Genomic DNA, 114,445 nt, shown 5'->3' with positions numbered 1-114,445 from the left:
TGCCGTCGCCCGTCATCGCCACCAAACGGCCTGCGGCCTGGTGGCTGCGGATCAGCTGCAGCTTGTCCTCGGGCCGAGCCTCGGCCAGGTAGTCGTCCACCCCCGCCTCGGCGGCAATGGCAGCGGCGGTCAGCGGGTTGTCGCCGGTCACCATCACGGTCTGGATACCCATGCGGCGCAGCTGTGCAAAGCGCTCGCGCATGCCGGGTTTGACGACATCCTTGAGCTCAATCACGCCCAGCACCCGCGCACCATCGGCGACGACCAGCGGCGTGCTGCCCTTGCGCGAGACGCTCTCCACCGCCAGTTGCACCGCCTGCGGAAACTGCCCGCCCAGCGACTCGACATGGCGGCGCAGCGCATCGGCCGCGCCTTTGCGCAGGCTGCGCGGGCCTGTGGCGCCCGCCAGGTCCAGGCCGCTCATGCGGGTCTGGGCGGTAAACGGTACCGGCTGCGCCTGGGCGGGGTCGAGCACAGCGGGGCTCAGCCCATGGCGCTCCTGGGCCAGCGCCACCACGCTGCGGCCTTCGGGGGTGTCATCGGCCAGCGACGAGAGCTGGGCGGCTTCGGCCAGCTGCGCGGCGCTGACACCAGGCGCTGGTAAAAATTCGCTCGCCTGGCGGTTGCCCAGGGTGATGGTGCCGGTCTTGTCCAGCAGCAGCACATCCACATCGCCCGCAGCCTCCACCGCGCGGCCCGAGGTGGCAATCACATTGGCCTGCATCATGCGCCCCATGCCGGCCACCCCAATCGCAGACAGCAGGCCGCCGATGGTCGTCGGGATGAGGCAGACCAGCAGCGCCACCAGCACGGCGACGCCGACAGCGCTGCCGCTGCCCGATTGCGCCACCGCAAACACTGAGAACGGCCAGAGCGTGACGATGACCATCAGGAACACCAAGGTGAGCCCCACCAGCAAGATGCCCAGCGCCAGTTCGTTGGGCGTCTTCTGGCGCTTGGCCGATTCGACCATGGAGATCATGCGGTCCAGAAACGACTCACCCGGGTTCACCGTGACCTCGACCACCAGCCAGTCGGACAGCACGCGCGTGCCGCCGGTCACCGACGAGAAATCGCCACCGGCCTCGCGCACCACGGGGGCCGATTCGCCGGTGATGGCGCTCTCATCGACCGAGGCCACGCCTTCGACCACGGTGCCGTCGAGCGCGATCACATCGCCAGCTTCCACCAGCAGGAATGTGCCCTTGCTCAGGCTGCTGGCGGGCTGGGCCGTCCAGGCGGCGCCATGCTGCGCTTGCTGCAGTACCTTGGCCACCGTGTCACGCTTCATACCACGCAGGCTGGCGGCCTGGGCGCGGCTGCGCCCTTCGGCCAGCGCCTCGGCAAAGTTGGCAAACAGCACGGTGAACCACAGCCAGCCGGCAATGGCCAACGTAAAACCGCTGCCCTCCTGCGCCATGAACAGCGCTTGCAGCCACAGCAGGCTGGTGAGCCAGGCGCCCAGGTAGACCACAAACATCACCGGGTTGGTCCATTGCAGGCGGGGCGAGAGTTTGCGCAGCGCATCCCAGGCGGCGGCCTGCAGCAGCGCCAGATCGCCCAGGCCGGCAGATGCCGTCCGTTTTTTCGTGTTCATGGTTGGCTCCGGGTTGGCAGGGCATCGAGCGCCATATTGAGCGCCAGCACATTCACGCGGGGCTCACCGAGCAGGTAGCCAGTGCGCCGCTGCGTGGCCTGGTCCAGCAACTGCTGCACCTGGGCGGGGGGCAATTGCCGCTCGCGCGCTACACGGGCCAGTTGCAAGTTGGCATTGGCGACCGAGATATGCGGATCCAGGCCCGAAGCCGAGGCGGTGACCGCATCGACCGGCACAGCCGCATCGGCCGCCAGGCCATTGGTGCGGCGGTACTGCGCCACGCGCTCAGCCACGCTATCGGCCAGCCCCTGGCTGCTGGAGCCCTGGTTGCTGGCGCCGGACAGGCCTGCGTTATAGGGCGCAGCGATGCTGGCTCCCTCCTGCTTGGGGTCAGGCGCCGTGGTGGCGCTGGGCCGGCCATGGAAGTAGCGGGCGCTGTCAAAGTACTGGCCGATCAGGGCCGAGCCCACGATCTGGCCATTGCGCAGCACCAGCGAGCCATTGGCGGCATGGGGCAGCAGCGCCTGGGCGACGCCGGTCGTGGCCAGCGGGTAGGCCACGCCGCAGAGCAGCAGCACCAGCACGGCGGCGCGGGCACTGCTGCCCAAAGTGCGGCCAAAAGTGCGGCCCCAGCCTGCGTCGGCGGGGGCGGCGGCCTGCTGCGCGCTGGGCGTAGGCAGGCGTTTATCGGAATCAAGGCTTGTCATGTGTTTCTCCTGCGGGCACGGCCTGGCCGTGCCCCGGTTCGCGTCAAATCAGTTGGGATGTCAGGTCAAAGAGAGGGGGCTCAGGGGTAGAGCTGCCCAGCCAGCATCTGCAAGTGCTCTACGACCGGCCCCAGCGCCAGCGCTGGCAAAAAGGTGAGCCCGCCGACAACCAGCACCACAAACACCAGCAATCCGGTGAACAGCGGCGTGGCGGTGGGAAAGGTGCCGGCCCCTGCGGGCACGCTGGCCTTGCTGGCCATGCTGCCGGCGACAGCCAGCAGCGGCAGCAGGGTCAGGTAGCGCCCCATCAGCATTGCCAGGCCCAGGGTGGTGTTGAAAAAGGGCGTGTTGGCATTGAGGCCAGCAAAGGCCGAGCCGTTGTTGGCGGTGGCCGAGGCATAGGCGTAGAGAATTTCTGAGAAGCCATGCGGGCCCCGGTTGTTCAGGCTGTCGGCAGCGCCCGGCCAGAGCATGGCCAGCGCCGTCCAGCCCAAAAGGCAGGCCGGGTGCGCCAGCACCGACAGCATCACCAGCTTCATCTCGCGCACCTCGATCTTCTTGCCCAGGAACTCGGGTGTGCGCCCGATCATCATGCCGGCCAGGAACACCGTCAGGATGGCGTACTGCAGCAGGTTGATGAGGCCCACGCCATCGCCACCAAACACGCAGTTGAGCATCATCAGCGCCAGCGGCGTAATGCTGCCCAAGGGCGTGAGCGAGTCATGCATGGCATTGACCGAGCCGGTGGTGGCCGCCGTGGTGGCCGTCACAAACAGGGCGGTATCGGTGATGCCAAAGCGCAGCTCCTTGCCCTCCATATTGCCGCCCGCTTGCGTGGTGCTCCACTGCTGGTCAGCGCCGGCGCGGGCCAGGAGGCCGCTGCCGTTTTGCTCGCCCGTCCAGACCAGGGCCAGAAAGCCCAGGAAGATGATGAGGCTCGCCCCAAAGAACACCCAGCCCTGGCGGCGCTTGAGCAGCATGGTGCCCAGCGCATAGGTCATGCCCGCCGGGATCAGCAGCATCGCCAGGATGTGCAGCATATTGGTGAGCGGCGTGGGGTTCTCAAAAGGATGGGCCGCGTTCATGCTGAAAAAACCGCCCCCGTTCGTGCCCAAGTGCTTGATGCTCTCAAGACTCGCGACCGGCCCCATCAGCAGCTGCTGCGTGCGGCCGCCATCGATGGTATGGGCCAGCACCTCGGTACCCAGGGTCTGCGGCACGCCCTGCCAGACATAGACCAGCGCCAGCAGCAGCGACAGCGGCAGCAGCACGCGCCAGAGCATGCGCACAAAATCCACCCAGTAGTTGCCAATATCCTGGCTGCCCGCACGGGCCAGCCCGCGCACAAAGCCGGCAGCAGCGGCCAGGCCGGCGGCGGAGCCAGCAAACATCAGGCCGGTGATCACCACCATTTGCGTGGCATTGCTCAGGCTGCTCTCACCGGCATAGGCCTGCCAGTTGGTGTTGGTGATAAAGGACGCAGCGGTGTTGAACGCCAGATCCGGCGTCTGCGCAGCATTTTGCAGCGGGTTGAGCGGCAGGAAGCCCTGCAGCCGCAAGAGCAGGTAGCCCAGCAGCATCAGCAGGCCATTGCTCAGCAACAGCACCGCACCATAGCGCTGCCAGCCCATGCGCTCTTGCGGATCCACACCGATGGCGGCGTAGGTCCAGCGCTCCAGCCGGCTGTCGTGCGCGCTGGTAAAGCAGCGTGCCAGCCACCACCCCATGGGGATGGTGAGCAGCACCAGCACCGCCACAAAGGCGGCATATTCGATCCAGACTAAACCCATGTCAGCCCCCGCTCAGATGCGCACCAAGGCGCGAACAAAGCCCAGCAGGCCAACAAAGCAGGCCAGCGTGAGCCCGACAAATACGAGGTCTTGCAGCATGTACATGGCCCTCTCCCCCTTTTTCAGAATTTTTCGGGCCGCAGCAGCGCGTAACCCAGATAGACAAACAGCGCAGCACTGACCAGCGCGGCCAGCACCTCCACTCCATGGATCCACATGGTTTTCTCCTCATACACCGCAGCCAGGCCGCCCAATGCGGCCCCGCGCGGCGTGGTGTTGCACAGGCAAAACGCCTGCAGTGGAGCCAATGTAGGTTTGCGCGCATCAAGCAGGCGCTGAGAATGCGCGGCGGGATATCAAGATGGCATCAAGATGCCGTCGCCCAGAGGCGATAGGCAGTTGCTAAGGCCATGTATAGTGGTGCCGCGCTCACATCCGCCCCTTACCTATCCAGCCTTCCATGCCCCATCGCAGCAACTCTTTTGACATTCTTCGTATCTGCGCGGCGCTGGGCGTGATCTTTTGCCACCACTACTACATCAGCGGCCGCGAGGGCCCTGCCTGGATGAATGTGGGCATGGTTGGTGGCGTGGCCGTGATGACGTTTTTCACGATCAGTGGCTACCTGGTGACTACCAGCTGGCTGCGTGAGCCGCATGTCTTCAAGTTCTGCGCCAAGCGCCTGCTGCGCCTGTGGCCCGGCATGATTGCGGCGGTGCTGCTGAATATCTACGTATTTGGCCTGGCATTTACCGATTTACCAGCACGCACGTTTTTGACCCATGGCCAGACCTTGGAGTACTTCAAGAACCTGCTGCTGTACCGCGCCTACGTCAACCTGCCCGAGGTGTTTTCCAGCAACCCGCTGAGCAACTTGATGAACGGGCCGCTGTGGACCATTCCGATCGAGACCATGTGCTATGCCGCTTTGGCGGTTGCAGGGTTGGTAGGCGTTTTCCGCTACCGCTGGCTGGCCAGTCTGGTGCTGCTGGCCTACATCCTGCTGTTCATTGCGCGCTACAACGCCGACTTCACGGGCACGATGATGCATTGGTGGGAGTACCCGGCCTACTTTGCCTGCGGCGCGCTGATCGCGCTGCACCGGGATCGCTTCCTGGCCCATGGCGCCGCCATCACGTTCGGGCTGATTCCAGTAGCCCTGTTTTTCTGGCTGACGGGCTTACAGCATACGTCGGGCCTGGTGGTGCTGCCGGCTTTGCTGATCTTTCTGGGCAACTGCAGCTCCAGCTTTTCAGGTGGAGTCAGCCGCCTGGGTGATCCCTCCTACGGGGTCTACCTCTCAGGCTGCCCGATCGCGCAGGCGGTGTTTGCCGTCTGGCCGGGCATGAACTTCTATGCCAGCATGGGACTGTCGATGCTGTTGTCCATGCTGCTGGGCTATGCGCTGTGGCATTCGATTGAGTCGCCCGCATTGCGCCTGAAGCGCTATCTGCGCAAGCCCGGGTAAAACGCTTTCCGTTAAAATGCCCCCAGTCCCAGCCAGCACCTGCTGGCTTTGTTTTTTGGCAGCCCCGCCCTGGGCCTGCGCCCTTTGCCCATCCGTACTGTGTCCTACGCTCCCGAAACCCAACGCCGCCGCACCTTTGCGATCATCTCCCACCCGGACGCGGGTAAGACCACCCTGACCGAAAAGCTGCTGCTGTTCTCCGGTGCGATCCAGATCGCGGGCGCGGTGAAGGGCCGCAAGGCCTCGCGCCACGCCACCTCGGACTGGATGGAGATTGAAAAGCAGCGCGGTATTTCGGTGGCCTCGTCGGTGATGCAGATGAGCTACCGCGACCATGTCATCAACCTGCTCGACACCCCCGGCCACAAGGACTTCTCGGAGGACACCTACCGGGTGCTGACCGCCGTGGACTCGGCGCTGATGGTGATTGATGCGGCCAACGGTGTGGAATCGCAGACCCGCCGCCTGATCGAGGTCTGCCGCCAGCGCGATACGCCCATCATCACCTTCGTCAACAAGATGGACCGCGAAGTGCGCGATCCGCTGGACATCATGGATGAGGTCGAGCGCGAGCTGGGCATGCCCTGCTGCCCCATCACCTGGCCTGTGGGCCAGGGCAAGAGCTTTGGCGGCATCATCAACCTGCTGACCCAAAGCATGACCGTGTTCGCGCCAGGCAGCGACCGCGGCCCCAAGGATTTTGAAGTCATCCCGCTGAGCGAGGCCGACAAGCTGCGCAGCCGCTTTGGCCAGGCCTTTGACGATGCGCTCGATTCGATGGAACTGGCCCAGGGCGCCTCTGCCGAATGGAACCATGCCGACTTCCTGGCCGGCAAGCTGACCCCGGTGTTCTTCGGCTCCGGTGTGAACAACTTCGGTGTGATGGAAGTGCTCGACGCCGTGGTGGACATGTCGCCACCGCCCGGCCCCCGCATCGCCTACACCGAAGTCAACCGCAACCGCGAAGAGAAAACCATCCATCCGGAAGACAGCAGCTTCTCGGGCGTGGTGTTCAAGGTGCAGGCCAATATGGACAGCAACCACCGCGACCGCATCGCTTTTGTGCGCGTGGCCTCGGGCAAGTACACCCCCGGTATGAAGATGAAGGTGCAGCGCACCGCCAAGGAGCTGCGCCCCACCAGCGTGGTGACCTTCATGAGCCAGCGCCGCGAAGCGGTGGACGAGGCCTATGCCGGCGACATCATCGGCTTTACCACGCACGGCGGCGTGCAGCTGGGCGACACCATCACCGATGGACCCAACCTGCAGTTCACCGGCCTGCCCTTCTTCGCGCCGGAAATGTTCATGACCGTGGTGCTGAAGAACCCGCTGCGCACCAAGCAGCTGCAGCAAGGCCTGATGCAGCTGGGCGAAGAAGGCGCCATCCAGGTCTTCAAGCCCGATGCCGGCGGCAATATGCTGCTGGGCGCCGTGGGCCAGCTGCAGTTTGAAGTGGTACAGCACCGCCTGAAGACCGAGTACGACTGCGAAGTCCGCCTGGAAGGCTGCCAGTACACCGGCGCCCGCTGGATCACCGCCGACACCCCCGCCGAGCTGCGGGAGTTTGAACACGCCTATCCGCTGCGCCTGGCGCATGACGCGGCCAATACCCTGGCGTATCTCTGCACCAGCCCCTATGACGTGCGCCTGGCGCAGGAGCGTTTTCCGAAGATCCACTTCCATCCGCTGCGCGAGCATGCAGGGTTGGAATTGCAGACCTCCTGATCGCGCCGGTACCAGATACCGATGGCCCATCGCAAGTCCCGCCCCCAGCTGCCTTTGCAAGCCTATGCCGCCCGGCATAGCGGCTTGCGGGCCGTGGAGGGTGGCCAACGGGGGGCGAGAAGCCTTCCCCGCTTGCGATGGCGCTAATCGGCTTTGTCCTCAGCCAGTACGCACAGCTGCTGGTTTTCATAGCCGCCTGCTGGGGGCTGGGCACCCTGCTCTGGCCCGCATCCGATCTGCCCACGCGGCAGCCTTTGAACTGCATACCATTTATATTCTTGCCTAGGTCTTGGCCCTATCTCGACTACAGTCACCTTATAGTCTACCCCGCTACACCATAAACTTAAGGTCAAAAATACTGGTTTTTTAGTCATCCGCTCCAGCCATGTAACAGCCGCGACTTGAAAATCTCTATCTGTACAATATTTTTGCTATTTTGGTCTTTGCCAATGAACCGTATCGTTTAGCCCATGGCTTGATAAAATGCGTTCAGCCCCCAAAGAACGTTGATTTAACATGAAAAATTCTTCTCCATCAATGACCGGAGAAAACAAAATTCTATATCTATTTTTCAAATTCAATTGAACTCCATGAAGGCTCGGATCACTCCCCATCAACGCTTCTGGTTAGGCATAGCCACAATCGGTTGCTTATCTCTGTGGATTCGCATGGCGTTTCCAATATTTGCATTGGGTGGAGCAGCATACGATGATCTTCTATTTGTAAGGCAGGCCGCCGAAATTGGCTCTGGGAACTGGCTAGGCGCTTATAACAATCTCACCTTAGCAAAGGGTATTGGCTACTCATTATTCATGCTACTCAATCATGCGATTGGTTTGCCCCTAAAGTTTAGCGAGCATGCACTATATCTATCCGTGGCTGCATATTTTTCGCTCACTATCTCCCTGCTTTATCGCTCTCGTCCTTCTGGACTTGCTTGTTTTGCCTTGCTAGCGTTCATTCCCACAGCTTGGTTTGCAGACGTAGGCGGACGTGTTGTGCGCGAAGGTCTGTACACCTCACAAGCATTGCTGCTACTCACTCTAGGCATCCGCTGCTGGGTGCTGCCACATGCAATATCTGCCAACGAACAATTAAGAATTCAATGGCGAACATTGATCCTGCTCGGCCTTGTTGCTGGATGGTTCTGGATTACGCGCGAAGAAGGGGTATGGCTGGTACCGTCGATGCTTCTTCTGATGATCTATTGGCTCCTTCGCCAAGGTGATTGGCGTGCACAATGCCATTCCATATTAGGTTTTTTATTTCTCCCACTCGTTGCAGCATCTCTGGTTGTGATGACCATTAATACCATCAATTATGGAGTTTATGGTACCTTCCGCAACAATGATTTTCGCTCCAGCGATTACCAGTCAGGATATGGAGCATTGACTCGCATTCGTCATGATAACTGGCAGCGTTATGTGCTTTTTCCTAAAGACGCGCGTCAACGCGCCTATGAGATGAGCGCTGCAGCACGCGAACTGCAGCCGTTTTTTGAAGGAGCGGGCGGTCAGGGTTGGCGCGATGCAGGCTGCAACCAAACTCAGACCTCTCCCTGTCCAGAAATTCTTTCTGGATGGTTCATGTGGGCACTTCGCGATTCAGTCGCTCAAGCAGGGCACTACAAAAGCCCTGAAGATGCTAAGGCGTTTTATCGCCGACTATCCGAAGAGATTGAACAGGGTTGCCAAAACCGGCCAGATGACTGCCTCCCAATGCGCAACTCACTACTGCCACCGTGGCATGAAGGCTATGCGAATGACACACTCCATGCATCTTGGGCAGTTTTCCAGACCCTTGCTACATTCGGAAAAACAGCACCTCATTTTCAACCCAGCAACGGGGACAAGAGGTTTCTAGCATTATTTGATTCGGTCACCAACGGACCATTGGCAGCAACCGACCCAAGAGGTGCATGGGAAGAATTCACACTCAAATCCCCTCGTGACATCATGCGACTGCGCTTAGCGCAGTGGCTCACCAAGGGAATAACGACACTGACAACATACGGACTTCCATTTGCTTTTGCAGCTTGGTTTTTGTGGTCTATTCTCACCGTATTGCAATCATTCAGTAGCCGCGTGCTGCCTTCGGCAGCTTGGTGGGTTGCCTCTGCCGTCGCGGGAGGCATAATTACGCGCGTGTTATTACTGGGATTCTTGGAGGCGACATCCATCCCCAGCAATAACATGCTATACCTTTTCCCTCTTGTCCCTTTTGCACTTGTCTTACTCCCAATTATTATCTGGGGCACATACCGCTGGAAATTTCCGAAATAAATTTAACACATCAATGCAGCCCAAGGCCATACAAAATTATTTGTATTGATAAATAACTCTGCACCTCGGTGCGCGATTGTTTTATAAAAAATGCATTAATTCACAACAAGATATTTTTCACTATTAATCTAATTTCGACACGCATAGCAAATCACCCAGCGCAAGCAACGAAAAATGATAAAAAATAATCCTGTATTGCCACGCAATCATTGGTATTTTCTTCTTGCGATTTCGATAATTTCGTTGTGGCTGCGCATGGCCTTTCCTATTTTTTCGGTGAGTTGGGCTGCCCATGACGATTTGCTTTTCGTGCGCCTGGCAGCCGAAATAGGTATGGGCAATTGGCTAGGAGATTACAGCAACCTGACTCATGCCAAAGGAGTCGGCTACCCACTGTTCCTGCTGCTCAACCATGCAACCGCGCTGCCGTTGAAGTTTTCCGAACATGCCCTTTATTTGGCCTCTGCAGGATTTTTTGCCTACATGGCCGGCCAGTTGCTGCGATCACGCAACTTGGTACTGATGCTGTTTGCGGTGCTCGCATTTCAACCGGCAGCCTGGATGGAACAATCGGGAGCGCGGGTCATGCGCGAGGGCATTTACATCTCGCAGACTTTGTTCTTGCTGGCCCTGGGAATCCGCTGCTGGTTGCTAGCCGATGCCAACTTGCCGCCTGCAGCACAACTCCGCCTGCGCTGGCCTTCGTTATTGGCAATGGGATGTGTGGGCGGGTGGTTTTGGCTGACGCGTGAAGAAGGCGTGTGGCTGCTGCCAGCACTTGGGCTGATGCTGGGCTACTACTTGTGGACCCAACGCAAGGCCCTAAGCGCCTGGAAGGTCTTGCTGGCTTACATGGCCTTGCCAGTGTTAGTGGCGACATTGATGGTGGCTGCGGTTAATACGATCAACTACGCCAAGTATGGCGTCTATCGCAACAACGACTTTCGCTCCACTGATTTTCTCTCTGGCTATGGCGCGCTGACCCGTATACGCCATGACCACTGGCAGCGCTATTTATTGTTCCCTAAAGATGCGCGTGAACGCGCCTATGCGATGAGCGCTGCTGCTCGCGAACTCAAGCCCTATTTCGAGGGCGAGCGTGGCGAAGGTTGGCGCAAAACAGGTTGCGAACAGACACAGACATCACCATGCCCGGAAATCTTGTCCGGCTGGTTCATGTGGGCAGTTCGCGGTGCAGTGGAAGAAGCCGGCCATTACAGCAGTGCTAGAGAAGCCAGCAAGTTCTACCAACGTTTGGCCCAAGAGATCGATGCAGGATGCAAGCTGCGCCCTGATGACTGCCTGCCCCCCCGCGCCACCATGCTGCCACCTTGGCGAGAAAGCTATGCCTGGGACTCCGCCAAAGCCACTTGGGAGGTGTTTGGCACCTTAGCAAATTTGGATCGGGGTACGCTCAAACCTTACCAAAGCTTGGGCTCGCCACTGCACCTGAAGCTGTTTGATGTGGTGACCAACGGCCCGTTAGCACCCACGGCTGACAGCCCCATTTTTGAGATGGACATGACCTCACCTCGGGACAAACTGCGTTGGGGTGTGGCGCAAGCTATAGCCACCTCCATGAGTAAAATCTCGGAAGTGGGTCTGCCTCTGTCCTTTGCCATCTGGCTAATCTGGTCAGCAAGCACGCTGCTCCAATGGATCAGACGCAGATCTCTTCCCAATGGGGCATGGCTATTAACCACCGTACTGGCTGCTGCCATCGTCACCCGCGTAACATTGCTGGGTATTCTGGAAGCCACTTCCATCCCCAGTAACTACATTCTGTATATCTTCCCAGCGGTTCCTTTGTCGCTGGCGATGCAGGTGTTGGTGGTCTGGCGTGTTGCCGGTATGCTGCGCGCCAAATTCAAACACGGGCACAATGCGGCAGCCGTGTGAATGATTAAAAAATAATTTCTGACATGACCGAATTTCCGTCCCGCCTCTACCGCAACCAGCGTATCGCCGTCATCCTCCCCTGCCACAACGAAGAGTTGACGGTGCGCCCGGTGGTGGAAGGCTTTCGCCAGGCCTTGCCAGAGGCGGAGATCTACATCTTCAACAATCTCTCCACGGACCGCACCGCAGAGATTGCTGTTGAAGTGGGTGCGCATCTGCGCAATGTCCATCTCAAGGGCAAAGGCAATGTCGTGCGCCGCATGTTTGCCGATGTGGATGCCGATATCTATGTGATGGCCGATGGTGATGCAACCTACCATGCACCGTCGGCACGCAAGCTCATCGACATGCTGATTGACGAGCAGTTGGACATGGTGGTGGGTGCACGCGTCGAAGCGGAGCCTGAGCCCGGTGATACCGGCATCACTTACCGGCCAGGCCATCGCTGGGGCAACAAGCTATTGACCGGCACGGTGCAGCAAATCTTTGGCGGCAGCTTTCGCGACATGCTCTCGGGCTACCGGGTGTTTTCGCGCCGTTATGTCAAATCCTTCCCTGCACATTCGCAGGGCTTCGAGATCGAGACCGAGCTGAATGTCCATGCGCTGGAGCTGCGCATGCCTTGCACCGAGGTCGATACGCCTTACGGCGCCCGGCCCGAGGGCTCGGCCAGCAAGCTGTCCACCTACCGCGACGGCTGGCGCATCCTCAAGACCATCGGCCGTCTGGTGGTCAGCGAAAAGCCTTTGCAGTTTTTTGGCTGGCTGGGTGCTGCACTGGCACTGGTCGCCATTGCACTGGCCGCTCCCATCGTGGTGGAGTACAGCCACACGGGCATGGTGCGGCGCTTTCCGACCTTGGGCCTGGTGTCCGCCATGGTCGTCTGCGGCGGGGTGTCCTTTGTCACCGGTCTGATCCTGCAAGCCATCACCTTGACGCGGCGCGAGATCAAGCAGATTGCTTACCTCGCTTCTGTGGCTAACACGCCGAGCAAGTGATGCAGTTCAAGCTTCAGCGTTCGCTGTTGTGGTTTTTGATTGCAGGCGGCGTGGCCTTTGTTGTCGATGTGCTGGCTTTGACCTTGCTGCGTGATGCACTGGGTGTGTATGCAGCACGGGCGGTGTCGTTCTGGCTGGCCGCCACCACTACCTGGCTGATCAACCGCAATATCTCCTTTGCGGGGCGCAGCGCCAATGGCAGTCTGCTTGCGGAGTATTTGCGCTATCTGGGATTGATGCTGGGAGGCGGCGCCATCAACTTTGCGGTGTACTCGCTGCTGGCCTGGAGCTTTCCCCAGGGCCCGCTGTGGCTGATGCTGTATGTTGCGGCGGGCACCTTGACCGCGATGTCCGTGAACTACCTGGGCATGAGCCGCCTGCTATACCGTCATCGGCCAGAGCACTGAGCACACGGTGCAAGCAATACGCCAATGCATGCGGCATGCTGGCAGTGAGACAAGAAAAATCTAGAGAATATGAACCGCATGGAACCGCAACGCCTGCACCAAGCCAACAATTTCGATGCCTTGCGCCTGGCTGCTGCGCTGGCCGTGCTTTTCAGCCACCATTACCCGGTGACTGGTACTGTCCCCCCCAGCTGGATGAATGTAGCGATGATAGGCGGTGTAGCCGTCATGGCTTTTTTTGTCATCAGCGGCTACCTGGTAACGATCAGCTGGTTTTCCCAACCGCGCCTGTGGGCATTTTGCGCCAAGCGGGCACTGCGCATCTGGCCGGCCTTGGTCACCGTGGTGTTGCTGGCAATGCTGGTGCTGGGCCCCAGCTTTACCACCCTGCCCCTGCGCGAATATTTCAGCCATCCCATGACCTGGGACTATTTGCAGAATCTGCTGATGCAGATCCGCTTTAGCCTGCCCGGTGTATTTGCGGACAATACCTTTCCCCATGCAGTCAATGGCTCTTTGTGGACCATCCCTATCGAGGTGACTTGCTACGCGGTGCTGGCTGCATGCGGCGTCGTCGGATTGCTGCGCTGGCGTTGGGTATGGGCTTGCATCTGCGTGGCCTACCTGCTGTGGTTTCTCACGCATATGACCATGGACTTGACCGGAGTCATGACGCATTGGTGGGAGTTTCCGGCCTACTTTGCGTTTGGATCCTTGATCGCCACGTTCAGCCCCTGGTTTCTGCGCCATCGCCTCGCTTGCTGCGCCGCGGCTTGCGCTGCCGGTGGGCTCTTGTGGACTTTCGGCTTTGCCTATTCTGCGTTGTTGCTGTTTCTGCCTGCCGTTCTTTTGGGGGTGGGCACCCTGTCCTGGCCGCTGCTTCGCCAAGCAGGAGGCTGGGGTGATGTATCGTACGGGGTTTATCTGTACGCCTTCCCGATCCAGCAGACGGTTCGCCATCTCTGGCCCGAGCTAGGCTTTGCCAGCAGCGTGCTGCTGGTCGCGGCGCTGACCTTGTTGGCCGGCTGGCTGTCTTGGCGCCTGGTAGAGGCACCCACCCTTCGCCTCAAACGTTTTGTACGCTGACCTCTCGCTGTCCCCCTCTCTATGCTAGCTTTGACCCAATGGCAGCCGACTGCCCCCATCCTCGGCCTGCTGACCGATATCGACGACACCCTGACAACAGAGGGCGCCGTCCCTGACAACGTGGTGCAGGCCATCGCTGCCCTCAAGGCCAAAGGTCTGGCGGTGGTCCCCATCACCGGCCGGCCGGTGGGCTGGAGCGAGCCCTTTGCCGCTGCCTGGCCAGTCGATGCCATCGTGGCCGAGAACGGTGCCGTCGCGCTGCGCCGCAATGCCAGCGGCGGGTTGGACAAGCTCTACCAGCAGGATGAGGCCACGCGCATAGCCAACTTTGCCAAGATGCAGGCGGTGCTCACGCAGATCGAGCAGACGGTGCCGGGCGCGCAGCGCGCCACCGATTCGGCCGGGCGCGAATGCGATATTGCCGTGGACCACAGCGAGTTCACGCAGATGCCGCAGGCCGATATCGACCGTTGCGTTGCGCTGATGCAGGCAGCCGGCATGAATGCCACCGTCAGTTCCATCCACATCAATGGCTGGTTTGGCGGGCACAACAAGCTCGAAGGCGCACGCTGGATCGTCAAGACCTTGTTCGGGCGCGATCTCGACGCGGAAATCGGCCAGTGGTGCTATATCGGCGACTCCACCAACGACCAGCTGATGTTCCAGCACTTTGATAACAGCTTTGGCGTGGCCAATATCGCGCGCTTTGTGCCCCAGCTGCAGCACCTGCCGCGCTATGTGACGCGCGGCGAGCGCGGCGCTGGCTTTATCGAGCTGGCCGAGCGCATCTGCGCGCTGAAGTAAACGATTGGGCGGCGAACTGATCGCCCTATACAACGCAAAAAACGCCCGCGGCACCTGAAGTGCAGCGGGCGTTTTGCCATGTAGAACGCGCGAAAGCGCGGTCTGTCTCAGGGCTTGAAGTCGAACTGCTGCTGCAGGATGACCTTCATCGGCTGGTTGTTCTTCATCGCGGGGCGGTATTTCCACTGGCGCACCGCGCGCTCCACCTCGGTGGCCATGTCGCGGGAGGTAGTGGTCAAGGTCTTCACATCGCTGACGGCGCCATCGGTGTTGACGACGAACTGCACGCGCACGCTGGCCGGCTGGGGCTGGGCACCTGCGGGGTAGGGGAAGCGGGGCGATGCACCGGTCAGCAGCTGGGGCGCCGTGTCGCAGGCATTGCCGGCGCAGCCAGCTGCGGCAGGGGCGGCATTGGCGGCGGGGGCCGTGGTCGCAGCAGCGCCAGCATCAGGCGTGGGAGCCGGCGCATTGGTAGCGCACCCTGCCAGCAATGCGGCAAGAACGGTGACAACGGCAGAACTGGTACGGATCAATGGCATGGTCTGAAGCTTCCAAAAGTCTCATGGTGGTGCGGCCCAGGCCACCCTGGCGTGCACAGGGCGCGGCGCAACAACGCTGCCCGCGCGGCAAACCCCATGTTTTACCACGGGCCTGCAGCTCTATTGTGGAGAAATCCGGTACATGCCCGCCCCAGCATGTCGAAATTGCCTTGCGCGACTACGCACACCGGCACGAACGGTTAGGATTTGCAGTTGTTCGCCCGCAGCCATCCATTGGCTGCCCGCGACGGCCCGACCACTGGATACCTCCAAGACACGCAAGGAAAAATGGCAATGACCGCTGCATATCCGGATACCCGACTGCTGATCAACAACGAATGGTGCGATGCCTCCGACGGCAAGACCATCGACGTGGTGAACCCTGCCACGGGCAAGCCCATTGGCAAGGTGGCCCACGCTACCAAGAAAGACATGGACCGTGCATTGGAAGCCGCGCAGGCGGGTTTCCTGGTCTGGCGTGCCACCCCCGCGATCGAGCGCGCCAACATCATGCGCCGTGCCGCTGGCCTGCTGCGTGAGCGTGCCGAGCAGATCGGCCGCCTGCTGACCCAGGAACAAGGCAAGCCTTTTGCCGAAGCCAAGGGCGAAGTGCTGGCCGGTGCCGGCATCATCGAATGGTTTGCCGATGAAGGCCTGCGCGTCTACGGCCGCATCGTGCCCGCCCGCGTGCCCAATGTGCAGCAGCTGGTGATCAAGGAGCCGGTCGGCCCCATCGCCGCATTCACGCCCTGGAACTTCCCGGTCAACCAGGTGGTGCGCAAGTTGGGCGCTGCACTGGGCACCGGTTGCTCCTTCCTGGTGAAGGCGCCGGAAGAAACCCCCGCCTCGCCTGCCGCGCTGCTGCAGTGCTTTGTGGACGCCGGCCTACCCAAGGGCGTGCTGGGTCTGCTGTTTGGCTCGCCTTCCGAGATCTCCGAGTACCTGATCCCCCACCCGATCATCCGCAAGGTGACCTTCACCGGCTCGACCGTGGTGGGCAAGCAGCTGGCCGCGCTGGCTGGCGCCCACATGAAGCGCGTGACCATGGAGCTGGGCGGCCACGCCCCGGTGATCGTCGCGGAAGACGCCGATGTGGAGCTGGCCGTCAAGGCCACGGCAGCTGCCAAGTTCCGCAATGCCGGCCAGGTCTGCATCTCGCCCACCCGCTTCCTGGTGCACCGCGATGTGAAGGACGCCTTTGTCAGCGCCTTCGTCAAGCACGCAGAAAGCCTGAAGCTGGGTGATGGCCTGACCGATGGCACCACCCTGGGCCCGCTGGCCAATGCCCGCCGCCTGACCGCCATGGCCCAGGTCGTCGAAGACGCCGCTGCCAAGGGCGCCAAGGTCGCCACTGGTGGCGCCCGCGTGGGCAGCGAAGGCAACTTCTTCGCGCCCACCATCCTGGCCGATGTGCCGATGAACGCCTCGGTGTTCAATGACGAGCCCTTTGGCCCGATCGCCGCGATCCGCACCTTTGAAAAGCTCGAAGACGCGATCACCGAAGCCAACCGCCTGCCATTTGGCCTGGCTGCTTACGCCTACACCCGTTCGTACAAGAACGTGCAGCTGCTGTCGAACCAGATCGAAGCGGGCATGGTCTGGATCAACCAAGCCGCGACGCCAACAGCCGAGTTCCCCTTCGGCGGCGTGAAGGATTCGGGCTACGGCAGCGAAGGCGGCCCCGAAGCCATGGAGGCTTACCTGAACTCCAAGGCCGTGTCGATCACCGCCGTGTAAAAACTGCCCAAGGGCCTGTGCGCAGGCCTTGGGCACAAAAAAAGCAAGTCTGCGGACTTGCTTTTTTCTTGGGTGCAACCACCAGGCCGCGCAGCCGATTCAGGATGCTGCATCCGCCTCGCGCTCGCGCCGGCTGGGCAGGCCAAAGGCAATGGCACCCAGCGCGCCCTGGACCAGCGCATACACGCCATAGATCAGCCCCACGCCGACGGCCAAGGCCGCTGGCACACCAAAGGGCGCCAGCGCCGCCGCACTGGCCGCCTCACGCGTGCCCCAGCCGCCCACGCTGACCGGCAAGGCCGCCATCAAGAAAATGGGCGCCATCGCAAAGGCCCAGGCGGCCAGGCCCAGATGAATGCCCAGCGCCAGCCCACCCAGCGCCAGGGCCGCGGCGGACAACAGCTGCACCAGCGCCGATGAACCCGCCTGCACGAGCATCTGGCGGTTGAAGTCCGGCCGTGCAGCAGCCTGCAGCAAGGGCTGCAACCAGCCCGGCAGGCTGACCGCCTGGCGCCGGCCCAGCCACCACAGCAGCAGCCAAGGCAAAGCAATCCAGAGGGCGGTGCCCAGCAGCATCAAAACCTGCAGCGCCGCTGGAGAAATACGCAGCACGGGCGCCAAGGCGTTGGCGGACAGCGCCGCGCCGATGGCGCCAATGGCGCAGAGCATCCACAGGCCGCTGAAGCGGTCCAGCAGCACCGACAGCGAAGCAGCGGCCTTGCCCTGGCCACTGCGCTGCAGCACCACTGCGCGGTAGACATCGCCGCCCACCACAGCGCCGGGCAGCAAGGCATTGAGGCCAATGGCCTGGAAATACCAGCGCAGCGCATCGGGCCAGCGCATCGGCGCGCCCAGCCACTGGGCGAGCGCACGCCAGCGCCAGGCAGACACCACGTTCGACGCGATGGCGGCCGCCAGCCCCGCCAGCAGCCAGCGCCCATCGGCCGCGCGCAGCCGGGCCCAGAGGGCCGCAGGATCGGCAAAGTAGGCCACGGCGCCCAGCAAAGCGGCGCCACACAAGGCCTTGATGCAGGCTTTTTGTGTACGGTTCACACCAAGGGGCGCTTAAATGTGGGAGGCGGCAGCGGGCTGCACAGCTTGCGCGCGTGCGGCATGGGCATCCAGGCGCACCATGCGGGGGGTCTCGCCCGTCTCGTCGATCACATAGTCGTCCGCATAGTACTGGCGGCCACCGCCCGACTCGTAGTAGATGCGGGTCAGCAGCTCGCCAATGAGGCCCGCGGCGACAAAGGTCATGCCCATCAGCACCAGCATCACGCCGATGATCAGCAAGGGGCGCCCGCCAATGCTCTCACCCATCAGCTTGACGATGAACAGATAGGCCAGGATCAGAAAGCCGGGGGTGGCCAGCCACAGGCCCAGGCCGCCAAAGGCGTGCAGCGGGCGCTGGCGGTAGCGCATCAGGAAGACCATCAGGATCAAATCCAGAATCACGCGGAAGGTGCGGTCAATGCCGTACTTGGAGACCCCGGCCGTGCGGGCGTGGTGGCGCACCGGCACTTCGGTGATGCGGGCACCGGCATCGCGTGCCAGCGAGGGGATGAAGCGGTGCAGCTCGCCGTAGAGGTGCACGCGGTCGATGATGTGGCGGCGGTAGGCCTTGAGCGCGCAGCCATAGTCGTGCAGCTGCACGCCGGTGGCATTGGAGATCAAACGGTTGGCAATCTTGGACGGCAGCTTGCGCGAGATGGCCGCATCCTGGCGGTCCTTGCGCCAGCCCGAGACCATGTCCACGCTCGGGTCGGTCTCCAGGCGGTTGAGCAGCAGGGGGATGTCGTCGGGCTCGTTTTGCAGGTCGGCGTCCAGGGTCACCACATAGCGGCCTTGCACGCGGTCAAAACCGGCCTGCAGCGCGCTCGATTGGCCGTAGTTGCGCGCCAGGATCACCGGGCGCAGCCAGGGGCGCGTGGCAGCCAGCTCCAGCAGGCGCTTGGCGCTGTCGTCCTTGGAGCCATCGTCGACGGCAATCAGCTCATAGCTCAGCGGCTGCGAGCGCATGGCCGCGTCAATCCGGTCGACCAGGGCGATCAGATTGTCGAACTCGTTGTAGATGGGGACGACGATGGAAACAGCAGGAGACATAGAGGGCACATTGCAAAAAGCCGCTCAAACAGGCGGCTGGACCGAGACCGGAACCGGCATGCGGCGCAGCCCAACCGGGGTTGGCGACTCTTGTGGCATTGGTAAAACAGTGGTCGCCTATACTACCTGATCCGCTCTTTCCTCTGCTGCTGATGCGACAGGCTGGTGCCGCGCCTTGGGGCTGCGGGCCCTGTATGCACCTGCATTTCGTGTTTCTGCCATGACGTCTGCGTCCCCCTCCCCCGCCAAAGATTGGCAGTCCCAGCTCTACCGCCACCCCTTGGCCTGGGTGCTGGTGCTGGCCTGTGCACATGTCATCTCGCGCGTGGCCATCTCGGACGGCATGAAATGGGACGAATCCGAACAAATCCTCTGGTCCCAGCAGTTCCTGCTGGGCTACGGCGCCCAGCCGCCCGCCTACAGCTGGCTGCAATGGCTGGTGGGCCAGTTGCTGGGGCCCACGGTGCTGTCGCTGTCGCTGGTCAAGCACAGCCTGATCGTGCTGACCTATGTGCTGGCCTGGCAAACCGGCCGCGCGCTGCTGCCGGCCAAGGGCGCCTTCTGGGTGGCCGGTGGCCTGCTGCTGATGCTGCCCTTTGGCTGGGACAGCGTGCGCGACCAGACCCACACCATCCTGGTCACCGCAATGGCCTTTGGCGCCTGGTGGATGGCCCTGCGCCAGGTGCGCGCGCCAGCTTTGGTCAATTTTGTCGGCCTGGGCATCTTCTGCGGCGTGGGCATGCTGGCCAAATACAGTTTTGCGATGCTGATCGGCGTGTTTGCCGTGGCCGCCTTCAGCGTGCCCCAGGTGCGCCGCGCGCTGCTGGGCCGGGGCTGGTGGCTCGCGCCGCTGATTGGCCTGCTGATCTTTGCGCCGCACGGCTTTTGGCTGCTGCAGCACTGGCGTGAGGCCACCACCGAGACCATCCACAAGATGGACATCTCCACCCAGGTCTCCCACCTCAAGGGCCTGGGCGCGCTGGCGACGGCCGTGTTCTCGACCCTGGGGCTGTGGCTGCTGGTCAGCCTGGCCAGCTACCGCAGCCGTTTGTGGAAGGCTGACCCCACCCCATTGCCTGCCGCAGATCTCGCTACACCTGAATGGCGCATCTGGGCCTGGCCACTGCTGTGGCGCTACCTGGCGCTGGTGTTTGCGATCCTGGTGGGCATGGTGCTGGTGGGCGATGTCAGCAGCTTCAAGCAGCGCTGGGTGCTGCCGCTGACGGCCGTGGCACCTCTGGCCCTGTATGTTTGGCGTCCGCGCCTGCTGGCCGATGGCGTGGGCCGGGGCTACACCACCACGGTGCTGGTGTTTGCGCTGGTCTTTCTGACCTTGGCAACGGTGCGCCCCTGGCAGTCCAACCTGCGCAAGGACCCCGACGAGCTCAACCACCCCGTCGCGCAGCTGAGCGCCGCGCTGGCGGCTGCGGGCTATGACGGCCAAGGCGTCATCGTCGGCTCGGACAATATGGTCGCTGCCATGCTGCGCTCGCGCAACCCCGGGGCCTATGCCACTGCCTGCACGGCCGAGTTTGGCCGCATGGCCGACTGCCTGGCTCAAGCCCGCGCCAAGGCCGCGCACACCGGCCGCGGCCTGCTGTACATTGCCCGCATGGACAAGGCCACACCCGCCTGGTGGGAGCCGGTGCTGGCTGCGGCGCCCGGCGTGTCCGTGCAAGATCTGACCCTTCCGTTTTCCCATATGCGTGCCAGCACGCCACCCATGCACTACCAATTTGTGTGGCTGCCCGCACCCATCACACCATGAAACCTGTTCTCGTCACCGGCGCTGCCGGTTTTATCGGCATGCATTGCGCCTTGCGCCTGCTGGAGCGCGGCCTGCCCGTTGTCGGCATCGACAACCTCAACAGCTACTACGATGTTGCGCTCAAAGAGGCCCGGCTCGCGCAGCTGCAAAGCCATCCCAATTTCCGCTTTATCCAGCTCGATCTGGCCGACCGCGCTGGCATGGCTGCGCTGTTTGATGGGGTTAAGCCCCAGCGCGTGCTGCACCTGGCCGCCCAGGCAGGGGTGCGCTACTCCATCGACCAGCCCGACGACTACACGGATTCGAACCTGCTGGGCTTTGGCCACGTGCTGCAGGGCTGCCGCAAGCACCAGGTGGCGCACCTGGTCTATGCCAGCAGTTCCAGCGTCTATGGCGGCAATGCCAAGATGCCCTACGCCGAGAGCGATGCGGTGGACCACCCGATCAGCTACTACGCGGCCACCAAGAAGGCCAATGAGCTGATGGCCCACACCTACTCGCACCTCTACCAGATGCCCACCACCGGACTGCGCTTTTTCACGGTCTACGGGCCCTGGGGCCGGCCGGACATGGCCTTGTTCAAGTTCACCAAGGCCATCCTGGCGGGCGAGACCATCGATGTTTACGGCAATGGCCAGCTGGTGCGCGATTTCACCTTTATCGACGACATCGTCGAAGGCATTCTGCGTGTGCTGGACAAACCGGCCACGCCAGACAGCCACTATGACGCGCTGCAGCCCAACCCGGGCACCAGCACCGCGCCCTACCGCATCTTCAATATCGGCAACAGCCAGCCCACCGTGCTGATGGACTACATCGCCGCACTGGAGTCTGCCCTGGGCATGCAGGCGAACAAGCGCATGCTGCCTATCCAGCCGGGCGACATGCACAGCACCTCGGCCGACACCCGGGCCTTGCAGGCCTGGGTGCAGTTCGCCCCTTCTTTCACTGTCACAGACGGAATCCAGCGCTTTGTCGACTGGTACCGCTCGTTCTACCGCGTATGAAAGTCACTGTTTTTGGAACCGGCTATGTCGGTCTTGTTCAAGGTGCCGTGCTGGCCGATGTCGGCCACCAGGTGCTCTGTGTCGATGTCGATGCCGCCAAGGTCGCCGCGCTGCAGGCCGGCCAGATCCCCATCCATGAGCCGGGCCTGGACAAGCTGGTCACCAGCAACCATGCCAACGGCCGCTTGCGCTTTACCACCGATGCAGCCCAAGGCGTGGCGCACAGCGAGGTCATCTTTTTAGCAGTGGGCACGCCCCCTGACGAAGACGGCAGCGCCGACCTGCAGTATGTGCTGGCCGTGGCCCGCACCATTGCCCAGCACATGGATGGCCCGCGCATCGTCATCAACAAATCCACCGTGCCGGTGGGCACGGCCGACAAGGTTCGCGCGGTCATTGCCGAGGGCCTGGCAGCTCGCGGCGCCAGCCACGGCTTCGACGTGGTCTCCAACCCGGAATTCCTCAAGGAAGGCGCGGCCGTGGCCGACTGCCAGCGGCCCGACCGCATCATCATCGGCACCAGCAACCCCGCGTCCGAGGCGCGGCTGCGCGAGCTGTATGCGCCCTTCAACCGCAACCACGACAAGATCGTGGTGATGGATGTGCGGAGTGCCGAGCTGACCAAGTACGCCGCCAATGCGATGCTGGCCACCAAGATCAGCTTCATGAACGAGATCGCCAACCTGGCCGAGCGCCTGGGCGCCAATGTGGAAGCGGTGCGCCGCGGCATTGGCAGCGATCCGCGCATTGGCTACCACTTTATCTACCCGGGGGTGGGCTACGGCGGCAGCTGCTTCCCCAAGGATGTGAAGGCCCTGGTGCGCACCGCCGAGGAGATCGGCTTTGATCCCCTGCTGCTCAACGCCGTCGAAGCCCGCAACGAAGCCCAGCGCAACGTGCTGTTCGAGCGCATCAGCGCCTTCTACGGCGGCCAGTTGCAGGGCAAGACGATTGCGCTGTGGGGCCTGGCCTTCAAGCCCAATACCGATGACATGCGCGAGGCGCCCAGCCGCAACTTGCTGGAATCGCTGTGGGCCGCAGGCGCCCGCGTACAGGCCTATGACCCCGTCGCGATGCAGGAAGCCCAGCGCATTTATGGCGAGCGCAGCGACCTGGTGCTGGCTGCCGACCCCGAGGCCACCCTGCAAGGCGCCGACTGCCTGGCCATCGTCACCGAGTGGCAGATCTTCCGCGCGCCCGATTTTGGCCAGCTGGCCCAGCGCTTGCGCGACCGCATGGTTTTTGACGGCCGCAATCTCTATGACCCGGCCCTGGTAGCCGGTTATGGCCTGGGCTATGTGTCGATTGGCCGCCAACCGGTGCCACGCAACGAATAAGGCCGCTGGCGATCAACCACAAAAAAAGCGAGTCCTCCGACTCGCTTTTTGCTGCATTGGGGGCCGCTACTGCAGCCCGCGCCCCGCTTATTGGTCGCCCGCCACCTGGCCATCAAAACGCATATCGGCATAGGCCACGGTGCGGCTGCCTTTGGCCCAGCGGTAGCCCCACCAGATCAGCAGGAACACCGGCAGGCCGATATAGGTGGCGACCACGCCGCCCCAGTCGATATGGTCCTTCAGGAAGGCCTCGTAGTTCTGGCCCAGGGTGATGACCAGGCAGAGCACAAACGCAAAGATGGGACCGAACGGGAACCAGGGCGAGACATAGGGCAGCTGCGACACATCATGGCCCTGCGCCAGAAAGCCCTTGCGGAAGCGGTAGTGGCTGATGGCGATGCCCAGCCAGGCGATAAAGCCGGTCATGCCCGAGAGGTTGAGCAGCCACAGGTAGACGGTCTGCGGGCTGAACAAAAAGCTGAAAAAGCACAGCCCGGCCATCACCGTGGTCGCCAGCAAGGCCATCACCGGCACGCCATGGCGCGAGAGGCGGCCAAAAATGCGCGGCGCCATGCCCTGGCAGGCCAGCGTGTAGAGCATGCGGGTGGAGGCATACATACCCGAGTTGCCGGCCGACAGCACGGAAGTCAGCACCACGGCATTCATGATGACGGCGGCCGACAGCAGGCCCGCCTTCTGGAACACCAGGGTGAAGGGGCTGACGCTGATATCGCCGATGTCATTGCGCAGCAGATGCGGGTCGGTGTAGCTCACCAGCGAGCCGATCACCGCAATCGCCAGCACATAGAACAGCAGGATGCGCCAGAACACCTGGCGCACCGCGCGCGGAATGTTCTTGGCGGGGTTCTCGGACTCGGCCGCCGCAATGCCGATGAGCTCGGTGCCCTGAAAGGAGAAGCCCACGATCATCGCCACACCGATCAAGGCCGCAAAGCCACCGGCAAACGGCGCATCGGCCACCTGCCAGTTGGCGATCGCGCCCCAGACGCCATCCGTCGGGCCGCCGCGCAGAATGCCAAAAATCATCGCCACGCCCAGCGCGATGAAGACCAGCACCGTCGTCACCTTGATCGCCGCAAACCAGTACTCGGCCTCGCCAAAACCGCGCACCGAGATGGCATTGAGGGCCACCATCAGCAGCAGGAACAGTGCGCTCCACCAGTAGCCCGGCACATCGGGGAACCAGTAGGCCATCACCAGCTGCGAGGCCACCAGATCGACCGCAATCGTGATCGCCCAGTTGTACCAGTAGTTCCAGCCCAGCGCGAAGCCAAAGCCCTCGTCCACATAGCGCGCGCCATAGGTGGCGAACGAGCCCGACACCGGCATGAAGGCCGCCAGCTCGCCCAGGCTGGTCATCAAAAAGTAGACCATCAGGCCGATGACGCCATAGGCCAGCAGCGCACCACCGGGCCCCGCCTGCGCAATGGTGGCGCCCGAGGCCACAAACAGCCCCGTGCCGATGGAGCCACCGATGGCGATCATCGACAGATGGCGCGCCTTGAGATCACGGCGCAGTTCATTGACTGGCGCGGAAGAAGAGGAAGACCCAGAACCCGGCATAAACAAAAAAGCATGGCCACAAGCGCCATGCCGACAATGACAAGGCCGCCATTATCGGGTTTTCCCCTGGTCTGCGGTAGTGGCCGCCCCCAATTCCGCCACAGCGCTTGTGTTTCCAGCTAGCTGGCCCAGTCTCAGGCCAGGGTCAGGGTCTGGCTGATCGACCATGGCTGGCCCGGCGCCAGCAGCACCGGCGTGTCGATGCTGGCCGCCTCCACACACAGCATCTGGCGCCAGCCGTCATCGGGCATATCGGCCAGGCTGTGGCTCAGCAACACGCCCGGGTTCCAGACGACGATTTCGCTGGCCGTGCTGCTGTGGCGAATTTCCAGCCGGCGGCCGGCGGGCACATCGGGCTGCTGCAACTGCAGCACCGTGCCCGCTGCGCCCGGCGTGGAGAACACCCGGTCAAAGCCCTGCTCGGTGGTCGCGGCAAAGCCCACATCGCCCTGCGGCTGCACAAAGCGGGTGTCCGCCAGCGCATCCCAGCAGGCCAGGCCCTGCAGGCCGGACAACCGCGTTTGCGCCACATCGTCCACCTGCAGGTAGCTGTGCAGCGCGCAGGTCATGGACCAAGCTACATCGCCGGTGTTCTGCACATCGAGGCGAATCGACAGGCTGCCCGCCTGCACGCCAATGCGCAAGCGCGCATCAAAGGCATGGGGCCAAAAGGCCCGCGTGGCCTCGCTGTCCGTCAGCTGCATGACGATGCCGGCTTCATCGGCCTCCCGCATCTGCCAGGGCAGGTTGCGTGCAAAGCCATGCTTGGGCAGCGGCCCGCGCGTGTTGAACTGCGGAAAGCAGACCGGCACGCCGCCGCGAATGGCAGCCTGGCCATCGCGCTGGCTGGCGGGGCTCAGGTAGAGGTGCTCGCGGCCACCGGCCGTCTTCCAGGACAGCAGCTGCGCGCCCTGCTCGGCCACCACGGCCGACGAACCATCGGGCCACTGGGCACACCAGGCGGCAAAGCCTTCGTAGCTGATTCGGGTCCACGTATGCGCCATCTTTTTTGCTCCTCTAAATGCAGCGATTGTGACACTGGCAGCGGGCCCCACTGCCGCTGGCGAGCCATACAGCGGACAGCAAAAAGGACAGCCGCAGCTGTCCTTGGTAGATACCTATTGAAGCCAGTGCCCCGCCTCAGCCGGGCATGCTGGCGATCAATATTCCCAGAAAATGCGCTGGATTTCCTTGGGGTCGTTGGTCTTGGTCAGCGCCAGCGCTGCCAGCAAGCGGGCTTTCTCAGGGCGCAGGTCATGCGCAACCACCCAGTCGTACTTGTCATCGGGCTGCTCTGCATTGCGCAGCACAAAGCCATAAGGCACGCGCGCCGAGCGGATCACCTGCACGCCCTTGCTGCGCGCTTCCTGCAGTGCGGGGACGATGCGGTCGGCCACCGAGCCATTGCCGGTACCGGCATGCACGATCGCCTTGGCGCCGGTGCCGACGAAGGCATCAATCGCGGTGCGCGGCACATTGCCGTAGCTGTAGACCACTTCGACAGCAGGCAGGCTGGAGATGGTGTCGATGTTGAACTCGGACTGCATCGTGTGGCGCTTGATCGGCGCACGGAACCAGTAATTCTTGCCTTCCACCACCATGCCCAGCGGGCCCCACTGGCTTTGGAACGCGCTGGTCTTGATGTTCACATCCTTGTTCACATCACGCGCGGTCTGGATCTCGTCGTTCATCGTCACGACCACGCCCTTGCCCTCGGCATCCTTGGACGCTGCCACGCTCACGGCGTTGACCAGGTTCAGCGCGCCATCGGCCGACAGCGCGGTGCCGGGGCGCATCGAGCCCACGACCACGATGGGCTTGTTGGTGTGCACCGTCAGGCTCAGGAAATAGGCCGTCTCGGCCAGCGTGTCGGTGCCGTGGGTGATGACCACGCCATCCACATCGGGCTGCTTGACCAGCGCGGAGACGCGCTTGGCCAGCACCAGCAGGTTGTCGTTGGTAAAGCTCTCGGAGGCAATCTGGAAGACCTGCTCACCGCGCACCTGGGCCACCTTGGACAGCTCAGGCAGGCCGGCGAGCAGCTTGTCCACCGGCACCTTGGCGGCGCTGTAGGTGGCGCTGTTCATTGCCGATGCACCGGCGCCGGCAATCGTGCCGCCGGTGGCCAGCACGACCACATTGCGCTGGCCTTGTTGTGCCACCTGAGGCGCAGCCGCTGGCGCTGCAGCAGGTGCGGCGGCAACGGCAGGGGCCGCTGCTGCGGCTTGGGTGTTTTGGGGGCCGCTGGCGCAAGCGCCCAGGCTCAGCGTGACCGCCAGGGTCACAGCACTCAGTGCGGGAAGCCGCCAGCGGGACGCTTGGGACACCTGCAGCATTGTTGTCGATTTGTGTGGCATCAGTAGCACCTCGTGTCAAAAGCCGCTATCTTAGAAACTGTGTGCGGGCTGCGCATTGGTGAACACACCTATGGTTTTTTGCAAGCCCATAGGCTGCAAGATTGACGCCCAGGTGACGATTCGCCGACACAAAGACACCCGCCCCTCTAGGGCTATGTTGGCCACCCGCCAAGGGGGTCGCAGCCGCCGCTAGACTTGCCGGATCGGGGTTGTTACCACTGTCAATATCAACAGTTTCTAAGCTGCTTACCATGCAGCACCGGGGCAGGCCAAGCAACTTTTCCAAGACCCAAGGCCCAGCCCCATTGCAGGAGATCAGTGCATGTTTTCGTTTTTCGAGCGGCGGGTGCCGCCCTATCCCAGCGCCGAGCCCCAGGTTCCGCCCAAGGGGTTTTTTGCTTTCATGTGGGCCTGTACGCAGGGCATGCGGGGCTGGATCGGCCTGCTCACGGCCACCTCGGCGCTGCTGGCCATGTACGAGGCCATGCTGTTTGCAGTGATGGGCCATGTGGTCGATTGGCTGGCGACCATGTCGCCCAACAACTTCTGGGCCGAGCAAGGCCGCACGGCACTGGGCATTGCCGGCATCTTGCTGGGCAGCGTGCTGCTGCTGGCACTGCACACCCAGGTGATGCACCAGGTGCTGGCCATCAATTTTCCGATGCGGCTGCGCTGGGTGTTCCACCGCCTGATGCTGGGCCAGAGCATGTCCTTCTACGCCGACGAGTTTGCCGGCCGCATTACGACCAAGATCATGCAGACGGCGCTGTCCGTGCGCGAAGTGGTGTTCATGATCGTCGATGTGCTGGTGGGCGTGAGCGTCTACATGATCGGCATCCTGATCCTGGCGGCCAGCTTTGAGTGGCGGCTGATGCTGCCCTTCCTGCTGTGGCTTCTCGCCTATATCGGCGCCTGCTTCTACTTTGTGCCGCGCCTGGGCAAGATCGGCAAGGCCCAGGCCGATGCGCGCTCGATGATGACCGGCCGCGTGACCGACGCCTATACCAATATCGCCACCGTCAAGCTGTTCGCCCACACCAAGCGCGAGGCCGACTACGCCCGCAGCGCGATGGAAGCCTTCAAGCAGACCGGCCATGCCCAGATGCGCCTGGTGAGCCTGTTCGAGATCACCAACCACCTGATGATCACGCTGCTGCTGCTGGGCGCCTCGGGCACGGCGCTCTACCTGTGGTTGAACGGCCAGGCCAGCGCCGGTGTGGTGGCCGCCGTGATCGCGATGGCGCTGCGCCTGATGGGCTATTCGCACTGGGTGATGTGGCAGATGACGGGCCTGTTTGAGAACGTGGGCACCATCCAGGACGGCATCAACACCTTGACCAAGCCGCGCAGCATCGTCGATGCCAGCGGTGCCAAGCCGCTGGTGGTGCAGCAAGGCCGCATCGAGTTCGACAACGTCAGCTTTGCCTACAAGGATGCCGGCCGCCCGGTCATCGACCAGCTCAACCTGACCATCCACCCCGGCGAGCGCATTGGCCTCATTGGCCGCTCGGGCGCCGGCAAGTCGACCCTGGTCAACCTGCTGCTGCGCTTCCACGACCTGGCCGGTGGCCAGATCCGCATCGATGGCCAGGACATTGCCAAGGTCACGCAAGACAGCCTGCGCAGCAATATCGGTATGGTGACGCAAGACACCTCGCTGCTGCACCGCTCGATGCGCGACAACATTCTGTATGGCCGCCCCGACGCCAGCGAAGAAGACATGCGCCGCGCCACCGAGCGTGCCGAGGCATCCGACTTTATCGCCACGCTGAGTGACCGCTTTGGCCGCACCGGCTACGACGCCCAGGTGGGCGAGCGCGGCGTCAAGCTCTCGGGCGGTCAGCGCCAGCGCGTGGCCATTGCCCGCGTGATGCTCAAAGACGCGCCCATCCTGCTGCTGGACGAAGCCACCAGCGCGCTCGACAGCGAGGTCGAAGCCGCCATCCAGGAGAGCCTGGACAGCCTCATGCATGGCAAGACCGTCATCGCCATTGCGCACCGCCTGTCCACCATCGCCGCGATGGACCGCCTGATCGTCATGGACAAGGGCCAGATCATCGAGCAAGGCAGCCACCAGCAGCTGCTCGCCCAAGGCGGCATCTATGCCAAGCTCTGGGCCCACCAGAGCGGCGGCTTCCTGGCCGAGCCGGTCGATGGACCTCTGTAAATCTGCATATGGCTATTGAACTGAAAAAGGACGTGCACGACCGTGCCGTCCAATCCATCGAACGCTACTTCGAGCAGACCCAGGGCGAGCGCATCGGCAATATGACCGCCGCCGCGCTGCTCGGCTTCTTCCTGAAGGAAATCGGCCCCAGCCTCTACAACCAGGGCGTGGCCGACGCCCAGGCCCGCCTGCATGAGCGCCTGCAGGAGCTCGACTATGAGGTGCATGAGGACGAGTTTGGCTACTGGAACAAGGCCAGCAGCAAGCGAGAATCACGGGGCTAGTCCCTCCTAGGAGCGCCACGATGTCTGCGATTTCCGATTCCGATGTCAGCGCCGCCGCGGTGCAGCGGCTGGTGGGCTTCTACGAGTCGCTCGCGCCCGAGAACCTCGCGCAGCTGAGCGACTACTACGCCGCAGATGCCTTTTTCAAGGACCCGTTCAACGAGGTGCGCGGCATCGCGGACATCCGCGCCATTTTTGCGCATATGTTTGAGACGCTGCAGGAGCCGCGCTTCATCGTCACCCAGCAGCTGGTGCAGGGCGATCGGGCAGCCCTGGAGTGGGAGTTTCGCTTTCGCTTTCGCAGCTGGAACGCGCAAGCGCCCCAGTGCATCTACGGCGCCTCGTTGCTGCGCATCGATGCCCACGGGCGCGTGGCCGAGCACCGCGACTACTGGGACGCGGCAGAAGAGCTGTACGAGAAATTACCGGCAATTGGCCTGTTGATGCGCTGGCTGCGGCGCAACGCCTCGGTCAAGCGCTAGGGGCCGCACCAGGCGCCACCGCCGGCCCGGCCAGACCGTAGAAGGTGGTGCCCGTAACCCAGTCGATGATCTGGTCATCGCTGTACTGCCCCGAGTCCTTGAGCAGACCCAGCACCGGATCGCAGGCACGGGCAAACAAGGTGTAGAGCACCAGCTCGGCAGGCAAGTGTTGGGGCAGTTGGCCGCGGGTCTGGGCCTCGGTGATCCAGATGCTCAGCCGGTTGCTCAGCGCAATCAGCCGGTCCATATAGGCATCGTTGGACTGCAGCGAGGCGCTGAGGTTGGAGTTTTGCGCGGGCAGCGACGGCATCTGCCCTTCCAGCTGGGTGCGCATGGCCCAGCGCACCACCGCCTTCAACTGCTCCAGCGCCGCGATCGGCTGGCCTGCTTCGGCCGCCGCATCGGCCGCGCTGCGCAAGCCATCGACAAAGGCCAAGGCGCGGTCCAGCACCCCGACCATCGCAGCACCCGCCAATTCTTCCTTCGACGTGAACAGCTTGTAGAGACTGGCCTTTGCCATGCCCGCCTCCGCCGCCACCTCGTCGACGGTCATCGCGTCGTAGCCCTTGGTCGCGAGCAGGCGGTTCACCGCCGTCACGATGGCCTCTTCACGCACACGCTGTATTTGTTCCTTGATGGCAGACCGAGCATTCATGCCGCCATTTTATGACGTCGCAGGTCATGAAGAAGACTAAATGGTGCATTTTTGACATTTGTGGTTTATAGTGTGAACTCATCAGTTCAACAATTGATCTAGAAGGTTCAAACGTTTGGCTGTTGCATCTACAAGGGGTCCTTTCATGCAACGCATCGCTGTCATCGGATCGGGGATTTCTGGGCTGGCCGCTGCGGCCCACCTGGCCCGTTCGCAGACATCGCACCGGGTCTGCCTGCTGGAAGGGGGCAGCCATTTCGGCGGCCATGCCAACACGGTGGACCTGAGCCTGGATGGCATCACGCACGGCGTCGATACCGGCTTTCTGGTGTTCAACCACCGCACCTACCCCTTGCTGACCCAGCTCTTCCAAGACCTGGCCGTCGATACGGTCGCCTCCGAGATGTCGTTCTCGGTTCAGGTGCCTGGTGCCCACGGGGCATCTGCGCTGGAATGGAGCGGCCGCTCCCTCGCCAGCGTGTTTGCCCAAAAACGCAACCTGCTGCGCCCGCGCTTTTGGGGCATGCTGCGAGACATTGCCCGCTTCAACCGCCTGACCACCGAGATCGCCGAGCGCCAGGCCGAGGCCGAGATGACAGCCTCGATCGCTGCATTCCTGGACCAGCACCGCTTCTCCGCCGCGTTCCGCAGCGACTATCTGCTGCCGATGCTGGGCTGTATCTGGTCCTGCCCCACGGACCAGATGCTGCACTTCCCCATCGCCACGATGATTCGCTTCTGCCACAACCACGGCCTGATCCAGGTGCGCGACCGGCCGCAGTGGTACAGCGTGCGCGGAGGCTCACGCCAGTATGTGCGCCGCTTGCTGGCCCGTTTGACGCAGGATGGCCGCCACGAGGCGCGCCTGAATACGCCGGTGCTCGGCCTGCAGCGCCACCCGCAGGGCGTCATGCTGCAGATGGCGCATGGCTCCGAATGGTTTGATGCCGTGGTTCTGGCCTGCCACAGCGACCAAGCCTTGCGGCTGCTGGGCGACGGCGCCACGGCCGCTGAACGCGCGGTGCTCGGCAGCATCCGTTACCAGCCCAACGAGGCGGTCCTGCACACCGACAGCGCCGTGCTGCCCCAGCGCCAGGCGGCCTGGGCGGCCTGGAACTACGAGCGTGCCGCCGCGTCCAGCGCCGAGCAAGCGGGCGTCTGCCTGCACTACCTGATCAACCGGCTCCAGCCCTTGCCCTGGCAGCAGCCGGTAGTGGTGTCGCTCAACCCAGCGCGCCCTATTTCTGCGGACAAGGTACATGCCCGCATCCAGTACAGCCACCCGGTGTTTGACCAGGCAGCCATCGACGCCCAGCGCCAGCTGCCCCAGCTGCAGGGCCAGCTGCGCACCTGGTTTTGCGGCGCCTGGTGCGGCTATGGCTTCCACGAAGACGGGCTGCGGTCCGGCCTGGCGGCGGCCCAAAGCCTGTGCCAGTCGCTGGCCGGCGCAGCGCCACCCGCGCAGGCGCCGGCGCTGGAGGAGGCCGCATGAGCAACCGTTCGCTGATCGGCTTTGGCCACATCTGGCACCAGCGCCTGCGCCCGGTGGTGCATGCCTTCCGCTACCCCGGGTATTTCTTGCTGCTGCCCCTGCGCAGCTTACGCGGCCAGCCCGATGCCGTACTGCACCGCAACCGGCGCGGCCTGATCAGCTTTTATGACCGCGACCATGGCGACGGCAGCGCCGACTGCCTGGCCTGGTTTGACCAGCTGCTGCAGCAAGAAGGTATCGAGGACGCGGCCGGCGAGATCTGGCTGCACACCTTCCCGCGTGTGCTGGGCTATGCCTTCAAGCCCGTCAGCTTCTGGTATGCGCACCGGGCAGATGGCTCGCTGGCGGCGGTGCTGGCCGAGGTCAACAACACCTTTGGCGAGCGCCATGCCTACTTGCTGGCCGGGCCCGATCTGGCCTGGGGCACGGAGCAGCTCGCGGCCAAATGCTTCCATGTGTCGCCGTTTTGCACGGTGCAGGGCGCATACCGCTTCCGCTTTGTGCGCAGCGACAGCCGCAACCTGGTGCAGGTCGACTTGCATGACGAGGCCGGCGCGCTGCTGCGCACCGGCGTCGCAGGCAGGCTGCAGCCCTTGACCCGTGCCACCGTGCGGCGCGCATTCTGGGCCATGCCCTTGATGACCTGGGGCGTCGTGCTGCGCATCCACTGGCAGGCACTGCGCCTCTGGCTCAAACGCCTGCCTTTCCACCGCAAACCCTCCGAGCCCAAGCGCTTCGTCACACGATGAACTCCACTACCGCCTCCATGCCGAGCCCGTCCGCCCAAGCCGGACGCTCCATCCCCCGCAGCGCGCGCCAGGTACTGCAGCTGCTGGAACACCTGCCCCGCGGCCAGCTGGACCTGCAGCTGCCCGATGGGCAACTGCGGCACTTCAGCCAACAGCCCGCAGCGCAGGCCGATGCGCGCTGTGCCATCCAGGATTGGGAGGCGCTGGAGCGCGTGCAGCGCTCGGGCGATATCGGCCTGGCCGAAGGCTATATCAACGGCCAGTGGGACAGCCCCGACCTGAGCGCGCTGCTGCGTCTTTGCATCGCCAATCGCGACCACATGGAGCAGCTGGTGTACGGCCACTGGTGGGGCCGGCTGGGTTTTCGCCTGCGCCACCTGCTCAACCGCAACACCCGCTCGGGAAGCGCCCGCAATATCCATGCGCACTACGACCTGGGCAATGACTTTTACCGCCTCTTTCTCGACCCAAGCATGAACTACAGCGCGGCCTGGTTCGAGGGGCGCAGCGGCGATGCGCTGGCCCAGGCCGATCTGCTGCAGGCCCAGCAGGCCAAGATGCGCCAGGCCTTGCAGGAGACCCGGCTGCAACCCGGCCAGCGCCTGCTGGAGATTGGTTGCGGCTGGGGTGCACTGGCCCAGACGGCGGCCACCGAGTTTGGCGCCCAGGTGACCGGGGTGACCTTGTCGCGCGAGCAGCGCCAATGGGGTCTGGAGCGCATCGCCCAAGCGGGCCTGCAAGCCCAGGTCGATCTGCGCTACCAGGACTACCGCGATCTGGCTGCCCAGCACCAGTCGCAGCCCTTTGATGCCATCGTGTCCATCGAGATGTTTGAAGCGGTGGGCCAGGAGTACTGGAGCAGCTATTTCCAGTCGCTGCGCCAGTGCCTCAAGCCCGGTGGCTATGCCTGCGTGCAATCCATCACCTTGCGCGATGACCTGTTTGCGCGCTACCTGCGCTCGACCGATTTCATCCAGCAGTACATCTTCCCCGGCGGCCTGCTGCCCAGCGTCCAGGCCTTTGAGCGCGAAGCGCGCCGGGCCGGCTTGACCGTGGAGAAGAAGCTGCACTTTGGCAGCGACTATGCCGAAACACTCAGGCGCTGGCGCCAGGCCTTTGAGCAGCAGATCGATGCCGTCCGCGAACAGGGCTTTGATGAACGTTTTGTACGCATCTGGCGCTTCTACCTCGCCTACTGCGAGGCCTCGTTCGACATGGGCAACACCGATGTGGTCCAGTTCACATTGCGCAGGCCCGACCATGCCTGAACTCCGCCGACGCCAAGCCCTGGGCTGGGGCGCCCGCCTTCTTGCTCTCTCCATGACTGCCATGACCCACGACCTCCTCGCAGCCACGCCTGCCTCCCCTGCCCCTCCTGCTGAACTGGGCACGGCCTTGCCAGGCGCGCGCCTGGTCGGCACCGGTGTGCTGCGGTTTTTTGGGCTGCGGGTGTATGAGGCGCGCCTGTGGGCCGCTGCCGGCTTCAACCCACTGGACTATGCGCGCCAGCCCTTTGCGCTGGAGCTTATCTATGACCGCAAGCTCGAGGGCGAGGCCATTGCGGAGCGCTCCATCGCCGAGATGCGCCGGGTGGCGCCCTTCTCCGAAGAGCAGGGCCGCCAGTGGCTGCGCATGATGAAGCAGGCCTTTCCCGATGTGGTGGCGCAGGACCGCTTGCTGGGTTTGAACGACGGCACAGGCAAGGTCGTTTTTCTGTACAACGGGCGCGAGACTGCCACCATTGACGACGCGCTGTACGCGCGCCTGTTCTTTGGCATCTGGCTGTCGGAGCAAACCTCCGCACCGGCGCTGCGCGCTGCACTGCTGGGCCAGGGCTGAGGGCTGTCCGCCATGAACGCCATCCCGGTTCAGCAAGCGCTTTCCTGGCGCACGGGGCTGGCCTATGGCGCGCTGGCGGCACCGCTGGCCTTTGTCTCGCTGCCCTTGTATGTGACCCTGCCCCACTACTATGCGGCCGTGGCCGGTGCGCCGCTGGCCGGCCTCGGGGCCGTGCTGCTCGCCACCCGGGCCTTTGATGCGCTGCTGGACCCGGCGCTGGGCCGCCTGGCAGATCGCCTGCTACAGCGCGGGCGGCGTGCCGCGTGGCTGGCTGCGGCGCTGGGCAGCCTGGCCATGGCCCTGGGGTTTTATGCGCTCTGGCACCCGCCCATCAGCAACCCGTTCCAGATGCTGGGCTGGCTCGCCGGCTGCCTGCTGCTGAGCACCTTGGCCTATAGCGCGGTCACCATCCTGCACCAGACCTGGGGCACCCGCTGGGGCGGCCAGGCGGCCTGGCGCACGCAGGTAACGGCCTGGCGCGAGGGCGCGACCTTGGTCGGCGTGCTCACCGCCAGCGTCTTGCCCAGCCTGTTGGGCATGGATGCAACCAGTGCGGTGCTGCTGGCCGCGCTGGGCCTGGGTTTGCTGGGCTTGTACCGGCTGCGCGATCCGCGCGCGGACGCAGCACATGCCAGCGCAGGGGCCGCGCAGCGCAGTGGCCGGCCCCAGGCCTCACCCTGGCGTGATGCCGCTTTTCGCCGGTTGCTGTCGGTCTTCATGCTCAACGGCATTGCGGCGGCCATACCCGCCACGCTCCTGCCCTTCTTTGTCGTGGACCGGCTCCAGGCGCCCGAGCTGCTGCCGCTGTTCTTGCTGTGCTACTTCGCCGCTGCCGCGCTGGGCCTGCCGCTGTGGGTCAGAGCCGTTGCCCGCTGGGGCCTGGCGCCCAGCTGGCGCGCCGGCATGCTCGCCAGCGTCATTGCCTTTTTCTCGGCCTCCTTGCTGGGCGCGGGGGATGCCTGGGCCTTTGCGGCCATCTGCCTGGCCAGCGGCCTGGCGCTGGGCGCCGACCTGGCAGTGCCCGGCGCGCTGCTCACGGGGGTGATCCACGAATCAGGCCATGGGGGATCGGGCGACGGGCGTTATTTGGGCTGGTGGGCCTGTGCCACCAAGCTCAACCTGGCTCTGGCCGCCGGGCTCTGCCTGCCGCTGCTCGCCATGGCGGGCTACCACAGTGGCAGCACCGCGCCTGCCGGCCTGCAGGCGCTGGCCTGGGCCTATGGCGGCCTGCCCTGCCTGCTCAAGCTGTTGGCCCTGGCCTCTCTCTGGCGCGCTGAGCGCCTGCAACCCTCCTGGAGGTAACGATGACATCCACGCCCTGCACCCACCGCATCATCACGCTGCGCCGCGCCGGAATCGGCCTGGCCCTGTTCGGCACGCTGGCACTGCTGAGCGCCTGCGCCAGCCCCTCGGTCGAGGACTATGCCCAGGAGCGCCCGGCCTTGGACCTGCGCCAGTACTTCAACGGCCCGCTCACGGCGCAGGGCATGTTCACCGACCGCCAGGGCAAGGTGGTCAAGCGCTTTACCGTGCAGATGACCGGCAAGTGGACGGGCAATGACGGCGTGCTGGAAGAGCACTTTGTCTACAGCGACGGCACCACGCAGGAGCGCACCTGGCACATCCAGTACCTCGGTGAGGGCCGCTATAGCGGCCAGGCGGGGGATGTGGTCGGCCCCGCCACAGGCCAGGCCGCCGGCAACGCGCTGCACTGGAACTATGTGCTGGCCTTGCCGGTGAACGGCCGGGTCTGGAATGTGCGGATGGACGACTGGATGTACCTGATGGACGGGCGCACCATGCTCAACCGCACGGCGATGAGCAAGTTCGGCATCCACCTGGGCGATCTGACCATCTCCTTCAGCAAGGGGTCGCAGTGATGCCGCTGCTGCAAGCCAAGCTCAATCCGCCGATGCGCGACTGGCAGGGCCGGTCCGTCTGGATCATTGGCGCATCGTCGGGCATTGGCAGGGCCACCGCTGAGGCACTGCAGGCCCAGGGCGCGCGCGTTATCGTATCGGCCCGGGATCTTGCTGCGCTGCAGGCCTTTGCAGGCAGCCGCCCCGGCTGCCTGGCGCTGGCACTGGATGTGAGCGAGCCCGGCACCGTGGCGGCTGCCGCACAAGCGGTGCATAGCGCCCTGGGTGCTGCGCCCGACCTGGTGCTGTACTGCGCCGGCCACTACCGGCCGCTGCGCGCGACCGAATTCAACCTGCCCGAGATGCAGAAACACCTAGCGGTCAACTATGTCGGCGTGCTGCATGTGCTGGACGCCATCCTGCCGATGCTGCTGCAAGCGGGCCAGGGCCATATCGCGCTGGTCGGCAGTGTTGCGGGCTACCGGGGGCTGCCAATGTCTCTGGCCTACGGCCCCACCAAGGCCGCGCTCAACAACCTGGCAGAAAACCTCTACCTGGACCTGCACCCCCAAGGGCTGGGCGTATCCATCATCAACCCAGGCTTTGTCGAGACGCCTCTGACCGCCCAGAACCATTTCAAGATGCCCGCGCTGATCAGCCCCGCAGAAGCAGCGCAGCATATCTTGCAGGGCTGGGCGCGCGGACAGTTCGAGATGAACTTCCCCCGCCGCTTTACCCGCTGGATGCGCCTGCTGCGCTGCCTGCCCGACCGCTGGTACTTTGCCAGCGTGCGGCGGATCACCAAGGCCTGATGCGGGGACGGGGACGACAGCGGCACGGCATGCGTGCTTATCGCCAGTAGCCCAATGATGCGCCAGTCTGCACCCAAGCCTGTTCCACCGCCTTTCCCACTTGAGGCCCTGCCCAAAATCAAAAGGAAACATCCTATGCCTATCTCCACAAACGCTCTCTTGCGCGCCACCGCCATGGCGCTCGCGATCACCGGTGCCGCAGTCGCCCTGCCCGGTTGCGCCGTCTCTGTCCCCCAAGGGGTGCAACCGGTCAGCGGCTTTGACGCCAGCAAGTACATGGGCACCTGGTATGAGCTGGCGCGCATTGACCACCGTTTTGAAAAAGGCCTGACCCAGGTGACGGCCAGCTACAACTTGAATGCCGATGGCAGCGTGACCGTCGTGAACCGCGGCTATGACCCCGCCAAGCAACAGTGGCGTGAAGCGCAAGGCAAGGCACGCTTCCTCGGACAAGCCGATAAGGCTGCGTTGAAGGTCTCGTTCTTCGGCCCCTTCTACGGCGGCTACAACGTGGTCAGCCTCGATGAGCAGTACCACACCGCCTTGGTCATTGGCAGCAGCCTGGACTACATGTGGATTCTGTCCCGCAGCAAGACCATTCCGGAGACTCAGCGGCAAGCCCTGCTGGAGAAAGCACAGTCTTTGGGTGTCGATTTGGCCCAGGTGATACCGGTGGAGCAATAGCCTTGCGTACATGGATGGGGATGTGTTGCAACCAGAGAAAACAGCAAGGTCCAACCAGCCCCAACCCGAGGTTTGAAGCCCTACGCTTGGGGGCCCATCCAAGGCGCCCATAAAAAACGCAGCCACCCAGGCTGCGTTCTCACATTCAAAAGCCCCAGGCCACCGCCCAAGCAGCGGCGCGCGAGCTTCTCTATCAGCAGTCGCCCACGCGCTTGCTGCTCACCGTGGTGGTCATGCCCTGGCCGGCCATGTCCATGGTGCTGGTGACGGTGTTCTCGGTGGGCGAGACGTAGACGGCTTCGAGGTTCATGCTCATCTTGCCTTCGCCGCAGCTGAAGCGCATCGATTCCTTGTTGCCATCGGTCTTGACGTCAGCCGGGCTGCAGCCAGGCATGTTCTTGAGCTGCGAATCGGCCAGCGACTGCAAGGTCTTGCCGGCCATCTCGGGGGTGATGCACATCTCTTGGATGAGCTTGCCGCCTTCGACCTTGGCGTTATCCAGGTTGGCGGCCTTCTTCTGCTCGGGTGTCATGGTCTTGAAGGCCTGCTCCATGCCGGCCAGTGCCTGCTGGCCCATGGGGCCGCTCATCTCGGTGACCGCCTGCCACTTGCCGGGCTGCACTTTTTGTGCGGCAGCGGCGGGCGCTGGCGCGGGGGCCGGTGCTGCTGCGGGCGCAGGGGCCGGCGCGGCGGCGGCCGGTGGGCTGCTGGGCGTCTCTTCCTTCTTGCTGCAACCCATCAAACCGGCACATGCGACCACGGTGGCTACGGCGAATCCTGTTAGTTTTTCCATTTTTTCTCCTCGTTGCGGCACGGCACAGGGCTTGCGGCGTGCAACGCCTTGCCCTCCCTATGAGCACAAGCGCGTGGCCGCAGTGTAGCGATCTGGCATGCAGAAATGGTTACCAATTGCGTTTCCAACGCCGCCCCATCAGGGTCACAAAATGGGCTCAATGATGTGAATTGGCGCTTCTCTCACGCTGGTCGACTGGGCCAGTACAGAATGTAAACAAGCTTAAAATGGCGCGAATAATTCTTATTCATAACACTCCATGCGCTCCACATTCAGCTGGACACTGGCCCTCGTGGCCGGTTTGGCCGGTTTGCTCAGCGGCCCTGCCCTGGCCCAAACGCCCGCTGCGGCACCCTCCACCACCGCATCCAACACTGCTGCTGCCACGCAAGCCACAGACGCGCGCCAGCTCTGGCAGCTGCTGGACTATGTCGCCGTAGACTACGGCGGCGCCGTCGAAAATGGCCAGATCGCCAGCGAAGGCGAGTACGCCGAAATGCTGGACTTCAGCGCCAACGCCTTGCAGCAGGCCCAGGCCCTGCCCGCCCATGCCGACAAGGCCAAGGTGGTGAGCTTGGTGACCCAACTGCGCGCAGCGGTGCAGGCCAAGGCCACAGCCGATGAAGTCGCCCAGCTGGCTCACCAGGCAGCCCAGTTGCTGGTGGCGACCTACCCGATGCCGGTCGCGCCTGCCAAGGCCCCCGATATAACAAAAGGCTCTCAACTCTTTCAACAAATCTGTGCCAGCTGCCATGGCGCTACCGGCGGTGGCGATGGCCCAGCCGCGCAAGGGCTGGATCCGCAGCCCATTGCCTTTAGCGATGCGCAGCGCGCCAATGCGCGCAGCCTGATGGCCTTGTACCAAGTGACCTCGCAAGGGGTGGAGGGCACCTCGATGGTGTCCTTTGGCGCGCTGCCCGAAGACGACCGCTGGGCGCTGGCCTATTTTGTTGGCGGCCTGTCGTACAACGACGAGCTGCGCGCTACGGGCAAGGCACTCTGGCAAAACGATGCGGGCCTGCGCGCACGCTTTGGCGACCTGGCTGCGCTCAGCACCACCACCGCGCAAAGCCTGACCCCGGCTATGCCGATTGAGCAGGCCCGTGCGGTGCTGGCCTATCTGCGCGCCCACCCCGAGGCCATCAGCCAAGGCAAGGCCACGGGCGTGGCCCTGTCGCGCCAGCGCCTGGCGCAAAGCCTGCTTGCACTCAAGGCGGGCGACCGCAACCAGGCAATGAAGCTGGCCCTGTCTGCCTACCTCGATGGCTTTGAGCCGCTGGAGCCGACGATTGCTGCGCGCAACAAGGCCTTGATGACCCAGGTCGAATCGGCCATGGTGCAGTACCGCGCCACGGTGGCCAGCGGCACGCTGCCAGAGGCCGAGGCCGCCGCCCAGCAGCTGCAGACCATGTTCGGTCAGGTCGAGGCCGAGCTGAATGCTGGCGCCTCGGACGCTACCGCCACCTTTGTCGGCGCGCTTACCATCTTGCTGCGCGAAGGGCTGGAGGCCTTGCTGATCGTCATCGGCATGGTCGCGCTGCTGCGCAAGGCCGGCCGCCAGGATGCACTGCGCTATGTGCATGCGGGCTGGAGCTCGGCGCTGGTCGCGGGTGGCCTGACCTGGGCGGCTGCGACCTATCTGGTCGAGATCAGCGGCGCCAGCCGCGAGGTGACCGAGGGCCTGGGCTCGGTGGTCGCCGCACTGGTGCTGCTGAGTGTGGGCCTGTGGATGCACAGCAAGAGCAGCGCCGGCCGCTGGCAAAGCTATTTGAGCGAGAAGCTCTCGGCCAGCATGGGCCAGGGCTCCATGTGGGGCCTGTTTGCGCTGGCCTTTATCTCCGTCTACCGCGAGGTGTTCGAGACCGTGCTGTTCTTCTCGGCCCTGGCCTCGGACGGCCACCATGGCGCGCTGCTGGGCGGCGGCCTGGCTGCGGTGGCGATTCTGGCGGTGATTGCCTTTGTGCTGCTGCGCACCAGCGCCCGCATGCCGGTGGGCCGTTTCTTCTCGGCGACGTCGATCCTGGTGGCCGTGCTGGCTGTCGTGCTGGTGGGCAAGGGCGTGTCCTCGCTGCAAGAGGCTGGCTGGGTCAGCGCCACACCGCTGGCTGCGCCGCGCATTGAGCTGCTGGGCATGTTCCCCACGATGGAGACCCTGCTGGCCCAGGCCATTGTGCTGGCGCTGGTGGTGCTTGGCTTTGCCTACAACCGCGCGGCGGCGCGCAAGGCACTGGGCGCCCCGCAGTAAGCACCGCCTTGTCGGCTGCCAGACCTCGCCAGGGCGCCAAGCCTGGGCGAGGTCTTTTTCTTTGACCGGCGCTGCGCCCAGCGACTACCATCGACAGGGTTCCCGCGATCTCTCCATCCCCCTCCCCCGACCATGCGCATCATTCACACCTCGGACTGGCACCTGGGCCAGCATTTCATGGGCCAAAGCCGCCAGGCAGAGCACAGCGCGCTGATCGACTGGCTGCTGGAGCAGGTGACGGCGCAAGCCGCCGATGCGGTGCTGATCGCAGGCGATATTTTTGACACCGGCGCGCCCCCCAGCTACGCGCGCGAGCTCTACAACCGCCTGATTGCCCGCCTGCACCAGGCCGGTGTGGCGCTGCTGGTGCTGGGTGGCAACCATGATTCGGTTGCGGTGCTGGAAGAGAGCCAGGGCCTGCTGCAGCACCTGGGCACCCAGGTGATTGCCGCGACCGGCGCGCCCGCGCAGCATGTGCGCATCCTGCCGCTGCGCGATGGCTCGCCTGGCTGCATTGTCTGCGCGCTGCCCTTTATCCGTCCCCGCGATGTGCTGCAAAGCCAGGCCGAGCAAAGCGCGCAAGACAAGCAGATGGCCTTGCAGCAGGCCATTCAGGCGACCTACCAGCAGGTGTACGACGCGGCACTGCAGCAGCAGGCTGCGCTGCAGGCCAGCCTGGGGCGGCAGCTGCCCATCATCGCCACCGGCCACCTCACCACCGTGGGTGCCAGCAGCAGCGAATCGGTGCGCGAGATCTATGTCGGCGCACTGGAGGCTTTTCCGACCCAGGCCTTTCCCCCTGTGGACTACATCGCACTGGGCCATATCCACCAGCCGCAAAAGGTGGGCGGACTTGAGCACATCCGCTACAGCGGCTCGCCGATCGCGCTGGGCTTTGACGAGGCGCGCCAGACCAAACAGATGTTGCTGGTTGACCTGGGAGCGCCGGGCTTGCAGGCGGTCACTGCCTTGCCGGTGCCGGTCTTCCAGCCCATGGCGGCGCTGCGCACCAACCTCGCCGCATTGCCGGCCGCGCTGCAGCAGGCCAGTGCGCTGGCCCAGGCCGACAAAAAGGTCTGGCTGGACATCAGCATCGAAGAAGACGACTACCTGGCCGACCTGCCCTTGCGCGTGCAGACACTTGCTGAAGGTTTGCCGCTGCAGCTGCTGCGGGTCAAACGGCTGCGCGGGCGGGCGGCTGCGCAGTGGAGCGGCCCGGCCGTCGAGGCGCTGGATGCACTGACACCGGCCCAGGTGTTTGAGCGCCGCCTGGCGCTGGAGACCATGGACGCCGAGCTGCAGCAGGCGCTGACCGCACGCTACCAGGCCGTGCTGCAGTCACTCTCCAACCCCAGCGGGGAGGCACCATGAAGATACGCAGCCTGCGGCTCAAGAACCTGAACTCGCTCAAAGGCGAGTGGCGCATCGATTTCACAGCCGCGCCCTTTGCCGACAACAGCCTGTTTGCGATCACCGGCCCCACGGGCGCGGGCAAATCGACCTTGCTCGATGCGATTTGCCTGGCGCTCTACCACCAGACACCCCGGCTGGCCACCCTCAGCGCCAGCAGCAATGACCTGATGACGCGCCACACGGCAGATTGCATGGCCGAGGTGGAGTTCGAGGTCAAGGGCACCGTCTACCGTGCCTTCTGGAGCCAGCGCCGCGCCCGCGACAAGGCCAGCGGCGCGCTGCAGGCGCCCCGGGTGGAGCTGGCCCGCGTGGCCGATGGCGTAATCCTGAGCACGCATAGCAGCGACAAACTGCGCCAGATGGCCGAGATCACCGGACTGGATTTTCAGCGCTTTACCAAATCGATGCTGCTGGCCCAGGGCGGGTTTGCGGCGTTTTTGCAAGCCAGTGCCAATGAACGCGCCGAGCTGCTCGAAGAGCTGACCGGCACCGACATTTACAGCCAGATATCGCAAGCGGTGTTTGAGCGCGCCCGCGATGCCCGCCAGGCGCTGGAGCGCGACCAGGCGCAGGCGGGCGGCATGCAGTTGCTGCCCGAGGCCGAGCGCGCGCAGCTGCAGACCGAGGCCCAGCAACTGCAAGACACCTTGGCCACTTTGCAGACGCGCCATGCCGCGCTGCAAACCCTCCAGCACTGGCAGCAGCAAACTGCGCAAGCCGCGCAGGCGCAGCAGCTGGCGCAAGAGCGCCTTCAGCAGGCCCAGCAAGCGCTGCAGGCTGCCGCCCCCGATCTGCAGCGCCTGCAGGCCCATGCACCCGCACAGGCGATTGCCCCCCTGCATGCGGGCTGGCAGCAGGCGCAAGCGGCCGCTGCAGCAAGCCAGGCCCAGCAGACCCAGTTGCAGGGCCGCCTGGCCGATGCCCAGCGCCAACAATGGCAGCTGCAGCAGCATGCCAGCGCGCTGGCGCAGCATGCCCAGCAGCAGGCCGAGCAGGCGCTGCAGCAGTTGCAGACCCAGCAGAGCGATCTGCAGCACTGGCTGCAGCAGCACCTAACCCATGCCACGCTGGGCGATCAGCTGAGCGGCTGGCGCGAGCAACTGGCGCAGCGCCAACAGCAACAGCGGCAGTTGGCCCAAGAGCAGGCCGCGTTGCAGCAGGCCCAACAACAGGGCCAGTCGTTACAGCAACAGATGGCGGCACAGGCCAGCAAACTGCAGCAAGCGCAAGCGGTGCAGCAGCAGGCCGATGCTGCGGCGCGCGAGCTGCAGCATGCGCAGCACACCCGACTGGCCCCGCACGGCGGCAGTCTGGGCCAGTTGCGCGCCCACTGGCAGACGGCGCAGCAGCACGAGCAAGCCTGGCAGCAACTGCTGCAGCATGCCGAGCAACGCCAACCGCTGGCGCGCGATGCGCAGCAACTGGGCGATGCCTTGCAGGCCTGCTCGGCACCGCTGGCCCAGCAGCAGGCCACGCTGGCCGCACTGCGCAGCCAGTACAAGGCCCAGAAAGAACGGGTGGGCGACAAGCAAAAACTGCTGGCCCAGGAAGAGCGCATCCAAAGCCTGGAAGCGCACCGCCATGCGCTGCAGCCCGGCGAGGCCTGCCCCCTTTGTGGTTCGCAGGAGCACCCTGCCATTGCCGCCTATGCCGCGCTGGATGTGACCGCCACCGCCGCCGCGCTGCAAGCGGCCCAGGCCGAGCTGGAGGCGCTGCAGCAGCAGGGCGAACAGCTGGGCGCCGCGCATGCGGCGGCCCTGAGCCAGCAGACCAGCCTGCAGGCCCAGTTAACAGCCGCCGAGCAGCGGCTGGACGCCTGGCAACAGCGCTGGCAGACACTCTGCGCAGCCATGGCCCAACCCGTCGCCGCATCTGCCTGGCAGCAGCCGCACACATTGGCCGAGGCCCAGCAAGCCAGCGCCGCGCAAGCGGCGCAGTTGCAACAGGCCCTGGCGGCAGCCGAGGCCGCTGAGCAAGCGCTGCAAGCTGCCAAAGATGCCGCGCATGCAGCAGCCCAGACCCTGCAGGACGCCCAGCATGCGCAAGCGCGCCTGCAACAGGCCCAGCAAGACAACAGCAGCCTGCAGCAACGCCTGGCGCAGACCGTGCAAGCGCTGCAGGCCCAGGCAGACGCGGCCGAGGCCGCCTTGCAAGCCAGCCTGGCTCCACTGGGCCTGGCGATGCCGCCCGCCGATGGCCACGATGCCTGGCTGCAGACCCGCCAGCAGGAATGGCAGCAGTGGCAGCAGCACAGCGCGCAGCTGCAAACCACCTCCCAGCAACTGGCACTGCAGCAGCAGCAGGCCCAGCAGTGCGCGCAAGAGGCCCAGCAATGGCAGCAGCGCCTGGCGCAACTGCCGGCACCGGCACCCGCACAAACCAGTGCTGCGACCATGGCGCTGCCCGCCACCTTGGCCGATTGCGCCGCGCTGCTGGAGGACACCCGCCAAGAACTCGCCAGCCTGCAAGGCCAGGCCCAGCAAGCGGGCCAGCAATTGGCCGAGCGGCAGTGGGCCCAGGAGCAGGCCCAGTCTGCGTGGGAGCAGGGCTTGCAGGCCAGCCCCTTTGCCGATGCGCAGGCCTTTGCGCATGCGCTGTTGCCAGCGGACGCGCTGGAGCGGCTCAGCCAGCAGCGTGATGGCTTGCAGTTGGCACTGCAGCGCGCTGGCACGGTGGCCGAGGAGGCAGCGCAGCAGCACCAGCAACTGCAGGCCCAGGCCTTGACGGAGGAGGCACCCGAGGCGCTGGAGGCGCAATTGCGGGCGCTGGAGGACGAGCGCAACCAGACGGCAGAGCGCATGGGCGCCCACCGCGCGCGCCTGGCCGATGACGAGCAGCGCCGCGCGGGTCAGCAGGCCTTGCTGGCGCAGATTGCGGCGCAGGAGCGCGACAGCGTGCTGTGGCAGCGGCTCGATGGCCTGATCGGATCGGCCAAGGGCGACAAGTTCCGCAAGTTTGCCCAGGGCCTGACCCTGGACCATTTGCTGGCCTTGGCCAACGGCCATCTGGCCAGGCTGCATGGCCGCTACCTGCTGCAGCGCAAGACCACTGGCGAGCTGGAGCTCGATATCGTCGACAGCTGGCAAGGCGATGTCGCGCGCGATACCCGCACCTTGTCGGGGGGCGAGGCCTTTTTGGTCAGCCTGGCACTGGCGCTCGCCTTGTCGGACCTGGTCAGCAGCAAGACCTCGATCGATTCGCTGTTCCTCGACGAAGGCTTTGGCACCCTGGACGGCGACACCTTGGAGGTTGCGCTGACGGCGCTCGATACGCTGAACGCCAGCGGCAAGATGATCGGCATCATCAGCCATGTGGAGGCGCTCAAGGAGCGCATTCCGGCGCAGATCCGGGTGGAGAAGGGGGCGGGAATCGGATATTCGCGTTTAGAGCTGCAAGGCTGAAGCGCAGAACCCTTGCTATGCTTTTTACCTTAGGGCGCCATGGGGATGCGCCCTGCCCGGCCGCCCTGCAGCGGCCATATCGGCTACCATCCATGCCCTTGCTTGATAGGTACAAGCCATGATCCGGATCGCAGAACTCAAACTCCCCCTCTCGGCGGTGCCTTACCACCCCGACAACCACACCGAATACGCGCCCCAGGAGGCGCTCAGCCAGCTGGCAGCCCAGCGCCTGGGCCTGCAGCCCGCAGCCATTGCCCAGCTGCAGGTGCACAAGCGCAGCTTTGATGCCCGCAAGTCCGAGCTGCTGGCGGTCTACATCGTCGATGTGAGCCTGGCAGATCCCGCGCAGGAAGCGGCCTTGCTCGCGCACTTCGCGGCAGACTCGCATGTGAACCCGACGCCCGACATGTCCTGGCACCCCGTGGGCCAGGCGCCTGCCGATATGCAGGATCGCCCGGTGGTGGTGGGCTTTGGGCCCTGCGGCATTTTTGCGGCGCTGGTGCTGGCGCAGATGGGTTTCAAGCCCATCGTGCTGGAGCGCGGCAAGACGGTGCGCCAGCGCACCAAGGACACCTGGGGCCTGTGGCGCAAGCGCCGTTTGACGCCGGAATCGAATGTGCAGTTTGGCGAAGGCGGCGCCGGCACCTTCTCGGACGGCAAGCTCTACAGCCAGATCAAGGACCCGCGCCATCTGGGCCGCAAGGTGATGCAGGAGTTCGTTACCTACGGCGCGCCGCCGGAGATCCTGTTCACCGCCCACCCGCATATCGGCACCTTCAAGCTGGTCAAGGTGGTCGAGGGCATCCGCGAGGAGATCGTGCGCCTGGGCGGTGAGATCCGCTTTGAGCAAAAGGTCACTGATGTGCTGGTCGAAGGCGATGCGCGCCAGCTGGTCGGCCTGCAGGTGCTGGACCAGGTCAGTGGCGAGAGCTACACCCTGCCCACGCGCCACGCGGTGATGGCACTGGGCCACAGCTCGCGCGACACCTTTGCGATGTTCTACGAGCGCGGCGTGGCCATGGAGGCCAAGCCCTTCTCGGTGGGCTTTCGCATCGAGCACCCGCAAAGCGTCATCGACCGCGCCCGCTGGGGCAAGGATGCCGGCCACCCGCTCTTGGGCGCGGCCGACTACAAGCTGGTGCACCATGCCAAGAATGGCCGCGCCGTCTACAGCTTTTGCATGTGCCCGGGCGGCACCGTGGTGGCGGCCACCAGCGAGCCCGAGCGCGTGGTGACCAATGGCATGAGCCAGTACTCGCGCGCCGAGCGCAATGCCAATGCCGGCATGGTCTGCGCGATCAGCCCCGAAGACTACCCGCAAGACGCCGAGAGCTTTGCCTGGGCCTTTGGCGGCAAGACCTATGGCGTGGAGGCGCAGACGCCGGGTGCCTTCCATCCGCTGTCGGGTATCGTGCTTCAGCGCCAGCTGGAGTCCAAGGCCTACGTGCTGGGCGGCCAGAACTACAGCGCCCCCGGCCAGCTGGTGGGCGATTTTGTCGCCGGCACGCCGTCCACCGCCTTTGGCAACGTAGAGCCCTCGTACAAGCCCGGCATCACGCTGGGCGACCTGCACCAGGCCCTGCCGGCCTACGCGATCGAAGCCATGCGCGAGGCCCTGCCCGCCTTTGGCAAGAAGATCCGTGGCTATGACATGCGCGATGCGATCCTGACCGGCGTCGAGACCCGCACCTCGTCGCCCGTCAAAATCGGCCGGGGCGCTGATTTTCAGAGCGACAACACGCGCGGCCTGTACCCCGCCGGGGAAGGCGCCAGCTATGCGGGTGGCATTCTGTCGGCGGGGGTGGATGGCATCAAGGTCGGTGAGGCGGTGGCCTGCGCCATTTTGGGGCTGGCCGTGCCGTCGTCGGGCTCGCGCGGCTCGGGCGGCGCTTTGTAAGTCTCGCTGGCATGCCCTCTCGCCATGGCGCGTTGTGGCGCCAGATGGCGGGATGGGATGCTGCTGACACACGGGCCGAACCCAGCGCTCGGCCGGCAGTCAGGTGACCACTGAGCGCCAAAAATGGACCGCTCACCCGCTTAAAAAAGCCTTAAAAAACGGCCGCTTACACCTTTGAGGCCGAGGCACCACAGCCGCGACCCCAGCGCAGCCAGCCCATCCTAGAATTTTGGCTTGTTCTGATGCTGCTGAAGGTTGCCCATGTCCGGATCGATTCGCCACACCCTTCAACTGCGCCTGGGCGCGGCAGGTTTGAGCGCGGGATTGCTGTGCGCGCTGTCTGGCGCTGCCTGGGCGGCCAGCGTGGACGACCCGGATGGCAGCGACAGCGCGGTGCTGCCCGGCTGGAGCTTTGGCTATTCGCCCTATACCCACCACTACTCCAACGCCAAGAAGGAGCGCGATTTCGAGCCCGATGACGAGCGGCACAAATATGTGTGGCTGATCAATGCCGAGAAAAAGCTCGATGAGCACCAGCTGCTCGGCTTTGCCTATTTCAGCAATTCCTTTGGCCAGCCCAGCCAGTATGGCTACTACGGCTGGCAGTTCCAGCCGCTGTCGGGCACGCCGCAGCTGTTTGTCAAGCTGACCGGCGGCGTCATCCACGGCTACAAATACCCGTTTCACCGCAAGATCCCGCTCAACAACAAGAACGGCTGGGGCATCACCGCCATCCCAGCGGTGGGCTGGAACTACAACCAGCACTGGGGCGGTCAGCTCAATGTGCTGGGCAAATCGGCGCTGATGTTTCAGCTGAACTACACGATGCGCTGACTGGCGCAGTTGCCCAAGCCCCGAGCGGGACCCAGGCAGGTAAGGGGATAGAGGGGTCAGGAGACCAACAAGGGCCAGCCATGCGGCCCCAGCGCTTTAGCGGCGTTCCCAATGCCCGCCACGGGCTTGCCAGCCATGTGGACTGCGCACCCATTCACGGGGCACCCAGCGGTCTCCACGGTGGGGAGGCGATGCCCAATGGCCCTGGCGCCATACATAGCGGCCACCGTACCAATCCCAAAAGCCGCCAATCCAGATCTGGGTCGCGACCGGCGCCACCGCAACCGGGGCGGGCTCATAACGCAGGGGAGGCGGCGCTTCGCTGGACACGACCACGGCCCCGCTATTGCCATAGGCATAGGGCTCGGCTGGCGCGACAACGCAGCCGGTTACCAAGGTGGCGACCGCCAGGGCGCCGGCACACAAAGCGGCCGAACGCCAAGAAGGAGTATGCGACATGGTGTATCTCCAGTCATTGCAAGAACTCCATTGAAGGCGCGCCAGCTTAACGCCCGGTGAGCGGCGCGTAAATCGCCGGTAAAAGCCGGGGCGCCCTGGCAACACCGCGCCGATCCGCTTTCCCGGCGCCCACAAAAAAGCACTGCCGAGGCAGTGCTTTTTGAGAGGCGGCCAACCGGGGCTTATTGCACCTGGTTGTTTTGCAGTGCAGCCACGCGCTCTTCGATCGGCGGGTGCGAGCTGAACAGCTTGCCCAGGCCACCGGTGATGCCCATGGCCTGCATGCTTTGCGGCAGGGTGCCGGGGTGCATGCCACCGAGGCGGTGCAAGGCATTGATCATCGGCTGCTTGCGGCCCATCAGGCGCGCGGCACCGGCATCGGCGCGGAACTCGCGCTGGCGCGAGAACCAGGCCACGATGATGGCGGCCAGGAAGCCAAAGACGATATCGAGCACGATGGTGGTGATCATGTAGCCAATGCCGGGGCCCGAGTTCTGCTCGTCATTGCGGCGCAGGAAGGAATCCACCGCATAGCCGATAACGCGCGAGAGAAAGACCACAAAGGTGTTCATCACGCCCTGGATCAGCGCCATCGTGACCATGTCGCCATTGGCCACGTGGGCCACCTCGTGGCCGATGACGGCCTCGACCTCTTCGCGGGTCATGCCTTGCAGCAGCCCGGTCGAGACGGCCACCAGGGCCGAGTTCTTGAAGGCGCCCGTCGCAAACGCGTTGGCCTCGCCCTCATAGATACCGACCTCGGGCATCTGGATGCCAGCCTGGTCGGAGAAGCGACGCACGGTCTCGACAATCCAGGCCTCGTCAGCGCTTTGGGGCTGGTTGATGATCTTGACGCCCATGCTCATCTTGGCGATGGGCTTGCTCATCAGCAAGGAGATGATGGCGCCGCCAAAACCCATGATGAAGGCAAAGCCGAGCAAAGCCCCGAGGTTCAGGCCATTGGCAGTCAGGTAGCGGTTGACACCGAGCAGGCTGGCAACAATGCCCAGCACCACAACCACGGCGATGTTGGTCGCCAGAAAAAGGAACATTCGTTTCATGGGGTCGATTCTCCAAGGAGGGGAACACAGTGCTCGATAGCTGGGGGCAATGTCTTGCGAATTCAAGACCTTACCTCCACTTTATGGCGACGGCGGGTGCTTATGATATTTGTGGCCGTCGGGCCGAGCGAAATACGTCTGGGTCATCGTAGAAGGAAACATGCTGGTTTTCCTGGCACCATCCCGGAACGCCCAGCACCGGCAAGGGCGTAAAGGGCTTACCCGCCAGGTGCGCAGCGTCCAGAGAATCGGCGATGACCGCGTCGATATTGTCCACCATCGGCAAGCGCTGCGGCGGGCAAAAAACATGCGCGGTGATTGGTTTTCTGGGGGCCATGAGCTTTTCCAGCAGCGCATGGCCGATGACGATGAGCTGTGCCTGCTGCCACAGCGGCCGCAGCTCGACAAAGAGCCGCTGCCATTGGCGCTGCTGCAGCGCCTGCCACAGCGCATCGGGCGCCAGCAGCACGGCGCCGTTTTCGTCGAACAGGGTCAGCGCATCGCGCAAAGGGCCCCGGCTGGCACCGACGCCGCCCGCTTGCACAATGGCCTGGGCCTGCAAGGCATTGAGCCGCGCCTTGCTGCGCGCAAAGCGCTGCCAGACCAGGCCATTGAGCCCGTCGTGCATATGTTCACGGGTGGGCACGCAGCCGCTGCGGGCGATAAAGCTTTCATAGGCCTCGCCCGCAGGCAGCGCCGACTGCGGCACAAAGCGCCGGCCGCAATCGCCCAGGCGGTTGAGCAGATCGGGCATGGCCAGGCCCTGAGCATCCAGCGCGCGGATCTGCAGGCCCAGCGCCCGGTAGGGCTGCAGCCAGGGCGCCTGCCAGTCCAGCGACGACCAGCCGGGCGCGGGCCGGTCGGGTGCAGTGGCCTCGCGCTTATCCACGCATCAAATGATCAAAACGCTCAGTCGGCCAGCTTCCAGGGCAGCGCTTCGCCCGAGCGCAGCGGCTTCAAGTCCGCCTGGCCAAAGGGGTAGGACTCGGGCGGGGTCCAGGATTCGCGCAGCAAGGTGATGCGGTCGGTATTGCGCGGCAGGCCGTAGAAGTCCGCACCGTGCAGGCTGGCAAAGCCCTCCAGCTTGTCGAGCGCGCCCGCCTTGTCAAAGGCCTCGGCATACATCTCGATGGCAGCATGGGCGCTGTAGCAGCCGGCACAGCCGGTGGCGTGTTCCTTCAGCTGGGCGGCATGCGGGGCGCTGTCGGTGCCCAGGAAGAACTTGGGGTTGCCGCTGGTGGCGGCCTGCACCAGCGCCAGGCGGTGCTCCTCGCGCTTGAGCACGGGCAGGCAGTAGTAGTGCGGGCGAATGCCACCGGTAAAGATCGCGTTGCGGTTGAACAGCAGATGCTGGGGCGTGATCGTGGCGCCAACAAAGCGGTCAGTCTCGGTCACGTACTGGGCCGCTTCGCGCGTGGTGATGTGCTCGAACACGATTTTCAGCTCGGGGAAATCGCGGCGCAGCGGCACCATGTGCTGGTCGATAAAGGCCGCTTCCCGGTCAAACAGGTCGACCTCGCTGCCGGTCACCTCACCGTGCACCAAGAGCAGCATGCCTTCGCGCTGCATCGCCTCCAGGGTCGGGTAGATCTTGCGGATATCGGTCACGCCATGGTCGCTGTTGGTGGTGGCACCCGCGGGATAGAGCTTGCAGGCCACGACACCGGCTGCCTTGGCGCGCACGATCTCCTCGGGAGCGAGCTTGTCCGTCAGGTACAGGGTCATCAGCGGCTCGAACTGCAGGCCCTGCGGAATGGCCCCCACAATGCGCGCCTTGTAGGCCAGCGCCAGCTCAGCGGTCGTGACCGGGGGCTTGAGGTTGGGCATGACGATGGCACGGGCAAATTGCCGCGCGGCATGGGCCACCGTGGTGGCCAGGGCGGCGTCATCGCGCAGATGGATGTGCCAATCGTCGGGTCGGATGATGCTGATGGAGGAGGGTGCGGTGCTCATCCCGCCATTGTCGCACCGGTCATGCGGGCGTCATCACAGTCCCCGAGCATTGGACAAAAGTAACTCAATGTTAAGGGTAGGTGCCCATAGAGTACACAGTCTCTATGCGTATCATAGGTGACTGTAGGATTTCTTAATCAAGGACTGTGCAACATGTGGCTAAACCATATTTTTCGCGGCGCTGTGCTGCTGTGCCTTGCCAGCAGCAGCCTGGCTCAGACCCCTTTGCCCGACAGCTGGGACAAGATCCGGGAGTCGCAGCGCATCACCGTGGGCTACCGCCCCGACGGCCTGCCTTTTGCCTACGAGATGGGAGAGACCAAGAAACCGGTCGGCTACGCCATCGACATCTGCCAGGCGCTGATCGCCAAGCTGCAGCAGAGCATGGGCCTGGCCAAGCTCGATATCCAGTACCGCGCCATCAACGGCCAGACGCGCTTTACCGATCTGGCCAGCGGTGCCATCGATGTCGATTGCAGCAACACCACCAACACCAAGGACCGGCGCGAGAGCAAGCATGTGTCCTTCAGCCTGCCCTACTACATCGCTGGCGTGCGCATGCTGGTCAAGTCCGACAGCGGCATCAACGATGTCGATGACCTCTCGGGCAAGCGCGTGATCACCACCAAGGGCACCACCTCGCTGCAGGTGCTCGAGCGCCGCGTGGCCGTCAACGGCCTCAAGATCCAGCACAGCGAGTGCCTCACCCATGACGCCTGCTTCAAGGCCGTGCAAGCGGGCACGGCCGATGCCTGGCTGATGGACGATATTCTGCTCGCTGCCCACCGCGCGCAGTCGGACAAGCCCGAGCAGGTCAAGCTGATCGGCAAGCTGATGTCGATCGAGCCGCTGTCGCTGATGATGCGCGACACCGATGTGCGCATGAAGAAGGTGTTCGATGCCGAGATGCGCGTGCTGTCGCAGAACTTCGAGATCACGCGCCTGTACAAGAAGTGGTTCGAGTCGCCGCTGCCGGGCAAGAGCTTTGCACTGAATGTGCCGATGTCCTACCTGCTCACCGACATGCTGCGCTTCCCCAGCGACAAGTTCGACAACTGATGCTTCCGGGGCCGCATTCTGCGGCCCTAGCCTCCTGACACCGCGCTAACCCACAGCGCGCGTCGTCCAGCCCCAGGGCATCCGCCTGTCCATGGCGGACAAGCCCCCTCCCCTATCCAACCATCCACCCATAAAAAATGGCCGCATCAGCGGCCATGGTCGTGTGCGAGCTGCGCTGCAATCAGTGCTGCAGGATCTTGCCCAGGAAGTCCTTGGTACGGGGCTGGCGCGCATCGGGGTTGCCGAAGAAGTCTTCCTTGGAGCAGTCCTCCAGGATCTTTCCGCCCACGTCCATGAAGATCACGCGGCTGGCAACCTTCTTGGCAAAGCCCATTTCGTGCGTCACGCACATCATGGTCATGCCTTCGTGGGCCAGGCCGATCATCACGTCCAGCACTTCGCCAACCATTTCAGGGTCCAGCGCCGAGGTGGGTTCGTCAAACAGCATCACCGAAGGGTCCATCGACAGCGCACGGGCGATGGCCACGCGCTGCTGCTGGCCGCCCGAGAGCTGGCCTGGGAACTTGTCCTTGTGCGCCATCAGGCCCACGCGGTCGAGCATCTTCAGGCCACGGGCCTTGGCGTCGTCTGCGCTGCGGCCCAGCACCTTGATCTGGGCGATGGTCAGGTTCTCGGTCACCGACAGGTGGGGGAACAGCTCGAAATGCTGGAACACCATGCCCACGGTGCTGCGCAGCTTGGGCAGGTCGGTCTTGGGATCGTGGATGGCCGTGCCATTGACCCAGATCTCGCCCTTCTGGATGGGTTCGAGCGCATTGATTGTCTTGATCAAGGTCGACTTGCCCGAGCCCGAAGGACCACAGACAACCACCACCTCACCCTTGGAGATGCTGGTGGAGCAGTCGTTGAGCACCTGGAAGCTGCCATACCACTTGGAGACATTCTTCATTTCAATCATTTGGATATCCTTTGTATTGCCGCATCAGCGAATGATGGCGATCTTCTTGTGCAAACGCTTGACGAACCACGACAGCGTAAAGCAGATGATGAAGTACAGCACAGCTGCGGCCAGATAGGCCTCGACCGGACGGCCGAAATTCTTGCCTGCCACCTCAAAGCCCTTGAGCATGTCGTAGGCGCCGATGGCATAAACCAGCGACGTATCCTGGAACAAGATGATGGTCTGCGTCAGCAGAACCGGCAGCATGTTGCGGAAAGCCTGGGGCAGCACCACCAGACGCATGTTCTGGCCATAGGTCATGCCCACGGCCTGTCCGGCATACACCTGGCCACGCGGAATGGACTGGATACCGGCGCGCATGATCTCGGAGAAGTACGCGGCCTCGAACGCCACGAAGGTGATGACCGCTGACATCTCCGCCCCGATGGGCTTGCCGATCAGCAAAGGCACCAGCAGGAAGAACCACAGAATCACCATCACCAGCGGCACCGAACGCATGCCGTTGACATAGATGGTGGCCGGCACCACCAGGATCTTCTTGCCCGACAGGCGCATCAGCGCCAGCAAGGTGCCAAAGAAGATACCACCCAGGGTTGCGACGATGGTCAGCATCACGCTGAACACCAGACCCTTGATGATGAAGTTCTGGATCAGGTCCCAGTTGTAGAACGAAAAATCAAGATTCAAATTCATCTCAGTGACCTCCGGAGCCGCCAGCGGCGATAAAGCCCGGGATGCGGCTCTTCTTTTCAATGAAGGCCATGATGCGGTTGATCACGAATGCCGAGATCATGTACAGCGCGGTCACCGCCAGGTAGACCTCGATGCCGCGAGAGGTTTCCTCTTGCGCCTGCATCGCGAACAAGGTCAGCTCGGCCACCGACACGGCAAACGCCACGGACGAGTTCTTGAAGATGTTCATCGACTCGCTGGTCAGCGGCGGAATGATGATGCGGTAGGCCATGGGCAGCAGCACATAGCGGTAGTACTGGAAGGTCGTGAAACCCAGCGCCATACCTGCATAACGCTGGCCACGGGGCAGCGCCAAGATACCGGCACGCAGCTGCTCGGCAATACGCGCCGAAGTGAAAAAGCCCAGCGCCAGCACCACCAGCAAGAACCCAGGCACTTGCTTGAGTGCGGGGAAGATGGCGGGCACGACGTGGTACCACAGGAAAATTTGCACCAGCAGCGGGATGTTGCGGAACAGCTCGACCCAGGCATTGCCCAGGCGCACCGTCCAGGGCCGGTCAGGCAGGGTACGCAGGGTACCGATGATGGAGCCGACGACCAGGGCGATCACCAGCGCACACAGGGAAACGGAGATAGTCCATCCCCACGCAGACAACAACCAGTCCAGATACGTGACATCGCCGTTTTTACCGAAACAGCCCTGCACGACCTGGCGCTCAATCGTGTCTTCACAAAATACTTGCCAATCCCAATTCATAGGACTACCTCTTTTTTTGTCTTTGTAGCAATGTTTGGTGCCTGGCCGCAACTGACAGAAACCAGTACCAACAAAAACGCCCCCCCAAACCGCAGGCTGGAAGGGCGGTACCTAAATGGTGTGCTTACTTGACTTCGTAGGCTTCCATCGGCTTGTCGTTGGGGTTCGCCCAAGCATCCTTGGTTGCAGCCGACAGAGGCAGACCCACCTTCACGTTGTTAGGAGGGATAGGTTGCATGAACCACTTGTCGTACAGCTTCTCGAGCGAGCCATCCTTGATCTGGCGCACGATGGAGTCGTCCACAGCCTTCTTGAAGGCGGTGTCGTCCTTGCGCAGCATGCAGGCAATCGGCTCGACCGACAGCACTTCGCCGACGACCTTGTAGTCAGCAGGGTTCTTGGACTTGGAGATATTGGCGGCCAGGATGGAGCCGTCCATGACGAAGGCGTCGGCGCGGCCGGACTCCAGCATCAGGAAGCTGTCAGCGTGGTCCTTGCCCATGACTTCCTTGAAGGTCAGGCCGTCAGCGCGCTTGTTCTTGCGCAGGGTCTGCACCGACGTGGTACCGGTCGTGGTCACCAGGGTCTTGCCGTTGAGGTCCTTGATGCCGGTGATGCCGGAGTTGGCCTTCACAGCAATGCGCACTTCTTCCACGTAGGTGGTGAAGGCGAAAGCAGCATCCTTTTGGCGCGCCTGGTTGTTGGTGGTGGAGCCGCATTCCAGATCCACGGTACCGTTTTGCACCAGAGGCACGCGGTTTTGCGAGGTCACGGGCTGGTACTTGATCTCCAGCTTGGCCAGGCCCAGCTGCTTTTGCAGATCGCTCACCACGTTCTCAGCCATTTCGGTGTGGAAGCCAACATACTTGCCGTTACCCAGCGTGTAGCCCAGGCCCGAAGACTCGCGCACACCCAAGGTGATGCTGCCAGACGACTTGATCTTGGCCAGCGTATCGCCCGCTTGCGCAAACGCGCTACCTGCAGCAACCGCTGCGACCGCAAAAGCCAGCAAATGTTTCTTCATCATCAGACCTCCAGATAAATCAATTAAGTGGTCGACTATGGGCCTCAACAGACGCCAAAGCGACAACTGACACGCTACGTATTGTGCAGTCCGTCCAGATAATGCCAGCAGACTGAGCAATGCAATTATCCGGAAAATTACCAATGAATTTCTAACAATTCATAGCCTTTTTCGAACAAATCGCGTACATCTAACCAACTGCAACACGAGCAATCCGCAAGCATTGCACAGAAAATTTAAGCCGCATATTAGAAATTACCCTGCAAATCCAACACATCTATATTCTTATAGATGTCATGAATTATGTGCAGTGTTGCGCGAGACAAGGTAGTCCCACAGCGCCTGGGCGCCGGTCTTGACGGCATCGCTGGACTGGGGCTTTTCGCGGTAGGCGCGCACATCCATTGCCACTTCCCACTGGGCCGAGCTCGGGTAGTCGGCACGCACCAGCTTCTTGGCCTTGAGCTCCTTTTTGGCAGCGCTTTGCGGCAAAAAGGCCAGGCCATGTCCTTCCATCGCCATGGCCTTGAGCCCTTCGGCCATGTCGGTCTCGTAGACGCGGTCCAGATACGCGGGCTCGGGCGCCTGCTTGAGGGCCAGGTCCGTGACGCGGCTGAGGTAGGCCCCGGGCGCATAGCCCAGGAATGGCAGCGGCACGTCCGCCGCGCCGGGCAGCAGGAACAGCGGCAGGCCATCGAGCCCGGGCTTGCAATAGGGCGCCATCACCTCGCGGCCCAGGCTCACCATTTCATAGCGCTGCGGGTCCAGCTGGATGGGCTGGGACTCATGGTGGTAGGCAATCAGCAGGTCGCAGCCGCCTTCGACCAAGCGCATCACCGCGTCGTGCACATTGAGCGCGATCAAGCGGCTCTTGAACAGGCCAAAGTCATTGCGCAGGCCCGACACCCAGGTGGGGAAGAAGGTAAACGCCAGCGTATGGGGAACGGCAAAATCAATGATGTCCTTGCCCGAGGACGAGTGCACCCGCAGCATCGCGCGCGTGCTCTGCACCGCCTGCAGGATCTCGATGGCCTGGTTGTACAGCGTCTTGCCCGCAGGTGTGAGCCGCGTCGGGTAGGAGCTGCGGTCCACCAGATCGGCCCCCGCCCAGGACTCCAGCGCCTGAATCCGCCGAGAGAATGCCGGCTGGGTGACATGGCGCAACTGCGCCGACCGGCTGAAACTACGCGTCTCCGCCAGACTCACAAAATCTTCAAGCCACTTGGTTTCCATCCGCGCATTATCCACACGCCAATGGCAATCCGCTGCAAGTGGGCAGGCCCGATGCCGAGCCGGCGCCCGCAACGCAGGCGACTGCAGCGCTCCATCCCCGGGAAATGGATGGCTTGCAAGCCCTCCGATCAAGGCCATAATCGGGCCCCACTGGCCTACCCGCCAGGCGCGGCGCTGCCGCAGATACCAATCTATCCGATACCGATGGTCCGCCCACAAGGCGGTTTGTGTTTTCCGCATTCACCCTTGGCTCTGCCGAGCCCTCTCGCGACCGGTTGTTATGGCATCACCCTCCCCTCATTCCTCGGGCGGCAGCAGCGCTGACGCCTCCACCACGCTCCCCAGCGAGCCCGCCCCAGCCAAAGGGCTGTGGCTGGAAGACTGGCTCACGGTCCTCATCATGGCGCTGCTGGCGCTCATCACCTTTGGCAACGTCATCGTGCGCTATTTCACCGATGGCTCCTTTGCCTGGACCGAGGAGATCTCGGTGTTCCTGATGATCTTGCTGGCCATGGTGGCCGGGTCGGCCGCAGTGGCGCGCAACCTGCATATCCGCATCGAGTACTTTGCCGAGCGCGGCGACGCGCGCCGGCGCAAGGCCTTTGCCCGTTTTGGCGCCTTGACGGTGGCGCTGCTGTTTGCGCTGATCTGCGTGCTCAGCATCCGCGTGGTGGTTGACGACTACCGCTATGAGGAGACCTCGCCCGGCATTGGCGTGCCCCAGTGGTGGTACTCCATCTGGCTGCCGGTGTTCTCGGCGTTGATCACCTTGCGCGCGCTGGGCCTGTTCCTGCGCCAGGGCCGGGCCAGCTTTGCCCATGTCTACTCCGAAGGCAGCGATGCCGCCGCCAAGGAGCGCGCATGATTGCCACCCTGCTCTTTATCGGCTTTATCGCGCTGATGCTGCTGGGCGTGCCCATTGGCGCCGCGCTGGGCCTGGCCGGCGCCGTGGCCATTGCGCTGGCCAATGCCGATGCGCAGTGGTTTGGCCTGCTGGCCATTCCGCAGAACTTCTATGCCGGCCTGGGCAAGTACCCGCTGCTGGCCATTCCGATGTTCGTGCTGGTGGGCTCGATCTTCGACCGCTCCGGCGTGGCGCTGCGGCTGGTCAACTTTGCCATTGCCATCGTCGGGCGCGGCCCGGGCATGCTGCCGCTGGTGGCCATTGCCGTGGCCATGTTCCTGGGCGGCATCTCGGGCTCGGGCCCCGCCAATGCGGCAGCCGTGGGCGGCGTGATGATTGCCGCGATGAGCCGTGCCGGCTACCCCAGCAGCTTCTCGGCCAGCGTGGTCGGGGCCGCTGCTGCCACCGATATCCTGATCCCGCCGTCGGTGGCCTTCATCATCTACTCGGTGCTGGTGCCCGGTGCCTCGGTGCCTGCGCTGTTTGCCGCGGGCATGATCCCGGGCATTCTGGCGGGCCTGGCGCTGATCGTGCCGGCGGTCTGGATGTCGCGCAAGCACAAGATGGGCGCGCTGGAAGCGAGCCTGCCCCGCCCCGAATTCTGGAAGAGCCTGCGCGAAGCGGCCTGGGGCCTGGCCGCGCCGGTGCTGATCCTGGGCGGCATGCGCATGGGCTGGTTCACGCCGACCGAAGCGGCCGTGGTCGCCGTGTTCTACGGCCTCTTCGTCGGCATGGTCGTGCACCGCACCATCGGTGTGCGCGATCTGTTCCCCATCCTGCGCGAGGCCGGTGAGCTGTCGGCCGTGATCCTGATCGTCGTCTCGCTGGCCGGCATCTTCGCGTTCTCGCTGTCGACCCTGGGCGTGATCGACCCGATCACCACGGCCATCGTCAACTCGGGCCTGGGCGAATGGGGCGTGATGGCCCTGCTGATCCTGATGCTGATCACCGTGGGCATGTTCCTCGACGGCATCTCCATCTTCCTGATCTTTGTGCCGCTGTTGATGCCCATCATGCAGCACTACCACTGGGACCCCGTCTGGTTTGGCGTGATCCTGACCCTGAAGGTGGCGCTGGGCCAGTTCACCCCGCCGCTGGCGGTGAACCTGATGGTCAGCTGCCGCATTGCCGGCGTGCGCATGGAATCGACCGTGCGCTGGGTCGGCTGGATGCTGTTTGCGATGTTCTGCGTGATGGTGCTGGTCATTGCCTTCCCGCAACTCGCACTGTGGCTGCCCGCCAAGCTCGGCTACTGATTGGAGCCCGGGCCGGGTACAGGCGCACAGCCCTGCATCCGGCATCCTGGATTTGCAAAGATTTCCCCTTGAACCACCCGGAGACAACACCATGAAAACCCGTCAATTCCTTGCCACTGCCTTGGCTGCTGCTGCGGCGCTGAGCTTTGCCGCACCCGCCGTGCAGGCCCAGAGCAACTACAAAAGCGAGTACCGCATGTCGCTGGTGCTGGGCACGGCCTTCCCCTGGGGCAAGGGCGGCGAAATCTGGGCCAACAAGGTGCGCGAGCGCACGCAGGGCCGCATCAACATCAAGCTCTACCCAGGGGTGTCGCTGGTGCAGGGCGACCAGACGCGCGAGTTCTCGGCGCTGCGCCAGGGCGTGATCGACATGGCCGTTGGCTCCACCTTGAACTGGTCGCCCCAAATCAAGGAGCTGAACCTGTTTGCGCTGCCGTTTCTGATGCCCGACTATGCTGCAGCCGATGCGCTGACCCAGGGCGAGCCGGGCAAGCGCCTGTTTGCCCGTCTGGAAAAGGCTGGCGTCGTGCCGCTGGCCTGGGGGGAGAACGGCTACCGCGAAATCTCCAACTCCAAACACGCGATCAAGACCCCTGCCGACATGAAGGGCCTCAAGATCCGCGTGGTCGGCTCGCCGCTGTTTGTCGACACCTTCAGCGCACTGGGCGCCAACCCCACGCAGATGAGCTGGGCCGATGCCCAGCCGGCGATGGCCAGCGGCGCGGTCGACGGCCAGGAGAACCCGGTGGCCGTCTACCAGGCGGCCAAGCTCAACACCGTGGGCCAGAAGTACCTGACCCTCTGGGGCTACATCAATGACCCGCTGATCTTTGTCGTGAACAAAGACATCTGGGCGAGCTGGAGCAAGGCCGACCAGGACATCGTGCGCCAGGCCGCCATCGAAGCCGGCCAGGAAGAGATCGCCATCGCCCGCAAAGGCATGATCGAGGCGGACAAGCCCCTGGTCAAAGAGCTGAGCGCCAATGGCGTTACCGTCACTGAGCTCAGCGCTGCCGAGCGCGAGGCTTTTGTGAAGGCCACCCGCCCGGTCTATGACAAGTGGAAGCAGCAAGTGGGCGCCGACCTGGTGACTGCTGCCGAGAAGGCGATTGCTGCCCGCAAGCAGTAAGAACTGCCCCCTCCAAACGCAAAACCACCGGCGTTGCGCCGGTGGTTTTTTTGTGGGCGCTGCGACAGAGCACCCCTGCGCACTGGCGCTAACGCCGCTGTGTTTATTCGATCTTGAAGCCCGTCGTCTTGACCACCTGCTTCCAGCGGTCGGTCTCGGCCTGGATCTCCTGCGCAAAGCTCTCGGGGCTGGTCTTTACCGGGATGTAGTCGTACTGCTTGAGCTTGGCCAGCACATCGGGCATCTGCATGACCTTGTCGATGTTCTGCGACAGGGCGGCGACGATCTCCTTGGGCGTGCCCTTGGGCGCGAGCAGACCGGCCCAGGAGCTGAACTCCATGTCCTTGACACCCAGCTCGACCAAGGTCGGCACATCGGGGAAGGACGCGGCGCGCTGGGGCAGCACGACGGCCAGCGCCTTGACCTTGCCGGCCTTGATCATCTCGACGGCGGCAAAGGAGTCAAACGAGAAATCCACCTCGCCGGACACGACGGCCTGCATCTGCGGGCTGGTGCCCTTGTACTGCGCATTGATGATCTGCGGCGCCTTGATCACCTGCTTGAACTGCTCGGTGATCAGGTTGATGATGGCGCTGCCCGACGAGGCCGTCAGCGGCTTGTCCTTGTTTTGCGCCAGCGCAATCAGCTCTTGCAGCGTGTTGGCGGGCAAATCCTTGCGGGCAATGATGATGAAGCCCACCGAGCAGACCTTGGCCACCGGCGCAAAGCTGGCGGCCGCCTCATAGGGCGCCTTGTAGATCACCGGGCTCAGCGTCTGGGCGCCGGCGGTATTGAACAGCAAGGTGTAGCCATCGGCCTGGGCACGGGCCACTTCACCTGTGCCGATCATGCCATTGGCGCCGCCCCGGTTGTCGATGACAAAGGAGGCCTTCATCAGCTCGCCCATCTTTTGCATCACCAGCCGGGCCACCACATCGGTGGTACCGCCTGCGGCAAACGGCACGATCACGCGCACGGGTTTGTGGGGGTAGGCCGCTTGCGCCTGGGCCCACTGGGGCACGCTGGCGGCGCCCGCAGCGGCGGCAAGGGTGGTGAGGAAATGGCGGCGCGCAATCGTGTCCATGCAATGTCTCCTGTGTCTGTCCCATTGTTGTCGGCCCATTGTGGGCAGCACGGCGCGGGCTGTCTAATACTTGCCAGCAATGCCACCATTCGCAGGCGCTATCGCGGCATGGTTGCACAGCGTGGGCGGGCTGCCGCCCGGCAGGGGCTGCCGTCTGTCTCCCAGGCGTCTTGGCCAGGGCCTGCGCGGGCCTTGCCACGGCGCCAGCAACTGGCGGCCTGACGGGCGGGCGATCGGTGCCGATATCAGCACTGCAACGGAGCTAACGCATAAGCACAGCAGGGCATCACCGCCCCCTGGGTGGCGCCCACCTGGCCGCTCATGCCCAAGGCGCTCTTGGTAGATTCTTGCAATAGTTTTTTTCTACTTTATCTCAAACAAACATAGCCAATTTATACCACCGGTAAATACCCTAATCTAGGGTTAACACCAGGGTTAGCTGTCACATATTTGTAAAAGTTCCAAGCTAATTCACATTGATTTCGGAACAATCAGTTTGATTTTTAGCTATTTATCGAAGATAGGTACCAATATAAACTTCATTCCATCGTTAAACAAAAGCGGTATCGCCAGCAAGTCAGCTGGCAGACACCGCAAAAAACGACGCGAGTCGACCACCAGGCCGAACGCAATTCCAAAGGAAAGAAAAATGAACGCACGTATTTTCGCTATCGCCGCAACCCTGGCCCTGGGTGCTTCCGTTGCCCAAGCCAATCCTTTTGAAGGCGACCAGGCCATCACCCCCCAAGCGGCTGCCACCAGCGCCGTGAGCCGCGCCGATGTGCAAGCCCAGCTGGCTGAAGCCCGCAAGACCAACACGATGATTGCCCAAGGCAACCAGTCGACCCTGAACGCCTACGAACTGGGCAAGGGCCAACTGAGCCGCGCCGAAGTGACCCAGGCTGCCCACCAAGCGCTGGCCAACGGCTCGATCCTGGAAGGCGAATAAGCTTTCCCCCCCTGCCGGCAACCACGAAGCCGGCATGGCATCCACGGGACGGCGCACACACTCCCCGCCCCTTGGGAACAGGCCACTGCGATGCAGTGGCCTTTTTTGCATCTGTGCGCAGATCGCTTTCCTCTGCGGAGTGGCTGGCCACCGCCAGCAGGGATGCGGCGCAGGTTCTATGATGCGGGAACCTCTCCACGTATCTGTCCTCTCACCGCCAGACATACAGGTACCACGCGATATGCCCCATGCTTTCCTGCGCCGCTCGATAGGAGCGCTTTTTTTTACTCTGCTGGCCCTGGTGCTGAGCGGCACTGCGCTGCATGCCCAGGCCCAGATCAAGCTCCAGATCGGCAGCGGCGCCAGCGCCCCTGTGATGGACACGGCCTCCAGCGCCTCCTCCAGTCCCGCCTCCAGCAATGTGGTGACCACGCCGCGTGTGCGCGCCGAGCTGGTGGCACTGGCGCCGCAGGGCATCGAGCCGGGCAAAAGCATTGAACTGGGCCTGCTGCTGGACCACCAGCCCGACTGGCATACCTACTGGACCAACCCCGGCGACTCGGGCCTGCCCACCCAGCTGCAGTGGCAGTTGCCACCCGGCTGGGATGCCGGCGAGATCGCCTGGCCCACGCCCCACCCGATTCGGGTCGGCACCCTCGTCAACTACGGCTATGAAGGCCAGGTGCTGCTGCCCGTCACCGTGCAGATCCCCAGTCATTTCTCGGCCGATGCGCGCGATGTGACCGTGCGCCTGCACGCCAACTGGCTGATCTGCCGCGTCGAGTGCATTCCCGAAGAAGGCCAGTTCAGCCTGACCATCCCGACCAAGAGCAGCACCGCGCTGCTGGCGGACAGCTTTGCCAAAGCCCATGCCCAGGCGCCAGTCGCACTGCAAGGCAGCAGCCAGGCAACGGTCGATGGCGAGACGCTGCAGCTGCGCGTCTCCGGCCTGCCCGCTGCACTGCAGGGCCAGAGCCTGCAGGTACTCAGCGAGAGCCCCGACACCTTGCACCATGCGATGCAGGACGGCCAGGACTTCCACCAGCAATGGCAGGGCGCGGACTGGACGGCCGTGGTGCCGCTGTCGGCCAACCGGGGCCAGACACCGCAAGACATTCCGCTGGTGCTGACCACCGACCAGCACCGCGCCGTCGATGGCGCCATCGGCTGGCGCACCGTGGCGCCCCTCAGTGGCCAATGGCAGGCCGCTGCCGTGGCCCAGGTCTCACCCGAGCTGGCCGCTGCGCTGGCCAAAAATGCCCAGGCGGCCGCCCCCGCCGCGCCAGCCTCTTCGGGCAGCCTGTGGCTGGCCGTGCTCGGCGCGCTGGTCGGTGGCCTGATCCTGAACCTGATGCCCTGCGTGTTCCCGATCCTCGCGCTCAAGGTGCTGGGCTTTACCGCGCACGGCAGCCAGCTGCGCGAGCAGCGCCATGCCGGCCTGGCCTATACGGCCGGCGTGGTGCTGTCCTTTCTGGCGCTGGGCGCGCTGCTGCTGACGCTGCGCTCGGCCGGCCAGCAGCTGGGCTGGGGCTTTCAGCTGCAGTCGCCGCTGGTCATTGCCGCACTGGCAGCGCTCTTTACCGTCATTGGCCTCAACCTGGCGGGCATGTTCGAATTTGGCAGCTTTGTACCCAGCAGCCTGGCGGGCAAGCAGGCCAAGAGCCCGATCACCAATGCCTTCCTGAGCGGTGTGCTGGCCGTGGCCATTGCCTCGCCCTGCACGGCCCCGTTCATGGGCGCATCGATGGGCCTGGCCGTCAGCCTGCCCGCTGCCGAGGCCTTGCTGGTGTTTGCCGCACTGGGCCTGGGCATGGCCGCACCCTATCTGCTGGCCAGCGGGATCCCTGCCGTGGTGCGCTGGCTGCCGCGCCCGGGCGCCTGGATGGACACCTTCCGCCGCGCGATGGCCTTTCCGATGTTTGCCACCGTGGTCTGGCTGGTCTGGGTGCTGGGCCAGCAAAGCGGCATCGATGGCGCGGCTACGCTGCTGGCCTTGCTGGTGCTGCTGGCCGCGCTCGTCTGGGCGCTGGGCCTGCAAGGCCGCGCACGCTGGGGCTTTGCGGTGCTGTCACTGGCCGGTGGCCTCTACCTGGCCACCGCCATGGGCCACAACCTGACCACGCCCGCCCCCGCACCCGGCCAGCAGGCCAGCGGCGCGCTGTGGCAGCCCTGGTCGGCGCAAAAGGTCGGCGAGCTCAATGCAAATGGCAAGCCGGTGTTTGTCGATTTCACCGCCGCCTGGTGCGTCACCTGCCAGTACAACAAGCGCACCACCCTGAGCGACAGCCAGGTGCTCGCCGCCTTCGAAGGCAAACAGGTGAACCTGCTGCGCGCCGACTGGACGCGCCAGGACCCTGCGATCACCCAGGCACTGAACCAACTGGGCCGCAGCGGCGTGCCGGTCTATGTGCTGTATGCACCGGGCAAGGCGCCACAGATCCTGTCCGAAGTGCTGAGCGTCAAGGAAGTGGTGGACGCGGTGACACAGCTCTAAGCAGCTGCTCAAGGCTTACTCCCCATGAGAAAAGCGCCGGTTGTGCCCGGCGCTTTTCGTTTCTGCAACGCTGAAAAACCCGCCGCTCAGCGCCGCTGCGCCGCCAGCTTGCGCACCTCGCGCACCAGCTGGTCCACCTCGTCAAAGGTGTTGTAGAAGGCCAGCGAGGGCCGCACGGCGGTCTCGACCCCGAAGCGGCGCAGGATGGGCTGCGCGCAATGGTGGCCGGTGCGCACGGCGATGCCTTCGGCATTGAGCGCCTGGCCCACCTCGTCGGTGCTGTAGCCCTCCAAGGTAAAGGCCAGTACGCTGGCCTTGCCGGGCACGGTGCCGATCAGGCGCAGCCCCGGGATGCCGGCCAGCTGCGCCATGCCATAGTCCACCAGTGCATGCTCGTAGCGGCTGATCTGCGCAATGCCGATGCGCTCCACATACTCCAGCGCCGCGCCCAGACCCACCGCATCGGCAATATTGCCGGTGCCTGCCTCAAAGGTATTGGGCAAGGGCTGGTACACGGTTTTCTCAAACGTCACATCGGCAATCATGTTGCCGCCGCCCTGCCAGGGCGGCATGGCCTCCAGCACCTCGCTGCGCCCCCAGAGCACGCCAATGCCGGTGGGTGCAAAGATCTTGTGGCCCGAGAAGACAAAGAAGTCCGCGCCCAGCTCCTGCACATCGACAGGGGTGTGCGCAATCGACTGCGCGCCATCAATCAAGGTCGTGATGCCCCGGCGCTTGGCGATCTCCACCACCTGCTTGACGGGCACCACCGTGCCCAGCACGTTGGAGACATGGCCGATGGCGACGATCTTGGTGCGGTCGTTGATCAGCTTCTGGTACTCATCGAGCCGGATCTGGCCCTGGTCGTCGACCGGAATCACCCGCAGCCGGGCGCCCTTGGCTGCCGCCAGCTGCTGCCAGGGGACGATGTTGGCATGGTGCTCCAGGTGGCTGATGATGATCTCATCGCCTTCGCCCACATTGGCCCCGCCCCAGGCCTTGGCCACCAGGTTGATAGCCTCGGTGGTGCCGCGCACAAAGACCACCTCGCGCGCCTCGGGGGCGTTGATGAAGCGCCGCACCACCTCACGCGCATGCTCATAGGCATCGGTCGCACGCGCGGCCAAGGTGTGGGCTGCACGGTGGATGTTCGAGTTCTCATGCGCATAGAAATGGCTGATGCGCTCGATCACCTGGCGCGGCTTGTGCGTGGTGGCCGCATTGTCCAGCCAGACCAGCGGCTTGCCGTTGATGCGCTCGGACAGGATCGGAAAATCGCGCCGCACTGCCTGGACATCAAAACCGGGATGGCGGTCCTGCTGCGCAGCCACAGGCGCCGCATCGGCATGCGGATGCGCTTTGGCTGGCGTGACAAAGCCATTGGGCAGCTGCACGGCATGCACAAAGTAGTACTGCGGCGCAGCGCCTGGCCCTGGGGGCTGGTTCGCGGGCTGCCCCTGCTGGCCCAGCGGCGGCAGATCGGCAGCGCGAGGCCCGCGCAGATCGATGCCGTCCAGATGCGGGTCCGGCGCGGCACGGCGGGCCTGGTCGGCCAGCGCCTGCAATGGTGCATCGCTGGCAGTGGCGGCCGCCGGCGCATCCAGAAAGTAATACCCACTGCCCGCAGCCGGCGCAGCGGCCGGCGCTGAGCTGACAGGCGCAACCCCTTGCACCAGGCCGCCCAGGCGCGGCTCGTAGGCGGGCAGCGTGCTGTGCAGCGTATCGGGCACCCCATTGCCGGCTGCGGCATGGGGCAGCAAGGCAGGGGCGCGGTGGGCCAGCGACAACGCTGGTGTAGGCGATGCCGGCAACAGATTGCTGCCCGGCAGCACGCCCGCAGGGATGGGGGTGCCGGGCACGCTGGGGCCCAGGCCTGCCGGGCTGGCCAGCGGCGAGCCCGGCGGCGCGATGTTCACCGGCGCCTGCACACCGGGCGGCAAGCCGGGCGCGCCAGGCCGCTCGGCAAACAGCGCGGTGGCCAGCTGCGCCAGCAGCTCGGTGGAGATGGGCGCGCCCGATGGCTCGGGCAGGCCGGATACGGCGGAAACCATGGCGGCTCCTTTGCTCACTTGTAGGTATCAGGGTAGTCGTGGTACTTGTTGATCTCCACGTCATCGAGCACAGCCAATGCATCGGGCGTGTGCACCGCCAGCGAGCAGTACAGCGAGATCAGGTACGAGGCAATCGCATGGTTGTTGATGCCCATGAAGCGCACCGACAGGCCCGGGCCCTGCTCGCCAGGCAGGCCGGGCTGGAACAGGCCGACGACGCCCTGGCGCTTGTCACCCACGCGCAGCAGCAGGATCTTGGATTTGCCATCGGCCACCGGCACCTTGTCCGAGGGGATCAGCGGCACACCACGCCAGGTGATGAACTGCGAGCCAAACAGGCTGACGGTGGGCGGTGGCGTGCCCCGGCGCGTGGCCTCGCGGCCAAAGGCGGCAATGGTGAGCGGGTGGGCCAGGAAAAACGCCGGCTCCTTCCAGACCTTGGTCAGCAGCTCGTCGAGGTCATCGGGCGTGGGCGCGCCCGTCAGTGGGAAGATGCGCTGGTCTTCCGCCACCTGGGCCAGCAGGCCGTAGTCGGGGTTGTTGATCAGCTCGCTTTCCTGGTTCTCCTTGATGGTCTCGATGGTCAGGCGCAGCTGCTCCTTGATCTGGTCATGCGGGCTGCTGTAGAGGTCGGAGACGCGGGTGTGCACATCCAGCACGGTGCTGACGGCGTTGAGGAAGAACTCGCGCGGCTGCGCGTCGTACTCGACAAAGGTGCGCGGCAGCTGGTTCTCATGGGTCTTGGCGGTGCAGGCCACCCGGATGTCCTCGGGGTTCTTGACCTGGTTGAGGCGATAAATACCCGCCTCGACCGGCACCCACTGCAGCAGATGGGTCAGCCAGCGCGGGCTGATCGTGGAAAGCTGGGGAACGGTCTTGGTGGCGTTGGCTAACTGCCGTGCAGCACTGTCGCCCAATGCGGTCGTACCGCCTACATTCGCTGTCATATTTCTCTCCGGTTGCGCGTGTGAATGAACAGGAAAATCATCGCTGGCGGGCGCTGGCGCCTCAACCGGCTATCGCCGCCAAGCGCCGCATATGCTGGGCCCGCACCAGGTAGTGCTGGTGCAGCTCCTCGCCGCGCAGCACCAAGGTGGACTGCGGCACCTGCAGCGCCTGGGCCAGCTTGCCGATGGTGGCCAGCGACACTGCGACCTGTCCCCGCTCGACCTCGCCAACATAGGAGCGGTTCAGATCGGCCTGCGCGGCCAGCTGCTCCTGCGACCAGCCCATGGCCTCGCGCGAGCGGCGCACAGCCAGGCCGAAATGGTGGGAGAAATCATTCATAGCGCAGCCTCCTCGGCGGGCAAGACGGTCTCGCTCCGGGAGCGCTGCGCAGAGTTCTGTGCAGCGGCCTGCAGCGAGGCCTGGGTCACATGGGCGCCGGCGGCCACGCTCTGGGTCAGCCAGACATTGCCGCCAATGACGGCGCCAGCGCCCAAGGTGACGCGGCCCAGAATGGTCGCACCCGCATAGATCACCACGCCGTCTTCGACGATCGGGTGGCGCGGCTGGCCCTTTTGCAGATGGCCTTGTTCGGTCTGCACAAAGCGCTTGGCGCCCAGGGTGACGGCCTGGTAGATGCGCACCTTGCGGCCGATCACCGCCGTCTCACCCACCACCACGCCGGTGCCGTGGTCGATGAAAAAGCCCTCGCCAATCTGCGCGCCGGGATGGATGTCGATACCCGTCTCGCTGTGCGCGAGCTCGGCCACGATGCGGGCGAGCAGCGGCAGCTGCAGCGCATAGAGCTGGTGCGCAATGCGGTGGTGGATCAGCGCCAGCACGCCGGGGTAGCACAGCAGCACCTCGTCAACGGTGCGGGCAGCCGGGTCGCCCTCGTAGGCGGCCTGCACATCGCTGTCGAGCAGGCGGCGAATGCCGGGCAAGGCGAGCGCAAACTGGCGCGTCAAGGCCTGGGCCTGCTCCTCGGTGCCCGCCGGGCTGCGCTGGGTGTAGCGCAGCTCCAGCGCAATCTGGGTCTGCAGCCGGTGCAAGGCGGCATCGAGCGTATGGGCGACATAAAAGTCCTCGCTCTCCTGCAGCAAATCGTGCGGGCCCAGCCGCATCGGGAACAGCACGCCTTTGAGCAGACCCAGGTTCTGTGCCAGCGCATCGCGCGAGGGAAACTCGCGCCCGCCGGGCTCCTGGCTGCGCTGGTGGGACTCGCGCCACTGGCGGCGCTGCTCGGCCAACTGTGCGGCCACTTCTTGGATGGGGAAAGGGGTGGTCATGGGGTGCTTTCGTAGGGGATCAACGCGCGCTCATGGAGAGGGTCAGGGCTTCAGTCCTGCACCCAGGGCAGCTGGTGGAAGCGCCAGCCATCGCCGTGGCCGCGCTGCTGCAGCGCATCCAGCTCGCCTTCAAAGCCCTCTTGCACGTTGAAGACATGGCGAAAGCCCGCCGCTTCGGCGGCCTGGGCGGCCAGCACCGAGCGTTTGCCGCTGCGGCACAGCAGCAGCGCCACGGCGTCCTTGCCGCCGTGGGCGGCCAGGCGCGCTTCGAGCTCGCGCACAAAGCGCGGGTTGCGGGTCAGCGCCGTGCCCGTCGCCCAGGGGACATGGATGCTGCCGGGCACATGGCCGACAAAATGGCGCTCCTCGGCCGAGCGCACATCGACCAGCACCGCCAGCTGCTGCTGCACCAGTTGCCAGGCCGCCACCGGCGGCACGCTGCCGGCATAGCCCAGGGACTGCTCGTTCGCCGTTTTCCAGGCTGCCTCCAGCACATCGGGCAGGCTGATATCGGTTGTCGTCATAAAACGCCTCTAAGGTCAAATGGATGGGGATAGCCACCAATTTAGGCCTCTGGACGCCGTTGGAACAGGAATAAAAATGCGCTTGTACATGCGTTTTTCACATATACGAGGCCAGCCACCTGCGGCCTGCGCCTATAGATCTATTCACTGAATAAGGCTATATTGAAATCAGAGCCTCGCAGTGGACTGCAGCCCTTCAGCCCCGGCCCGCTGCGCAGTTCTGCGGTCGCAGTGCAACAGGCCAAGCGCTGCGGTCCTTCCTCAAAACAGGGCTGCAATGCCCGCTGTTGGCACCCTGCACTGTGCTGGCAACCGGCAATGACAGCCTCCTACAGGAGACAAAGATGGCTGTCATTACCCATTCCCATGATCTGCATTCGCCCGCCCAGGCCGGGAGCCCCCACCGGCGCCATGTCAGCGCCAAACGGGTCTGCCTGGGCCTTGTGCTGCTGTGCGTGGCCATCGCTGCACTGGCCCTGCCGCTGGTGCGCGACGGGCTGCAGCTGATCCAGACCCAGCTGCACTGGCCTGCGCTGTCTGGCTGGCTCGCCCAGGCGCCCATGGCCAGCTGGCTGATGATGTTTGTCTGGGGGGCACTGGTGCCGCTGTCCTTGATCGCGATGCTGCGCTACCACCGCAATGCGCTGGGGGTCGTCGTCGCGCTGGCCTTTGCCGCCGTGGCCGTCATCTGGTATGTACACATGCCCGCCCAATCGGGTTGCGCTGCGCAGTACAAGGACAGCATCTGGTGCTCGGTCATCGCCTGGGGCTACAGCCTGAGCCTGGGCATCAGCAACGCGGTCTACCTGTTTGCACTTGTGATGGCCTTGCTCGGCGGCATCAGCGTGGCCGCGATTCCTGAGGACGATGAAGAAGACTCTGGGCAGCAAACGGCCGCCCAGTAAAAAACGCTCAACGCTGGGGCATGTCGCGGTCGGTGTAGCACAGGCTCACCGTCGCATCCCCCGGGATCGGCGGCATGCTGGCATTCCAAGCCTCCCAGGCGGCCACCATAGCCTGCAGGCGCTCCGGTAACACGGTCGCCAGGTTGGCGCGCTCGCGCTCATCGGCGCGCAGGTTGAACAAATAGTCCACGCCGTCGACCCGCAGGTATTTCCAGTCGCCATCGCGCATCGCGCGCTGGCCCCGGTGGTTCATGCGCCAGAACAGCGGCTGATCCTGGTGCCAACCCGGGTCCTGCAACAGCGGCAGCAGCGATTGTCCGTCCCAAGGGTAGTCGGCAGCGGCCTGCGCCCCGCCAATCTCCAGCATGGTGGCGCTCCAGTCCATGGTCATGCAGGTCTGGCGGCTCTCGCCCGCAGGGGCGATGACGCGTGGCCAATGGGCCACCCAGGGCACGCGGATGCCGCCCTCGGTCAGGTCCATCTTGCCGCCCACCAGCGGCCAGTTGTCCGAGAAGCGCTCGCCGCCGTTGTCGCTGGTGAACACGATCAGGGTGTCGTCTGCCAGCCCATGCGCCTTGAGGCGCTCCACCAGGCGGCCAATGCCTTCGTCCATGTGGTGGATCATGCGCTGGTAGCTCTCGACATTGCCGCCATGCAGGTGGTAGATGGCCTGCTTGTTCTCGGCCAGCTCGCGCGACAGCGCCTCGTCGTCCCGGGTTTCCCAGGGCCAGTGCGGCGCGGTGTAGTGCACGCTCAAAAAGAAAGGCGTCTCCTGCTGCGCGCCAGCTGCCATGCGGTCGATATAGTCCACCGCATAGTCGCTGATCAGGTCAGTCAGGTAGCCGGGCTGCGCACGCTCGGCCTCGCCAAACCAGAGGTCATGCTGGCCGTTGGCACCACAGTGGCTGAAGTAATCCACCCCGCCCGACATGGGCCCGAAGAACTCCTCGTAGCCGGATTGGAGCGGGCTGAAATGCGGCGGGTAGCCCAGGTGCCACTTGCCCATCAAGGCGGTGCGGTAGCCTGCTTCTCGCAGCAGCGATGGCAAAGTGGGGTGGCTGGGCGGCAGGCCCAGGTCCGGGTTGCCGCGCGTGGCGGTGCGGATCGGCTCTTCAGCCGCGCCGCGCAGGCGGTACTGGTAGCGCGCCGTCATCAGCGCAAAGCGTGTGGGCGAGCAGACCGGCGAGTTGGAATAGCCCTGCGTGAGCTTGAGGCCCCCGGCGGCCAGCGCATCGATGTGCGGCGACACGGCGCCAAAGCTGGCATGGCGGCCGCCATAGCAGCCCAGATCGGCGTAGCCCAGGTCATCGGCCACGATAAAGATGATGTTCGGTCGTTTCAACACGGGGTCTCGCTCACAGTCATGGCAGGCCGGCACCCGGTCGGTGCGCGGCCTGCGTCTGGTATCTCAAAGGGCAGCAGATCAGGGCTTGTAGCCCGAGGCCTGGATCACCGGCGCCCACTGCTTTTTGTAGGCCTGCAGTGTCTTGGCGGTCTGCTCGGCGCTGCTGGCCACCGGGTCCAGGTAGTTGGTCGCAAACTGCTTGTACACGTCCGGGTCTTGCATCAGCTTCTGGATGGCCGCGGCATAGCGCTGCACCTGGGCGGCAGGCATGGACTTGGGCGCAAAGAAGGTGTTCCAGCCGGCGGCAGACAGGTTCACACCGGCCTCCTTCAGGGTCGGCACATCGGGCACGGCCGCGTTGCGGGCATCGCCACTGACGGCCAGCAGGCGCAGCTTGCCCGCCTGGTGCTGCTGCACCAGCGTGTCGAGCGTATCAACGGCAACCGGCACCTGGCCGCCCATCAGATCGGTGAGCAGCGGGGCCGAGCCCTTGTAGCCCACCGCTTCGGCTTCGACGCCGGCTTGCTGGCCGAGCATCAGCGCAAAGAAGTGCGGCAGGCTGCCAGTGGCAGGCACGCCGATATTGGCCTTGGCCGGGTTGGCCTTGAGCCAGGCGAGCAGGTGCTGCATTTCCTTGACCGGCACGGCGCTGGACACTGCGACGCCAAACACATAGCGGTTGACTTCGCTGACCGGCACAAAGTCCTGCTCGGCGTCGTAGCCCAGGTTGTTCACCACCAGCGGCGCCACCACCATGACGGCGGGGTTGGCCAGCATCAGCACCGGCTGGTTGGCGGGCGCGTTCTTCACAAACTGCGCGGCCACGCGGCCGCCAGCGCCCACCTTGTTGTCCACGATCACCGTACTGCCCAGGCTGGCCTGCAGCTTGTCGGCCACGATGCGCGCGACACGGTCGGTCGCGCCGCCGGGCGGGTAGCCGACGATGATGCGCAGCACGCCGTCCTGGGCCTGCGCGGGCAAGGCCCACAGCGACGAGGTGGTGGCCAGCACCGAGGCAGCCATGGCTGCGGACTGGCCGAGAAAATGACGACGTTGAACCATGGGGAGAGTCTCCGATGCTTATGAACAGGGGCCGCATGGGCGGCCGATGCCCTCTATGGTGCCGCGTTTGATCTAGCCTAAAGGCATAAGCTTTTTCAGCCTCCGCACAAGCGCCAGCGCAGCATGCCTGCACTGTAGAAAACAAGGGCACAATTGTTCTAATCAACCATCGCCCGGATTTACCCGCAGTGCCGCCCAGCCCTCTTGCCGATCCGCAGCAGCCCAGCGACCTGCTGCTCTACCGCCTGGCCAAGCTCACCGCGTCGGCGGGCCGGCTGGTCACGCGGCTGTGCGAGCGCCACTACGGCATCACCCGGCGCGAATGGGGCGTGCTGATGTGGCTGGCGCGCCAGCCCGGTCTGCAGCCCTCGCAACTGGCCGATCTGCTCGAACTCGACCGGGCCCGCATCTCACGCGCGATTGCCTCGATGCAGGCCAAGGGCCTGCTGCACAAATCCACCGAGACAGGCAACCGGCGCCGCGCCGCGCTGCAGCTGAGCCCTGCCGGCCAGCGCCTGCATGATGCGCTGCTGCCCCAGGTGCGGCGCATCAACACCGACCTGGTGGCCGCGCTCGACGCCGATGCGCTGCAGCAGCTGGACCAGAGCCTGCACAGCCTGCAGCAGCAGGCCAACCGGGCCGCGCAGGACGGGGCCAGCGATGCCGCCTTTCCGCCGCGCCAATCCGGCCACCGCCAGAACCACCTGGGCTGAGCCGCTGCAGAGGCGCAATCTGCGCGAACTTTGATCCATACCCTACCCGGGCAAACCGGCATCGCTGCCCAGGCATCGGCAACTGCGCGACAATCCTTGCCCATGAGCACGACATTTGCACCGCTGAGCAACGACACCTTCTTGCGCGCCTGCCGCCGCCAGGCCACCGACTACACCCCGCTGTGGCTGATGCGCCAGGCCGGCCGCTACCTGCCCGAGTACAAGGCCACCCGCGCACGCGCTGGCAGCTTCATGGGGCTGGCCACGAATGTGGACTACGCCACCGAGGTGACCTTGCAGCCGCTCGAGCGCTTTGCGCTCGATGCCGCCATTCTCTTCAGCGACATCCTGACGGTGCCCGATGCGATGGGCCTGGGCCTGTCGTTTGCCGAAGGCGAAGGCCCGCGTTTTGCCCAGGTGGTGCGCGACGAGGCCGCCGTGCAGGCGCTGGCCGTGCCGGATATGGACAAGCTGCGCTATGTGTTCGATGCGGTGACCAGCATCCGCCGTGCGCTGGATGGCCGGGTGCCGCTGATCGGTTTCTCCGGCAGCCCCTGGACCCTCGCCTGCTACATGGTCGAAGGCAAGGGCAGCGATGACTACCGCCAGGTCAAGTCGCTGATGTACAGCCGCCCCGATCTGATGCACCGCATCCTGGAGGTGAATGCCGACAGCGTGGCCGCCTACCTCAACGCCCAGATCGATGCCGGCGCGCAGGCGGTGATGATTTTTGACAGCTGGGGCGGCGTGCTGGCCGATGGCGCGTTCCAGCAGTTCAGCCTGGCCTACACCAGGCGCGTGCTGGGCCAGCTCAAGCGCCACGGCGCCGATGGCAGCGATGTGCCCCGCATTGTGTTCACCAAGGGCGGCGGCATCTGGCTGCCCGAGATGCGCGATCTGGACTGCGAGGTGCTGGGCCTCGATTGGACCGCCCACCTCGGCAAGGCCCGTGCCATTGTCGGCGGCGAAGCCGGTGGCCCGGGCAAGGCGCTGCAAGGCAATATCGACCCCAATGTGCTGTTTGCACCGCCCGAGCGCATTGCCGAGCAGGTGCGCCATGTGCTCGAGAGCTTTGGCACACCCCATACCGACACCAGCCGCCCCGGCCCCACGCATATCTTCAACCTGGGCCATGGCATCAGCCAGTTCACGCCGCCCGAGCATGTGGCCGCGCTGGTCGAAGCGGTGCACAGCCAGTCGCGTGCGATGCGTGCTTGATGGCGGCGGCTGAGCGCTGCTATATCGCCCATGCAAAAGCCCTGCCGTTTTAAATGGCAGGGCTTTGTTGATGGGGCAGAGAGCGTCGCTTCTCAGCCCTGCGGCGGCCGGTTCGCAATGGTCTGCAGCAGGTGCTCGGTGCACTGGACCATGCTGGCATGTTGCTGCGCCTCTTCGGAGGGGCACAGCGCCGCTTCGGCATCCGGCCCACCGGGCACGGAGACCCAGTGCAGGCGCGCGCCCAGACTGGCAGCGGCCTGCAGCAGGCTGGCGCTGCGGGCAATCACCGCGACCTTGCCCGCTTCCATGTTGAAGCGGTCCAGAATCTGGCGCAGCAGCGCGGCCTGGGCGTCCAGGCAGTCGCAGTGGTCATCGGGCGGATGGGGGCAGAAGAACACCGCATCGACCTTGGCGCCAACGGTGGCCAGCTCCTTGTACATCTGGCGGTGGTAGTCATTGAGTGCGGCGCAGTCGTAGAGGCCCCGGCCCAGACCGGGCTGGTTGGCCACCAGCACCACATGCCAGCCAGACAGGTTCAGCCGGGCGATGCTGATAGCGGCATCGGGCATGGTCTGCCAGTCCTGGTGACCGGTCAGCTGGCCCAGCACCGGCTGGCCGACAATACCGTCACGCTCGAGAATCGCAAGTTTCATCACAGGCTCCCTCCGAAGACAGGCTGCGGCACGCGGCCCTGGCGGGCGGCAGCCATGCACGATGGCGGCGCGCCCATCCAGCTTATCAGGCAGCGACCAGGCGCGACAGATCGGCGATACGGTTCATCGCCTCATGCAGGGTCGCCAGCAGGCCCAGGCGGTTGGCCTTGAGCGCCGGGTCTTCGGCATTGACCATCACATGCTCGAAGAAGGCATCGACGGGCGTGCGCAGCGCAGCCAGGGTCTGCAGGCTGGCGGTGTAATCGCCTTCAGCAAACTGGGCATCGGCCTTGGGTGCCACGGTCTGCAGCGCGGCAAACAGGTCCTTCTCGGCCTGCTCTTGCAGCAGCGCTTCGTCCACACGGGCGCGGACCGGGCCGTCGGCCTTCTTCAGGATATTGCCCACGCGCTTGTTGGCAGCGGCCAGCGCCGGTGCCTCGGGCAGCGCGGCAAAGGCACGCACCGCTTCCAGGCGCTTTTGCACATCGGCCAGGCGCTGGGGGCGGTAGGCCAGCACGGCATCCACTTCCTGGGCACCAAAGCCTTGCTCACGCAGGCTGCCGGCCAGGCGGTCATAGATGAAGTCGGCCAGCGCGGCGCTGGCGTCTTCGATCTTGTCGCCAAAGGCGGGCAAGGTGCTGACCAGCAAGGTGTCCAGGTCCAGCGGCAGGTCCTTTTCGACCAGCATGCGGATGACGCCCAGCGCGTGGCGGCGCAGCGCAAACGGGTCGCGGTCGCCGGTGGGCAGGTTGCCAATGCCGAACATGCCGACCAGGGTTTCGAGCTTGTCGGCCAGCGCAACGATCACGCCGACCTCGCCCCGGGGCAGCACATCGCCGGCAAAGCGCGGCTTGTAGTGGTCTTCGATGGCGTCGGCCACTGCCGCATCGAGCTGGTCGTTGAGCGCGTAGTAGCGGCCCATCGTGCCCTGCAGTTCAGGGAACTCGCCCACCATGTCGGTGATCAGGTCGGTCTTGGCCAGCTGCGCGGCCTGGTCCACCTGCTTGCCCAGCTGGGTGGCACCCAGCTGCTGCGCAATGCTCTTGGCGATGGCGCGCACGCGCTGCACGCGTTCACCCTGGGTGCCCAGCTTGTTGTGGTAGACCACCTTGTCCAGCGCTTCGACGCGCGAGGCCAGCGTCTTCTTGCGGTCCTGGTCAAAGAAAAACTTGGCATCGGCCAGGCGCGGGCGCACCACGCGCTCGTTGCCGCCGGTCACGGCCGATGCGTCGGCCGGGCTGATATTGCTCACCACCAGGAACTGGTTGGTCAGCGCGCCATCGGCAGCGAGCAGCGGGAAGTACTTCTGGTTGGCCTTCATCGTCAGGATCAGGCACTCCTGCGGCACACCCAGGAATTCCTTCTCGAACGCGCAGACCAGCACATGCGGGCGCTCGACCAGGGCGGTCACTTCGTCCAGCAGCGCTTCGTCATCGATCGGCTTGACGCCGCCGCCCACGCGCTCGGCCGCCGCCTGCAGCTGGCGCACGATCTCGGCCTTGCGCTCGTCAAAGCTGGCAATCACCGCGCCTTGCTCGGCCAGGATCTTGGCGTAGCTGTCGGCATCGGTGATCAGCAGCGGATCGACCAGCGCTTCAAAGCGGTGGCCATGTGTGGTGTTGCCGGCCTTCAGACCCAGCGCTTCGATCGACAGCAGCACCTCGGTGCCGTGCAAGGCCACCAGGCCATGCGCCGGGCGCACAAACTGCACGCTGCTCCAGCCGGGCAATTCGCAGTTGCCTTCGAGCTGGTAGGTCATGACCTTGGGGATAGGCAGCTTGGCGATGCTTTCGGTCAGCGCCTTTTGCAGGCCTTCGGCCAGGCTGACGCCAGCGGCCGTGCTGTCGTAGAACAGCGCTTCGGCCTTGCCATCCTGAGCACGCTTGAGTTGCGGCACCACCGAGGCATCCGCGCCCAGCGCGGCCAGCTTCTTGAGCAGGGCCGGCGTGGGCTGGCCATCGGCCGACAGGCCGACTGCCACGGGCATCAGCTTTTGCGACACCTGCTTGTCAGCGGCGCGCGGCAGCACGTCGGTGATCAGCGCGGCCAGGCGGCGCGGCGAGGCATAGGCCGTCAGATGCGAGCCGTCACCGGCCAGGCCCTGCGCGCGCAATTGCTGCAGCAGCACCTGGGCAAAGGCATCGCCCAGCTTTTTGAGCGCCTTGGGGGGCAGCTCTTCAACAAACAGTTCAACCAGAAGATTGGGAGAGGAAGTCATCAGGATTTCCGGGTATGGCGCAGCGCGAAGATGGACAGGCCCAGGGTCAGCAGCGGGAACCATACGTTGTAGAGTTCACTGACCAGGACCTGCACACCGCGCTGCGAGAAAAAGCGGTCTGCAGCAATGGGCGAGACGGCAATCGGTCGCCAAGGGCTGAAAAAACGTTCGGAGCTCAAAGGCCACAACAGGGCAATGCCGCTGCCGCCGCTGGTCATCATGTCCAGCAAGGGGTGCGACAAGGTGCAGAAAAACACCCAGGCAAAGCCGGCCAGGCGCGGCACTTTCCACCAGCGCGACAGCCACAGGCCCAGCAGGCCCATCAGCAGTGCAAACAAGGCCGTGTGGGTGATGCCACGGTGGGCCCAGATGCCACTGCCGGCGCTGCCGAACTGGTAGGGAATGCCATCGAAATCCGGCGCAATCGCGGCCAGCGCGCCCACCAGCAGCATGCTGGGCGGCACACGGCGGCTGCCCAGCGCCAGCGCTGCGGCAACCGGTACGGCGACATGCGTGAAGATCGTGGGCATGGGCAGCGCGGCGGGGCGTGTTTAGGCGGCAGCCTTGGGCGGGATCTGCGCGACCCACTCGCGCGGCGCCATCGGGAAGCCCAGGCGCTCGCGGCTGTCGTAGTAGCTTTGTGCCACGGCGCGCGCGAGGTTGCGGATGCGGCCGATGTAGGCTGCGCGCTCGGTCACGCTGATCGCGCCACGCGCATCGAGCAGATTGAAGGTGTGGCCGGCCTTGAGCACTTGCTCATAGGCGGGCAAGGCCAGCTGCTGCTCCATCAGCAGCTTGGCCTGCTTTTCATGGGCGCCAAAGGCCTGGAACAGAAACTCCGCATCGGAATGCTCGAAGTTGTAGGTGGACTGCTCGACCTCGTTTTGGTGGTAGACATCGCCATAGGTCAGGCCATCGGTCCACTGCAGGTTGTAGACGTTGTCCACGCCTTGCAGGTACATCGCCAGGCGCTCCAGACCGTAGGTGATCTCGCCGGTCGCGGGCTTGCAATCGATGCCGCCCACTTGCTGGAAATAGGTGAACTGCGTCACCTCCATGCCGTTGAGCCAGACTTCCCAGCCCAGGCCCCAGGCGCCCAGGGTCGGGTTTTCCCAGTCGTCTTCGACAAAGCGGATGTCGTTCTTCTTCAGGTCAAAACCCAGCGCTTCGAGCGAGCCCAGGTACAGATCAAGGATGTTGGCAGGCGCGGGCTTGAGCACCACCTGGAACTGGTAGTAGTGCTGCAGGCGGTTGGGGTTCTCGCCATAGCGGCCATCCTTGGGGCGGCGGCTGGGCTGCACGTAGGCGGCTTTCCAGGGCTCGGGGCCGATGGCGCGCAGGAAGGTGGCGGTGTGCGAGGTACCTGCACCCACCTCCATGTCATAAGGTTGCAATAGCGCGCAGCCCTGGTCGGCCCAGTACTGCTGCAGCTTCAAAATGATTTGTTGGAAATTCAACATGGAGAGTCTGGTGGTGGACGCAGCCTGCTGCTGGCGGCCCGCGAAGTGGGCGCGCAGCGACAAGATCGGACTGCATGCATGCCTTGCTGCCTGTCTGCACCAGCAAAGCGGTCAAAAACATTTGATTTTAGTGCTTTCAGCCGCGCCATGGGCGGCGATAGCCGAGCGCATCAGGGGCCAGAGCCGCCAAGCGCCATCCCTTGGCAAGGCGGGCAGGTGTTGGCGCCGCGCCTGCGCTGCATCAGCGATCTCATTTTGATAGCACACCAGGCCCGCTGACGGGGCCAAAAGAAAAGCGCCCGAAGGCGCTTTGTCAGAGAGGATGGCCGGTGGTGGCGATCAGGCCGCTTCCCAGCGCTTGAGCACCAGGCAGGCATTGGTGCCGCCAAAGCCAAAGCTGTTGGACAGCACCTGCTTCAACTCAGCCACGCGCGCCTTGGTAACCAGCGGCATATCGCCCACGGCGGGATCGGGATGGTCCACATTGGCCGAGCCGGCGATAAAGCCCTTCATCAGCATGATGAGGCTGTAGATCGCTTCCTGCACGCCAGTGGCGCCCTGCGAGTGGCCGGTCAGCGACTTGGTCGACGAGAAGGGCGGAATGCGGTCGCCAAACACCTTGCGGATCGCGTGCAGCTCAGGCACATCGCCCACCGGGGTGGAGGTGCCATGGGTGTTGATGTAGTCGATCGGTGCGTCCAGTCCTTCGATGGCCTGGGCCATCGCGGCGATAGCGCCTTCGCCCGAAGGCGCGACCATGTCTTCACCGTCCGAGGAGATGCCGAAACCGACGATCTCGCCCAGGATGGTGGCGCCACGGGCCTGGGCATGCTCCAGGCTCTCGAGCACCAGCGCACCGCCGCCGCCGGCAATGACAAAACCATCGCGGTCGCTGTCATAGGGGCGCGAGGCCTTGGTCGGGTCGTCGTTGAACTTGCTGGACATCGCGCCCATGCCATCGAACAGGATGGCCAGGCCCCAGGACAGCTCTTCGCCGCCGCCGGCAAACATCACGTCCTGCATGCCCCAGGAGATCTGCTGGGCGGCTGCACCCACGCAGTGCGCCGAGGTCGAGCAGGCGGAGGTGATCGAGTAGTTGATGCCCTTGATCTTGAAGTTGGTCGCCAGGTTGGCCGAGACGGTCGAACCCATGCAGCGCGTGACCTGGTAGGGCCCCACGCGGCGAATGCCCTTTTCACGCAGGGTGTCGGCCGCCTCGATCTGGTTGGCCGGCGAGCCGCCGCCCGAGCCCATGATCAATCCGGTACGTGGGTGGCTGATTTGTTCGGGTGACAGGCCCGCCTGGGCAATCGCTTGCTGCAGCGAGATCTGCGCGTAGGCAGCAGCATCTCCCATGAAGCGCAATTGCTTGCGATCAATGAACTCTTCGACATTGATGCGCGGAATGCCAGCGACCTGGCTGCGCAGGCCCATGTCCTTGAACACCGGCATGTGATCGATGCCGGAGCGGCCTTCGCGCAGCGAAGTCTCCACGGCTTCCAGCCCCACACCGATACAGGAGACGATGCCGGCCCCTGTAATAACCACCCGACGCTTCATGCTGCGTTTTCCTTGCCGTCGCCCTCGCGCAGGAACAACCCCACACGCAGGTCGTTGGCGACATAGATTTCCTTGCCGTCGGCGAGCAGTCGTGCATCGCCAATGGCCATGTTCAGTTTGCGCTTGATCACGCGCTTGATGTCGATTTCGTAGGTTACCAGCTTCACGTCGGGACCGACTTCGCCGGTGAACTTGACCTCACCGGCACCCAGGGCGCGGCCCCGGCCTGGCAGGCGCAGCCAGGTCAGGTAAAAACCGATCAGTTGCCACATGGCGTCCAGGCCCAGGCAGCCGGGCATCACCGGATCGCCCTGGAAGTGGCACTTGAAGAACCACAGCTCGGGGTTGACGTCCAGCTCGGCGACAATCTTTCCCAGCCCGTGCGCGCCGCCGTTTTCGCTGATCTCGGTGATGCGATCGAACATCAGCATCGGCGGCAGTGGCAAACGGCCACTTTCAGGGGTAAACAACTTGCCCTCACCGGAGGCGATCAGTTGTTCATAGGAAAAAGATTCAGCCATTGTCAGTCCAACTTCTGGTGGCGGTCACTCCGCCGCATTTCTCTGATGGTGCCCAGGCACCATTACCTGCAGGTACACATTATCCCGCTTCTGGGCCCGAACGTGCGAGACAAAGCCGTGGAGTGCGCTGTGCTTTGTGCCCCAAACCCGGGCTATCTGCGTTTTTTAACAGCAATTACATTTGCCAATGGCGGGGGTCTTCCAGCTGCCGCTACACGGCCCGCCGGGGGCAGACGCCGTCATCTGCCGGTAACTTACCCGCTTAAGACGGCATCTGCAGCGCCGGCTGAGCGCCCGGTGCTCAGCGCCGCCGGCCCAGCCAGGCCGCCAGCAGCACCAGCACACCCAGGCCCCACAGGGGCCAAAGCCCCCAGCGACCGGCCCACTGCGCAAACCAGGTCGGACCCGCATCCACGCCCTGTACCTGCGCTTGCAGCACCGCGCGGCTTTGGTGCGGCAGGATCTGCTGCACCACGCCAGCCCGGTTAATCACCGCCGTGGCGCCGGTATTGGTGGCCCGCAGCATGGGCCGCGCCAGTTCCAGGGTGCGCATGCGGCTGATCTGCAAATGCTGGTCGATCGCAATCGAATCGCCAAACCAGGCGATATTGCTGGCATTGACCATGATCGTCGGCGATTGCGCACTGTCCACAAAGCGGCTGGCCAGCTCTTCGCCAAACAAATCCTCGTAGCAGATATTGGGCGCCCAGCGCTCCCCCGCCCAGGCCAGCGAGGGCTGGTTCATGCCGCCCCGGTTGAAATCGCCCAGCGGAATCTGCATCAAATCGGTGAACCAGCGGAACATTGGCGGGATGAACTCGCCAAAGGGCACCAGGTGGTGCTTGTCATAGCGGTAGGCCTCGGCACTGCCGGGCACCAGGCCCACCATCGAGTTGGTATAGCCCTGCTCAAAATCGCCCAGCGGCACGCCGACCAGCGCCGCCTGCTGGCCGCTGGCAAAGCGCTGCTGCAGCTCCTGCCAGTAGCCATGCGGGGTTTGCTGCAGCAGCACGGGGATGGCCGTCTCGGGCGCAATCACCATGTCCGCCTGGCTTTGCTGCAGCTGCTGGGAATACCAGGCCAGCGCCATCGGAATGCCCGAGCTGGCCTGGAACTTCTCGCCCTGCGAGATATTGCCTTGCAGCAACTCCACCGATACGGGCTTGTTGGGCACCGCCACCACCGAGGCCTGGGGCAGGCGCTGGGCCAGCCAGAGCACCCCTGCCACCGCCAGCAGCGCAACATAGCCCGGCCAAAGCGCCACATGCGCGCCGCGCAGCCCCGCCAGCCACATCGCAGCGGCCGATGCGACGGCACCAATGCCGTAGACACCGATCCAGGGCGCCAGGCTTGCGAGCGGCCCATCGACATGGGCGTAGCCGCCGGCCCCCCAGGGGAAACCGGTCCACCACTGGCCGCGCGCCAGCTCGGCCAGCAGCCACAGCGCGGCAAACAGCAGCACCGCGCCGCTCAGGCGCTCGCCGCGCCAGGCCACAAACAGGCCGCAGGCGACGGCGTAGTACAGCCCCAAAAATGCCGCCAGCCCCAGCACCGCCAAAACCGCCAGCGGCGCCGGCAGGCCGCCATAGGTGTGCATGGAGATAAACAGCCACCAGAAGGTGGCGCAGAGCCAGGCGCAGGCAAAGGCCCAGCCGATCAGCAGCCCGTGCCAGGGCCGCTGCACGCGCATGAGTGCCGCAGGCAGCACCGCCAGCGACAGCAGCTGCAGCCACCACAGCGGCTGGCCATAGCTGGCCGGGAAACCATCGCTATGCCAGGGCCAGGCCAGCGACCAGGCTTGCAAGACCCCGGCGACCAGTGCCAGGCAGGCCCACAGCCAGGGAAAGCGGCGGGGTGACTCAAACAGGGAATAAGAAGAATAGGACGCGGGCACAGGTCAATCAGGGTTTGGCAGGGGAACCACCGCGCGCTCTTTGGGCACGGCCGCTGGGCGCACTATACGCGATCCCCCTCTGGAGCGGGCAGCGGCGCGGAGGGCCCAGCGCAGCTGGCGGCTACGTCGGGCAATGGTCGATAGAAAATAACAAATGCAGCAAATTCGCTACAAAAGAGAATGCATTTGAGAACAATTATCGATTGCAATATAAAATTACAAACTAGTTACCCATCACTTCTGCCAACCCCTTTCACCCTTCCCAACCATGCAATACGCACGCTACACCCCGGTGGTCCACGCCGTTCTGCTGGCCATTGGTGCCATCGGCTTTGCGGCCCCTGCCTTGGCACAAACGGCTGACACTACCGACACCGCGGCAGCCAACGCCAAGGCCGACGCCCCCAGCACCACCTTGGAGACCGTGACCGTCATCGGCTCGGTCAACGACCTGCAAAGCCTGGACTTCTACGCGCCCAACTCCAGCGCCGTGCTGCAAAAGGACCAGATCGACGCGCTGGGCGCGCGCAAGCTCGACCAGGCCCTGCAGTACCAGGCCGGCGTGGTCAGCGAGCCCTTTGGTGCGGATAACAAGGTCGAGTGGTTCAAGATCCGTGGCTTTGACGCCTCGGTGTCGCTGGACGGCACCCCTACCTCGCCCAACGGCTACTTTGTCTGGAAGCCTGAAATCTTTGGCGTGGAAACGGTGGAAGTCGTCAAGGGCGCCAATTCGCTGGTCTTTGGCGCCTCCGAGTCCGGCGGTGTCGTCAACCTGGTGACCAAGCGCCCCAAGAAGGAACGCGCACTGCAGCTGAACACCGAGGTCGGCAACCAAAAGCGCCTGGGCGCTGGCATCGACTACAACGACATCGCCAATGCCGATGGCACCGTGTACTACCGCCTGGTGGCGCAAGCGCGCCGCGAAGACGGCATGCAGCGCGAAACCAATATGAAGAGCTACTACCTGGCGCCCAGCGTCACGATGGAGTTCACGCCCCAAACCTCGCTGACCCTGCTGGGCAGCGTGCAGCGCGAAGATGGCCGCCCCACCAACGGCTTCCTGCCCGCCTACGGCACCATCACCGATACGCCTTATGGCCGCATCGACCGCCGCTTGAACGCAGGCGAGCCCGGTGTGGACCACCTCAAGCGCACCCAGTCGAGCCTGGGCTGGCTGCTGAGCCACCAGATCAACAGCGACTGGAAGTTCACGCAGAACTACAAGTACACCCACCTCGATCTGGACCAGGTCAACACCTTTGCCTATGGCTCGGACGGTGACCGGACGCTGTCGCGCGGCTACACCTACACCGATGGCACCTCCAAGAGCCATTACCTGGACAACCGCATCACCGGCAAGCTCAAGCTGTCCGACAGCATCCAGCTGCTGCCCACCTTCGGTATCGACTACCTCAAGTCCGACACCGATGGCCTGAACAACGGCTTTGGCTTTGTGCCGGGCCTGGACATGTTCAACCCCGTCTACGGCGCGCCTTTCGACATCACCGGCACGCCTTATGGCCTGCACTCGAAGCAGTGGGGCGCTTATGCCTCCACCCAGCTGCGCGTGGGCAGCCACTGGAACTTCAACGCCGGCTTCCGCCATGACAAGGCCAAGAACACGGGCTCGGTCAGCGGCTCCGATGCGGCCTATGACGTGAGCAAGAACAGCGTCAACCTGGGCGCGATGTACATCACCGACTTCGGTGTCTCGCCCTACATCAGCTATTCGGAATCCTTCAAGCCCATCACCGGCGTGGACAGCGAAGGCAGGGCCTACAAGCCCTACGAAGGCAAGCAAAGCGAAATCGGTTTGAAGATGGAGCCCACCTGGCTCAACGGCACCCTGACCCTCGCCTACTTTGACATCAAGGAAAAGAACGCGCTGATCTCGGACGCCTCCAACATCCAGACGCAGTCGGGCAAGCGCACCAACAAGGGCATCGAGTTGCAAGGCGACTTCAAGCTGGGCGCGGCGACTGCCATCAAGGCGGCCTACACGCACAACAACTCCAAGCAGGACATCTCGGCCACGCAGACCGTGCGCACGCCGCTGATCCCGGACAACCAGGTCAGCCTGTGGCTGAGCCACAGCCTGAGCCTGGCCAACAGCCAGAAGCTGACCGTGGCCGCCGGTGCCCGCTACAACGGCCAGACCGAAGACCAGCGCTACAGCCCCGGCAAGCGCATCTCCGGCTACACCTTGCTGGACCTGATGGTGCGCTACGACCTGAGCCGCGAATGGGCGCTGCAACTCAATGCCCGCAACCTGACCGACAAGACCTATGTCAGTGGTTGTGACTTCTACTGCTACTACGGCGGTGGCCGCACCGTTGACGTGCAGCTGCAGTACCAGTGGAAGTAAGCCACTAAGATCGAAAGCCTAGCGCCCATGCTGCGGCAGTGTCCGCAGCATGGGGTGTGGCTTTTTCTCTGACTGCAATTCCATGACGACTTCTTCCGGCAGTGCCGCCCCCTCTGCCGCCGACACCGGACCCGCGCAGTGGTCCGTTCGTGCTTTGCTGACGGTTGTTTTTCTGGGCCTCACCGCCGGGGTGCAGATGAGCGACTATGGCCTGCAGGCCATCTCGCTGTCGGCCATCCAGAAAAGCTTTGCGATCAGCGATGCCGCCATTGGCGCGCTGCAGGGCCTGGCCGGCGTGCTGGTGGGCAGTGCCCTCGCGATTCCGCTGGCGCGGTTTGCCGACCGTTTTTCGCGCAAGCGCGTGCTGCTCTGCCTGATAGCGGCCTCCACCGCGATGATGGTGCTGAGCGCATTGGCGCCCAACTTCCCCCTCTTCTTTCTGGGTCGCTCGGCCGCCGGTATCACCGAGTTTGCAATGGTGCCGCTGGTGTATTCGATGATCCCCGACCTGGCGCCGCAGCGCCACCGCGTGCTGGCCAACCTGGGCTTTGCGGCTCTCGTCTCCAGCGGCGCCAGCGCGGGCTTTTATTTTGCCGGTGATATCCAGAGCGCGGCCGTCGCGCTGATCCCGGGTGACATGGATGCCTGGCGCAAGGCCTTCTTGCTGCTGTCGGTCGCCGGCCTGCCCTTGCTGCTGGCGGGCCTGTTCACCGCCGATCCGCCGCGCTACATCGCCAGCAGCGATGGCGCCAGCGGCGCCTCGCTGCGCCAGTTCCTGCGCGCGCGCTGGCAGCCCATTGGCCTCTTTGTCGGCATTGCCGGCAGCCTGATGGTTGCCGTGCAAGGCTTGAACCAGCTGATCGCCTTGGCGCTGGAGCGCCGCTTTGAGGCCACGCCTGCCCATATTGGCGAGGTGATGGGCCCGATCCTGCTGGTCAGCACGCTGGGCTGCCTGCCGGTGGTAGCCTGGCTGGACCGCTGGCTCGCCCAGCGCCTGGGCCAGGCGGTGCGCCCGCTCATCATGGGCGTCTGCGCGCTGCTGGCCATTCCGGCCATCCTGATGCTGTTCTCCACCGCATCGCTGCCGCAGGCCTTTGTGGTGGTGGGACTCTTTCTCTTCATCACCTGCACCGCCAATGCGCTGGTGCCGACGATGCTGCAGGACCTCACCCCCGCCGCCTTGCGCGCCCGCATCTTTGCGCTGTGGAGCTTTGTGGTCTCGGTGTTCAGCGCGCTGGGGCCGCTGCTGGCGGGCTTTATCTCCACCTGGGTGGTGCAGGGCCATTTGCTCAGCGCCATCTCGGTCACGGCCGTTCCGGCACTGCTGGTGTCGGCCTGGTGTGCCTGGGGGCTGTTCCAACGCAGCCGGCCCCAGGCAGCGCTGCCACGCTAAACAGCTGGCGGCTTGCCGGCCGTGGCGCAGTGCTGGGCAAAGGCCCAGAGGCGCGCGGCCTGGCCCAACACGCTCTGCTGCTGGTCACTTTCCTGGTGGCCGCTGTCCGGGTTCAGCAGCAACAAGGCGGGCGCCGCGCTGGTGGAGCGGCGGCGCACATTGGCCATCAGTTTGGCCGGCTCCCAGTACGGCACGCGGTCATCCTTCAAGCCGGCGGTGCACAGCAGCGGCGGGTAGGCCGCCTCACGCACATTCTCGTAGGGCGACAGCGCCGCGATGTAGTCATAGGCGATCGGGTCGGCCAGCGGATCGCCCCAATCGGGCCGCAGCAGCGGCACCAGCGGGTGGTCGGCATCGCTCATGGTGTTGAGCATGTCGACAAACGGCACCTGCGCAATCACGCCCGCCCAGTGCTGGGGCTGCATGTTCATCGCGCCGCAGACCAGCAGGCCGCCAGCCGATATGCCGTGGGCCACCGTCTGCTGCGGCGTGCTGTAACCCAGTTGCTGCAGATGCTGGGCGCAGGCGATGAAGTCGGTCATCGAATTGCGCTTGTGCTCGCGGCAGCCGCCCTGGTACCAGTCATGGCCCTTCTCTGAACCACCCCGCACATGGGCAATCGCATAGCGGTAGCCGGCATCGGCCCAGGCGAGGGCCGGCAGCGAGAACGAGGCCTCGTGCGCAATGCCATAGGCGCCATAGCCGGTCAGCAGCAGCGGCTGGGGCTGGCTGGCGTCGATGTCCTCGCGCGAGAGCACCGTCAGCGGCACCCACTGGCCATCGGCCGCGCGCGCCTGCAGCCGCTCGATGCGGTAGTTGGCCGGGTCCAGTCCGCTCCAGGTCTCGCGCCCCACCTCGGTCATCTGGCCGTCGGCCAGGCGGATGTCCAGCCAGCGCGGCGGCTGGGCCGGCGTCTGGTGCTTGATGCGCACATGGCTGGCATCCCAGTGCTGGCCGGGCAGCAGGTCCAAGGTGTAGGCGGGTTCGTCAAAGCGGACCGTGGTTTGCGCCCCGTCGCGCTGCAGCAGCACCAGCTGGTGCAGGCCATCGGCGCGCTCGAGCCGCACCAGCGTACTGGCAAAGGGCTGCATCTTGATGATGGGCACGCCAAGGCGGTGGGCGGCCAGCGTTTGCTGGGGCTGCAGGTCGGGGCCCAGCCGCAGGATCTGGCGGTCGGTGGCGCCCCCGGCATTGGTCAGCGCCACCAGGCTGCCATTCCATTCGTTGACTTCGTAGCGGATGCCGCGCTCGCGCGGGCGCAGCAGGCGGGGCGCGGCATGCTCCTGGCCGGCGGCAATCAGGTGCAGCTCGCTGGTGTCGGGCCCGAACAGGCTCAGCACCACAAAGCCATTGGCCGCCGTGCGCGCCACGCGCATGAAGAGCGCCGGGTCGGCCTCCTCATGCACCAGCACCGGCTGCCCGCCCTGCAACGCACTGCGGTAGAGGCGCGATGGCCGGCTGTGCGCATCGCGCCAGATCCAGAACAGGTCCTGCGAGGACGGCGAAAAAGTCAGCCCGCCATAGCCAAAGGCGTCGCCCTCCACCAGCACCTGGGTCTGGCCGGTATCGGTGTCGAGCACGCAGATACGGTGGCGGTCATTGCCGATCAGGTCTTCGGCCCAGGCGTAGTAGCGGTCATCCGGGCTGGCCTGGTGGTCGGTGGCGCGGTAGTACCGATGGCCCTGCGATTGCACGGCCTCGTCGACCAGGGTCTGCACCCGGCCATCCGAATGGCTGCGCACAAACACCCGCTGGCCGCCCGCCCCTGGCTGGCTGCTATAGACCCAGCCCTGCAGCGCGGCGGGCGCAGCCAGCGCAGTGCTGCAGACATGGGCCGCCATCGCATCGTAGAAGCGCTGCGCCGATGCGGCCTGCGGCGCCAGCATCTGCTGCGCATAGTCGCGCTCGGCCTGCAGCAGGCTGCCCAGGGGCTCGGGCAGGTTGTCCATGCTGCGCGTGCCGGTCTCGGGGATGTATTTGAGCCAGGCAAAGTCATCATTGCGCCGGCGGCCCAGCTGTTCAATCCAGTGGTCCTGGGGCGCCGCATGCGGGGCGGTGATGGCCGGCCAGGCTGGCTGCTGAGCCGTGGTTGCACTATCAGCGGCAGCTGCCGGGGTGGGGGCTTGTGGAGAGGTGGGCATGGAGCAGCATTTTAGGGAGGCTGCGCTACCGCCCTGCTGACAAGGCCAAACACCGGGCAGGCGCAGCGAGCGTCCATAAAAAATGGCAGCGAACCGGGGTTCGCTGCCATGGTTTGCAGCCCTGCTGCAGGCGGTATGGATGCCTATCCGGCGCGGACTCAAGCGTCTGCGGCCGGGTCCGACACTGGCGCGGCCCGCTGCACGCGGAACCAGCGCACCGCGCCGCCCTTGGTCAGCAGCACCTCAAAGTGCAGGCCGCCCAGCATGATGTGGGCGCCGCGCTTGGGCACATGGCCCAGCTCATGGGCAATCAGGCCGCCAATGGTCTCAAACGACTCATCGGGGTCGCTGCTCTCGAGCACCACGTTGAACTCGTCAGCCACCCGCTCGACAGGCGTATCGCCCGAGATGCGGAAGGTGTCATCGGCCAGCGCAAAGATATCGCCCTCGTCTTCGGGCAGATCGAACTCGTCCTCGATCTCGCCGACGATCTGTTCGAGCACATCTTCAATCGTGACCAGGCCGGCCACACGGCCGAACTCATCAATGACGATGGCCAGGTGGTTGCGGTTGCCCCGGAACTCGCGCAGCAGGTCGTTGAGGCCCTTGCTCTCGGGCACAAACACCGCCGGGCGCAGCAGCGCGCGCAGATTGAGTTGGGGGGAGCGTTGCAGCTTGAGCAGGTCCTTGGCCATCAGGATGCCAATGATGTTTTCCTGCTCACCCTGGAACACCGGGAATCGCGAATGTGCGGTATTGATGACGGTGTGCAGCACCGACTCGTAGTCGGCCTCGATGTCGACCAGGTCCATGCGGGGTGCGGCCACCATCACATCGCCAGCGGTCATGTCTTCCATACGGATGACCCGCTCCAGCATCACGCGGGAGTCCGCGTTGATGACATCGTTGCTTTCGGCTTCCGCCAGGGTTTCGATCAACTCGTCCGCAGAGTCTGGGGCCGGGTGAATCAGTTCAGCGACCTTTTGAAAAAAGGTGCGTTTGTCTTCCTTGTCAGGGAAGCGCGAGGGATGGGGGTCTGACACTGTCTTGGAATGCAGGACGTGCGGTAGTGAAACAAGCGATCAGGATATCAAATTGCGGATTTCCTCCGAAATCGCTGCCCAATCCTTCAGCACTCCCCTGTGACAAACCCGGCTGTTTACTGGCCCGACTTGTGCCGGCCTTCCTGCACATCACGACGCACTTCCTGCACGGTGGACAGGAAATCCCAGAACTGGCGCGCCTGCTTCTTGAACTGGTAGTCCATCTCGCCCATCTGGTCCTCGACCAGGTCGGCCATGCGGGTGTCAAAGCCTGCGGGCGGGAGTTTCAGGTAGGCCTCGGATTCGGAACCATCGCGCTCCACCGTGGCGCCGGCCTTGCGGGCAATCTTGAGCATCGCGGTGTTCTCGGACAGTGCATGGATGAACAGCATCTGCACGCCTTTGGTGCGCGCGTCCATCGCGGCGCGCTCGAACAAACGGCTGCCCAGGCCCTTGCCCCGGCCGGACTTGAGCACGGAGACGCCAAACTCGGCGCAGCTGGCCATGTTCGACGACGGCGGCGCATAGGCCACATGGGCCATCGCAATCAGCTTGAGGCTGCGGTTGTAGATGCCAAAGATCTCGTCACGCTCAAAGTTCAGCCCGTCCACATAGCGCTCGATCTGCGCGTCGCTGGCCTGGTAGCCAAAGCGCAAATAGCGGTCCTGCGCATCGAGCGCCAGCAGATGGGCGAGGATGCGCGGGCGGTGACGCTCACTGAGGGCGCGGATAGGAACCATAGAGGCGGAAGGTCGTGGCTTCTTGCCGTCGGGCTGCTGCGGGCTCTCGCCCAACCGGCCAAAGAAGGGGAAAAACGCCATCATGCCGTTGGCAACGGATGAAGGGAACCATTCTTTCGTCGTGATCATGGGGTAAATATACGGGTTAACCCGCGCATTATCAATCATGCTGCGATGCAGCATATTTCGTGCCTATGGCTTACCCCGCGCTTACAAAGGGTATTCAAAGCCCCCGGCCATGCGGCTTTGCGCCGCAAGTGGGCACTCGGGCATGCGGTTTGAAGGGCCTGTGAGCGGTCCAGCAATCGCAGCGCCGTTTGCGCTGGCGCAACATCGCCTGTGGTTCAGACCCCGGGCAATACCGGCAGCGCTGTGGTGAGCTTGACACGGTCCAGCACAAAGCTGGTCTTGCAGTCCTGCACGGCAGGGTGGCGCAGCAAGGTGTCCATCACAAAGCGGCTGTAGTGCGCCATGTCGGCGACGACCACGCGCAGCAGATAATCCATGTCCCCGGTCAGCGCCACGCATTCGACCACCTCGGGCCAGCTTTGCACGCTGGCGCGGAAGAGATCGAGCGGGTTGCGCTTGCTCGCCTCGGTGAACTTCTCCAGCCGCACATTGAGGTAGGCGGTCATCGACAGGCCCACCGCCTCGGGCTTGACCAGGGCCACATAGCGCTCGATCACGCCCACCTCTTCGAGGCGCTTGACCCGGCGCAGCACGGCGCTCGATGACAGGCCCACCTGCTCGCCCACGACGTCATAGGTCTCGCGGCCGTTGTGCTGCAGGCGCTGCAAGATGGCACGGTCGAGCTTGTCCAGGGGGTAGGCAGAGGTGGTCATGGCAGGGGTCCGGAATGTTTTTGCTGCACCGCAGCAGCGCGACACAACAGGATCACGCAATTTTAATGCTTGATTTTTAGCAAGAACACACAAATCAGGCTTTCACTGCGATTGGACTGGGATAAATCGCCAAAATGCTGCGCACCAAGATCGGTACAGTGGAGCCACAGCAGCCAGCCGACGCTGGCGCCACCCGAGACGATCCACAGGAGACCTGCGATGACAGCCGCCATTCCCCACCAGACCACCGAATTCACGACCTGGGACAACCCCATGGGCACCGACGGCTTCGAGTTCATCGAATATGCCGCGCCCGATCCGGTCGCGATGGGCAAGGTCTTCACGGCCATGGGCTTCAAGCCCGTCGCGCGCCACCGCCACAAGAACGTGACCCTATACCGCCAGGGCGAGATCAACTTCATCATCAACGCCGAGCCCGACAGCTTTGCCCAGCGCTTTGCCCGCCTGCACGGCCCCAGCGTCTGCGCCATCGCCTTCCGCGTGCAGGATGCCAAGGCCGCCTATGAGCGTGCCCTGGGCCTGGGTGCCTGGGGCTATGCCGGCCAGGCCGGCCCGGGCGAGCTGAACATCCCCGCGATCAAGGGCATTGGCGACAGCCTGATCTACCTGGTGGACCGCTGGCGCGGCAAGAACGGCGCCCAGGCCGGTGACATCGGCAACATCGGCTTCTTCGATGTGGACTTCGAGCCGCTGCCCGGCGTCAGTGCCGAAGAGGCCCTGAACCCGCACGGCCATGGCCTGACCTATATCGACCACCTGACCCACAACGTGCACCGGGGCCGCATGGACGAATGGGCGGGCTTCTACGAGCGCCTGTTCAACTTCCGCGAGATCAAGTACTTCGACATCGAAGGCCAGGTCACCGGCGTCAAGAGCAAGGCCATGACCAGCCCCTGCGGCAAGATCCGCATTCCCATCAATGAAGAGGGCAAGGAAAAGGCCGGCCAGATCCAGGAATACCTGGACATGTACAACGGCGAAGGCATCCAGCACATCGCGATGGGCTCGGACAACCTCTATGCCACCGTGGACCAGCTGCGTGCCGGCGGCGTCAAGCTGCTCGACACCATCGACACCTACTACGAGCTGGTGGACAAGCGCCTGCCCGACCACGGCGAGGATGTGGCCGAGCTGAAAAAGCGCAAGATCCTGATCGATGGCACCGGCCAGAAGCTGCTGCTGCAGATCTTCAGCGAGAACCAGCTGGGCCCCATCTTCTTCGAGTTCATCCAGCGCAAGGGCGACGATGGTTTTGGCAATGGCAACTTCAAGGCGCTGTTCGAGAGCATTGAACTCGATCAGATGCGCCGTGGGGTGCTATAGGAAAAATTGAAGGGCTGCGGCTTTGATATTCCTCAATTTGCCACGCGGCCTCTCTATACTGCGGAGCGATTTATCAATCTGGAAACAATTGTGAAACGCACCGTCACCCTCGCCGCCATTCTGTCTGGTTTCATGTTGGCTGCCAGCGCGCAGAACGCCAGCCAACCGCTGACCTTTGTGGTCCCCTACCCCGCCGGTGGACCGCTGGACACCTCGGCCCATCTGCTGGCCCAGGGCGCCGAAAAGCAACTGGGCGCCATCACGGTGGCCAACAAGCCGGGTGCCGGTGGTGCCACGGGCGCGACCTTGGTGGCCCAGGCCAAGCCCCAGGAGAACATGGTGCTGATGGGCGCGGTGGCCACGCATGCGGTGCTGCCCTACCTGGGCACACCGCCACAGTACGACGCACAAAAGGACTTCAAGCCCTTGATCCTGGTGGCGCGCGTGCCCAACGTGCTGGTGATGAAAAAGAGCCGTGCCGAGCAGCTGGGCATCAAGACCACCTCGGAGATGGTCAGCTACATCAAGGGCCACCCCGGCAGCTTGAAGATGGGTTCGGGCGGCAACGGCAGTATCGGCCATATCTCGGGCGAGATGCTCAAGTCGCTGGCCAATCTGCAGATGCCCAGCGTGCCCTACGCCGGTGCGGCCCCGGCCCAGAAGGCGCTGCTGAGCGGCGATATCGATGTGGTGTTCGACAACCTGGCCTCGGCCCTGCCGCTGATCAAGTCCGGCGAGCTGCTGGCCTTGGCCGTGACCACCTCGGACCGCAATGTGGCCCTGCCCCAGGTGCCGCCGGTGAACGAGTCGGTGCCAGGCTTTGATGTTTCTACCTGGTTTGGTGTGTTTGCCCCCGCCAGCCTGCCCGACCAGGAAGCGCAGAAGTACGCCTACGCCTTCCAGGGCGCGCTGACCGATCCGCGCTTCAAGGCCGAGTACCTGAAGATGGGCATTGCGCCCGAAGACATGCGCCTCAAGGAGCTGTCGCACTTTGTATCGCAGGAAGCACGCAAGTTTCAGTTTCTGATCAACACGATCAAGATCAAGACCAACTGAGCGCCTGCAGCCTAACAACTGCGGGTGCCCGGCTGGTCCTATAAGAGCCGGTAACACGACCCAGCAAACCGAAGGTTTGCGGTTGAGACTAGGCGTCAAGCCGCAGGCAGTACAAGCGTACGACAAGGCTTGGCAACGACGTATCAAGGGTTGTGTTGGCGGCTCCACAACGTTAGGAGCACAGCATGGGACAAGCACCCGTGGTTTATGGACAATCCGATCGCCCGCCCCGCGGCGACTACAGCCGCGCGCAGGACGACTACACCTGCGCGCAAGACTACGCCGCCTACACCGAGGCCGACCACGACACCTACCGGCGCCTGTATGCGCGCCAAAAGGCCTTGCTGCCGGGGCTGGCGAGCCAGGCCTTCATCGATGCGCTGCCCTCACTCGGCGTCGAAGACCGCATCCCGCGCTTTGAAGACATCAACCAGCGGCTGCGCCAGGCCACCGGCTGGGAGATCGTCGCGGTGCCGGGCCTGATCCCGGAGGTGCCGTTTTTCAGCCTGCTTGCCAACCGAAAATTCCCGGTCACCGACTGGATCCGCAAGCCCGAGGAGTTCGACTATGTGGTCGAGCCCGATATCTTCCACGACCTGTTCGGCCATGTGCCGCTGCTGTTCAACCCGGTGATTGCCGACTATGTGCAGCGCTACGGCCAGGGCGGGCTCAAGGCCGAGCGCCTGGGCGCCTGTGAGATGCTGAGCCGCCTGTACTGGTACACGATCGAGTTTGGCCTGATCCGCGAGCAAGGCCAGATCCGCGCCTATGGCGCCGGCATCCTGAGCTCATCGGGCGAGCTGCAGCACGCCGTCACCAGCCCGCTGCCCCAGCGCCTGCCGCTGTCCTTGGAGCGCACGATGCGCACCCGCTACAAGATCGACAGCTACCAGCAGACCTATTTCGTCATCGACGATTTCCAGCAGCTGTTTGACATGACAGAGGGCGACTTCACCCCCGTGTATGCCGCATTGCGCGGCCTGCCCGAGCTGGCAGCGGACGCCCACGACTGAGGCGCTGGGCCGGCGCTCAGCGGTAGCGCTTGCAGGTGTGCGAGGGCAGCTCGGCAAACAGCGCCTTGTACTCCTGCGCAAAGCGGCCAAAGTGCCAAAAGCCCCAGGCCAGCGCAGCGTCCGAGACGCTGCTGCCCTGCTTGATCGCGCGGCGTGCACCATTGAGGCGCACGGCGCGCAGATAGCTTTGCGGCGAGATGCCCAGCACCTCCTGGAACGAGTACTGCAAGGCGCGGCGGCTCACCGCCAGCGCCTGGCACAGGTCTTCGACCGTCAATGAGCCATCGGCGCCTGTGGCCACCACCCGCTCCCGCGCCATGCTGACGATATGCGCGCGCCGCTGGTAGGACAGCTGCTCATCGGCCTCGCTCCCCACGCCATCGCGCAGCACCGCAGCAATGGCGGCAAGCACATCGCCGGCCATCTCGTCGAGCTGCTGGGGCGGCAGGGCTTCTGGCGTGGTATCGGCCAGGCACTGCTGCATGTCGGACAGCAGAATCGGCAGGCGCCAGCGCTCATGGGCCGAGACCGGCCGCAGATGCGGCTGCGACAGCTGGGCCTGCAGCTGCTCGCGTTCGCTGGCCGTCAGATAGGGGTCCAGGCTGCCCTGGTCTACGACAAAATCGATGATCTCCAGGCCGCCGGGCGAGACAAACTCAAAGGGGCCATCGCCCGAGAACACAATCGCATGCCCCTCGCTGCAGGAGCGGTTGCAGAACATGGTGTTGCCCGGAATGCTGCTGGGCAGGCCGATGGCCAACTGCCCGGCGCGCAAGGCACCGGTCTGGTGCAGCGCCTGGCTGGAGAACTCGCGCCAGGCCTGGATAGGCCCCAGGTGCAAGCTGGTGACCCGGCCCTCAAAGCTGCCGGCCGACAGCTGCTCATAGCGCTGGTTCCAGCCCTGCAGCAAGGCCGCCTGCTCATCGACATCACAGGTCTGCGCCACCTGCGCAGTCGCGCAGCGCTCAGCACGGAGGCTGCTCAGCGCGGGCGATGGACAAGGGGCGCTCAGGGACATGGCGGCGCAATGGCGTGGCTAGGCATACAGGCATGGTCATGCAAAAAGCGCACCAAGGTCAACCCAGCCTTCCCCTTAGCCAGATTTGCCGAAATCGGATAGAGCCCGGAGCCCATCTTTGCCACCATCGGGGAGACCACAGACAACAAGGCAGGCCATGGCCCAAACCCCCAACCCCGCAGGCGCCAGCGCCGCGCACCCAAGCAACTATTTCGAGCAGCGCCAGCTCAAGCGCGGGGCAGCCGGCTGGCTGCTGCTGGTCGGCCTGGGCGTGGCCTATGTCATCTCGGGCGACTATGCCGGCTGGAACTTCGGCCTCAAGACCGGCGGCTGGGGCGGCCTGCTGGTGGCCTCGGCGCTGATGGCGACGATGTACACCTGCATGTGCTTTGCGCTCGCTGAGCTCGCCACCATCGCGCCCACGGCGGGCGGCGGCTATGGCTTTGCCCGGCGCGCCTTTGGGCCCTGGGGCGGTTTTCTCTGCGGCGTCGCCATCCTGATCGAATACGCGATTGCACCGGCGGCGATTGCCACCTTTATCGGCGCCTACTGCCAGTCGCTGTTCGGCATCGATGGCTGGATGGTCTACCTGGGCTTTTATGCCGTGTTTCTGGGCATCCACATCTATGGCGCGGGTGAAGCCCTGCGCCTCATCTTTGCCGTCACCGCGCTGGCAGTCGTTGCGCTCGTGGTCTTCATCGTCGCGATGGTGCCGCATTTCCAGCTCAGCAACCTGTTTGACATCGCCCCTACCGACGCCTGGGGCGCCAGCAGCTTTTTGCCCTTTGGCTACATCGGCATCTGGGCCTGCATCCCCTATGGCATCTGGTTCTTTCTGGCGGTAGAAGGCGTGCCCCTGGCCGCCGAAGAAGCGCAGGACCCGCGCCGCGATCTGCCGCGCGGCCTGATCGGCGCCATCGCCGTGCTGGTGCTGTTCTGCGGCCTGATCCTGGTGCTGGCGCCAGGCGGCGCGGGGGCTGCGGCCTTGATGAACTCGGGCAACCCGCTGGTCGAGGCGCTGGAATCCAGCAAGGTGCTGGGTGGCCCCACCTGGATCAGCCGCTTTGTGAACTTTGTCGGCCTGGCCGGCCTCATTGCCAGCTTCTTCTCGATCATCTACGGCTACTCGCGCCTGGTGTTTGCGATGTCGCGCGCCGGCTACCTGCCCCGGTGCCTGTCGTTGACCACGCAGCGCAAGACCCCGTACCTCGCACTGCTGGTGCCCGGCGCGATCGGCTTTGCGCTGTCGCTGACCGGCCAGGGCGATCTGCTGATCCTTGTCGCGGTGTTTGGCGCCACGATCTCCTACGTGATGATGATGGCCGCGCATATCTGGCTGCGCATCAAGGAGCCGAACCTGCCGCGCGCCTACCGCACGCCCGGCGGCGTCTTCACCTCGGGCATCGCGCTGGTGCTGGCCTGCATCGCCGTGGTGGCCGGCTTTCTGGTGGACCCCCGGGTTCTCATCGGCGCCCTCATCGTTTACGCTGTCTTCGTTGCCTACTTTGCGCTGTACAGCCGCCACCACCTGGTGGCCGACGCCCCCGGCGAGACAACCCCCTGAGGAAGCGCTGCGACCATGCCCTACTCCCATACCGTGGGCGCCGAGCGCCATCTGTTTGCATCGCTGCGCGAGCTGATGGCCAAGGCCACGCCGGCCCGCTCGGGCGATCACTTGGCCGGCGTCGCGGCCCGCCATGACACCGAGCGCGTTGCCGCACAGATGGCGCTGGCCGATCTGCCGCTCGCGCACTTTCTGCAAGAGGCGCTGGTGCCCTATGAGAGCGACGAGGTCACCCGCCTGATCATCGACAGCCATGAGCGCGCTGCCTTTGCGCCGGTCGCGCATCTGACGGTGGGCGGCTTTCGCGACTGGCTGCTGTCGGACGCCGCCAACGAGGCGAGCTTGCGCGCACTGGCACCGGGCCTGACCCCGGAGATGGTGGCCGCCACCTCCAAGCTCTGCCGCAACCAGGACCTGATTTTGATCGCGCAGAAATGCCGCGTGGTCACGCGCTTTCGCAATACCATCGGCCTGCCTGGCCGCATGTCCACCCGGCTGCAGCCCAACCACCCTACCGACGACCCCTCGGGCATTGCCGCCAGCCTGCTCGACGGCCTGATGTACGGCAATGGCGATGCGGTCATCGGCATCAACCCGGCCAGCGACAGCATTGCTGCCGTCAGCACCTTGCTCTTCATGCTCGACGAGGTGATCCAGCAGTACCAGATCCCCACCCAGTCCTGCGTGCTGACCCATGTGACCACCAGCATCGAGGCCATTGGCCGGGGCGTGCCGGTGGACCTGGTGTTCCAGTCCATCGCCGGCACCGAGGCTGCCAACCGCAGCTTTGGCCTGGACCTGGCCCTGCTGCAGGAAGGCTATGACGCGGCGCAGAGCCTGGCGCGCGGCAGCATCGGCAACAACGCCATGTACTTTGAGACCGGCCAGGGCAGCGCGCTGTCGGCCGGCGCCCACCATGGGCTGGACCAGCAGACCTGCGAGGCGCGCGCCTATGCGGTGGCCCGCAGGTTCGAGCCGCTGCTGGTCAACACCGTGGTCGGCTTTATCGGCCCCGAGTACCTCTACGACGGCAAGCAGATCATCCGCGCAGGGCTCGAAGACCATTTCTGCGGCAAGCTGCTGGGCCTGCCGATGGGCTGCGACATCTGCTACACCAACCATGCGCAGGCCGACCAAAACGACATGGATGTGCTGCTGACCCTGTTTGGCGTGGCCGGCATCAATTTCATCATGGGCATCCCCGGCTCGGACGACATCATGCTGAACTACCAGACCACCTCCTTCCACGATGCGCTCTACCTGCGCAAGACCCTGGGCCTACGGCCTACGCCGGAGTTCGAGGCCTGGCTGCAGACCATGGGCATTGCCCAGTCTGCTGGGTCGGGCCCGGGCCTGCGCCTGGCCGCTGACCTGCCCGCGCCTTTTTCGCAAGCGCTGGCCCAGCTCAACTGAAGCGCCCCATGTCCCCACGCCCTTCTGCCCCAGCCGCCCTGCCCGCCCCAGCCGAGCCCGGGAGCACCACCGTCACCCCCAACCCCTGGGAGCGCCTGCGCCAGTTCACCAGCGCCCGCATTGCGCTGGGCCGCGCCGGCACCAGCCTGCCCACGCGCGCGCACCTGGACTTTGCCCTCGCCCATGCCCAGGCACGCATGGCCGTGCATACCGAGCTTGACATGGACCCGCTCGCAGGCGAACTACAAGCGCTGCACACCCAGCCGGTGCTGCGCCTGCACAGCGCAGCCCAAGACCGCCCCACCTACCTGCAGCGCCCGGATCTGGGCCGGCGCCTGAGCGCCGAGTCGCGGGCTCTGCTCCAGGGCTTGACCGCTGCCCAGGCCGATGTGGTATTTGTCGTCGCCGATGGCCTGTCCTCGCTGGCCATCGAGCGCAATGCCTTGCCCTTTCTGCGCCAGATGCTGCCGGCGCTGGCCGAGCAGTGGCGCGTCGGCCCGATCACGGTGGTGCGCCATGCCCGGGTGGCGCTGGGCGACGAGATTGGTGCGGCACTGGGCGCCTCGCTGGTGGTGGTGCTGATCGGTGAGCGCCCGGGCCTGAGCTCCCCGGACAGCATGGGCCTGTACATGACCTGGCAGCCCCGCCCGGGCATGACCGATGAGGCGCGCAACTGCATCTCCAATGTGCGCGAGCAGGGGCTGAGCTATGCGCAGGCGGTGCACAAGCTGCGCTACCTGATGCAGCAGGCGCGCCAGCGCCAGCTCTCGGGCGTGCAGCTCAAGGACGAGTCCGACACGCTGGCCGCGCCCCAAGAGGCCCGCCAGGCCTTTATGCTGGGCAGCAGCGGCCCGCAAACGCCCCGCTGACACCTGGGTGCCAGCGCCAGGCACGCCGCGTCTGCTAGGCTGGTGGTCTTGCCCCTTCGCCTGCGCCACCATGTCCGCCTCCACCGCTTCGCTGCCTGCCGATCTCCAGTTCATCGAGCGCGGCTGGCTGTCGGCCAACAACACGGTATTTGTGCGCGGCACCACGGCGGTGGTCGATACCGGCTACTGCAGCCATGCCGCGCAGACCGTGGCGCTCGTCGAGGCCAGCCTGCAAGGCGCGCCGCTGCAGCGCATCGTCAACACCCATTTGCACAGCGACCACTGCGGCGGCAATGCCGCCTTGCAGCAGCGCTGGCCCCAGGCCCGCACCAGCATTGCGCCCGGCCATGCGCAGGCGGTCGCCGATTGGGACGAGCACCAGCTGAGCTACCGCCCCACCGGCCAGGACTGCCCGCGCTTTCAGATGGACGAGCTGCTGCAGCCGGGCACAGAGATCACGCTCGGTGAGCAGCGCTGGCAGATCCATGCCGCGCCCGGCCATGACCCGCATTCGGTGATTCTGTTCGAGCCCGCCTCAGGCATCCTGATCTCGGCCGACGCGCTCTGGGAGAACGGCTTTGGCGTGGTCTTTCCGGAGATCGAAGGCACGGCAGCGTTTGACGAGGTGGCCGCCACGCTGGATGTGATCGAGCGCCTGCAGCCGCGCCTGGTGCTGCCGGGTCACGGCAGTGCCTTCAGCGATGTCGGGAGTGCCTTGCACACCGCCCGCCAGCGGCTGGAGCGCTTTGTGCAAAGCCCCGAGCGCCATGCGCTCTATGCTGCCAAGGTGCTGCTCAAGTACAAGCTATTGGAGTGGCAGCAGCTGCCCTTGGTGCAAGTGCAGACCTGGCTGGCCGCCACGCCCTACTATGGGCTGCTGCACCAGCGCTACTTTGCAGACCAGGACCTGGCGCAGTGGCATGCATCGCTGGTGGCCGACCTGGAACGCTCAGGCGCCGCGCGGCGCGAGGGCGCGCTGCTGGTCAACCAGTAAGCGCGCTTACGTCACCATCCGCCCGATCAGGGCAGCTCTTTGGACAGGTCCGGCTCGCCCTCGGGCTTGGGCCCCACCGAGCCCAGGCGCGCACGCAGCGACTGGGGCTGGCCGGTCAGAATCGCGGCATAGCTGGTGGTGTTGGAGAGCACCTTTTTCACATAGTCGCGCGTCTCGGCAAAAGGCACGTTCTCGGCCCAGATGGCGCCGTCCAGCACCGGGCCATTGCGCCAGTTGCGCGGCCGGCCGGGGCCGGCGTTGTAGCCGGCAGCCGCCAGCGCCATCGAGCCATCAAAATCGTCCAGCGCGAGTTTGAGGTAGGCGGTGCCCAGGGTGATGTTGGTGTCGCGGTCATTGATGCTGGCCGGCGTGAAATCGGTCATACCGATCTTGCGGGCGGTCCAGCGGGCGGTGGCCGGCATGATCTGCATCAGACCCGAGGCACCGACGCCCGAGCGCGCATCCATGATGAAACGGCTTTCCTGGCGGATCAGACCATAGACATAGGCGGGATCCAGGCCAATCTCGCGCGAGCGGTTCACCACGGCCTCCTTGAACGGCATCGGGTAGCGCTGGCCCACATCGACCACGGTCTTGGTGCGCTCGCTGGTGTTGATGCAGCGGTCCCAGATCTGGCGCTGGCAGGCCAGCTCGGCAGCGGCCAGCAACTGGGCATCGTCCATGCCGCCGCGCTGGTGCAGGTTGGTCATGTAGTTCCACTCGCGCACCCCTTCGCTGCGCAGCCCCAGCTGGATCGCATAGAGTGCACGTGCCAGGCCCGCACTGCTGCGCACCGCCTGGCGCGCCTGCTCGTCGATGGCCACCGGCTGCGACGGGATGACGATGGGCTGGCCCAGCTCCTCCTGCGCCAGCTGCTCATAAAAGCCCTGTGTGCCGGCAATCTTTTGCAGCAGCTGGCGCGACTGCTGGGTCTGCGCCTCGCTGATGCGGCCCGCCTGCAAGGCCTTGGCCTGCCAGTACATCCAGGTCGGGTCTTCGCGCTCCTCGGCGCTCATCGCCTCGATGCTCTTGCGCACCTGCTGCCACTGGCCGGCGCGCAGCGCGGCACGGGTCTTCCAGGCCAGCAGGTCGTCGCTCAGGTTGGATTCCTTGCTCACCTTGGCAAAGCTGGCCATCGCATCGGGCGACAGGCGCGTCGCCTGGGTCTTGCCGATCACGCCCCAGACCCAGTCGCGGCGCGGCTGCGTCAGCAGCTCGTTCCAGCGGCTTTCCATCAGGCTGGCGGCGCCATCGGGGTTGTCTGCGGCGATCTTGATCAGCCCCAAGGTGGCCAGCTCCTGCTGCTCCTTGGACGAGGTCTTGGCCTTGGCCGTCAAAAACTTGCTGGGCGACTGCAGCATGGTCGCAAAGGCGGGCAGCTGCATCGGGGCCACCACCTCCACCGCAGCGCGGGCGGCGCGCGGGCGGCCCGTCTCCATGGTCTGCCGCGCTCGGCGCCAGATATCGTCGGCCTGCAGGCCGCCGGCCGAGAACAGCTCCGAGGCCGCCAGGTTGCAGCCGTCTTCCGAGTCGCGCTGCGCATACCAGTTGCTCTTGACCGTGCTGGCCAGCGGCTCGCGCTCGCCGCCCTTGGCCAGATCGATCACCGCCGCATAGCAGCGCAGCTCGCGGTCATCGCCCATACGGAAGGCCGGGTACATTGCATCGAAATTGCTCCAGTCGCGGCGCTGGCCCAGGAGGCGCAGCCAGTCGTTGCGCAGCCGGTCTTCCTGGTAGGTGCCGGCCCAGCGGGTCAAAAAGGCCTGCACCTCGTCCTGCGTGGCTTCGTTCAGGCGGGCGCGCAGCTCCCAGTACGCGGCCCAGGGCTCGAGCACATGGCCGCGCGCGCCGGGCAAGAGCTGGGTCAGCTTGCTTTTCTCGCGCTTGCGAAAGGCCTGCTGCATGTCGACGATCACATCGTCGTTGACCATACCGCTGCTGACCGACGGGCTCGACTGCAGCTGCACCGGCGTTTGTACCGAGGCGGGCGCGGCCGTTGCGCCCTGCAAAATCGTCTGGGCGGCCAGCGGCAGCGCGCTCCAGGCCAGCAAGGCCGCCATCAAGGGGGTAAGCAAAACATTCCGAGGCATAGCCGATCCAGGTTGTGAGACAGCGGCGCTGTAGAGCGGCGCCCAGGTGATCCCTAAAATCATACACATCGCCTGACGCGCCAGCGGTACCAAAGGCTGCAATACCCGGCCTCCTCTTACATGCGCTTACGGAAACTGCCGCAATATGTAAAAAAGCTATCTGGTTTTCACGGTAGCCAATTTGCTGGGAACGTCACTTTTGGCTGTCAGAATGGTTGACCCAGCGTGTTTCTGTAGGGATATTTGCAATGGATAAAAAAGCCGTGCGCCAAGCGCTCATTGAACAGCGTCTGCATATGCCCGATCGTCTGGAGCGCGCCGAACAGCTCCAGCAAGTCCTGCGTTTTTGGCTGATGGAGCGCCAGGATGCCGTGATCGGCGCCTACTGGCCGATCAAGGGCGAGTTCGACCCGCTGCCCGCGCTGCACCGCTGGAAGGAAGACGGTGCGCTGATGGATGAGCCCAAGCTGCGCCGCATCGCCCTGCCGGTGGTGAACAAGCAGCACAAGACCTTGAGCTTCCACGCCTGGTACCCCGGTTGCCCGATGGAGATGGACGCCTACGACATCCCCAAGCCGCAAAATACCGAGCTGGTCGTGCCCACCCTGCTGTTTGTGCCCTGCGTGGGCTATGGCCCGGGTGGCTACCGCCTGGGCTATGGCGGCGGTTTTTATGACCGCACGCTGGCCGCGCTGGAGCCGCGCCCCTTCACCGTCGGCCTGGGCTTTACCAATGGCTTTGTCGATGACTTCGAGCCCGAAGCGCATGACCTGCCGCTCGACGCCATCCTCAACGACAACGGCGTGGTCTGGCCCCTGGGCGATTCGTAGCCGCTGGCGGGCCCGTTTGGGGGCTTGCGCATACGGTATAAGTCGCTCTGTACCTTCATTCATCAATCGGTTGAGATCATGCTGCAGCTTTATATCGGCAATAAAAATTACTCCTCCTGGTCCATGCGCGCCTGGGTGCTACTGCGCCAGGCGGGTATTCCTTTTGAAGAGAAGTTTGTCCGCTTCGACGGTTTTGACAGCCAGTCCGAGTTCAAGCGCACGATGACCGCCATCAGCCCCACCGGCACGGTGCCGCTGCTGCGCGATGGCGACATCAGCGTCTGGGACAGCCTGGCGATTGCCGAATATGCGGCGGAACAATACCCGGACAAGCAGCTGTGGCCCAAGGACAAGGCGGCCCGCGCCAGCGCCCGCAGCATCTGCGCCGAGATGCATGGCGGCTTCACCGCCCTGCGCAGTGCCTGCCCGATGAACATCGAGGCCGACCTGGCCGAGGTGGGCCGCATCGTCTGGCGCGACAATGCCGCTGTGCGCAAGAATGTCGAGCGCCTGTGCAGCATGTGGAGCCACCTGCTGGCCCAGCATGGCGGCCCCATGCTGTTTGACCAGTTCAGCATTGCCGATGCCTACTACGCGCCGGTGTGCTCGCGCCTCAAGACCTACCAGTTGCCCATCCCCGGCGAGATCGCCGCCTATATCGAGCGCGTGCACCAGCTGCCCGGCGTCAAGGCCTGGATTGATGCGGCGCTGGCCGAGCAGGACTTTGTCGCGGTGGACGAGCCCTACCGCGCAGAGCGCTGAGCATCGTCGGCCTTTGCGCAGTGTCTGGCACCGCGCTGTTGGGGTGCCAGAGCACGGGCATCGGCCGCCTGGTGGTCAAAGCACTTGGGGCCGGTACACCCGCGCATCCAGCGGCGCATTGATGCTGATCAGGTAGACAAAGCGCTCGTCCTCGGGCAGCAGGCCCTGGATCGCTTCAAACAGCTCGGCATGCGCCAGGTTCTGGCGCAACAGCGCCTCCACCTGGGGCGCATCCGCCGTCCAGGCGCTGCGCCGCAGTGCGCGCTCTGCGACCTCTTCTGCGCCGAGGAGCGCATGCACATAGACCAGCTCATGGGCCATCGTCTGCCACTGCGCAGCAGACACCTGCCCGCTGCGCAGCACATGGTCTTGCAGGGCCTCTTCGGTCGCAGTTTGCTGGCTCTCGCGCTGCGCATCGTAGGCGGCCTGCCATTGCGGCTCGGTCAAGGTCGGTAGGGCACTGCCCAGGGCGGCGGCATCCTGCAAAGCCATGCGCTTCCAGGCCTCCAGACCAGGCATGGGCTGCGACAGCTGAAAGTCCATCATCTCCGCGTACATGCGGGCATTGAGCTGGCGCAGATTCCTGGGCGTGGCCGCAACCACCGCAGATTGCAAGGGCCGCGCCTCCAGCCACTGGGCCAGGTCCTGCATGGCCGTATCGCGTGAAAACTGGCGGTACTGCACATGGTTGGGGTAGTGCTCGGCATGGAACACCGGGTTGGTGCCCGCGCCCAGCGCTGCACCATTCTCATAAAACCGGACCACATCTGCGCAGAAGTAGCGGTCTGCCAGTTCCATCACCAAGGCCAGACTGCCGTTGTGCGGATGCGTGCCCGCCCAGATCTTGATTCCAGGCATTTCATCCACCGTGTAGCGCCCGGCCGATGCATAGCCCAGCGCCTTGAACTCCTGCATCACGCGGCGCACCTGCGGGTCGCTGAACTGCAGCTTTTCCAGCTGCATCGTGATGCGCGCCACCACGCCTTGCTGCGCACTGCCCAGCGCCTGCACATGTTTGAGCATGCGCGAAAAATACCAGCGAATGCCGAACTTGAGCAGCACAAACAGACCGACAAACGTCAATGCGATGGTTACCAGCACCACGCCCATGGTTGTCCACATAAATCCCTCCCTCTTTGTCTTATTTCGAATCAGCCTATCGGGCCAACCGAGCAGCATAGCGAGGAAGTGCGGCTGATGCAAAGCGCCGGGGACCTGTGGGCGGCCACTACGCAGCCTTCGCCCGACGTCAGGCCAAGCTGCGGCCAGGCTGGCGGGCCCGGTCCAGGCTGGCCTGCAGGGCCTCGGCCAGCTGCTGGGCCACCAGCTTGACCACCGGGCCTGGCGGGCGCGTGGCATCGACGGCCACGCTGATGCTCTGGGGCTCGGCGCCCTGGTCGCGGATGGGGATAAAAACCAGCGTACCGGCCGCCAGCTCAGGCGCGACATCGAGCTGCGAGGTAAAGATCAGGCGCTGCCCGCCCAGCGCCAGCTGCTTGACCAGCTGCAGCGAATTGCTCTCGACAAAGCCGCGCGCATCCTTGAACAGCCAGCTGTACTGCGCCTCCAGCAGGCGGCGGATGGTGATGGCGCGGCTTTGCAGTGCGATCGGATAGGCGGTCGCTTCCTGAAAACTGACGCTCTTGCGACCGGCCAGCGCATGGCCCGGCGCCACAACACAGCCCAGCGGCAGCTGGGCTTGCCACAGCACCAGCAGCTCACGGCGCGGCGCCAGGTTGAAGATGGCGGCCAGGTCGGCCTTGCCGGTCATCAGCGCCGTCTCGGCATCGTCCGGGGTGCTCAGCTCTACCGACAGGCTGACCAGGGGATGCTGGGCATTGAGCGCCTCGATCAGCGCGGGCAACACGCCGGTGGCATGGCTGTCCATCGCCACCAGCGACACATGGCCCTGGTGGATGCCCTGGATGCGCCGCACCTCGGCCACCATGCGGGTCTCATCCTGGCGCCAGCGCCGGGCCATCGTGATCAGCGCATCGCCCGAGGCCGTCAGCCGCATGCCCCTGGGCATGCGCTCAAAGAGCGGCACACCCAGCTCTTCTTCCAGCGCCAGAATCTGGCGGTTGATCGCCGATGCAGCCACATGCAACTCGCGCGCGGCTTTCTGGATCGAGCCCGAACGGGCCACCTGGTCGGCATAGCGCAAAGCGGTAGGGACAAGCGAATGGCGCATCGGTTGGGGTCTCCGGAATGCGGCGATTGTACTAATTTTGCGTATGCAGCATTGCCAAACCTATGATGGACGGCAATGGTCTGCAGGCCTAGCATGGCCCGCATGACGCCTGCCCAACGCCTCGACCACCTCAACCATTGCAGCCCTGACGAGTTCTGCGCGGCCCTGGCCGACATCTGGGAGCATGCGCCCTGGGTGGCGGCGCAGACCGTGGCGCTGCGCCCCTTTGCCAGCGCTGATGCCTTGCACAGCGCCATGCTGGCGGTGGTCGCCCGGCTCGACGAGCCGGCACGCATCCGCTTTTACGCCGGCCACCCGGAGCTGGGCGGCGCGCTGGCCCGGCAGGGGGCGATGAATGCCGCATCCACCGACGAGCAGGCGAGCCTGGGCCTGGGCCAGCTGCAGGCGGCCGAGGCCCAGCGCTGGGATGGCCTCAACCGCGCCTACCGCGAACGCTTTGGCTTTCCCTTCATTCTCTGCATCCGCCAGCACAGCCTGGCATCGGCCTTGCTTGTGTTCGAGCAGCGCCTGGGCCACACGCGGCAGATGGAGCTGCAACTGGCACTGAACGAGATTGCCGCCATCAGCCGCCTGCGGCTGGCGCGCTACCTGCAGGCCAGCGATCCCGCCCCGGCCCCCAGCCATTGATTTTTCAGGAGTGTTCATCATGCATCGTCGTCACTGCTTTTTCAGCCTGGCCGCAGCGCTGGGTCTCCTGGCCTTCGGTGCCCAGGCCCAGACCCAGACCGCCAGCTACCCCAACCACCCCGTCAAGCTGATGGTGGCCCTGCCCGCGGGCGGCGGTGTCGACATGATTGCGCGCCTGGTCGGCCAGCAGCTGCAGGCCAGCACCGGCCAGCCGTTCATCGTCGACAACCGCGCGGGCGCCTCCGGCCGCATTGGCCTGCCGGTGGTCGCCAAGGCCAGCCCCGATGGCTACACCTTGATGGCCTCGCCCGCGTCCTTCCTGACCACCAACAAAAGCATCTTCAAGGACCTGCCCTATGACCCGCAGGCCGACTTTGCGCCCATCACCAAGCTCGCCAACCAGGCCATGGTGCTGGTGGTCAAGGACCGCAAGAAATTCCCCAACGCTGCAGCCGTGCTGGCCGCCGCCAAGGCCCAGCCGACCCTCGTGACCTATGCCAGCTCGGGCGAAGGCAGCCCCCAGCACCTGGCAGCGCTGATGTTCGAGACCCGGGGCCATCTGCAGATGACGCATGTGCCCTACAAAGGCGGTGCCCTCGCCATCAACGACATGCTGGGCGGCAATGTGGATCTGCTGTTTGCGCCGCTGCCCGAGGCCCTGCCCCACCTCAAGTCCGGCAAGCTCAGCGCGCTGGCGCTGATGAGCGACAAGCGCTCACCCTTGATTGCCGAGGTGCCAACCATGGCCGAGGCCGGTATCCCCGACATGGTGATGCAGACCTGGATCGGTCTGCTGGCCCCGGCGCGCACACCGCGCCCCATCGTCGATGCGCTCAACCGCCAGGTGCAGGCCATCTTGCTGCGCGACGATATCCGGCAGCAGCTGCAGGATGTGGGCATGGAAGTGGCACCCACCACGCCGGAGCAGTTCCAGCACACCATTGCGCAGGAGATCAGCCTGCATGCGCAGCTGGTCAAGGCCGCAGGTCTGGTGCCGCAATAAAAAACCAGGAACCGGGGCTGGCCCCTGGTCCTGGTCTCTTTGCGGCGTGGCTGCCTGGCTGCCGGTGTTCAGCAGCCTTTGCCTGACCGGCGCTCAGATCCCCTTGGACGAGGGGTTGGCAAAGGCATCGCGCGTCTCGGCGTTCAGCGGGTAGTTGATGTTGATGCCCTTGGGCGCAATCGGTGACATGAACCAGCGGTTGTAGAGCTTTTCCATCTCGCCCGATTGCATCAGGCCCGAGACGGTCTCGTCCACCAGTTGCTTGAAGGCCGGGTCGTCATTGCGCAGCATCAGCGCCTGGTTTTCGGTGCGCAGGCTCTCGCCCACGATCTCGTAGTTCTGCGGGTCACGCGCATTGGCGATCTGGCCGGCCAGCAGGATGTCGTCCAGCACAAAGGCGGCGGCCTTGTCGCCCTGCACCAGCAGGAAGGACTCGGTATGGTCCTTGCCCGGCACATTGGTGATGTCGAGCTTGCTGGCCCGGTCGGCCTGGCGCAGCAGGCGGAACGAGGTGGTGCCGGTGGTGGTGGCGACCGATTTGCCCTGCAGATCGGCAATGCCCTTGATGCCCGAGCTCTTCTTGACCAGCATGCGCACGTTGTAGCGGAAGATGTCCGGCGAGAAGGCCACCTGCTTTTGGCGCTCCACCAGGTTGGTGGTCGAGCCGCACTCCAGATCGACGGTGCCGTTTTGCACCAGCGGGATGCGGTTGGCCGAGGTGACCGCCTGGTAGTTCACCTTCAGCTCGGGCAGTTGGAGTTTGGTTTTGATCGCGTCCAGAATATGCGCGCAGATATCCATGCTGTAGCCGATGGGCTTGAGGTTGGCGTCCAGGTAGGAGAAGCCGAACGAGGCCTCGCGGTAACCCAGCGTGATCGCGCCCGAGCTCTTGATCTTGTCCAGCGTGCTGCTGCTTTGCGCCATCGCGCCCGCAGAGGCACACACCAGCGCAGCCAGCGCCACCGCGCGCTTCACACCCATTTTTCCTTGCATATCCTGATCCTCCTGGCACCCCATCGGTACCGGCCAATGCCTTGCGGCGTTTTAGAACTTTTGCTCCTTTTTTATTTTTTTTGGATCATATGTTCCATGCCGCACAATGGCTACCCGTGATTTCCCTAAATCTGAAGAAAGACCCGCCGCCATGGGCGTAATCGACCAATTGCGAGACCGCTTTGCCTCCCTGAGCCCGTCGCTGCAGCAAGTGGCGCGCTATGTGCTTGACCACCCCAATGAGGTGGTGACGCAATCGATGCGCACCGTGGGCCAGCATGCCCAGGTGCCCCCCACCACCTTGGTGCGCTTTGCCCAGACCTGCGGCTTTGAAGGCTGGAACCCGTTCAAGCAGGCGCTGACCGCCGATATGGGCCTGGCCAGCGAGGCGGGCAACCAGTACGGTGAGCGCGCCCGCAGCCTGCTGGGCCGCGCGCAGGACCAGCAGCTCACCGCCGAGATGTTTGCCATGCAGCGCAGCAACCTGGATGTGACCGAGCAGCACAGCGCGGCGCGCCTGCTGACCGCCGCCCAGCTGCTGGAGACGGCCGACCAGGTGCATGTGATGGGCATGCGCGCCTGCTTTCCGGTGGCCTTCTCGCTGGTCTATGTCTACCGCCTGTTTCGCCGCTCGGTGCACCTGCTCGAAGGCATGGGCGGCGTGCGCGAGATGCAGCTGCGCGCCATCGATGCGGGCGATGCGCTGGTCGCCATCAGCTTTGCGCCCTACTCGCAAGAGACCGTGCATGCGGTGGAACTGGCCCGCGCATGCGGCTGCAAGGTGCTGGCCCTGACCGACAGCCTGGCCTCGCCCCTGTCGCTGGCCGCCGATGAAACCCTGCTGTTTGCCGTCAACAGCCCCTCCTTCTTCCCCTCGGTCACCGCCGCCCAGGCATTGTCCGAGTCGCTGCTGGAAGTGCTGGTCAGCCGCGCCGGCCCGCAGGCCGTGGCCCGCATCGATGCAGCCGAAGGCGAGCTGCACGACAGCGGCGTCTATGTGCAGCCGGTACGCAAGTAAACTCGCACGATGAATACATACATGGTCGGCGGCGCAGTGCGGGACCGCCTCTTGGGACTGCCGGTGAATGACCACGACTGGGTGGTGGTGGGCACCACGCCCGAGGCCATGCTGGCCCAGGGCTTTGTGCCGGTCGGCAAGGATTTCCCGGTGTTTCTGCACCCGCGCACGCATGAGGAATATGCGCTGGCCCGCACCGAGCGCAAGTCCGGCCGGGGCTACCGGGGATTCAGCATCGCCACCTCGCCCGATGTGACCCTGGAGCAGGACCTGGCCCGGCGCGACCTGACCATCAATGCGATGGCCGCGCCCGTCGACTGGAATGGCAGCGGCCCGGTGACCGACCCCTATGGCGGCCAGGCCGATCTGCAGGCCCGGGTGCTGCGCCATGTGACCGACGCCTTCCGCGAAGACCCGGTGCGCATCCTGCGCCTGGCACGCTTTGCGGCGCGCTTCCAGGATTTTTCCGTCGCCCCGGAAACCGTAGCGCTGATGCGCCAGATGGTCGCCGATGGCGAGGTCGATGCGCTGGTGCCCGAGCGCGTCTGGCAGGAGCTGGCACGCGGCCTGATGGAGGCCCGGCCCTCACGCATGTTCGAGGTGCTGCGCGATTGCGGCGCCCTCGCCCGCCTGCTGCCCGAGCTGGACCGCCTCTGGGGCGTGCCCCAGCGCGCCGACTACCACCCCGAGGTGGACACCGGCATCCACGTGATGATGGTGCTGGACCGCGCCGCCGAGCTGGACGCCGCGCTGCCCGTGCGCTGGGCCTGCCTGGCGCATGACCTGGGCAAGGGCACCACCCCAGCCGATGTGCTGCCCCGCCATATCGGCCATGAGGAGCGCAGTGTGGAGCTGGCCCGCAAGCTGCAGCAGCGCCTGCGTGTGCCCAGCGACTGCGCCGAGCTGGCGCTGATGGTCGCCGCCGAGCACGGCAATATCCACCGCAGCCCGGGCATTGCGCCCGCTGCCGTCGTGCGCCTGCTCGAACGCTGCGACGCCTTTCGCAAACCCGAGCGCTTTGGCCAGGCCCTGCTGGCCTGCCAGTGTGATGCCCAAGGGCGGCTGGGGCTGCAAGACAAGCCCTACCCGCAGCGCGCCCAGCTGCTGCGTCTGCTGGCCGCCGCGCAGGCCGTCAGCACCAAGGAGGTGGCAGAACGCGCAGCCCGCACAGGCCGCCAAGGCGCCGAGATTGGCGCGATGGTGCATGAGGCGCGCTGCCAGGCGGTGGCACAGGTGGTGGCGGCCGACGCTGCCCCGGGCGCTACAACTGCGCAGCCTTGAGCAGCTGCGGCGCCGGGTCAGGCACTGCCAGGTCAAGCCAGCGGCGCCGCCACCGAATGCAGCAGCACCGGCACCGCACCATCGCCGTTGACACTTTCCAGCTGCACGCCAAAGCCCCACAGGCGCGCGGCGTGCTTGAGCACTTCCTGCACATCGTCGGACAGCGGGCGGCCCTGGTACTGGGTGTGGCGCAAGGTCAGGCAGCGGTCGCCGCGCAGGTTCACGTTCCAGACCTGGATATTGGGCTCGCGCGCGCCCAGGTCGTACTGCTGTGACAGCGTCTGGCGCAGGTTGCGGTAGCCGTCTTCGTTGTGGATGGCGCTGACCAGCAGCTCGCGCTCGCTGGCGTCATCATGGATGGAAAAAAGGCGCATGTCGCGCATCAGCTTGGGGCTCAGGTACTGGCCGATAAAGCTCTCGTCCTTGTAGTTCTGCATGGCATGGTGCAACGCCGGCAGCCAGGGCGTGCCGGCCAGATCGGGGAACCAGCGCCGGTCTTCGTCGCTCGGGTGCTCGCAGATGCGCTGGATGTCGCGGTACATCGCAAAGCCCAGCGCGTAGGGGTTGATGCCGCTGTAGGCGCGGTGGCCGGCAGGCGGCTGGTAGATCACATTGGTGTGCGAGGACAGCCATTCGATCATCACCCCGTCGGTGAGCCAGCCCTCGTCATACAAGGTGTTGAGCAAGGTGTAGTGCCAGAAGGTGGCCCAGCCCTCGTTCATCACCTGGGTCTGGCGCTGCGGGTAGAAGTACTGGGCGATCTTGCGCACAATGCGCACCACCTCGCGCTGCCAGGGCTCCAGCAGCGGGGCGTTCTTCTCGATGAAGTACAGCAGGTTTTCTTCGGGCTCCTTGGGAAAGCGCTCATGGTGCTGGGCCGGGCTGTTCTTGTCCGGGCGCGCCGGCAGGGTGCGCCACAGCTCGTTGACCTGCTGCTGGGCATAGGCCTCGCGCTGCTCGCGCTCGGCGCGCTCGCGCGCCAGCGTCTTCTTGGACGGACGGCGGTAGCGGTCCACGCCGAGGTTGGCCAGCGCATGGCAGGAGTCGAGCCACTGCTCCACCGTGTCAATGCCGTGCTTCTCTTCGCACTGCGCGATGAAGTCGCGCGCATAGACCAGGTAGTCAATGATGCTGCCCGCATCGGTCCACATGCCAAACAGGTAATTGCCTTTGAAGAAGCTGTTGTGCCCGTAGGCCGCATGGGCAATCACCAGCGCCTGCATCGCGGTGGTGTTCTCCTCCATCAGGTAGCTGATGCAGGGGTTGGAGTTGATGACGATCTCGTAGGCCAGACCCATGTGGCCGCGGCGGTAGCGCCGCTCGGTGGCCAGAAACTCCTTGCCATAGCTCCAGTGCCGGTAGCCCACCGGCATGCCGACGCTGGCATAGGCGTCCATCATCTGTTCGGCCGAGATCACCTCGAGCTGGTTGGGGTAGGTGTCCAGCCCATAGCGCTCGGCCGTTGCGGCGATGGCCGCGTGGTAGCGCTCGATCAGCTCGAAGGTCCAGTCGCTGGGGTCGGGCAAGGGCTGGTTCGGGCGCTGGCCCGCTGGCCGGGGTGTGGCAGGCACATCGCGCTGGGAGCGGTCGCCGGAAAACGGCACTTTCCAATGCGGGGAGCCCTTGCGCCGTGCGAGCACGGGGTATTGCGACGGGTTCATACCGGTACCCCTTCCTTCTTGAACAGATCGCGGAACA

Annotated in this window: 100 protein-coding genes (2 of these 100 only partly in view); 52 read left to right on the top strand and 48 right to left on the bottom strand. The window is 64.5% G+C overall.

The features are described 5' to 3' along the window. The 4 genes from kdpB to kdpF all read right to left on the bottom strand — a co-directional run. A protein-coding gene (gene kdpB / locus WH303_RS02160; RefSeq protein WP_339516611.1) for a potassium-transporting ATPase subunit KdpB crosses the window boundary here: on the bottom strand, positions 1-1,597 show its 5' portion. It extends 491 nt beyond the left edge of the window; the window shows 1,597 of its 2,088 coding nt (coding positions 1-1,597); it begins with the start codon at positions 1,595-1,597; the stop codon falls past the left edge of the window. Then, positions 1,594-2,304 carry a potassium-transporting ATPase subunit KdpC gene (kdpC, locus tag WH303_RS02155; RefSeq protein ID WP_339516609.1) on the bottom strand — a complete coding sequence of 237 codons (711 nt, stop codon included), beginning with the start codon at positions 2,302-2,304 and terminating at the stop codon, positions 1,594-1,596. The genes kdpB and kdpC overlap by 4 nt, the downstream gene beginning before the upstream one ends. An 80-nt stretch (positions 2,305-2,384) precedes the next feature. Next, the gene (gene kdpA / locus WH303_RS02150) at positions 2,385-4,094 is read right to left on the bottom strand and encodes a potassium-transporting ATPase subunit KdpA (RefSeq protein ID WP_339516607.1); all 1,710 of its coding nucleotides are present in this window, start codon (positions 4,092-4,094) and stop codon (positions 2,385-2,387) included. A gap of 122 nt (positions 4,095-4,216) precedes the next feature. After that, positions 4,217-4,312: a K(+)-transporting ATPase subunit F gene (gene kdpF, locus WH303_RS02145; RefSeq protein WP_027010947.1), complete on the bottom strand. Its 96-nt coding sequence runs from the start codon at positions 4,310-4,312 to the stop codon at positions 4,217-4,219. A gap of 242 nt (positions 4,313-4,554) precedes the next feature. Between kdpF and WH303_RS02140 the strand changes: the two genes are divergently transcribed. From WH303_RS02140 to WH303_RS02105, 8 genes are all read left to right on the top strand, one after another. Beyond that, the gene (locus WH303_RS02140) at positions 4,555-5,562 is read left to right on the top strand and encodes an acyltransferase family protein (RefSeq protein WP_339516604.1); all 1,008 of its coding nucleotides are present in this window, start codon (positions 4,555-4,557) and stop codon (positions 5,560-5,562) included. A gap of 99 nt (positions 5,563-5,661) precedes the next feature. Next, positions 5,662-7,287 carry a peptide chain release factor 3 gene (locus tag WH303_RS02135; protein WP_116926707.1) on the top strand — a complete coding sequence of 542 codons (1,626 nt, stop codon included), beginning with the start codon at positions 5,662-5,664 and terminating at the stop codon, positions 7,285-7,287. A gap of 590 nt (positions 7,288-7,877) precedes the next feature. Continuing rightward, on the top strand, positions 7,878-9,569 hold the full coding sequence (locus WH303_RS02130; protein WP_339516602.1) for a hypothetical protein: 1,692 nt from the start codon (positions 7,878-7,880) through the stop codon (positions 9,567-9,569). 174 nt (positions 9,570-9,743) lie between these two features. Next, on the top strand, positions 9,744-11,468 hold the full coding sequence (locus WH303_RS02125) for a hypothetical protein (RefSeq protein WP_339516600.1): 1,725 nt from the start codon (positions 9,744-9,746) through the stop codon (positions 11,466-11,468). A 23-nt stretch (positions 11,469-11,491) separates the two neighbouring features. After that, positions 11,492-12,466, top strand: coding sequence for a glycosyltransferase family 2 protein (locus tag WH303_RS02120; protein ID WP_339516599.1), 975 nt, complete (start codon positions 11,492-11,494; stop codon positions 12,464-12,466). Next, positions 12,466-12,873, top strand: coding sequence for a GtrA family protein (locus WH303_RS02115; RefSeq protein ID WP_339516598.1), 408 nt, complete (start codon positions 12,466-12,468; stop codon positions 12,871-12,873). The genes WH303_RS02120 and WH303_RS02115 overlap by 1 nt, the downstream gene beginning before the upstream one ends. Positions 12,874-12,942: 69 nt before the next feature. Next, positions 12,943-13,959, top strand: coding sequence for an acyltransferase family protein (locus WH303_RS02110; protein ID WP_339516597.1), 1,017 nt, complete (start codon positions 12,943-12,945; stop codon positions 13,957-13,959). 21 nt (positions 13,960-13,980) lie between these two features. Then, positions 13,981-14,763, top strand: coding sequence for an HAD-IIB family hydrolase (locus WH303_RS02105; RefSeq protein ID WP_339516596.1), 783 nt, complete (start codon positions 13,981-13,983; stop codon positions 14,761-14,763). A 107-nt stretch (positions 14,764-14,870) separates the two neighbouring features. Here the strand turns inward: WH303_RS02105 and WH303_RS02100 are convergent, their stop codons facing one another. Then, positions 14,871-15,302: a TonB family protein gene (locus WH303_RS02100; protein ID WP_339516595.1), complete on the bottom strand. Its 432-nt coding sequence runs from the start codon at positions 15,300-15,302 to the stop codon at positions 14,871-14,873. A gap of 294 nt (positions 15,303-15,596) precedes the next feature. Here WH303_RS02100 and WH303_RS02095 point away from each other — a divergent pair, with 294 nt between their 5' ends. Further along, on the top strand, positions 15,597-17,039 hold the full coding sequence (locus WH303_RS02095; RefSeq protein ID WP_445228246.1) for an NAD-dependent succinate-semialdehyde dehydrogenase: 1,443 nt from the start codon (positions 15,597-15,599) through the stop codon (positions 17,037-17,039). 99 nt (positions 17,040-17,138) lie between these two features. Here WH303_RS02095 and WH303_RS02090 read toward each other — a convergent pair whose 3' ends face one another. Next, on the bottom strand, positions 17,139-18,092 hold the full coding sequence (locus WH303_RS02090; protein WP_339516591.1) for a lysylphosphatidylglycerol synthase transmembrane domain-containing protein: 954 nt from the start codon (positions 18,090-18,092) through the stop codon (positions 17,139-17,141). A 12-nt stretch (positions 18,093-18,104) separates the two neighbouring features. Then, positions 18,105-19,142 (bottom strand): glycosyltransferase family 2 protein, encoded by a 1,038-nt coding sequence (locus WH303_RS02085; protein WP_339516589.1) that lies wholly within the window; start codon positions 19,140-19,142, stop codon positions 18,105-18,107. Between the two features lie 220 nt (positions 19,143-19,362). Here WH303_RS02085 and WH303_RS02080 point away from each other — a divergent pair, with 220 nt between their 5' ends. Genes WH303_RS02080 through WH303_RS02070 form a run of 3 tightly spaced genes read left to right on the top strand, consistent with a single transcriptional unit; the run spans position 19,363 to position 23,254 of the window. Beyond that, positions 19,363-20,910, top strand: coding sequence for an ArnT family glycosyltransferase (locus WH303_RS02080; protein ID WP_239644969.1), 1,548 nt, complete (start codon positions 19,363-19,365; stop codon positions 20,908-20,910). After that, positions 20,907-21,917, top strand: a complete 1,011-nt coding sequence (locus WH303_RS02075; protein ID WP_339516584.1) for an NAD-dependent epimerase — start codon at positions 20,907-20,909, stop codon at positions 21,915-21,917. The genes WH303_RS02080 and WH303_RS02075 overlap by 4 nt, the downstream gene beginning before the upstream one ends. Further along, positions 21,914-23,254 carry a UDP-glucose dehydrogenase family protein gene (locus WH303_RS02070; RefSeq protein ID WP_339516582.1) on the top strand — a complete coding sequence of 447 codons (1,341 nt, stop codon included), beginning with the start codon at positions 21,914-21,916 and terminating at the stop codon, positions 23,252-23,254. Before WH303_RS02075 ends, WH303_RS02070 begins: the two co-directional genes overlap by 4 nt. A gap of 87 nt (positions 23,255-23,341) precedes the next feature. Here WH303_RS02070 and WH303_RS02065 read toward each other — a convergent pair whose 3' ends face one another. The 3 genes from WH303_RS02065 to WH303_RS02055 form a co-directional block, all read right to left on the bottom strand. After that, entirely contained in the window at positions 23,342-24,838 is a 1,497-nt protein-coding gene (locus WH303_RS02065) for an amino acid permease (protein ID WP_339516580.1), read from the bottom strand. 134 nt (positions 24,839-24,972) lie between these two features. Beyond that, the gene (locus WH303_RS02060; protein ID WP_339516579.1) at positions 24,973-25,842 is read right to left on the bottom strand and encodes a D-hexose-6-phosphate mutarotase; all 870 of its coding nucleotides are present in this window, start codon (positions 25,840-25,842) and stop codon (positions 24,973-24,975) included. Between the two features lie 156 nt (positions 25,843-25,998). After that, positions 25,999-27,099 carry a type II asparaginase gene (locus tag WH303_RS02055; protein WP_052329993.1) on the bottom strand — a complete coding sequence of 367 codons (1,101 nt, stop codon included), beginning with the start codon at positions 27,097-27,099 and terminating at the stop codon, positions 25,999-26,001. A gap of 418 nt (positions 27,100-27,517) precedes the next feature. Here WH303_RS02055 and WH303_RS02050 point away from each other — a divergent pair, with 418 nt between their 5' ends. The 3 genes from WH303_RS02050 to WH303_RS02040 are packed head-to-tail and all read left to right on the top strand — an operon-like array spanning position 27,518 to position 30,128. Beyond that, entirely contained in the window at positions 27,518-29,362 is a 1,845-nt protein-coding gene (locus WH303_RS02050) for an ABC transporter ATP-binding protein (RefSeq protein WP_021027112.1), read from the top strand. Positions 29,363-29,370: 8 nt separating this feature from the next. Further along, the gene (locus tag WH303_RS02045; RefSeq protein WP_339516576.1) at positions 29,371-29,646 is read left to right on the top strand and encodes a DUF2164 domain-containing protein; all 276 of its coding nucleotides are present in this window, start codon (positions 29,371-29,373) and stop codon (positions 29,644-29,646) included. 20 nt (positions 29,647-29,666) lie between these two features. Then, complete coding sequence (locus WH303_RS02040) at positions 29,667-30,128, top strand: nuclear transport factor 2 family protein (RefSeq protein WP_339516574.1); 462 nt, start codon at positions 29,667-29,669, stop codon at positions 30,126-30,128. On the opposite strand, the gene WH303_RS02035 is transcribed toward WH303_RS02040, so the two are convergent. Next, entirely contained in the window at positions 30,118-30,783 is a 666-nt protein-coding gene (locus WH303_RS02035) for a TetR/AcrR family transcriptional regulator (protein ID WP_021027115.1), read from the bottom strand. The two genes, WH303_RS02040 and WH303_RS02035, sit on opposite strands and share 11 nt — an antisense overlap. A 145-nt stretch (positions 30,784-30,928) precedes the next feature. Here WH303_RS02035 and WH303_RS02030 point away from each other — a divergent pair, with 145 nt between their 5' ends. The 8 genes from WH303_RS02030 to WH303_RS01995 all read left to right on the top strand — a co-directional run bounded on the left by WH303_RS02030 (position 30,929) and on the right by WH303_RS01995 (position 38,218). Further along, positions 30,929-32,275 carry an NAD(P)/FAD-dependent oxidoreductase gene (locus tag WH303_RS02030; protein ID WP_339516572.1) on the top strand — a complete coding sequence of 449 codons (1,347 nt, stop codon included), beginning with the start codon at positions 30,929-30,931 and terminating at the stop codon, positions 32,273-32,275. Then, complete coding sequence (locus tag WH303_RS02025) at positions 32,272-33,024, top strand: DUF1365 domain-containing protein (RefSeq protein ID WP_339516570.1); 753 nt, start codon at positions 32,272-32,274, stop codon at positions 33,022-33,024. The genes WH303_RS02030 and WH303_RS02025 overlap by 4 nt, the downstream gene beginning before the upstream one ends. Beyond that, positions 33,021-34,292, top strand: a complete 1,272-nt coding sequence (locus tag WH303_RS02020; RefSeq protein WP_339516568.1) for a class I SAM-dependent methyltransferase — start codon at positions 33,021-33,023, stop codon at positions 34,290-34,292. Before WH303_RS02025 ends, WH303_RS02020 begins: the two co-directional genes overlap by 4 nt. After that, entirely contained in the window at positions 34,285-34,863 is a 579-nt protein-coding gene (locus WH303_RS02015) for a chalcone isomerase family protein (protein WP_339516566.1), read from the top strand. The genes WH303_RS02020 and WH303_RS02015 overlap by 8 nt, the downstream gene beginning before the upstream one ends. A gap of 12 nt (positions 34,864-34,875) precedes the next feature. After that, positions 34,876-36,165, top strand: coding sequence for an MFS transporter (locus tag WH303_RS02010; RefSeq protein ID WP_339516564.1), 1,290 nt, complete (start codon positions 34,876-34,878; stop codon positions 36,163-36,165). A 2-nt stretch (positions 36,166-36,167) separates the two neighbouring features. After that, the gene (locus tag WH303_RS02005; protein WP_339516562.1) at positions 36,168-36,743 is read left to right on the top strand and encodes a DUF3833 domain-containing protein; all 576 of its coding nucleotides are present in this window, start codon (positions 36,168-36,170) and stop codon (positions 36,741-36,743) included. Further along, positions 36,743-37,534, top strand: coding sequence for an SDR family NAD(P)-dependent oxidoreductase (locus WH303_RS02000; RefSeq protein WP_339516560.1), 792 nt, complete (start codon positions 36,743-36,745; stop codon positions 37,532-37,534). The genes WH303_RS02005 and WH303_RS02000 overlap by 1 nt, the downstream gene beginning before the upstream one ends. 135 nt (positions 37,535-37,669) lie before the next feature. Next, complete coding sequence (locus tag WH303_RS01995; protein WP_339516559.1) at positions 37,670-38,218, top strand: lipocalin family protein; 549 nt, start codon at positions 37,670-37,672, stop codon at positions 38,216-38,218. Positions 38,219-38,411: 193 nt separating this feature from the next. On the opposite strand, the gene WH303_RS01990 is transcribed toward WH303_RS01995, so the two are convergent. Further along, positions 38,412-39,011: a DUF3617 domain-containing protein gene (locus tag WH303_RS01990; protein WP_339516558.1), complete on the bottom strand. Its 600-nt coding sequence runs from the start codon at positions 39,009-39,011 to the stop codon at positions 38,412-38,414. 259 nt (positions 39,012-39,270) lie between these two features. Between WH303_RS01990 and WH303_RS01985 the strand changes: the two genes are divergently transcribed. From WH303_RS01985 to WH303_RS01965, 5 genes are all read left to right on the top strand, one after another. Continuing rightward, the gene (locus tag WH303_RS01985) at positions 39,271-41,256 is read left to right on the top strand and encodes a cytochrome c/FTR1 family iron permease (protein WP_339516557.1); all 1,986 of its coding nucleotides are present in this window, start codon (positions 39,271-39,273) and stop codon (positions 41,254-41,256) included. Between the two features lie 132 nt (positions 41,257-41,388). Further along, positions 41,389-42,627: an exonuclease subunit SbcD gene (sbcD, locus tag WH303_RS01980; RefSeq protein ID WP_339516556.1), complete on the top strand. Its 1,239-nt coding sequence runs from the start codon at positions 41,389-41,391 to the stop codon at positions 42,625-42,627. Next, positions 42,624-46,070: an AAA family ATPase gene (locus WH303_RS01975; RefSeq protein ID WP_339516555.1), complete on the top strand. Its 3,447-nt coding sequence runs from the start codon at positions 42,624-42,626 to the stop codon at positions 46,068-46,070. Before sbcD ends, WH303_RS01975 begins: the two co-directional genes overlap by 4 nt. Positions 46,071-46,188: 118 nt before the next feature. Next, positions 46,189-47,967, top strand: a complete 1,779-nt coding sequence (locus WH303_RS01970) for an NAD(P)/FAD-dependent oxidoreductase (protein ID WP_339516554.1) — start codon at positions 46,189-46,191, stop codon at positions 47,965-47,967. A 261-nt stretch (positions 47,968-48,228) separates the two neighbouring features. Beyond that, entirely contained in the window at positions 48,229-48,801 is a 573-nt protein-coding gene (locus WH303_RS01965) for a hypothetical protein (protein ID WP_339516553.1), read from the top strand. A gap of 96 nt (positions 48,802-48,897) precedes the next feature. On the opposite strand, the gene WH303_RS01960 is transcribed toward WH303_RS01965, so the two are convergent. The 4 genes from WH303_RS01960 to pyrC all read right to left on the bottom strand — a co-directional run bounded on the left by WH303_RS01960 (position 48,898) and on the right by pyrC (position 52,274). After that, positions 48,898-49,260 carry a YXWGXW repeat-containing protein gene (locus tag WH303_RS01960; protein ID WP_027010847.1) on the bottom strand — a complete coding sequence of 121 codons (363 nt, stop codon included), beginning with the start codon at positions 49,258-49,260 and terminating at the stop codon, positions 48,898-48,900. A gap of 182 nt (positions 49,261-49,442) precedes the next feature. Next, positions 49,443-50,321 (bottom strand): protease HtpX, encoded by an 879-nt coding sequence (htpX, locus tag WH303_RS01955; protein WP_021026652.1) that lies wholly within the window; start codon positions 50,319-50,321, stop codon positions 49,443-49,445. Between the two features lie 100 nt (positions 50,322-50,421). Continuing rightward, on the bottom strand, positions 50,422-51,210 hold the full coding sequence (locus WH303_RS01950) for a DUF3025 domain-containing protein (protein WP_339516550.1): 789 nt from the start codon (positions 51,208-51,210) through the stop codon (positions 50,422-50,424). 20 nt (positions 51,211-51,230) lie between these two features. Beyond that, a complete protein-coding gene (pyrC, locus tag WH303_RS01945) occupies positions 51,231-52,274 on the bottom strand; it encodes a dihydroorotase (RefSeq protein WP_339516548.1) in 1,044 nt (347 codons plus the stop codon). Positions 52,275-52,427: 153 nt separating this feature from the next. Here pyrC and WH303_RS01940 point away from each other — a divergent pair, with 153 nt between their 5' ends. Next, entirely contained in the window at positions 52,428-53,333 is a 906-nt protein-coding gene (locus WH303_RS01940; protein ID WP_021026655.1) for an amino acid ABC transporter substrate-binding protein, read from the top strand. 181 nt (positions 53,334-53,514) lie between these two features. On the opposite strand, the gene WH303_RS01935 is transcribed toward WH303_RS01940, so the two are convergent. From WH303_RS01935 to WH303_RS01915, 5 genes are all read right to left on the bottom strand, one after another. Then, complete coding sequence (locus tag WH303_RS01935) at positions 53,515-54,252, bottom strand: amino acid ABC transporter ATP-binding protein (RefSeq protein WP_021026656.1); 738 nt, start codon at positions 54,250-54,252, stop codon at positions 53,515-53,517. 24 nt (positions 54,253-54,276) lie between these two features. Further along, the gene (locus WH303_RS01930; RefSeq protein ID WP_021026657.1) at positions 54,277-54,948 is read right to left on the bottom strand and encodes an amino acid ABC transporter permease; all 672 of its coding nucleotides are present in this window, start codon (positions 54,946-54,948) and stop codon (positions 54,277-54,279) included. A 1-nt stretch (position 54,949) separates the two neighbouring features. After that, positions 54,950-55,705, bottom strand: coding sequence for an amino acid ABC transporter permease (locus tag WH303_RS01925; RefSeq protein WP_021026658.1), 756 nt, complete (start codon positions 55,703-55,705; stop codon positions 54,950-54,952). Between the two features lie 124 nt (positions 55,706-55,829). Beyond that, entirely contained in the window at positions 55,830-56,729 is a 900-nt protein-coding gene (locus tag WH303_RS01920) for an amino acid ABC transporter substrate-binding protein (protein WP_027010849.1), read from the bottom strand. Positions 56,730-57,023: 294 nt separating this feature from the next. Further along, entirely contained in the window at positions 57,024-57,962 is a 939-nt protein-coding gene (locus WH303_RS01915) for a LysR substrate-binding domain-containing protein (protein WP_021026660.1), read from the bottom strand. A gap of 280 nt (positions 57,963-58,242) precedes the next feature. On the opposite strand from WH303_RS01915, the gene WH303_RS01910 reads away from it, so the two are divergent. From WH303_RS01910 to WH303_RS01900, 3 genes are all read left to right on the top strand, one after another. Further along, a complete protein-coding gene (locus WH303_RS01910; RefSeq protein ID WP_021026661.1) occupies positions 58,243-58,827 on the top strand; it encodes a TRAP transporter small permease in 585 nt (194 codons plus the stop codon). Then, positions 58,824-60,122 carry a TRAP transporter large permease gene (locus WH303_RS01905; RefSeq protein WP_339516540.1) on the top strand — a complete coding sequence of 433 codons (1,299 nt, stop codon included), beginning with the start codon at positions 58,824-58,826 and terminating at the stop codon, positions 60,120-60,122. Before WH303_RS01910 ends, WH303_RS01905 begins: the two co-directional genes overlap by 4 nt. 91 nt (positions 60,123-60,213) lie before the next feature. Continuing rightward, positions 60,214-61,251, top strand: coding sequence for a DctP family TRAP transporter solute-binding subunit (locus WH303_RS01900; RefSeq protein ID WP_021026663.1), 1,038 nt, complete (start codon positions 60,214-60,216; stop codon positions 61,249-61,251). 103 nt (positions 61,252-61,354) lie between these two features. On the opposite strand, the gene WH303_RS01895 is transcribed toward WH303_RS01900, so the two are convergent. Next, on the bottom strand, positions 61,355-62,335 hold the full coding sequence (locus WH303_RS01895; RefSeq protein ID WP_021026664.1) for a Bug family tripartite tricarboxylate transporter substrate binding protein: 981 nt from the start codon (positions 62,333-62,335) through the stop codon (positions 61,355-61,357). A gap of 649 nt (positions 62,336-62,984) precedes the next feature. On the opposite strand from WH303_RS01895, the gene WH303_RS01890 reads away from it, so the two are divergent. Then, the gene (locus tag WH303_RS01890; RefSeq protein WP_021026665.1) at positions 62,985-63,284 is read left to right on the top strand and encodes a hypothetical protein; all 300 of its coding nucleotides are present in this window, start codon (positions 62,985-62,987) and stop codon (positions 63,282-63,284) included. Between the two features lie 241 nt (positions 63,285-63,525). Continuing rightward, complete coding sequence (locus WH303_RS01885) at positions 63,526-65,778, top strand: protein-disulfide reductase DsbD family protein (RefSeq protein ID WP_339516537.1); 2,253 nt, start codon at positions 63,526-63,528, stop codon at positions 65,776-65,778. Between the two features lie 86 nt (positions 65,779-65,864). On the opposite strand, the gene WH303_RS01880 is transcribed toward WH303_RS01885, so the two are convergent. The 5 genes from WH303_RS01880 to WH303_RS01860 form a co-directional block, all read right to left on the bottom strand. Further along, entirely contained in the window at positions 65,865-67,829 is a 1,965-nt protein-coding gene (locus tag WH303_RS01880; RefSeq protein ID WP_339516536.1) for a family 2A encapsulin nanocompartment cargo protein cysteine desulfurase, read from the bottom strand. A gap of 14 nt (positions 67,830-67,843) precedes the next feature. Then, a complete protein-coding gene (locus WH303_RS01875) occupies positions 67,844-68,776 on the bottom strand; it encodes a family 2A encapsulin nanocompartment shell protein (protein WP_021028781.1) in 933 nt (310 codons plus the stop codon). Between the two features lie 61 nt (positions 68,777-68,837). Then, on the bottom strand, positions 68,838-69,116 hold the full coding sequence (locus WH303_RS01870; protein WP_021028780.1) for a helix-turn-helix domain-containing protein: 279 nt from the start codon (positions 69,114-69,116) through the stop codon (positions 68,838-68,840). Next, the gene (gene epsC / locus WH303_RS01865) at positions 69,113-70,063 is read right to left on the bottom strand and encodes a serine O-acetyltransferase EpsC (protein WP_339516534.1); all 951 of its coding nucleotides are present in this window, start codon (positions 70,061-70,063) and stop codon (positions 69,113-69,115) included. Before epsC ends, WH303_RS01870 begins: the two co-directional genes overlap by 4 nt. 50 nt (positions 70,064-70,113) lie before the next feature. Further along, complete coding sequence (locus WH303_RS01860) at positions 70,114-70,587, bottom strand: rhodanese-like domain-containing protein (RefSeq protein WP_021028778.1); 474 nt, start codon at positions 70,585-70,587, stop codon at positions 70,114-70,116. Between the two features lie 344 nt (positions 70,588-70,931). On the opposite strand from WH303_RS01860, the gene WH303_RS01855 reads away from it, so the two are divergent. Next, positions 70,932-71,492, top strand: a complete 561-nt coding sequence (locus WH303_RS01855) for a hypothetical protein (RefSeq protein ID WP_339516530.1) — start codon at positions 70,932-70,934, stop codon at positions 71,490-71,492. A gap of 7 nt (positions 71,493-71,499) precedes the next feature. Here the strand turns inward: WH303_RS01855 and WH303_RS01850 are convergent, their stop codons facing one another. Both WH303_RS01850 and WH303_RS01845 read right to left on the bottom strand, forming a co-directional pair. After that, positions 71,500-72,837, bottom strand: a complete 1,338-nt coding sequence (locus tag WH303_RS01850; protein ID WP_339516528.1) for a sulfatase family protein — start codon at positions 72,835-72,837, stop codon at positions 71,500-71,502. 78 nt (positions 72,838-72,915) lie between these two features. After that, on the bottom strand, positions 72,916-73,899 hold the full coding sequence (locus WH303_RS01845; protein ID WP_445228245.1) for a Bug family tripartite tricarboxylate transporter substrate binding protein: 984 nt from the start codon (positions 73,897-73,899) through the stop codon (positions 72,916-72,918). Between the two features lie 188 nt (positions 73,900-74,087). Between WH303_RS01845 and WH303_RS01840 the strand changes: the two genes are divergently transcribed. Together WH303_RS01840 and hemE are read left to right on the top strand one after the other, a co-directional pair. Further along, positions 74,088-74,612, top strand: a complete 525-nt coding sequence (locus WH303_RS01840) for a MarR family winged helix-turn-helix transcriptional regulator (RefSeq protein WP_021028774.1) — start codon at positions 74,088-74,090, stop codon at positions 74,610-74,612. 102 nt (positions 74,613-74,714) lie between these two features. Continuing rightward, on the top strand, positions 74,715-75,830 hold the full coding sequence (gene hemE / locus WH303_RS01835; RefSeq protein WP_339516526.1) for a uroporphyrinogen decarboxylase: 1,116 nt from the start codon (positions 74,715-74,717) through the stop codon (positions 75,828-75,830). Positions 75,831-75,922: 92 nt separating this feature from the next. Here hemE and WH303_RS01830 read toward each other — a convergent pair whose 3' ends face one another. The 7 genes from WH303_RS01830 to lnt all read right to left on the bottom strand — a co-directional run bounded on the left by WH303_RS01830 (position 75,923) and on the right by lnt (position 84,136). After that, on the bottom strand, positions 75,923-76,483 hold the full coding sequence (locus WH303_RS01830; protein WP_021028772.1) for a histidinol phosphate phosphatase: 561 nt from the start codon (positions 76,481-76,483) through the stop codon (positions 75,923-75,925). Between the two features lie 85 nt (positions 76,484-76,568). Next, positions 76,569-78,701, bottom strand: coding sequence for a glycine--tRNA ligase subunit beta (gene glyS, locus WH303_RS01825; protein ID WP_339516524.1), 2,133 nt, complete (start codon positions 78,699-78,701; stop codon positions 76,569-76,571). Further along, a complete protein-coding gene (locus WH303_RS01820; RefSeq protein WP_339516522.1) occupies positions 78,701-79,231 on the bottom strand; it encodes a metal-dependent hydrolase in 531 nt (176 codons plus the stop codon). The genes glyS and WH303_RS01820 overlap by 1 nt, the downstream gene beginning before the upstream one ends. Before the next feature lie 21 nt (positions 79,232-79,252). Further along, positions 79,253-80,161 carry a glycine--tRNA ligase subunit alpha gene (glyQ, locus tag WH303_RS01815; protein WP_116926715.1) on the bottom strand — a complete coding sequence of 303 codons (909 nt, stop codon included), beginning with the start codon at positions 80,159-80,161 and terminating at the stop codon, positions 79,253-79,255. A 339-nt stretch (positions 80,162-80,500) separates the two neighbouring features. Beyond that, entirely contained in the window at positions 80,501-81,721 is a 1,221-nt protein-coding gene (fabB, locus tag WH303_RS01810) for a beta-ketoacyl-ACP synthase I (protein ID WP_021028769.1), read from the bottom strand. Further along, positions 81,718-82,242: a bifunctional 3-hydroxydecanoyl-ACP dehydratase/trans-2-decenoyl-ACP isomerase gene (fabA, locus tag WH303_RS01805; protein ID WP_339516519.1), complete on the bottom strand. Its 525-nt coding sequence runs from the start codon at positions 82,240-82,242 to the stop codon at positions 81,718-81,720. The genes fabB and fabA overlap by 4 nt, the downstream gene beginning before the upstream one ends. Before the next feature lie 301 nt (positions 82,243-82,543). Then, positions 82,544-84,136, bottom strand: a complete 1,593-nt coding sequence (lnt, locus tag WH303_RS01800; protein ID WP_445228244.1) for an apolipoprotein N-acyltransferase — start codon at positions 84,134-84,136, stop codon at positions 82,544-82,546. Positions 84,137-84,404: 268 nt separating this feature from the next. Here lnt and WH303_RS01795 point away from each other — a divergent pair, with 268 nt between their 5' ends. Next, positions 84,405-86,501 (top strand): TonB-dependent siderophore receptor, encoded by a 2,097-nt coding sequence (locus WH303_RS01795; protein ID WP_021028767.1) that lies wholly within the window; start codon positions 84,405-84,407, stop codon positions 86,499-86,501. 82 nt (positions 86,502-86,583) lie between these two features. Next, positions 86,584-87,894 carry an MFS transporter gene (locus WH303_RS01790; RefSeq protein WP_339516516.1) on the top strand — a complete coding sequence of 437 codons (1,311 nt, stop codon included), beginning with the start codon at positions 86,584-86,586 and terminating at the stop codon, positions 87,892-87,894. Here WH303_RS01790 and WH303_RS01785 read toward each other — a convergent pair. The 5 genes from WH303_RS01785 to WH303_RS01765 all read right to left on the bottom strand — a co-directional run bounded on the left by WH303_RS01785 (position 87,891) and on the right by WH303_RS01765 (position 92,893). Continuing rightward, the gene (locus WH303_RS01785; protein ID WP_339516514.1) at positions 87,891-90,035 is read right to left on the bottom strand and encodes a prolyl oligopeptidase family serine peptidase; all 2,145 of its coding nucleotides are present in this window, start codon (positions 90,033-90,035) and stop codon (positions 87,891-87,893) included. The genes WH303_RS01790 and WH303_RS01785 overlap by 4 nt on opposite strands. A 158-nt stretch (positions 90,036-90,193) precedes the next feature. Then, complete coding sequence (locus tag WH303_RS01780) at positions 90,194-91,078, bottom strand: HlyC/CorC family transporter (RefSeq protein WP_116926628.1); 885 nt, start codon at positions 91,076-91,078, stop codon at positions 90,194-90,196. Positions 91,079-91,194: 116 nt separating this feature from the next. Next, the gene (locus tag WH303_RS01775; RefSeq protein WP_027011339.1) at positions 91,195-91,947 is read right to left on the bottom strand and encodes a GNAT family N-acetyltransferase; all 753 of its coding nucleotides are present in this window, start codon (positions 91,945-91,947) and stop codon (positions 91,195-91,197) included. Between the two features lie 215 nt (positions 91,948-92,162). Then, positions 92,163-92,660, bottom strand: a complete 498-nt coding sequence (locus tag WH303_RS01770) for an Lrp/AsnC family transcriptional regulator (RefSeq protein ID WP_021028762.1) — start codon at positions 92,658-92,660, stop codon at positions 92,163-92,165. 62 nt (positions 92,661-92,722) lie between these two features. Beyond that, positions 92,723-92,893: a hypothetical protein gene (locus tag WH303_RS01765; protein WP_021028761.1), complete on the bottom strand. Its 171-nt coding sequence runs from the start codon at positions 92,891-92,893 to the stop codon at positions 92,723-92,725. Here WH303_RS01765 and hppD point away from each other — a divergent pair. From hppD to phhA, 3 genes are all read left to right on the top strand, one after another. Beyond that, entirely contained in the window at positions 92,880-94,004 is a 1,125-nt protein-coding gene (hppD, locus tag WH303_RS01760; RefSeq protein WP_021028760.1) for a 4-hydroxyphenylpyruvate dioxygenase, read from the top strand. The two genes, WH303_RS01765 and hppD, sit on opposite strands and share 14 nt — an antisense overlap. A 90-nt stretch (positions 94,005-94,094) precedes the next feature. Beyond that, positions 94,095-95,060, top strand: coding sequence for a Bug family tripartite tricarboxylate transporter substrate binding protein (locus WH303_RS01755; protein ID WP_339516503.1), 966 nt, complete (start codon positions 94,095-94,097; stop codon positions 95,058-95,060). 185 nt (positions 95,061-95,245) lie between these two features. After that, on the top strand, positions 95,246-96,073 hold the full coding sequence (phhA, locus tag WH303_RS01750; protein ID WP_339516501.1) for a phenylalanine 4-monooxygenase: 828 nt from the start codon (positions 95,246-95,248) through the stop codon (positions 96,071-96,073). A 16-nt stretch (positions 96,074-96,089) separates the two neighbouring features. On the opposite strand, the gene WH303_RS01745 is transcribed toward phhA, so the two are convergent. After that, complete coding sequence (locus WH303_RS01745; RefSeq protein ID WP_339516499.1) at positions 96,090-97,091, bottom strand: helix-turn-helix domain-containing protein; 1,002 nt, start codon at positions 97,089-97,091, stop codon at positions 96,090-96,092. Between the two features lie 157 nt (positions 97,092-97,248). Between WH303_RS01745 and eat the strand changes: the two genes are divergently transcribed. The 4 genes from eat (at position 97,249) to WH303_RS01725 (ending at position 101,931) form a co-directional block, all read left to right on the top strand. Continuing rightward, positions 97,249-98,655, top strand: coding sequence for an ethanolamine permease (gene eat / locus WH303_RS01740; RefSeq protein ID WP_339516497.1), 1,407 nt, complete (start codon positions 97,249-97,251; stop codon positions 98,653-98,655). A gap of 15 nt (positions 98,656-98,670) precedes the next feature. Continuing rightward, positions 98,671-100,068, top strand: a complete 1,398-nt coding sequence (locus WH303_RS01735) for an ethanolamine ammonia-lyase subunit EutB (protein ID WP_339516495.1) — start codon at positions 98,671-98,673, stop codon at positions 100,066-100,068. A gap of 8 nt (positions 100,069-100,076) precedes the next feature. Continuing rightward, positions 100,077-100,937 (top strand): ethanolamine ammonia-lyase subunit EutC, encoded by an 861-nt coding sequence (gene eutC, locus WH303_RS01730; RefSeq protein ID WP_339516493.1) that lies wholly within the window; start codon positions 100,077-100,079, stop codon positions 100,935-100,937. A gap of 70 nt (positions 100,938-101,007) precedes the next feature. Then, entirely contained in the window at positions 101,008-101,931 is a 924-nt protein-coding gene (locus WH303_RS01725; protein WP_339516491.1) for an MBL fold metallo-hydrolase, read from the top strand. A gap of 26 nt (positions 101,932-101,957) precedes the next feature. Here WH303_RS01725 and WH303_RS01720 read toward each other — a convergent pair whose 3' ends face one another. Further along, the gene (locus WH303_RS01720; protein WP_339516631.1) at positions 101,958-103,862 is read right to left on the bottom strand and encodes a lytic transglycosylase domain-containing protein; all 1,905 of its coding nucleotides are present in this window, start codon (positions 103,860-103,862) and stop codon (positions 101,958-101,960) included. Between the two features lie 407 nt (positions 103,863-104,269). Between WH303_RS01720 and WH303_RS01715 the strand changes: the two genes are divergently transcribed. Then, positions 104,270-104,851, top strand: a complete 582-nt coding sequence (locus tag WH303_RS01715) for a 5-formyltetrahydrofolate cyclo-ligase (RefSeq protein WP_021028751.1) — start codon at positions 104,270-104,272, stop codon at positions 104,849-104,851. A gap of 78 nt (positions 104,852-104,929) precedes the next feature. Beyond that, positions 104,930-105,613, top strand: a complete 684-nt coding sequence (locus WH303_RS01710; RefSeq protein WP_312987001.1) for a glutathione S-transferase family protein — start codon at positions 104,930-104,932, stop codon at positions 105,611-105,613. A gap of 75 nt (positions 105,614-105,688) precedes the next feature. On the opposite strand, the gene WH303_RS01705 is transcribed toward WH303_RS01710, so the two are convergent. Then, complete coding sequence (locus tag WH303_RS01705; protein WP_339516487.1) at positions 105,689-106,735, bottom strand: hypothetical protein; 1,047 nt, start codon at positions 106,733-106,735, stop codon at positions 105,689-105,691. A 127-nt stretch (positions 106,736-106,862) separates the two neighbouring features. Beyond that, the gene (locus WH303_RS01700) at positions 106,863-107,804 is read right to left on the bottom strand and encodes a LysR family transcriptional regulator (RefSeq protein WP_339516485.1); all 942 of its coding nucleotides are present in this window, start codon (positions 107,802-107,804) and stop codon (positions 106,863-106,865) included. 102 nt (positions 107,805-107,906) lie between these two features. Between WH303_RS01700 and uraD the strand changes: the two genes are divergently transcribed. Together uraD and WH303_RS01690 are read left to right on the top strand one after the other, a co-directional pair. Beyond that, a complete protein-coding gene (uraD, locus tag WH303_RS01695) occupies positions 107,907-108,452 on the top strand; it encodes a 2-oxo-4-hydroxy-4-carboxy-5-ureidoimidazoline decarboxylase (RefSeq protein ID WP_339516483.1) in 546 nt (181 codons plus the stop codon). A gap of 19 nt (positions 108,453-108,471) precedes the next feature. Further along, the gene (locus WH303_RS01690) at positions 108,472-109,455 is read left to right on the top strand and encodes a Bug family tripartite tricarboxylate transporter substrate binding protein (protein WP_339516481.1); all 984 of its coding nucleotides are present in this window, start codon (positions 108,472-108,474) and stop codon (positions 109,453-109,455) included. Positions 109,456-109,548: 93 nt separating this feature from the next. On the opposite strand, the gene WH303_RS01685 is transcribed toward WH303_RS01690, so the two are convergent. Continuing rightward, complete coding sequence (locus WH303_RS01685) at positions 109,549-110,448, bottom strand: amino acid ABC transporter substrate-binding protein (protein WP_339516478.1); 900 nt, start codon at positions 110,446-110,448, stop codon at positions 109,549-109,551. 151 nt (positions 110,449-110,599) lie between these two features. Here WH303_RS01685 and WH303_RS01680 point away from each other — a divergent pair, with 151 nt between their 5' ends. Continuing rightward, positions 110,600-111,466, top strand: coding sequence for a MurR/RpiR family transcriptional regulator (locus WH303_RS01680; RefSeq protein WP_339516475.1), 867 nt, complete (start codon positions 110,600-110,602; stop codon positions 111,464-111,466). A gap of 9 nt (positions 111,467-111,475) precedes the next feature. Continuing rightward, complete coding sequence (locus WH303_RS01675) at positions 111,476-112,747, top strand: multifunctional CCA addition/repair protein (RefSeq protein ID WP_339516473.1); 1,272 nt, start codon at positions 111,476-111,478, stop codon at positions 112,745-112,747. A 32-nt stretch (positions 112,748-112,779) separates the two neighbouring features. On the opposite strand, the gene WH303_RS01670 is transcribed toward WH303_RS01675, so the two are convergent. Both WH303_RS01670 and WH303_RS01665 read right to left on the bottom strand, forming a co-directional pair. Then, positions 112,780-114,408, bottom strand: a complete 1,629-nt coding sequence (locus tag WH303_RS01670; protein WP_339516471.1) for a SpoVR family protein — start codon at positions 114,406-114,408, stop codon at positions 112,780-112,782. Further along, positions 114,405-114,445, bottom strand: the 3' portion of a protein-coding gene (locus WH303_RS01665) for a YeaH/YhbH family protein (RefSeq protein WP_312986994.1). The gene runs 1,231 nt beyond the window's last position; only the last 41 of its 1,272 coding nucleotides appear in the window; its start codon lies beyond the right edge, outside the window; its stop codon occupies positions 114,405-114,407. The genes WH303_RS01670 and WH303_RS01665 overlap by 4 nt, the downstream gene beginning before the upstream one ends.

The sequence above is a fragment of the Comamonas sp. MYb69 genome (genome assembly GCF_037479315.1).
Classification (GTDB): Bacteria; Pseudomonadota; Gammaproteobacteria; order Burkholderiales; family Burkholderiaceae_C; genus Comamonas.
This window is presented reverse-complemented; position numbering and strand designations above follow the sequence as displayed.

Coding starts and splice junctions, on each gene's coding strand:
- kdpC (WP_339516609.1), bottom strand. CDS start 2,304: ATGACAAGCCTTGATTCCGATAAACGCCTGCCTACGCCCAGCGCGCAG.
- kdpA (WP_339516607.1), bottom strand. CDS start 4,094: ATGGGTTTAGTCTGGATCGAATATGCCGCCTTTGTGGCGGTGCTGGTG.
- kdpF (WP_027010947.1), bottom strand. CDS start 4,312: ATGTGGATCCATGGAGTGGAGGTGCTGGCCGCGCTGGTCAGTGCTGCG.
- WH303_RS02140 (WP_339516604.1), top strand. CDS start 4,555: ATGCCCCATCGCAGCAACTCTTTTGACATTCTTCGTATCTGCGCGGCG.
- WH303_RS02130 (WP_339516602.1), top strand. CDS start 7,878: ATGAAGGCTCGGATCACTCCCCATCAACGCTTCTGGTTAGGCATAGCC.
- WH303_RS02125 (WP_339516600.1), top strand. CDS start 9,744: ATGATAAAAAATAATCCTGTATTGCCACGCAATCATTGGTATTTTCTT.
- WH303_RS02120 (WP_339516599.1), top strand. CDS start 11,492: ATGACCGAATTTCCGTCCCGCCTCTACCGCAACCAGCGTATCGCCGTC.
- WH303_RS02115 (WP_339516598.1), top strand. CDS start 12,466: ATGCAGTTCAAGCTTCAGCGTTCGCTGTTGTGGTTTTTGATTGCAGGC.
- WH303_RS02110 (WP_339516597.1), top strand. CDS start 12,943: ATGAACCGCATGGAACCGCAACGCCTGCACCAAGCCAACAATTTCGAT.
- WH303_RS02105 (WP_339516596.1), top strand. CDS start 13,981: ATGCTAGCTTTGACCCAATGGCAGCCGACTGCCCCCATCCTCGGCCTG.
- WH303_RS02100 (WP_339516595.1), bottom strand. CDS start 15,302: ATGCCATTGATCCGTACCAGTTCTGCCGTTGTCACCGTTCTTGCCGCA.
- WH303_RS02095 (WP_445228246.1), top strand. CDS start 15,597: ATGACCGCTGCATATCCGGATACCCGACTGCTGATCAACAACGAATGG.
- WH303_RS02085 (WP_339516589.1), bottom strand. CDS start 19,142: ATGTCTCCTGCTGTTTCCATCGTCGTCCCCATCTACAACGAGTTCGAC.
- WH303_RS02080 (WP_239644969.1), top strand. CDS start 19,363: ATGACGTCTGCGTCCCCCTCCCCCGCCAAAGATTGGCAGTCCCAGCTC.
- WH303_RS02075 (WP_339516584.1), top strand. CDS start 20,907: ATGAAACCTGTTCTCGTCACCGGCGCTGCCGGTTTTATCGGCATGCAT.
- WH303_RS02070 (WP_339516582.1), top strand. CDS start 21,914: ATGAAAGTCACTGTTTTTGGAACCGGCTATGTCGGTCTTGTTCAAGGT.
- WH303_RS02065 (WP_339516580.1), bottom strand. CDS start 24,838: ATGCCGGGTTCTGGGTCTTCCTCTTCTTCCGCGCCAGTCAATGAACTG.
- WH303_RS02060 (WP_339516579.1), bottom strand. CDS start 25,842: ATGGCGCATACGTGGACCCGAATCAGCTACGAAGGCTTTGCCGCCTGG.
- WH303_RS02050 (WP_021027112.1), top strand. CDS start 27,518: ATGTTTTCGTTTTTCGAGCGGCGGGTGCCGCCCTATCCCAGCGCCGAG.
- WH303_RS02045 (WP_339516576.1), top strand. CDS start 29,371: ATGGCTATTGAACTGAAAAAGGACGTGCACGACCGTGCCGTCCAATCC.
- WH303_RS02040 (WP_339516574.1), top strand. CDS start 29,667: ATGTCTGCGATTTCCGATTCCGATGTCAGCGCCGCCGCGGTGCAGCGG.
- WH303_RS02035 (WP_021027115.1), bottom strand. CDS start 30,783: ATGAATGCTCGGTCTGCCATCAAGGAACAAATACAGCGTGTGCGTGAA.
- WH303_RS02030 (WP_339516572.1), top strand. CDS start 30,929: ATGCAACGCATCGCTGTCATCGGATCGGGGATTTCTGGGCTGGCCGCT.
- WH303_RS02025 (WP_339516570.1), top strand. CDS start 32,272: ATGAGCAACCGTTCGCTGATCGGCTTTGGCCACATCTGGCACCAGCGC.
- WH303_RS02020 (WP_339516568.1), top strand. CDS start 33,021: ATGAACTCCACTACCGCCTCCATGCCGAGCCCGTCCGCCCAAGCCGGA.
- WH303_RS02015 (WP_339516566.1), top strand. CDS start 34,285: ATGCCTGAACTCCGCCGACGCCAAGCCCTGGGCTGGGGCGCCCGCCTT.
- WH303_RS02010 (WP_339516564.1), top strand. CDS start 34,876: ATGAACGCCATCCCGGTTCAGCAAGCGCTTTCCTGGCGCACGGGGCTG.
- WH303_RS02005 (WP_339516562.1), top strand. CDS start 36,168: ATGACATCCACGCCCTGCACCCACCGCATCATCACGCTGCGCCGCGCC.
- WH303_RS02000 (WP_339516560.1), top strand. CDS start 36,743: ATGCCGCTGCTGCAAGCCAAGCTCAATCCGCCGATGCGCGACTGGCAG.
- WH303_RS01995 (WP_339516559.1), top strand. CDS start 37,670: ATGCCTATCTCCACAAACGCTCTCTTGCGCGCCACCGCCATGGCGCTC.
- WH303_RS01990 (WP_339516558.1), bottom strand. CDS start 39,011: ATGGAAAAACTAACAGGATTCGCCGTAGCCACCGTGGTCGCATGTGCC.
- WH303_RS01985 (WP_339516557.1), top strand. CDS start 39,271: ATGCGCTCCACATTCAGCTGGACACTGGCCCTCGTGGCCGGTTTGGCC.
- sbcD (WP_339516556.1), top strand. CDS start 41,389: ATGCGCATCATTCACACCTCGGACTGGCACCTGGGCCAGCATTTCATG.
- WH303_RS01975 (WP_339516555.1), top strand. CDS start 42,624: ATGAAGATACGCAGCCTGCGGCTCAAGAACCTGAACTCGCTCAAAGGC.
- WH303_RS01970 (WP_339516554.1), top strand. CDS start 46,189: ATGATCCGGATCGCAGAACTCAAACTCCCCCTCTCGGCGGTGCCTTAC.
- WH303_RS01965 (WP_339516553.1), top strand. CDS start 48,229: ATGTCCGGATCGATTCGCCACACCCTTCAACTGCGCCTGGGCGCGGCA.
- WH303_RS01960 (WP_027010847.1), bottom strand. CDS start 49,260: ATGTCGCATACTCCTTCTTGGCGTTCGGCCGCTTTGTGTGCCGGCGCC.
- htpX (WP_021026652.1), bottom strand. CDS start 50,321: ATGAAACGAATGTTCCTTTTTCTGGCGACCAACATCGCCGTGGTTGTG.
- pyrC (WP_339516548.1), bottom strand. CDS start 52,274: ATGAGCACCGCACCCTCCTCCATCAGCATCATCCGACCCGACGATTGG.
- WH303_RS01940 (WP_021026655.1), top strand. CDS start 52,428: ATGTGGCTAAACCATATTTTTCGCGGCGCTGTGCTGCTGTGCCTTGCC.
- WH303_RS01935 (WP_021026656.1), bottom strand. CDS start 54,252: ATGATTGAAATGAAGAATGTCTCCAAGTGGTATGGCAGCTTCCAGGTG.
- WH303_RS01930 (WP_021026657.1), bottom strand. CDS start 54,948: ATGAATTTGAATCTTGATTTTTCGTTCTACAACTGGGACCTGATCCAG.
- WH303_RS01925 (WP_021026658.1), bottom strand. CDS start 55,705: ATGAATTGGGATTGGCAAGTATTTTGTGAAGACACGATTGAGCGCCAG.
- WH303_RS01920 (WP_027010849.1), bottom strand. CDS start 56,729: ATGAAGAAACATTTGCTGGCTTTTGCGGTCGCAGCGGTTGCTGCAGGT.
- WH303_RS01915 (WP_021026660.1), bottom strand. CDS start 57,962: ATGGAAACCAAGTGGCTTGAAGATTTTGTGAGTCTGGCGGAGACGCGT.
- WH303_RS01910 (WP_021026661.1), top strand. CDS start 58,243: ATGGCATCACCCTCCCCTCATTCCTCGGGCGGCAGCAGCGCTGACGCC.
- WH303_RS01905 (WP_339516540.1), top strand. CDS start 58,824: ATGATTGCCACCCTGCTCTTTATCGGCTTTATCGCGCTGATGCTGCTG.
- WH303_RS01900 (WP_021026663.1), top strand. CDS start 60,214: ATGAAAACCCGTCAATTCCTTGCCACTGCCTTGGCTGCTGCTGCGGCG.
- WH303_RS01895 (WP_021026664.1), bottom strand. CDS start 62,335: ATGGACACGATTGCGCGCCGCCATTTCCTCACCACCCTTGCCGCCGCT.
- WH303_RS01890 (WP_021026665.1), top strand. CDS start 62,985: ATGAACGCACGTATTTTCGCTATCGCCGCAACCCTGGCCCTGGGTGCT.
- WH303_RS01885 (WP_339516537.1), top strand. CDS start 63,526: ATGCCCCATGCTTTCCTGCGCCGCTCGATAGGAGCGCTTTTTTTTACT.
- WH303_RS01880 (WP_339516536.1), bottom strand. CDS start 67,829: ATGGTTTCCGCCGTATCCGGCCTGCCCGAGCCATCGGGCGCGCCCATC.
- WH303_RS01875 (WP_021028781.1), bottom strand. CDS start 68,776: ATGACAGCGAATGTAGGCGGTACGACCGCATTGGGCGACAGTGCTGCA.
- WH303_RS01870 (WP_021028780.1), bottom strand. CDS start 69,116: ATGAATGATTTCTCCCACCATTTCGGCCTGGCTGTGCGCCGCTCGCGC.
- epsC (WP_339516534.1), bottom strand. CDS start 70,063: ATGACCACCCCTTTCCCCATCCAAGAAGTGGCCGCACAGTTGGCCGAG.
- WH303_RS01860 (WP_021028778.1), bottom strand. CDS start 70,587: ATGACGACAACCGATATCAGCCTGCCCGATGTGCTGGAGGCAGCCTGG.
- WH303_RS01855 (WP_339516530.1), top strand. CDS start 70,932: ATGGCTGTCATTACCCATTCCCATGATCTGCATTCGCCCGCCCAGGCC.
- WH303_RS01845 (WP_445228245.1), bottom strand. CDS start 73,899: ATGGTTCAACGTCGTCATTTTCTCGGCCAGTCCGCAGCCATGGCTGCC.
- hemE (WP_339516526.1), top strand. CDS start 74,715: ATGAGCACGACATTTGCACCGCTGAGCAACGACACCTTCTTGCGCGCC.
- WH303_RS01830 (WP_021028772.1), bottom strand. CDS start 76,483: ATGAAACTTGCGATTCTCGAGCGTGACGGTATTGTCGGCCAGCCGGTG.
- glyS (WP_339516524.1), bottom strand. CDS start 78,701: ATGACTTCCTCTCCCAATCTTCTGGTTGAACTGTTTGTTGAAGAGCTG.
- WH303_RS01820 (WP_339516522.1), bottom strand. CDS start 79,231: ATGCCCACGATCTTCACGCATGTCGCCGTACCGGTTGCCGCAGCGCTG.
- glyQ (WP_116926715.1), bottom strand. CDS start 80,161: ATGTTGAATTTCCAACAAATCATTTTGAAGCTGCAGCAGTACTGGGCC.
- fabB (WP_021028769.1), bottom strand. CDS start 81,721: ATGAAGCGTCGGGTGGTTATTACAGGGGCCGGCATCGTCTCCTGTATC.
- fabA (WP_339516519.1), bottom strand. CDS start 82,242: ATGGCTGAATCTTTTTCCTATGAACAACTGATCGCCTCCGGTGAGGGC.
- WH303_RS01795 (WP_021028767.1), top strand. CDS start 84,405: ATGCAATACGCACGCTACACCCCGGTGGTCCACGCCGTTCTGCTGGCC.
- WH303_RS01790 (WP_339516516.1), top strand. CDS start 86,584: ATGACGACTTCTTCCGGCAGTGCCGCCCCCTCTGCCGCCGACACCGGA.
- WH303_RS01785 (WP_339516514.1), bottom strand. CDS start 90,035: ATGCCCACCTCTCCACAAGCCCCCACCCCGGCAGCTGCCGCTGATAGT.
- WH303_RS01775 (WP_027011339.1), bottom strand. CDS start 91,947: ATGATCACGACGAAAGAATGGTTCCCTTCATCCGTTGCCAACGGCATG.
- WH303_RS01770 (WP_021028762.1), bottom strand. CDS start 92,660: ATGACCACCTCTGCCTACCCCCTGGACAAGCTCGACCGTGCCATCTTG.
- hppD (WP_021028760.1), top strand. CDS start 92,880: ATGACAGCCGCCATTCCCCACCAGACCACCGAATTCACGACCTGGGAC.
- WH303_RS01765 (WP_021028761.1), bottom strand. CDS start 92,893: ATGGCGGCTGTCATCGCAGGTCTCCTGTGGATCGTCTCGGGTGGCGCC.
- phhA (WP_339516501.1), top strand. CDS start 95,246: ATGGGACAAGCACCCGTGGTTTATGGACAATCCGATCGCCCGCCCCGC.
- WH303_RS01745 (WP_339516499.1), bottom strand. CDS start 97,091: ATGTCCCTGAGCGCCCCTTGTCCATCGCCCGCGCTGAGCAGCCTCCGT.
- eat (WP_339516497.1), top strand. CDS start 97,249: ATGGCCCAAACCCCCAACCCCGCAGGCGCCAGCGCCGCGCACCCAAGC.
- WH303_RS01735 (WP_339516495.1), top strand. CDS start 98,671: ATGCCCTACTCCCATACCGTGGGCGCCGAGCGCCATCTGTTTGCATCG.
- eutC (WP_339516493.1), top strand. CDS start 100,077: ATGTCCCCACGCCCTTCTGCCCCAGCCGCCCTGCCCGCCCCAGCCGAG.
- WH303_RS01725 (WP_339516491.1), top strand. CDS start 101,008: ATGTCCGCCTCCACCGCTTCGCTGCCTGCCGATCTCCAGTTCATCGAG.
- WH303_RS01720 (WP_339516631.1), bottom strand. CDS start 103,862: ATGGTCAACGACGATGTGATCGTCGACATGCAGCAGGCCTTTCGCAAG.
- WH303_RS01715 (WP_021028751.1), top strand. CDS start 104,270: ATGGATAAAAAAGCCGTGCGCCAAGCGCTCATTGAACAGCGTCTGCAT.
- WH303_RS01710 (WP_312987001.1), top strand. CDS start 104,930: ATGCTGCAGCTTTATATCGGCAATAAAAATTACTCCTCCTGGTCCATG.
- WH303_RS01705 (WP_339516487.1), bottom strand. CDS start 106,735: ATGTGGACAACCATGGGCGTGGTGCTGGTAACCATCGCATTGACGTTT.
- WH303_RS01700 (WP_339516485.1), bottom strand. CDS start 107,804: ATGCGCCATTCGCTTGTCCCTACCGCTTTGCGCTATGCCGACCAGGTG.
- uraD (WP_339516483.1), top strand. CDS start 107,907: ATGACGCCTGCCCAACGCCTCGACCACCTCAACCATTGCAGCCCTGAC.
- WH303_RS01690 (WP_339516481.1), top strand. CDS start 108,472: ATGCATCGTCGTCACTGCTTTTTCAGCCTGGCCGCAGCGCTGGGTCTC.
- WH303_RS01685 (WP_339516478.1), bottom strand. CDS start 110,448: ATGCAAGGAAAAATGGGTGTGAAGCGCGCGGTGGCGCTGGCTGCGCTG.
- WH303_RS01680 (WP_339516475.1), top strand. CDS start 110,600: ATGGGCGTAATCGACCAATTGCGAGACCGCTTTGCCTCCCTGAGCCCG.
- WH303_RS01675 (WP_339516473.1), top strand. CDS start 111,476: ATGAATACATACATGGTCGGCGGCGCAGTGCGGGACCGCCTCTTGGGA.
- WH303_RS01670 (WP_339516471.1), bottom strand. CDS start 114,408: ATGAACCCGTCGCAATACCCCGTGCTCGCACGGCGCAAGGGCTCCCCG.